A 112,510-nucleotide genomic window follows, 5' to 3' on the forward strand; every position below is an offset into this window, starting at 1 on the left:
ACGACCAACAGCACCCTCGGTGCACTGTCGACGCAGGAATCGACCGACGTGGGATCGCTGTCGACCAGCTTGAATGCGACCAACGGCAACGTCAGCTCGCTGTCGACGGGCCTGAACATCACCAACAGCAACGTGGCGAGCCTGTCGACCTCGGCTGCGGTCGGTATCAGCACGGCACAAAGCGGTGTGACCTCCCTGTCGACGGGCCTGAACACGACCAACAGCAACGTGGCGAGCCTGTCGACGTCGGCCGCGGTCGGTATCAGCACGGCACAAAGCGGTGTGACCTCCCTGTCGACAGGTCTGAACACGACCAACAGCAACGTGGCGAGCCTGTCGACGTCGGCCGCGGTCGGTATCAGCACGGCACAAAGCGGTGTGAGCTCCCTGTCGACGGGCCTGAACACGACCAACAGCAACGTGGCGAGCCTGTCGACGTCGGCTGCGGCCGGCATCAGCACGGCGCAAAGCGGCGTGACCTCCCTGTCGACGGGCCTGAACACCACCAACAGCAACGTGGCAAGCCTGTCGACCTCGACCGCGGCCAGCATCAGCACGGCGCAAAGCGGCGTGACCTCCTTGTCGACCGGCTTGAACACCACTAACAGCAACGTGGCAAGCCTGTCGACCTCGGCTGCGGTCGGTATCAGCACCGCGCAAAGCGGCGTGACCTCCCTGTCGACGAGCCTGACCGCGACCAACAGCAACGTATCAAGCCTGTCGACGTCGGCCGCGGCCGGCATCAGCACCGCGCAAAGCGGCGTGACCTCCCTGTCGACAGGCCTGAACACGACCAACAACAACGTGGCGAGCCTGTCGACCTCGACCGCGGCCGGTATCAGCACCGCGCAAAGCGGCGTGACCTCTCTGTCGACCAGCGTGAATACGACGAACAGCAACGTGGCAAGTCTTTCGACATCGACCGCAGCCGGCATCAGCACGGCGCAAAGCGGTGTGACATCCCTGTCGACGGGCCTGAATACGACCAACAGCAAAGTGACAAGCCTGTCGACCTCGACCGCGGCCGGCATCAGCACCGCGCAAAGCGGCGTGACCTCCTTGTCGACGGGCCTGAACACCACCAACAGCAACGTATCAAGCCTGTCGACGTCGGCCGCGGCCGGCATCAGCACGGCTCAAAGCGGTGTGACCTCGCTGTCGACAAGTCTGATCGCGACCAACAGCAAAGTGGCAAGCCTGTCGACCTCGACCGCGGCCGGCATCAGCACGGCTCAAAGCGGCGTAAGCTCGCTGTCGACTGGCCTGAACACGACGAACAGCACGGTCGGCTCGCTTTCCACGAGCTTGAACACGACGACCGGCAGGGTCAACTCACTATCAACGAGTCTGAACACGACCAACAACAACGTATCGAGCCTGTCGACATCGGCATCGACCGGAATCAGCGCGGCGGCGAACGGCGTGACCTCACTCTCCACGAGCCTGAACACGACGAACAGCAATCTGGCGTCGTTGTCGACCTCGTATTCCGGCTCGATTGCCTCCTGGCTCAACAAACTGAACGCGGTCAACAACAGCCTGTCGACGTTGAGCCTTTCCACATCGACCAGCGTGGTTCAGCTCTTCACCGGCGTTGCATCTCTCTCGACCAGCTTGAACACGACAAACGGCAAGGTGGCGACGTTGAATACCGCGGTGACATCGCTGTCGACGGGGCTGGCCTCCCTGTCCACGCAGATAAACTCCCAGGGGTCCGGCAAAGCCGCGGTGCAAACCACGAGTACGCCTACTGCTACCGCGCTCTCGACATCGACCTCGACAAGTGCCAGTACCGCGCAAAGCACCCCATCGACAGGGACGGCTTCGCTGTCTACCAGCTCGACCTCGCTCTCGACCAGCACGAAGGCAGTCGTTGCCGCGCAAGCAGATCAGGGCATGTCGGCAAACCCGGCCGCGACAAGCGCCGCAGCACAGGTCGTCAACGGCTCCGCCACGGCAGCGGGCACCAACGCGCTCGCCTCGGGGAGCAATTCGGTTGCGCTCGGCGCAGGAGCGATAGCAACAGCGGAGAATTCGGTCGCGCTCGGCGCGGGCTCAATCGCGACCGAATCGAACACGGTGTCGGTGGGCTCGCCTGGCAACGAGCGCAGGATCACGAATCTGGCGCCCGGGATGAACCCGACGGACGCGGTCAACATGTCGCAATTGGGCGCCGTGCAGTCGAACGTGAATCAGGTGGCAAGGATGGCCTATTCCGGAATTGCCAGTGCCGCCGCGCTGACGATGATTCCTGAAGTCGATCCCGGGAAGACGCTCTCGTTCGGCATAGGTACCGCCGGCTTCCAGGGATATCAGGCAGTGGCCCTTGGCTTTACCGCTCGAATCACGAACAACCTGAAGGTCAAGGGAGGGGTGGCGATCAACGGTGCGGGCGGCAATACGTACGGTGCTGGCGCAGCCTACCAGTGGTAAGCGACGCATACTCTCTCGGGTGAACAATCATGCGAATCGGAATTTCGGTTTTCACGCATGCCGGCCTGAACGTCTGGGAAAACGGCCTGGGCCAGAACGTGTTCTATCTGGCCCGCTTGTTGCGCACGTTGCCGTTTGTCGAAGGACGGATGATTTATCGGCCACGCAGCGCAGTGCACGAAGCGGGCAACGCACTCGGCGTGGATCGAGCGATCGTCGATCGCGTTGCCAAGCAACACCGATGGTTCGACGCGCGCGCAGACCTGCTGCGGCGCGTCGTCGAGGCCGGTCTCGCCCATAAAAATGCGGACAGGTTTTCGCTGCGTTACCGGTCCAGCGCCAGCTTCGCGCCGAGCCCCAGCAGGATCGTCCCCATCACCGCGTCGATCGGCTTGCGCAGTTTCGCGTAGCCGATCTGTACGCGGTTCGTCGAGAACAGCACGGCGACCGTGCAGAACCACGTCAGCGAGACAGCGACGACAACCGCCAGCGTCGCGCCATGCACCCACGCCGGTGCGTGTGTGGGCAACAGCGTGACGAACAGACTGCCGAAAAACGCTGCGGCTTTGGGATTGGTCAACCCGACCAGCAGCCCTTTCCGGTACGCATGCACGCCGCCTCGAACAACCGGCTGGCTCGCGGATTCGGCCTGTTGCGCCGACTGTCGCAGGCCCGACAGCGTCTTGATACCGAGGTAAATCAGGTACGCGGCACCTGCGATGCGGATCGCCTCGTACAGCCACGCAAGCTTCGCGACGATCAACCCGAGCCCGAAAATCGCCATCGCCGCCCAGACCGCATGCGACGACGCGATACCCAACGCGGCCAGCAGGCCCGCACGGCGATTGCCGAGCGCATGGGACGAAACAGCGATCAGGTCGGGGCCGGGGCTGACGCACGCCAGCAACATCACGCCGCCGACTGCGGCGAGTTGGGGAAGATAGCTCATGGCGGTTCGGGTGAATTCGTTTGTGAAAGGGGGAAGCCGACTCAATCCGGCATGCCGATTTTCGGCGCGTACGGCGTGCCGTCGTGCTGCGTCGTTTGCCGCGCCGCCGACATGCCGCTTGCCTCCGCAAATTACAGCGCCGGCCGCTTCAGCTTCACCCAGCGCTGCACCGACGCCCGCTCCCACTGCGCACGCGCATAGTCGGCAAGACGCTGCGGCACCGGATCGTCATTCAGCACCAGACGGTTCAGCATCACCGCCAGATCGACATCCGCAATGCTCCACTCGCCGAACAGGTTCGCCGCGCCCGGCGCGAGCAGTTTGTCGGCAGCCGCGAACAGCTTCTGCGCGGCGGCCTGCGCGAGACTCGACAGCGGCTCGCTCGACGGGCCGTAGAACAGCACTTCGGTCGACCGTTCCGTGCGGATCGGCATCAAGTCGCTGCGCAGCCATGCCTGCACCTGGCGCGCCCGCGCGCGCTGGCGCGGCTCGGCCGGATAGAGCCGCGTGCCCGGGAAAGTCTCGTCGAGATACTCGGTGATCGCCGACGATTCCGACAGCGCGAAATCGTCGTGCACAAGCGTCGGCACGCGTTGCGTCAGCGACGTCGCCGCATAGTCCGGCGCGAAATGCGCACGGTTGCCGAGATCGACGGTCACCAGTTCGTACGGCAGCGCTTTTTCCTCGAGCGCGACGAAAACCGACATCGCGTAAGGGCTCGTGTATTGCGCATCCGCGTAGAGACGGAGATTACCGGTTTGCACTGCTGGCTCCTTGTGGGTGCGGAGACCGGTGACGGCCGGTTGGCGCATCGACGGGCTCCAGGTGGATCAATGCGGCGTATTCGACAGATTGGCAGCGGCCGGCCAACGGTAGCCGATCACTTCATGCAACGGGTACGCGAGTTCGCGCACTTCTTCCAGCTGGTTGCCGCCGAACAGGTGAACATGCTCGGCGTCGTGACGCAGGTAGAAACCGACGTGCCCTTTCCAGCTCGTCGGATCGTCGCGTGTCAGGATCGCGATGCAGCCGTAGACCGGGCGCTCCAGCGGCCGGCCCCATTCGAGCCATGAGCGTGCGAGCGCGGAGCCGGTGCCGCGGAACCCGGCGTGGGTCATGCACCAGTTGACGAAGGACGAGCACCAGGAAATCTTGTCGTCGTAGCCGACCAGGTTCGTCTGGTTGTTGTATTCGACGATACGCGGGTTGATGCTGCCCGGCGGGTGGCGGCGGATACCGAGTTCGGCCAGCGCGACAGGCATCCAGGGTGAGTGGGCGGTTGCTTCCGGGGTGCCCTCGGAGGTCGATCGGGTCACGGCGGTCTCGCATATTTGGGATATCGGCAATCTTCGCACAAATGCGGAGGTTGGCAGCACCGTTCGGTCCGCCCTGGCCGCTCAGGTCGTCGCACAAGAACCGGCCGCACGCGAGGTTCGGGCGCGCGTTGTCGTGCGCGCCCGGAGGATTCATATGCGTTGAGTATTCGGCACTACCGCGTTGCCTTTAACCGCGCGTGTCGACCCAGCGGCGCGCCCAGCGTGCCGAGTGCCGCAGCGCTTGCGCTTCGCTCGGGAAGTAATCGAGCGAATAGAACTGGTAGCGGCCTTCGGCAGACGCGCCATCGACGCGCTCGAGCAGCAGGTTGGCGGAAAAACTGCCGTCGGGCAAACGATGCGCCGAGGGCTGGACGGCATAGCCGTTGTATTGATGATTGTGTTTGGTTTGCATTTTTAATTTTAATAATGAACGACTGCGCGCGTGCCGTGCGAAATGCGCACGGATACGCCGATTCAAAGCCATTGCGAGCTGAATCTGAAAAGCAGTCGGAAAGCGAAAATCAGGCGTTGCGGCCGGAGGGGGAATGAAGTGCAACGAGACGTGTGGCGCTTGGCCAGCTGCCGGCTTAACAGCGGCAGCCAGGAACAATCGCGCCAACTTTAGGAGACCAGGCTCCGTGAGGATGTCGCTGCGACCCGGCGCCCATCGTGGGATGGCCGGGCCCTTCAAACTTTACAGCGGCTTGATGTTGGCCGCTTGCAGACCCTTCGGGCCTTGCTTCGTCTCGAAGCTCACCTTCTGGTTTTCAGCCAGCGTCTTGAAGCCGTCGGCACGAATTTCCGAGAAGTGAGCGAAGAGGTCGTCACCGCCGTTGTCCGGCGTGATGAAGCCAAAGCCTTTGCTGTCGTTGAACCACTTGACGATACCGGTATCCATGAAGATTCCTTGATAAAAAATAGAGAGATTTGCTCTGTTGAAGAGCGCGTGAAGCGTCAAGGAGGGAGAGGACAACGAATACCGCTTGGAGGAGCGAGCAATTGATGAACAGCAATCGGACTTCTTGGACTTCGACGCATACACTAACCGCCGGGCAGGTGCGCGTCAACCGCTAACTTGTAACTGTTTTACCTCGCGATCCACTTTTCGGGCGAAGCGATGCGGCCCTAACTGGCTGCGCGCGTTGCCTGGCCGCTCGCGCGTCGTGCCCGATCTCCGCACGAACAGGCTGATCAGCAATGCCCTTCCCGCCGGGTCATTTCCGTTCGATTCGCCCGTATCATGTCGACAGCACCCCGATTCCCTGCCCGCCATGCGCATCACGCCTCTGCCGCCTCTTCAGTGCCTGATCGCGTTCGAAGCCGCCGTGCGGCACGCGAGTTTCACGAAAGCCGCCACCGAACTGCACCTGACCCAAAGCGCGATCAGCCGCCAGATCCAGCAGCTCGAGGAATTTCTCGGCCGCTCGCTGTTCGTTCGCGAACACCGTTCGCTGCGGCTCACGATCGCCGGCGAGCAATACGCGGCACAAGTCCACCATCTGCTCACGCAATGCGCGCAAGCCACGCACGACGTAATGAAACCGTACGGCGATCTCGAACTGACGATCGCGTGCTCGTCCGGCGTCGCGCTGCTGTGGCTCACGCCGCGGCTACCGAACTTTCGCGCCACGTATCCAAGCATCAAGCTGCGCCTGATCGTGCGCGACGGCCTTGCATCGATGTCGCCCGCGGAATTCGACGTCGGCGTCTACTACGTGCGTCAGCAGGCGCCGGCCGAATACACCGCGCGCCGGCTGTTCGACGAAGAAGTGTTCCCCGTCTGCGCGCCCGGCTATCTGGCCGGCCGCACGCTCGACGCGGCCGATCTCGCGAACGAAACGCTGCTGCGCCTCGAAGACGGCCAGCGCCAATGGATGTCGTGGTCCGAATGGTTCGACATGAACGACGTCGACCGGCAGAAAGCGCAGCCGCAGGACATCACGATCAACTCCTATCCGCAAATCGTGCAGATGACGATTCTCGGCCAGGGCGTGTCGCTCGGCTGGCGCTACATGATCGACGCATGCATCGAAGCCGGGCTGCTCGTGCGCGTGACGGAAGCGTCCGCGAGCCACGGTGGCGGCTATTACGTGATCTCGCCGAACGACCGCGCGCAGAACCAGGCCGCCCGCCTGTTCACCCGCTGGCTGTTCGAACAGGCGGAACAGCAGACCGCGCCCTGAATGCCCCGAGCGCGACGCATGCGTGCAGCGCATGCAGGCATGCGAATCTTTCGTTTCAGAAAAAATTGCGGCTCTCCTTAGCATGGGATTCAAGCGGGGCAGCCGTCCCGTCTTCTGACCAAGGAAGAGACCATGCAAGGAACGCTTTCCCCGCGCGCCGCGCCTTCCGTCGATGCGGCGGTGCAACAGCGCCGCCGCGCCATCGTCGCGACAGTGATCGGCAACGGCCTCGAATGGTTCGACTTCACCGTCTACAGCTTCTTCGCGGTGATCATCGCGAAGCTGTTCTTCCCGACCGGCAACGAACTGACGTCCGTGCTGCTCACCGTCGCGACGTTCGGCGTGGGCTTCTTCATGCGGCCGGTGGGCGGCATCGTGCTCGGCGTCTATGCCGACAAGGTCGGACGCAAGGCCGCGCTGTCGCTCACGATCCTGCTGATGGCCGCCGGCACCGCGCTGATCGGCATCGCGCCGACCTACGAACAGGCTGGCATCGCCGCGCCGCTCATGATCGTCGTCGCGCGGCTGCTGCAAGGCTTCTCGGCCGGCGGCGAGATGGGCGGCGCCACCGCGTTCCTCACCGAATACGCGCCGCCGGAGAAGCGCGCGTATTACTCCAGCTGGATCCAGTCGAGCATCGGCTTCGCCGTGCTGCTCGGTGCGGCGACCGGCACGTTCGTCACGACGTCGCTCGACACGCAGGAGCTGCATAGCTGGGGCTGGCGGCTGCCGTTCCTGCTCGGGATCATCGTCGGGCCGGTCGGTTACTTCATCCGCAGCCATCTCGACGAGACGCCCGCGTTCAGCGCCGTCGAATCGCAGGCGAAGGAAAGCTCGCCGCTGAAGGAAGTGCTGCACACGTATCCGCGCGAGACGTTCGCGAGTTTCTCGATGGTCATCCTGTGGACCGTCTGCACCTACGTGCTGCTGTTCTACATGCCGACCTATTCCGTGCGCACGCTGCATCTGCCGCAATCGACCGGATTCACGGCCGGCATGGTCGGCGGGCTGATGATCATGTGCTGCTCGCCGATCGTCGGGCGACTCGCCGACGTGTGGGGACGACGCGTGTTCCTGTCCGGCTCGGCGCTCGCGATCCTCGTGCTGGCGTGGCCGATGTTCTCTTGGATCAACCATGCGCCCGGGTTCGTGTCGCTGATCGTGTTCCAGGCCGTGTTCGGCGTGCTGATCGCGACCTATACGGGGCCGATCCTCGCGGCATTCGCGGAGCTGTTTCCGACCAAGGTGCTGTCGACCGGGTTATCCGTTGCGTACAACTTCGCGGTGACGATCTTTGGCGGCTTCGCGCCGTTCCTGATCACGTGGCTCATCGCCCGCACCGGCAGCAACATGGCGCCTGCGTTCTACGTGATGCTCGCGGCGGCCGTCAGTTTCGTCGGCACGCGCTTCGTGAAGGATGCGAAGCGTGCGGCCGCAACGACTCGATAAGGATTCTTCTCCATGACCATTACCGTCCTTCAAGGCGGCAACGTGCTCGACCTCGAACGAGGCGTGTTGCTCGAACATCATCATGTCGTGATCGAAGGCGAGCGGATCGTCGAAGTCACCGATCGGCCAGTGGATTTGCCGAATGCGCAGGTGATCGACGTGCGCGGCAAGACCGTGATGCCGGGGTTCATCGATTGCCATGTGCATGTGCTGGCGTCGAATGCGAACCTGGGCGCGAATGCGACGCAGCCGAATATTCTCGCGGCGATTCGGTCGCTGCCGATTCTCGATGCGATGTTGTCGCGTGGATTTACCAGCGTGCGGGATGCGGGGGGCGCGGATTGGAGCCTGATGCAGGCAGTCGAGACGGGGCTGATTCCGGGGCCGCGGATTTTTCCATCGGGGAAAGCGTTGTCGCAGACAGGCGGGCATGGCGATTTCCGGCCTCGCGGCGATGTGCTGGAGCCCTGCTCCTGCTGCTTCAGGACGGGCGCGATTGCGCGGGTCGTCGATGGCGTCGAAGGCGTGCGGCTCGCCGTGCGTGAGGAGATTCAGAAAGGCGCGACGCAGATCAAGATCATGGCGTCAGGCGGCGTGGCTTCGCCGACCGATCCGATTGCGAACACGCAGTATTCGGAGGACGAGATTCGGGCGATCGTCGATGAGGCCGAGGCCGCGAATACGTATGTGATGGCGCATGCGTATACGGGGCGCGCGATCGCGCGGGCCGTGCGATGCGGCGTGCGGACGATCGAGCATGGGAATCTCGTGGATGAAGCGGCTGCCACGCTCATGCATGAGCGTGGGGCGTTCGTGGTGCCGACGCTCGTGACTTATGACGCGCTGGCTAAACATGGGGCGGAGTTCGGGATGCCGGCGGACTCCATCGCGAAGGTGGCCTCCGTGCAGCAGAAAGGACGCGAGTCGCTTGAGATCTATGCGAAGGCCGGTGTGAAGATGGGGTTCGGGTCGGACCTGCTCGGCGAGATGCACGCGTTTCAGTCCGGGGAGTTTCGGATTCGGGCGGAGGTGCTCGGGAATCTGGAAGCGCTCAGGTCGGCGACGACGGTGGCGGCGGAGATTGTGAATATGACGGGGCAGCTTGGGGTGGTTGCCGTGGGGGCGATCGCCGATCTCGTCGTGCTGGATGGGAATCCGCTCGAGGATATCGGTGTCGTGGCCGATGAAGGTGCGCGGGTCGAGTATGTGTTGCAGCGGGGAGCGGTTGTGAAGCGGCGGGTTGGCGGGCTGTGATGCGGAGCCCTGGTGGCTGTTTCCGCAGGCGCAGTGCGGCCTCACGGGCCTTTCGGTCGTGACAGTTGTTGAAGGTCGCTTTGGGTGTGAGTCGCGGCGTTTGCTGCCATGGCCGGGGCATGTTGCCCCGGCGGTCAGTCGCGTTTGGGTAACGCCTGCATTCCACTCGCTAGAGCTGTTTCAGGCGACCCTTGCAGGTGTTATTCCGGCGCCGGTTCCCAATCATCGTGGTACGGCTGCTCTCGCAGCGCCAACTGGCTGTAGTCCGGCGTGATCGTGATCGAACGGTCGACGTCGCTGACCCTCAGGTACACGCGGTCGCCCGGCTTGAATCCGAAGATCTTGAAATTGATATCGATCGCCTCCATCCACGGCAGATACGGCCAACCTCGCTTGGGAAGGTCCGGGTAGTTGCGCAGGACCAGCTCAAACGTCTCCTGCATGTTGACGGGTTTGTTCTTTCTACGACGTGTCTTACTATTGGCGTCAGCCATTTCCGACTCCTGGGATGAGTTGGTGGTGGTCAGCGGGTCGTATGGGTTGCCGCCCATGCGGCCCGCGCTTCTTTGTTGCCTCGGGTTTCCCCTTCTTTCTCCCCTCTTCGTTGGGTCTTGTTGGGCAAGACGGCTTTCTATCGACCATCGGGGCGGAGAGGGCTGCGTTCAGCTTCCGATGGTGAGAAGCAGGGCTTCATGACCAGTGTAGTCGGGCTGGCATCTCAGAAATGGGGAAATGAGGGGGGCTGGCCATTAGGCATAGGTGTGTACCGCGTTGGACGGTCCCAGCCCGGCGCCCAGCGGTCGGTCACAACTATCCAGAGCGAAATTCACGACAGTGACATCGAGTGGCTTCCTGGTTCCGACTATAGGAAAAACTCAATCCTTATAGGAAAGCGCTACCAGTGCCGGAAACACTGTTCCTGATCCCGTTTGACGCGGGAGAGAATACACAGCAAAGCGACCAAGATTCACGTAAGATGGCAGGACAATTACTCAATCTTTCATTTCCGACCACATGCTATCCGTTCTCGAAAAGTGCGAGCAGGCTGACCTTGAACAATTAAGCAAGATACTTGAAAGCTATGTATCGCTCACCGATGATAAGAAAAGAAAGAGCCTATTATCGCAGAGTGCTGCCAGTACGCCCGCCAGAAGAGAACTTCTGCTGCTTCTAGAAAAGCAAATTCGCTACTATGGCTCATCTGATGTTGCCTACGTCGCTCGGAAACTGGTCGGTAAAGATCCTGGAGTGACGTCCGAAGAATTAATAAAAGACGTTTGCGAGAAAATCAAAGTAAAAATAAAAATGGGTGGGAGCATTGAAACGCTCCTTGAAAGGCTTGTTATTTCTACTGTGGAAAAAGAGCTCACGGCGAAATCTCCCGAAGAGTTGGCTGCATATTTCGATACGCAAGGACTCAACGAAAAACAGAAAGAAGCGATACGAAGAAAGATCGAATCTGAAGGTAAGCTTGCTGCGCTACCCGCCCTCTATGCAGTTCTGGGCGAGAAAGTAGCAATGGGGATCATTCAAAGCATAGCCATTTCAGTTCTTGCTGCCATAATTGGCAAGGAGGCAGCCGCTGCTCTTGTCAAGCAACTGGTATCGAAGTTACCCGGGCAAGCGTTGGGTCCAATAATTTGGGCAGTGTCTGCAGCATGGGTAGCATTCGATTTGCAGTCGACAGCATTTCGCAAGACTATTCCCATATGCCTCTATCTCGGTATCGTATCGTTGCGCGACGGAGCAGAGGATTCCAAGCAACACGATGATGATAGTGACTCTTGAATGACAAACCATTCTTCGTGCTCCAATCTTCATTTATTTATGCCTCTTCGACATGACGTACAGACACGACAATGAGCAAACCGCGAACACTAGAAGGATCTGTCTGGCGGCTGTGGGACTTCCATTGCCATACACCTGCCTCATATCATTGGAAGGGCAAAAAGTTGCGCGGTTTGGCCGGTGCGGATAGAGAGCAGCTTATCGCCCAAACCGTCGGAGCCATGGCGACGGCCTCCCCTGATGTATTTGTGACGATGGACTACTGGACCTTTGACGGGTACCTAGCCATCACCGAGTACGAAAAGAAGCATCCGGGCGCACTTGCCGGCAAGGTCATCTTTCCGGGTATTGAGCTGCGTGTTGAGAGCTCACTGAAGCATCGGCTGAACGTACACCTGATACTTGATCCTAGAGTGTCGCCGCAGACGCTAAAGGACGTCCTGGCGATCCTGAAGATCAACGTAAAAGACGGTAACCGTTCCTTGAGTGACGAATGCCTCGTTCAGCATTCTCGTGAGCTAGGTTCCGACCGGCTGAAGAAAGGTAGCTTCGACGAGAAGAAGGTGGCTGCCGACGACGAATATGCCTTGGAGGTTGGCTGGCAAACTGCCATGGTCACCCAAGAGTCGCTCAGCGAAGCCCTGAAAGTCGTGGGTGACCGCGGCCTGCTCCTGATGCCGTGGGACACTTATGGCGGCCTCTTGGAGATCGACTGGGTAGCCCACTACGCCGAGGTGCGTCGGTTCCGGACAGCCGCGGACATTTTCGAGTGCAAGGACGAAGGTAATCGCCTAGCCTTTCATGGCGTCAAGAATAGTCTGAACGAGAAGTACTTCGACAGCTTCTGGGGCTCTCTGGACAAGAAGGCGCGTCTGTGCGTACGAGGAACCGACGCGCACAGCTTCAGCGAATACGGCGTATTCCCGAGCAACATGAAAACTTGGATCAAGACCGAACCAACGTTCCAAGGGCTACGCCATGCCATCAAGGAGCCAGTATTTCGCTCGTACATTGGGGCCATCCCGCCGAAGAAGGCATTTGTCGACGCCAACGGGCGCCTCTTCATGGACCGCCTGCAGATATCCACAACGGCGGGCGTCAAGACAGCTGAGAAGTGGTTCAGCGGTACCGATCTGAAGCTGAACCCGGATTTGGTGGCCATCATAGGTAACAAGGGCTCAGGCAAGAGCGGCTTAGCCGAGGTGCTCGCCTTGGCCGGCAATTCCAAGGCACACGACTTCTTTACCTTCCTAGTGAACGACCGCTTCAAAAGCGGCAGCGGTCATCGCGCAGGCGCCTTTGAGGCGAAGCTGTCCTGGCGCAACGGCGATGTAGAACAAGTCACGTTGGATCAGCAGGCAAAGTCAGATAAGCCGGAACGGGTCAAGTACATATCGCAGACGTATTTCGAGGAGCTATGCAACGACCACATCACCGGCAAATCGGATCGCTTCGGCACCGAGATTCGTAAAGTCTTGTTCTCGCATTTGGATCAGGCAGACCGTGGCAGTCATCAGAACCTCGACGAGTACCTTGCTACCGTAGAACAGCCTGCCCAAGAGAGGATAGAGGGCCATCGCCAAGCGTTGCGCAAGGTCAATGCACAGCTCGCCGAGCTGGAGCGCCAATCGGGTGCCGCACACGAGAATGAACTTAAGGAGAAACTTGCATCCAAGAAGCTCGAGTTCGGTGACCTTCAAGCGAAAAAGCCTGCCGAAGTTCTGAAACCAACTGATGCCGATGCCGCCGCCACGCCCTCAGCAGAATCTCAACGTCTGGCAGCCATTGCACAGGAGCTTGCTCAACTGGAAGTGGCTACGACTGCAGCAGAAGCTGCGCGGCGCGGACTGGTCGAGCGGAAGACGACACTCTCAAGCGTTAGCCAGCGGCTGACGGCATTTGAGCAGCAGGCGGCCAAGACTAATGAAGACCTCCTGGCTGAGTTACAAAAGGTCAATGTGACCTTCCAGCACGTGTTGAAGGTTGAGACCCAACGGGATCTTATCGAGGATGTTCTCAATGCCTCGGAGGCTGACCTTGGCAGGCTGGCCATCGAGCAATTAGATCGCGTCGCCAAACAGCAGGCACTGGTGGTGGAGCGCACGCATCTGCAGGAGCAACTCGACCACCCCAACAAGCTCTACCAAGAATATATGATCCAGCTGACCACATGGAGCAAGGCCGTCAAGGCCTTAATCGGCACAGCTGAGGAAGCTGAGACGATGGCATTCTACGAGGCTCGGCTTGCAGAACTGGCTACGTTGCCTGGCCGCTGCAAAGCTCTGGAGGATGAACAGGACAAGTTGGTGAAAGATATCCACGCAGAGCTAACGACCATCGCGAAGTCACGCCAGCAGCTGTTCGCGGTCGTGGAGGAACTGGTTGCAGGTGTCCCTGGCGTCGCGGCTGAGCTCAAGGTGGAGTTCCAAAGTGCCCTCTTCTTCGACCGGCAAGCCTTCGTCGAACGGTTCTTTGCACTGGTCAAGCAGAACACGGGTGGCTTTCGCGGTGATGAGGGTGTGGTAAAGCTGGTGGCGCTGCTGCGGGCAATCGATTTCAACGACGCCGATAGTCTGTCCCGGGGGCTCAGAGACATCCGGACGATGATCACAGCCGGCGTGGAACAGCCTGGCGCCGCATTGCTATCAATCCTTCGAACCAAGGTCACGGCAGAACAGCTGTATGAGCAGCTCTTCGACCTGAAGCAGGTGGAAGCCAAGTTCTCGCTGAGCCTGGCCGGAACCAACATTCAACAGATGTCGCCGGGACAACGCGGGGCGCTGCTGCTCATCTTCTATCTCTTGGTAGACACGGATCCAACGCCGCTCATCTTGGACCAGCCAGAAGATAACCTAGACAACCAAACGGTCTATTCCATGCTGGTCCCCATCATCCAGCGCGCCAAGGAGCGCCGGCAGATCGTCATGGTTACCCATAACGCCAATTTGGCAGTGTGCTGCGACGCCGAACAGATTATCCACGCCGAGTTCAACCGAGGCGACCAGTTTGCTCTGGCGTATGCGTCTGGCGCCATCGAGAGCTTGGAACTGAATCGCTCTGTACTGGATGTCCTGGAAGGAACGACGCTGGCGTTCGACAACCGCAGAGACAAGTATTTTCACTGACCAGAGCACTCGACAGAGAAGCGTTTGCAGCTCTATTGAGCCTGTCGACCAAAGGAGCGACCGCACTAGCGTGCGGTACGCTCCCTTCGCCAATTGAACGTCCCTTTTGATATCGGTGCAGGACGATGGCCGCACCAGCGTTGGGAAAAGCCCGCATCCTTCCAGCGACTCGAATCAAACATGTGGCATCAGCTTGGCGATACGAAGGCCGACATTAACCGGAATAAAGCGGTCTGCCTTGCCCCATATGGCAAGTGCTGGAATCGTGCTCGTTGCGAGCGACGACCACCGGTTCGAGCGGGCCAACGTCGCATCGGATTGTATCGAGGAACGGTTGGACGACTGCGGAAACGGGTCTGCGACCTTGCGCAGCCAAGCGAGGCCTCGAAGATTGTCGATGATTTCAACCGGACCGCTGACTGACGCTGATGGCCGATCTACCGGAGCATAGAGCAGCGCGTCACCCGCCCGCCTTTATAGATCGCTCTCCGAATCGGAGAACAGACTGGTTCATCGCTGATTTCCAGTCGAAGGTAGTGCGCAGGTTCTACTCAAATGACCCGATGTGGCGTTCCATTATGCTGAACGGCAGAGAGCACAAACCATCGTTTAGGCTTGGTACAACTTGATGATGCACATCAGAACATCAGAGGCATGCCGAAAGTTCGCTTGTTGCCCTCGGATGCCATAAGCCCATTTTTCCCCATGGAATAGATTGTTCCTCAAGCGATATGTAACGAGCAGCAACGCACCAACGATGTGCTCTAGGTCGTCATCCTGTCCACTCAGCACGGCCTCCACAAGTGGACGACGATCTGGCCTCCGGAACAAAAGATTTTCAAAATGATACGTAAAATCATCGTCGTGGAAGTAACGATCTCGGAAGTACGCCAAGCTCGCCTCAAACAAATCTAGCCGCAACTGGCCGCGTTCGGCGAATACACTCACGGCCGCAAGCAACGAGGTCGGGTTCGCATTTCTATTCAACACGAGCCCCTCCATCGCACTCCATAAAAGCACGAAATTGGAAATTTCCGCTCGCTCCGCGTCATTGAGATCGGAGTAACCTGGCACGAACAGCCTCAGAAAATTGGTGGGGTCCATGAGTGACGCCGCACTATAAAAGTTATATCGCTTTAAGACCAAAGCCGTTGGTAGCCTCGTTACAAAAATCCGTCCTGAATTCAATTGATCTACGTTCCCAATGCCTTCAACTGCTTCCATCCCTTAGAGGTTTTGGTTGAATAGGCTTGCCAATCCATCGCTGGGCGCCTCGGCATCTCACGCCTCAGAAAGTTAACCAAGTGCAAGTAGAACTCTAGGAAGGTGTTCATTTGATCCTCATCGTTCACCTTACCAGCGCCTTTTGACGGGTGAATCATTCCGCGATTAAGCACGTAAACGACATCAATCAAATTCATCTTACCCTTTGCGTCTTTAGCCGCAACCAATAGCCGATCGAACTCCTTCGTTACCCAATCGCTTACACTCAAATTGGTATCATATGCGAAGATTACATACAGGCAGCGAAAATTGCCATCCTTCGCCGGCTTCCCGTCCTCTCGCGCACCAACAAATGACTGTTTGAACGGTCGGATGGCCCGCACATTCTGTGCCGATGCGAAGCACGTTTTTAGATCATCCTGGGTAAGAATACTCTTTACCTCAATTACCGCAAGCAGACTCTCCGCCGGCACAAGGACGTTCTCGGATTGACTGCTGATAGGTGCCGACATGTCGGCGTCATAGATCAGTATGTCCAGTTGGCCGGTCCTTTTATCACGAAAGTCAATCGCCTCCCCCTTTGCCACTCCAATATTGCTTGGCAGGTGTTGCTTTAAGAAATTCGCAAGAGCTGCGGCTCTTTCATCGCCTCGAATACCACGATGATGAAATGCAGCGGCATCATTTGACGCAATGTGCAGCTGGCGAGCAGCCGTGTCTAGTACGGCCTTGAAAACTTCGCTGTGGCGTGATGATCCGCGGGACATTTTATATAGATTTTGCAGTTAAAATTTCATCAGAAAAATTTTTGCTTCCCTGATTTACAATTTAAACACACTTCCGATTTAGTCGAGCTCAACCACCGATACCTCGTCTCGACTTTCACCCATCTGCAATGCCTTCACCACGGCATCCACCGGCTTCCGCTCGACCGGCAACTCGGCAAACCGAAACACCGTAGCAACACGTCCGAACAGGCTCGTATAAAAAGCTTCGCTATCGGAGATAACGGCAACATCATCGGTCGACTTTAGCCCTGCATCGGCCGTATTCTCGCAAGCCTTCAAAAGCGAAACCGTCTTAACAAACAGGTTGACCTTCCTGTCATCCGACTTCAAGAACAGCCCATCCGGCGCGGCGTCATCCGGTCATCGGCGACAACGCTTTGCACGCTACACCCCGCCTTCGCAGAAAACCCTTTCACCTTGACCGTCCCGGCGAGCTTAACTAGCCTCGCATTCACCTCGGCCGCATATTTCCTGCCCAGATCCGCCTGATCCCCCACCCTAGCCGCACCAACCTTCGCCGTAACCTTCTGCCGATAAGCCGGATAAGGAATTCGTCGGCACCCCGACAACCTCCGCTCCCACCGCAGCTATGACGGCGACAAGCACCACCGTCCCCGCCCCAACCCAGCAATCTGGAAATGCGTTTCATTTCTATTGACGCCGCCAAATCCAGCGCCAACAAACAAAAACGGCCACCGTGACCCCACGGCAGCCGCCCTCACAAACATCTCAGGTCTAAACCGCAAATTAACCCTTACCCATCCACCTTAAAAGCCGAAACCAGCTTGGTCAATTCCGCCGCCTGCTGCTTCAAACTCTCCGCAGCCGCCGCGCTTTCCTCGACCAAAGCCGCATTCTGCTGCGTCATCTGATCGAGCGACTGCACCGCATCCCCGATCTGATCGATCCCGGCACTCTGCTCCAGGCTAGCCTCCGCAATCTCGCTCATCATCGCGCTAACGCCCTGAACCTGCGACACAACATCGCTCATCACCTTCCCCGCCTCACTAACCAACCGCGACCCGGCACCCACCGTCCCCGCGCTGTGCTCGATCAGCGATTTGATCTCCTTCGCCGCCTGCGCGCTGCGCTGCGCCAGATTCCGCACTTCCGAAGCGACGACAGCGAACCCACGCCCCTGCTCCCCCGCCCGCGCCGCCTCCACCGCAGCATTCAGCGCCAGAATATTCGTCTGAAACGAGATACTGTCGATCATCACGATGATCTCGGAGATCCGCTGCGAAGCGTTGCTGATCTGCTCCATCGTCGTCACGACCTCGCCCACCACCTGCCCGCCACGCGCCGCCGTATCCGCCGCGCCGTTAATCATCTTCGCGGCCGTCGTCGCCGTCTCGGTGTTATTACGCACCACGGCCGTAATCTCTTCCATCGACGAAGCCGTCCGCTCCAGGTTGCTCGACTGCCCTTCGGTGCGTTCGCTGAGATCCACATTCCCCGAAGCAATCTGCGCCGACCCGGTCGCGATCGAAGCCGAAGCCGCACGAATCCGGTGAACCAGCGTCGACAGCGACGACACGAACCGGTTGAACGCGTCCGACAGCTGCCCGATCTCGTCCTCGCTCTCGACCGTCATCCGGCGCGTCAGATCACCCTGACCGCTCGCAATCTCCGACAACAACGTCGCCGCCCGACGAATCGGTGCGGCAATCGCGCGCCCCACCAGCCAGATCACGAGTAGCGCAACCCCAAGACCCACCACAGCCGCCACCAGCGCCGCACTACGGATCGCGCGCGTCACCGGCCCGAGCAGCTCGGCCTGCGGCACCTGGACGACCACATACGCATTCAGCTCTGGAATGAACGACGTCGCGATGAACCGCGCGCCGCCGTCGCCCTCGTAGCTGAGATACGCATAAGGCTTGCCAGCGAGCAGCGTCGACGACGCTTCACCCGGCAGCCCCGGCTCATCCTTTAGAAAATGCTTGCCGTCGATCAGCGACGTATCGCGATGCATCATGATCGCGCCGTCGGGGCGCACGAGATACGCAAACCCGGTCTCACCGATCCGGTAAGCCGAGATGCCCTTCGCGAGCGCATCGACGGACAGGCTCATGCATGCCGCGCCGATCGGCACGCCGTCGATTTCCACGCGGCTGTTGATGAACATCATGTAGCCGCCGACGGTCTCCTCGCGATCCATGTTCACGTCGAACGCCTTGCCGGACGACAGGAAGCTGGTCAGCCACTGATCCTTGTCGGTGACCTTCCGCTGCAAGCCGGCTTCGTTGTAGTAGTTGCCGCTCTTCACCGACACCCACTGCACGGACGCGGCCTTCTGCTCGTCCTTCACGTTCTTCGCGAACTGGATCCAGTTGCGCGTGCCGGCATCGGGTTCGCCGTCGGCTTCCCATTGCAGCAGGAACGCATCGCGCGCGAGGATGCGCGACGCGGCGATCGGGCCTGCCATCTGGCGCTGCACGTCGGCGCGAATGCCGTTCACGGCGGTCGGCAGTTCCTCACGGACGACGCGATCGCGCACCGCGTTGCCGATCAGACGAACGCTGAGCCCGCTCGATATCGCGACGAACACGAGCAGGCAACTCGTCATGCTGAGAATCAGCTTGTTCTGAATGGAAAGCTTGCGCCAGAAATGCATGGGGAACCCTCGATAACCGCTCGGTCTGAGCCAGATTGGGTTATCGGCATGCACGCGCAGAACCGCATCGCTGATTTCAGATACCAATCATGCGAGATTCGTTATGTTGATGACAGGCGGGCATATGCGGCTGCCTATATGCGTTGGCACAACGCAAGTACCACGCTAATCAGTACGCGACAAAGATCGTGACGCGCCGGTTTCGCGCCCTTGATGCAGCATCGTCGCCCGCGACGAGCGGCTGCGTATCGGCCCGCCCGATCGCGGCCAGCCGATGCGGCGCGATACCGCGCTCGGTCAGGTAGCGCACGACACTGCCCGCACGCGCCGACGACAGCTCCCAGTTCGATTCGTATTTCGCGTTCGCGATCGGCACGTTATCCGTGTGGCCTTCGACGAGGATGTCGCCGGTCGCGTGATCGCTGAGTGCCTGCGCAATCTGGTTCAGCACGGGCGACGAATCGGGCAGCAAGCGCGCATCGCCGACATTGAACAGGATCTTCGCGTCGATGCCGATCTCGACACCGTGCGGCGCCTTCACCAGCGAGATCCGGCCGTTCGACTTCAACGAATCGAGCAACGCGAGCCACGGCGGCGCAGCGTCGGACTTGACGGGTTCGGCGGCGGCAGTCGCAGCACCACCGGCCTGCCGCGCGAGCGTCTGGTACCGCGCATCGAGCGCGTTGTATTTCGCGAGCTGCAGCACGTACAGCGCGAGAAACAGCACCATCAGCGTCGTGATGAGATCCGCGTACGAAATCAGCCAGCGTCCGGACTGCGCGCCTTCGAGTTCGTCATCGTCGCGATCGGCAGCGGATGCGCCGTCAGTTCGAGCAGTCATGCTGTCGGGAATCCGGGTTCGTCATGCGGTACAGATACAGGCCCAGGCGCAAGCACAAAGCGCACAAACATCACGCCAGCGATTCCGCCGCGCGCCCGCGCACGTCGCCGGTCAAGCGCGTTTCGATCGTATGCGGCGACTCCTTGCGCGAAATCGCGAGCAAGCCGTCGAGATACAGCTTGCGGAACCGCATCTCGCTGTCGATCTGCGCGCGCAGCTTGCCGTACAGCGGCAGGAACACGAGGTTCGCGAACGCAAGGCCATACAGCGTCGCGACGAACGCCATCGCGATGCCCGGTCCGAGCTGCGCGGGTTCGAGAATATGGCTCGTGACCTGCACGAGCCCGAGCACCGAGCCGAGAATGCCGAAGGTCGGCGCATAACCGCCGGCCTGCTGCCACACGCGCACGGCGGCGAGGCGGCTGCGTTCGTACGCATCGAGTTCGCGCTGCAACGCATCCTCGAGCACGGCGGTCGACACGCCGTTCGCGAGCAGTTCGAGCCCGCGGCGCGCGAACGGATGAATGCCGCTCACGTCCATCGATTCGAACGCGAGCAACCCGTCGAGCTTCGCGCGATCGCCCCATTCGAGCAGGTCGGACAGGTTCTTCCGATCGACTTCGCGCGCCCGCACGAACGCGAGCCGCAGCTGTTTCACCGCGTCGAAGAAACGCGCCCACGTATTCTGGATCATCACCGCGCCGAGCGTGCCGCCGAGCACGATCACGAGCGCCTCGAACTGGAACAGCATCGAGAAATGCCCGCCTTCGAGCGCGAAACCGAACACGATCGCCGCGCCGCCGAGCACCACACCGGCCAGGGTCAACAGATCCATATGCTTCTCCGTTTCACGCATCCGACGACGTCGTCGACGCTACCGGCGCCACGCCCGCCGCAGGCGCCTTCGCCACACGCACGGCATCCAGCACGCGCTGCTCGATTTCCTCGACCTCGATCGGATCGAGCTTGATCTCGCGGCGCATGACCCACGACACTTCGTTGCGCCGCGCCTCGGTCATCACGGAAAACAGCTTGTCGGCCACGGCGCGATCGTCGAGGTTCGCGATCAGCTTCGCGAGGTCGTACGTATCGAACGCGCTGATCACGTCGAACAGCGTGCGCTGGTCGACCCACACGATGTCCTCCAGCGTGCGCACGTCGCCGCCGCGACGCGCGTTGCGCCGCGAGAAGTACGCCACGCCCTTCTGCTCGACGAAACTGAGCACCTTCGATTTGCGGAACGCGAACACTTCGTCGGCGATCTCGCCGTTCGAGAGCTTGCTGAGCAGCAGCGTCCTGTCGACGCCGATCAGCGATTCGAGATCGGCCAGTTCGATGAGTTCGAGTTCGCTGTTGATCGACAGGTCGAGATCGTGATCGGCCACCTGCTGCGCGCGATCGATCACGCGAGCGGCGTCGAACGTGACGACCTGGCGCGCATCCGACGAGGCCGCATGGTCGGTTGCGCTGCCGGCAGCGTCACCCTGCGCGGCTTCGATCGTGACGAGATTGAGCTTCTCCATGCGTCGCAGCATCGCGAGCACGTGCGGGCGCGAGTGGCCGGCAATCGCGCGGCATTTGCGGATCACTTCGGCGAGCGGCACCGAGGTTTCGGCCGCATGGGCCTGCATCGGCCGGCGCGCCCACGTGTCAGCGGCTTCGCGCCCATCGGCGTTCGCCATCAGCGCCAGCAGGTGCGCATACGACAGCACGCCCGGCATGAAGTCGCCATGCGTGTAGGTGGCGAGCTGGTCGTCCTTGCGCTTCACGCGGCGAATCATCGTCCGCACGATGTGGCGCAGCAGCGCGGACACACGCTCGATTTCGTCATCGAGCATGCTGGCCGGCACGACGGTGAGCTGACAGAACGACAGCGCCTTCGCGGTATGCGCTCGCGGTTCGGCCGCGAGCAACGCCGATTCGCCGAAGAACTCGCCACGGCCGAGCGTCGCGACGATGACGCGCTTGTCGTCGCATCGCGTGGACAGCTCGACCTTGCCGTCGGTAATCAGAAAGATGACGGGCTCGCCGGCGAAGCCCTCGGAATAGATGATTTCCCCGGGCGCCGCCGTACGCGTCCACGATTGCTGACGATTCACAAGTCGATCCCCCTGCTGCGCTGGTTGTTGCGGACTGCGCGTCGCACGTCTGAAGCGTGCGATCGCGAGTCATCCCCGTGACTCGTTTACGTCATCGGGCTCAACATCCTTTAGGGAATTCGTCCTCGTTTCGAACCGAAATCAAGGTAAAACGTTTGCGAGTTGCGCGAGCGCATCGAATGTTCGTTTCGTCTCTTGCGCATGTCGCGAAATTGGAAGTGTGCGGCGAGTGCGTGCGTCAGAACTCCATGTCGAGCTCGTCGATGTCTTCGTGCTCGGCCTTCGCCGCTTCGATCCACTCGGCGACGAACGGATGCGCGAGCACGCGCAGGCAGTATTCGGCGACATCCGGTTCGAGCTTCACGTCGTAGGTCAGGAAGCGCGTGACGACCGGCGCGTACATCGCATCGGCAATGCCGATCTCCGCACCGAACAGCCAGGGGCCGCCGTACTCGGCGAGGCATTCGCGCCAGATCGTCACGATCCGCTCGATGTCGTGCTGCGCGCGCGACCAGATCCGGAAGCCGGGGAAATGCCCGCGCAGGTTCATCGGCAGCGCGGATCGCAATGCGCTGAAGCCGGAGTGCATCTCGCCGCAAATCGACCGGCAGTGCGCGCGTGCATGGCGGTCGTCGGGCAGCAGCCGCGCCTGCGGGCGGATCTCGTTCAGGTATTCGGCGATCGCGAGCGTGTCCCACACCGCGTTGCCGTCGTGCGTCAGGCACGGCACGAGGATCGACGGCGACAGCAGCAGCAACTCCGCGCGCGACGTCGCATCGATCGGCACGCTGATCGTCTCGAACGCGAGCCCGCTCAGCTTCGCGAGCAACCAGCCGCGCATCGACCATGACGAGTAATTGCGGCTGCTGATGGTCAGCGTCGTCCGTGCGTTGGATTCCATGTGACTCCCCTGCTGAATGTCGTTCGTGCCCCTGCACCGTAAACGGACGCGCCGTGCGACCGCCCGCACCACACCTGTGCGCCCCGTTCGCCGAACTGGCGCAACGTCGCACGGCATCGCGGCACGTATCGCGCGCCGTGACGGCGCAGCGGCGCGTCGCCTTCGTCCATCCGTCGTCACGTGCCGCTTGCGCTGCCGCGCTCTCGAACCGCGTGCAACGCGCGTGCCAGCCGCATGCTGGCACACGGCTTGCCTCGTTCCCTGTACTGCGGCGCAACGAACGACGGCCATGAACCTGCTTGCCTATCCGTTTTATCAATGGTCTGCTGAATGCCTGCGCCCGGCGCGCGCATGGGCAGCCGCCACGCGCGCGACGATGTCGCTGTGGCCGCCGGCGACGTCGACACCGACGGGCCGCATGGTCGACGCGCTGTGCGAACTGCTCGAATGCTGCGCGTTCTCGCACCGGCGCCCGCCGTTCGGGATCGAGTCGATCGTCGTCGACGGCGAAACGGTGCCGATCGTCGAGGAAGCGGCGACAACGACACCGTTCGGGACGCTGCTGCATTTCCGCAAGGCGCGGGCGGTCACGCGCCAACCGCGCGTGCTGATCGTCGCGCCGATGTCCGGGCACTTCGCGACACTGCTGCGCGGCACGGTACGCACGATGCTGGCCGACCACGACGTGTACATCACCGACTGGCACAACCCTCGCGACATCCCGCTGGCAGCCGGCCGCTTCGGTTTCGACGAATACGTCACGCACGTGATCGACTTCATCCGCCACATTGGCCCGGACGCGCACGTGCTCGCGATCTGCCAACCGACCGTCGCATCGCTGGCGGCAGTTGCGCTGATGGCGGCCGGCGGCGATCCGGCACAACCGGCGAGCCTCACGCTGATGGCCGGCCCGATCGACTGCCGCGTGAATCCGACGAAGGTCAACGAACTCGCGACGAGCCAGCCGATCGAATGGTTCGCGCGCAACCTGATCAGCGTGGTGCCGACGGGTTTCGTCGGCGCGCAGCGGTGCGTGTATCCGGGCTTCGTGCAAGTGGGCGCGTTCATGTCGATGAACCCGGACCGGCATGCGGCGTCGTTCGCCGATCTGTACTACGAACGCGCAAAAGGCGACCCAGCGAAAGCCGACACGCTGCGGCACTTCTACGACGAATACTTCGCGACGGCCGATCTCACCGCGGAGTTCTATCTGGAAACGGTCGAGAAGGTGTTCCAGCAATACGCGCTCGCGCGCGGCGAGTTGATTGTCGGCGACAGGCTCGTCGAACCGGCTGCGATTCATCGCACCGCGCTGTTGACGATCGAAGGCGAGAAAGACGATATCTGCGCAGTAGGCCAGACGGTGGCCGCGCAGGAACTGTGTTCGGGTTTACCGCCGTATCTGAAGACGCACCACGTACAGACGGGTGTGGGGCACTACGGCGTGTTCAACGGCAGCCGGTGGGAAACGCAGATCTATCCGATCGTGCGGGCAACGATCCACGACAACGAGCCGTACGATCGCACCGCGACCGCGGAAGGCGACACAAGCGGCACCCACTACGTCACGCTGCGCGCGCTGCTCGATGCGCGCGCAACCGGGGATGACGCGGCGACCGAAACGCGATCACATCTCGCGCACTGAGCGTGCACGGCGCTGCAAATGAATCGCCCCGCCGGAGAGGCGGGGCGACGTGTGCTGCCGCGTTCGGACGACGCGCGCTCGATTGCACGCGCGCGCCGGCCCTGCGCGTTACGAGCAGGCCTTGCCGTGCGACGCGTGGTAGCCCTTCGCCTTCGCGTCGGCTTCCGACATGTAGCTGCCGTGCTTCGTCTTGCCGTAGTACTTGTCGGTCGAGCAGTGATAGACCTTCGTGCTGTCGTTCGCCCACACCTTGCCCGCACCGCCGCCCGGCGCTGCTGCGGTCGTTGCGGCGGCGCTCTTCGCGGGTGCGGCGCCCGATGCCGGCGCAGCGGAAGCCGCCGTGGCCGGTGCTGCTGCCGGTGCGCTCGCCGCGGCAGCGGCCGATGCGCCGTACCACGCCTTCACGCCCTTGTGGCCGGCACATGCGCCCTTCTTCGACGCGCCCGAGTAGAACGAGCCGTCCTTGCACAGACCGGTCGTGCCGGCCGGCGCGCTGGCCGGAACCTGCGCGAACGCACCGATCGACATACCCATGCCGGCGACCAGCGCGGCGATCAACATCGTCTTTTTCATGATCCTCTCCTGATTTGCCTGAAAGATGAAAACGTCCGGGACATCCCCGGGGAAAGCCACGTTTACCGCACCCAGCGGCACACGCGATGGTGGTGATGATCGAAGTGGCACACGCGGTGCGAATGCGCTTCGGCCAGTGCCGGCACGAGCACGGCGCAAGCCAGTGCGGTTGCCGTCAGGATCTTCGCGATGCGGTTCATGGTGAAACTCTCCCGGATAGGTCAGCCGGTGATCCGGCTGGTACCTCCTTAACGCCGGTCGTCGACAGGCCGTGCACCGCGCGTGCGTGCAATTGACGATCTTTGACATCGCATCGCCAATCGGCCGTCGAAGCTGACGAATGCCTTTCCTTTCTTTCCGGATCTTCAGCTCGGGAACGCTTGGGAATTCGAAGCAACGCGTCGAAGCGAAGGAAGCCCGTCGCGGGTGCCGATGGCGAAATAAAAAACCGCCCGAAGGCGGTTCGTCGACAGCGTGTGCAGCAACGCGTGAAAGCTACGCGCCGGCCTCGCTCCAGGGCGTCGGCGTCGGTACCGCGCACGGCCCGTCGACGTCGATCGACTTGAAATCGGCGGGCCCGACGATCTCCAGGTACTCCATATCTGGCGAGTAGTCGAACAGGTAGTGGACGATCCCCGGCGCCTGGTGCACGCAGTCGCCGGCGGCCACCAGCGTTTCCTGTTCGCCGTACATGAAGCGCGCCCAGCCCTTCAGCATGATCACGATATGGAACTCGGCCTCGTGACGGTGCCAGCCGGTGCCCGCCTCCGGTGCATGATTTGCCCTGACGAGTTGCGCGACGACCTTGCCGTTCGTCGCGGCCGCGATGCCAAGATCGCGATACAGGAAGAAGTCGCGCAGGCCTTCGCCGCGAAATACGGTGTCCTGCGGCCTGACGTGGGAAAAGGCGGTGGTGGTCGGTGTGCTCATCGTCGTGCTCCTTCATCGAAAGGATCACGCGTGACAAGCATTTAGCGTTCCAGTTTGCAGCTGCACGCAACCGTGCGCATCACCGCTTGCGCCGCTTACCCGTCAGCAGCGTCTGCGCGATCACCGCGAGCAGCAGGAACGCGCCGCTCGCGAGGTTCTGGTAGTACGGGCTCAACGTGCCGACCTGGTTGATCACGTTCTCGATCACGCCGAGCAGCAGCACGCCCGCGAGCGGCCCGAACAGCGTGCCGACGCCGCCCGTCAGCAGCACGCCGCCGATCACCGCCGCGGCGATCGACTGCAGTTCGTAGCTGTTGCCCGCGCCCGGCAGGCCCGAATCGAGCCGCGACGCGAGCAGCGCGCCGGCGAGCCCCGCGAGCGCCCCGCTCAGCCCGTACGTGACGATCTTGAGCCCTTCGACGTTCACGCCGAGCATCCGCGCGGCTTCCTCGTTGCCGCCGATCGCGAACACGCCCGCGCCGTAGCGCGTGTGATTCAGCACGAACGCGGCGACGAGGTACGCGACGAGCACGATCCAGACGAGATTGCCGATCCCGAACAGCGTACCGTTCGCGATCGTCGCGAAGAACCCGGGATTCGCGATCAGCATGTCCTGGCTCGCGAGCACGAGCGCCAGCCCTTTCAACCCGAGCAGCGCGGCGAGCGTGACGATGAACGGCGCCATCCGCGCCCGTGCGATCAGCCAGCCGTTCATGAGCCCGACGATCAGCCCGGCGCAGACGGGTGCGGCGAGCGCCGCGCCCCAGCCATACGGCGCCGCATACGCGGCAATCACGGTGCCGAGCCCGACGAGCGAGCCGACCGACAGGTCGAACCCGCCGAGGATGATGACGAAGCTCTGCCCGATCGTGATCAGCGCGACGAACGCGGCGGCCGCGACGATGTCGAGCAGGTTCGGCGCGCTCAGGAAATGCGGAAACACGCGGCCGGCGATCAGGCACACGAGCACGAGGATCGCGATCGCGCCGCGCGCCTGCACGAGACGGACGAACTGCGCGCGGCGGGCGCGGCTCGCGTCCTGCGCGGTAGGCGTGGAAATCGGCGCGGTCGACATGTCAGGCTCCCGAGCGCTGCAGGTACAGCGCGCCGAGGATGAACGCGGCCTTCAGGATCTGCGCGTACGTGTAGCTGATATTGTTCATGATGAAGCTGGCGTCGAGCAGTTGCAGCAGCAGCACGCCGAACACGGTGCCGACGATCGATACGCGCCCGCCCGACAACGGCGTGCCGCCGATCACCGACGCGGCGATCGCATCGAGTTCGAAGTTCACGCCGACGTAGTTCGGATCGCCCGCGCCGAGACGCGCGGTGGCGAACAGGCCGGCGAGCCCGGCCAGCGCGCCGCTCGCCGCATAAACCGCGAGCAACGTACGGCGCACCGGAACACCGGCGAGATGCGCGGCATCGCGGCTCGCGCCGACGAGGATCGTGTAGCGCCCGAACGTCGTGTTACGTACGACGAAGAACACGACGGCCGCGCACACGAGCGCGATCAGCGTCACGACCGGCAATCCGACGAACGTGCCGACGCCGATGAAATCGAACGCATCGGAAGGCGGCAGGCTCACGCGCGAGCCGCCGAGCAATGCTTGCGCCAGCCCGCGCGCGGCAACCAGCAACGCAAGCCCGGAAATCAGCGGATCGATGCCGAGCCGCGCGACGAGCCCGCCGTTGAAGAGGCCGACCGCGAGCCCGATCGCAATGGCCGCCGCGAATGCCGCGCCCGTTCCATACGGCAAGCACACGGCGATGATCGCACTCGACAGCGCCATCACCGAACCGACCGACAGGTCGATCCCGCGCGTCGCGATCGCGAGGTTCTGCCCGAGCGCGATCAGCACGATCGGCGCGGCCTGGAACAGCAGGCTGCGCGCGGCGAGCGGATTCGAGAAACCGGGCGTGACGACCAGGTTGAAGACGGCGAGCGCGACGAACGCGAGATACACGCTGTGGTCGCGCGCCTGCGCGAACAGCGAGCGGCGCGACGTGCGGCGTGCTTCATCCGGTTCGCTCATCAGGTTGGCAAGGTTCACGCTTTCCTCATCCTCAAATCGATATCCGGCGCGCTACGCCTGGTTCGCGAGCAACGCGGTCACGTCGTCGGGGCTCGCGCCGCGCGTCGACAGCTCGCCGCTCGTCGCGCCTTCATGCAGGATCACGAGCCGGTCGGCCAGCTCGAGCAGTTCTTCCATCTCCGACGACGTCGCGACGACGGCGAGCCCTGCATCGGCGAGCCGTTTGACGAGATCGTGCACTTCCGCCTTCGCGCCGACGTCGATGCCGCGCGTCGGATCGTCGAGCAGCAGCACCGACGGCTCGGTCGACAGGCAGCGCGCGATCAGCGCCTTCTGCTGGTTACCGCCGGACAGCGTCGAGATCGGCGCACCCGCGTGCGACGTCTTGATGCCCAGCTCGCGGATGTAGCGCTCGACGAGCGCTTCCTGCTTGCGCACGGAGATGAAGCCGAAGCGCGCGATGCGCGGCAGCACGCAGACGACGATGTTCTCGCGCACCGACAGCTTCGAGAAAATGCCTTCCGAGCGACGATCCTCGGACAGGAACGCGAGCCCCGCGCGAATCGCGCGCGACGGATCCGCACCATCGAGCGCGTGGCCGCCGACGCGCACCGCGCCGCCATCCGGCGGCTGCGCGCCGAACACGGCCTTGAACGTTTCGGTGCGCCCCGCGCCGAGCAGGCCCGCGAGCCCGACGATCTCCTTCGGCGCGACGCGGAACGACACGTCGCGCAAACGCGTGCCCCAACGCAACCCGTCGACGGCGAGTGCCGGCTCCTGCGCTGTAGCGGCAGCGGCGGCTTCCGCCTGTTCGCGCGGGCCATGCGTGCCGACCTCGCGGCCGAGCATCGCCGAAATCAGCGCCATGCGCGGCAGCCGGTCGGGCGTATCGCTGCGCACCACCGCGCCGTCACGCAGCACCGTGAGCCGGTCGCACATCCGGTAGCACTCGGACAGCCGATGGCTCACGAGCACGATCGCGATGCCGGTCGCGCGCAACTGGTCGACGGCGCCGAACAGCACCTCCACTTCCGCACCGCTCAACGCGGACGTCGGTTCGTCGAGAATCAGCACGCGCGCGCCGAGCGACACGCCGCGCGCGATCGACACCATCTGCTGCTGCCCGAGCCCGAGCGAACCGACCTTGTCGGCCGGATCGACGTCGAGCCCGAAGCGCTCGACGATCTCGCGCGTACGCGCCAGCATCGCGCGGCGATCGATCCACGGGCCGAACCGGCGCGGCTCGTGGCCGAGGAAGATGTTCTCGGCCACGCTGCGTTCCGGGATCAGGTTGATTTCCTGGTAGACCGCGCAGATGCCCGCGCGCTGCGCGGCACGCGGGCTGTCGAACGACACGGGCGCGCCGTCGACACGGATCTCGCCCGCATCGGGCTGGTGAAAGCCGGTGAGGATCTTGATCAGCGTCGACTTGCCGGCGCCGTTCTCGCCCATCAGCCCGTGCACCTCGCCTGCGCGCAAGGTCAGCGACACGCCGTCGAGCGCACGCACGACCCCGAACGTCTTGCCGACGCCGCGCGTCTCGAGCACGACCGGTCTGCCGCCGGTGCCATCGTCGGCGCCGGGTCCGGCGGGAAGCGTTGCATCCATCGTGCGCCTCGCGTTCGCGTGTGAGCGGTTTTGTGGACCGGTTGCCCGCGGATCAGTAGACGAGGTTCGCTTCGAGCGAATGCTTCGCGTTCGCCTTGTCGTACAGCGCATCGTCCATGATCTGCTTCTGCGCGACTGGCTTGCCGGCGAACCACGCTTCGAGCGACTTGAACGCGAGCGGGCCGAAGCGCGGGTTCGTCTCGACGCTCGCCGCGGCCGAACCGTTCGCGATCGCGGTGACGAAATCCTTCGTGCCGTCGATCGACACGACCGTCACGCCGCGCTGCTTGCCGGCCTGCCGCAGCGCGGTCATCGCGCCGAGCGCCATCGTGTCGGCCTGCGCGTAGACGGCGGTCACGTCGGGATGCGCGAGCAGCACCTGCTCCATCACCTTCTGCGCTTCGGTGGCCGACCAGTTCGCGGTCTGCGACGCGACGATCTTCATGTTCGGGAATTTCTTCAGGCCGTCGGCGAAACCGTCGGTTCGCTGGCTCTCGACGGTATTGCCGTAGCCGCCCTGGATCTCGGCGATCGTCGCCTTGCCGCCGGTCGCATCGGCGAGCGCCTGCGCGGCACGCTGCCCTTGCCGGAAGAAGTCGGAGCCGAGGAACGTGATGAAATCCTGGCACGGCGTGCCGGCCGTCTGCCGGTCGATCGTCACGACGGGGATGCCCTTCGCGCGTGCCTGCGCGAGTGCGGGCTGCAGGCCGGTCGAATCGTTCGGCGCGACGATCAGCGCCTGCGCGCCCTGGTTGATCATGCTTTCGATGTCGGCGACCTGCTTCGCCTGGTTCGCGTTCGCATTCGTATACAGCAGCCGCTTGACGCCAGCCGCCTTCGCAGCGGCGCGCACCGATGCGGTTTCGGTCGCGCGGAACGGGTTCTGTTCGTTCTCCGACTGCGAGAAGCCGACCACCAGATCGGTCAGCTTCACGCTGCCCGGCTTCGGATTCGTGCAGGTCTGCGCGGAACTCGACCCGACCTTCTGCGCATTGTCCTGCGCCTGCGCGATCGCGACGCATCCGAGCGTCACACCCATCGTCACCACGATACGTTGCAGCTTTGCACGGCTCGGCATCATCGTCTCCAAGTGTTGTGTTGTGATCGACCCGCACGCCGTGGCACACACGGTCGGCTCCGGCGTCACGAATTAATATTATTACTCGATATTATCGCCTGCCCGACTCGGGATAATCCCGTACCGCCGGGGCGCCCGCTCAGATCGGGCCAGGCGTCCAGCGCAGCGTGGCTTCCAGCGACTCGCCGGGCGCCAGCACGCAGCCGCCGACGGGCGCGGCGCGGTCGCGCGCGCCCACGTTGAAGCAGTCCGTCGTGTTCGTCACGGGCTCGACGCACAGCGCGTCGGCGCCGGCGGGTGCGAACACGACGAGCTGGTCGAACGGCCGCTGCGCCGACAACACGACCTGGCAGCCGCGCTCGGGCCAGATCACCGCGGCCTCGCGTGCCCAGCCCACGAAATTGTTGTCGAGATCGAACGCCTCGACCCGCAGCCCGTCGCGCAGCGCATCGACGGCCGGATGCGCGCCGACGCGGGTCGGCAAAACGTCGTCGTCGATGTGCCACATGGCGTCCACCTGCGCCCTGACGAGCGTGCGCGAGGTCCGGACGTAATACGGATGATGGCCCATGCCGAACGGCATCGGCAGCGCGTCGAGATTGCGCGCGAACAGCGTGATCGACAGGCTGCCGCCGTCCAGCCGGATCGTCTGGCGCGCCTCGTAGCGGAACGGCCAGTCGCCCTGCCGGCCGCGCTCGGGGCGGTGCTCGAAGTGCAGCTCGACCGAGGCGGCGTCCTGTCGCCCGACCTGCCACGGCCGGCTCCAGCCGTGGCCGTGCAGCGCATGCCGGAATGCATCGTGCGGGCCGGACAGGTCGATCGTGCGGCCGTCGAATGCGAACTTCGCGTCGCGGATGCGATTGCAGTAGGGGAACAGCGGGAAACTCGCCATGCCGAGCGGGTCGCCGCTCGCGACCGCCTCGGCGGTGGCAGGCCGGAACCAGTGCCGCTGGCGGTCGCGCTCGACCTCGTAGTAGGCGGCGATCGAGCCGCCGACCTTCGGCGCGACGCACACGCGGGCCGTGGCGCTGGTCAATTCGATCAGGTTGGCGCTGCGCGGTAGTTCCATCGGCATCATCGATCATCCCCGGACGCGAGACTGACGACCCCGCCGGACGGCATACGGCGCCGGCCGCGGGCAGGTGCGGCAAAGGATGGCACGGCGCGGCACGCGTGGTCAATAATATTTGTTGATATTATTATCTCGACGTCGACGCATCCGGCAAAGCACGCGTAAAGCTTGATTGCCGGCCAGATTTGCCGATGTTACCGTCGAGTCAGATTGATCCGACCCGCTCATTACCGATTCATTTGCCCATCCTGCCGAGGCCGGACCGCGCTCCTACCGTGAAACGCTCTACTCAACGTCGCCCCACGATGACCGACATCGCCAAGCTTGCCGGCGTGTCGCAATCCACCGTCTCCCTCGTGCTGAACAACGCGGCGGGCACCAAGTTCTCGGACACCACGCGCGAGAAGGTGCTGAAGATCGCGCACGAGCTCGGCTATCGCTTCCTGCCGCGCGAAGTGGCGATGACGCACGACGGCGAGCGCGACCTGATCGTCTATCTCGCCGACGAGATCTCGACGAGCCCGCATCCGGTCGTCAACATCGACGGCGCACGCGACGCGGCCTATGCGAACGGCAAGCTGCTCGCCGTGTACTCGACGCACGGCAACGTCGACATCGAGCGCCAGGTGCTCGATTCGGTGCTCGCGATGCCGAACCTGCTCGGCGTCGTCTATGCGACCGTCTATACGCGCAAGGTCACGCTGCCGCCCGAGCTGCTGCGCGTGCCGGCCGTGCTGCTCAACTGCTATACGGCCGAAAGCGGGCTGTCGTCGATCGTGCCGGCCGAAGTCGCGGGCGGGCATGCGGCGACCGAATACCTGCTGCGTGCGGGCCACCGGCGCATCGGCTACGTCAACGGCGAGCCGTGGCAGGACGCCGCGAAGGATCGCCTGAAGGGCTATCGCACCGCGCTCGCGACGGCCGACATTCCGTTCGCGCCGGAGCTCGTGCGCGACGGCGACTGGGGTTCGGATACCGGCTTCGAGCAGACGCTGTCGCTGCTGCGCGAGCCGAACCCGCCCACCGCGATCTTCTGCGCGAACGACCTGATGGCGATCGGCGCGATCGAGGCAGTCAAGCATCTCGGGATGCGCGTGCCCGACGACGTGTCGGTGCTCGGCTACGACGACCAGGAAATCGCGCGGCACACGCACCCGCCGCTGTCGACGATCGTGCTGCCGAACTACGAGCTCGGCCGCTGGGCCGTCGAGATCCTGCTGCAGGAAGAGCAGAACCGCGCGGTCGGGATGCCCGTGCGCCGCCGCGCGATCAAGCTCGACGGGCCGCTGGTCGAGCGCGGCTCGGTGCGGACCGTCGAAACGGCCGCGCAATCGGCCAGCGCGTAAGTACGCGCCCGCCTTCGCCTTAGCCTTCCCGCCGAACACCCGACGGCGCGGCGCATTCGCCGCCCGCCGCCTTGCCACGCGTCCCTTCCCGTCCGCCTTACCCTCGGCCGTCGCCTGCTTCAGGGTAAACACCATCGCTAAATTATTAGTAATAATTTAAAAGCATTTCTATACTTGCGTCGGCATCGGGCAGAACCCCGAGCCACCACAAGGCAACACGACGAGACGGCGACCGGAAGCGAATGCGCGCGAACCCGCCGCGCTGCCCGCTCCGCCCGTCCGCACATCACACGCCTACCGTTCCGCGACGCGTCCTGTCCGGATACCGCTGCATCCGCATCGAGTCACCAGTCGTCCGCTTCTCCTCATTCATCCGGAGTCCAGAATGACTATCACGTCTCGTCTCAAACCCGCCGCACTGGCGGTCGTCGTGCTGCTCGCGTCATGCGGCGGCGATGATTCGTCCGCCCCGTCCGCATCGGCACTCGCCGCGCGTGCCGCCATCGACGCCGCGGCGAGCGACAGTGCCGCCGCCGCGAATCCCGCGGCATCCGGCGATTTCATGAATGCCGGGTACGGCGGCCCGTCGCACTTCCCGAACCAGCTCGTCACGCTCGGCCTGCCGGGGCCGACGCCCGCGTTGCGCGTGTCGTCGCGCGGCGTGCCGCCCTATGCACCGCCGGCGCCGCCTGTCGCGACCGACACGCAAACGCTGACGCTCGCCGACTTCGATACGTACGGCCCGGCCTGGACGAGCGGCGGGGCGAACATGATCCGGATCGACGGCACGAGCACGGACGGCGCGAAGCTCGTCACGAACGCGCAGCATCCGGCGTACGGTCACGCATCGTACGAAGCGGACGTCACGATCGGCGCACCGGCACCCGGCGCCAATACCGCGAACGCGGGCTTCATCGTGCACGTGACGAACCCGACGGTCGGCACCGACGCACTGACGGGCTACTACATCGGGCTCGACGCGGTACGGCACGTCGTGCAGGTCGGCCGCGAGCAGAACAACTGGACCGACTTCGTCGACTACCCGGCGCCCGCGATCGTGCCGGGCAGCACGCATCACCTGAAGGTCGTCACGCGCAACAACGCGATCGACGTCTATGTCGACGGCACGCAGGTGATCAGCATCAACGACGCGACGAGCGGCCTGACGACCGCGCTGCGCGCGGGTGCGTTCGGGCTGCGCCGCTTCGGCGCGAGCGTCGCGTTCAGCAACGTGACCGTCAGCCGCTATCCGGACGTCGCGCCGGCAACGTACGACTTCTCGCGCGTGGTCGGCGCCGTGTACAACCCGTGGAATGCCGTCAACGCGATCGACTTCTGGCAGAACTACGATCCGGCGATCGTCGACCGCGAGCTCGACTACGCGCAGACGTACGGGATGAACACGATCACCGTCTACCTGCACTACCTGAACTGGGTCAACGACCGCGATGCGTTCCTCGCGAAGTTCGACAGCCTGCTCGAGATCGCCGCGCGCCACGGCCTGAAGGTCGCGCCGATCTTCTACGACGACTGCTGGCACGTCGATCCCGCATACGGCCCGCAGCCCGCGCCGATCTTCGGCGTGCACAACAGCCGCTGGGTGCAGTCGCCCGGGCAGTCGGTCGAGCAGCAGTACCTGCAGCCGGTCGCGGCGGGCGCGTCGACCACGTACAAGCAGGACCTGCAGCACTACATCGCCGATTTCGTGTCCGCGCACCGCAACGATCCGCGCATCCTGTACTGGGAACCGATGAACGAGCCCGGCTGCAGCGGCAACGGCGCGCTGCAGCCGACGCGCGCGCTGATGATGAACGACGCGCGCATCGCGATCCTGAACGCGGGCGCGACGCAGCCGATCAATTCACCGAACGTGCAGGAGGCGGAAGGCGACTACTTCTCCGACTTCCATGCGTTCCACCCGTATGCGCTCAACGCGACGACGCCCGACTACTCGCTGCCGCCGAGCCTGCTCGACAGCCTGAATTCGGAAACGCTGCAGCGCGGCTGGCCGGGCGGCCAGGCCGGCCAGACGATGGCCGGCATCGCGTCGACGTACGGCGGCAAGACGGGCTTCCTCGTGTGGGAACTGATGATCGGCCGCACGAATACGCGCTTCCACTGGGGGCAGACGGCATCCGCGCCGGCCACCGTCGAGCCGGCCACGCCGTTCCAGGGCACGCTCTACCCCGACGGCCACCCGTGGAGCACGGCCGAGGTGCAGGCGCTCGCGAGCGCATTCAGCTCGCGGCTGCGCGTGCTGAACGCGACGTACTACAACGACACGACGTTCACGACGCCGGTGTTCTCGTCGATCACGCCGCTGGTCGATTTCGACCTGAACACCGAGCGCGGCACCGATTCGCCCGATGCGTCGAAGGGGATGAATGCGACGAACTATGCGATCCGCTGGACCGGCGCGCTCGATATTCCGAAGGGCGACGACTACACGTTCAGCGTGACGAGCGACAACGTCGCGCGCGTGTGGATCGACGGGCGCAAGGTGATCGACAAGGAACAGCCGGGGCTCGCGACCGCGAAGGGCCGCATCCACCTCGCGCAGAAGCGGAACGTGCCGATCCGCGTGGAGTACGTGCATGCGAACGGACCGGCCAGCATGCACCTGCAATGGTCGAGCCCGAGTGCGGGCCGCGACAATCTCGTGCGTGTCGCGCAGCGGCCGTTGACGGACGCGCTCGCGCAACAGTAGGCGTGGTTCGCATCAACGCCCGTGAAGCCGCGACGACTTCACGGGCGTTGATGCAAATCCCGCACGCGGTCTTACTTCAACCGCCCCGACAGGAACTGCCCGAGCCGCTCGCTCTTCGGATTCACGAGAATCTGCTGCGGATCGCCCTCTTCCTCGATCTTCCCCTGATGCAGGAAGATCACGTGATTCGACACGTTGCGCGCGAAGCCCATCTCGTGCGTGACGACGATCATCGTGCGGCCTTCCTCGGCCAGCTTCTGCATCACCTTCAGCACTTCGCCCACCAGTTCCGGATCGAGCGCCGACGTCGGCTCGTCGAACAGCATCACTTCGGGCTCCATCGCGAGCGCACGCGCGATCGCGACGCGCTGCTGCTGCCCGCCCGACAGGTGCGACGGATACATGCCCTCGACGCGCGGCGCGAGGCCGACCTTCTCCAGGTACTTGCGCGCCCGTTCGATCGCTTCATCCTTGCCGATCCCGAGCACGGCCATCGGCGCCTCGATCACGTTCTCGAGCACCGTCATGTGCGCCCACAGGTTGAAGTGCTGGAACACCATCGACAGCTTCGTGCGCATCCGCTGCAGCTGCTTCTGGTCGGCCACGCGCAACGAGCCGTTGCGGTCGCGCGTGGTCTGGATCGCCTCGCTGCCGATCGTGATCTGCCCCGAGCACGGCTGCTCGAGGAAGTTGATGCAGCGCAGGAACGTGCTCTTGCCGGAGCCGCTCGAGCCGATGATGCTGATGACGTCGCCGGCCTTCGCCTTCATCGACACGCCCTTCAACACCTCGTTGTCGCCGAATTTCTTGTGCAGGTTGTCAACGGTAAGCTTGTACATGCTGGGTCCTTCCTTGCGAATCTTGCGGATGCGTTAGTGGCTGCGCGGCGAGAGGTACGCGAGCCAGCGCGTCTCCAGCTTGCGGAACGCCCAGATGAGCGCGAACACGACGACGGCGTACAGCACGGCGGCAATGCCGTAGGCCTGGAACGACATGTAGGTTGCCGAATTGACGTCGCGCGTGACCTTCAGGATGTCGGGCACGGTCGCGGTGAACGCGAGCGTCGTCGCGTGCAGCATCAGGATCACTTCGTTGCTGTAGCTCGGCAGCGAGCGGCGCAGCGCGGACGGCAGGATGATGCGCGTATAGAGCTTGAAGCGCGACATCCCGTAGGCCATCCCGGCTTCGATCTCGCCGGCCGGCGTCGCCTTGATCGCACCGGCGAAGATCTCCGTCGCATACGCGCATTCGTTCAGCACGAACGCGAGCAGCGTACAGTTCATCGCGTTGCGGAAGAACGTGTCGAGCAGCACGTGGTTGTGCACGACCTGCAGGCTGTAGATGCCCGTGTAGCACATCAGCAGCTGCACGTAGAGCGGCGTGCCGCGGAACACGTACGTGTAGAGCCAGACGGGGCCCGAGATCCAGCGGTTCGACGACGCGCGCGCGATCGCGAGCGGCACGGCGAGCGCGAAACCGAGCGCGATCGACACGACCAGCAGCCACAGCGTGATCGCGAGGCCGCTGAAACGGTAGCCGTCGGTATAGAGATAGCTTTGCCAGTACTGGCTGACGAGTTCGATCACAGTGCGAGCCTCCGGACACCGACGGAATAACGCTTCTCGAGGTGATGCAGCACGACGTTGGACACCGTCGTGATCGCGAGGTAGATCGCGCCCGCAGCCAGCGTGAAGAAGAAGAAATCGAGCGTGCTCTTGCCGGCATCCTGCGACGCTTTCACGACGTCGGCGAGACCGATGATCGACACGAGCGCGGTGGCCTTCACGAGCACCTGCCAGTTGTTGCCGATGCCGGGCAGCGCGAAGCGCATCATCTGCGGGAACAGGATGCGGTGGAACACGCGCCAGCCGCTCATCCCGTACGCGAAGCCGGCTTCGAGCTGGCCGCGCGGCACCGCGAGGAACGCGCCGCGGAACGTCTCGGTGAAGTACGCGCCGTAGATGAAGCCGAGCGTCACGACGCCGGCCACGAACGGGTCGATGTCGATCTGGTCCCAGCCGATCAGGTCGGTCACGTTGTTCAGCAGGATCTGGATCCCGTAGAACAGCAGCAGCATCAGCACGAGGTCCGGCACCGCGCGGATCAGCGTCGTATAGAACGTGCCGATCGACTTGAGCACGCGGTTCGCCGACAGTTTCGCCGCCGCGCCGGCAAGCCCCAGCACGAGCGAGGCGGCGAGCGACAGCACCGCGAGCTTCACGGTCTCGACCGTGCCGGCCCACAGCAGCGGGCCAAATCCTTGGAAGATCATATGAGGAGTCCAGAGCGAGGTGGCTGGATTGTCAATAGCCATTACCCGCGCATCAAACGATATCTACGCACTACCTGATGCACCCTGCTCATCAAGTCGGACGCATCACGCGAAGCGGGTTGCACCCGCAACACACGCGGCGCGCGCCACAACCGGTGCGCGCCGCATGGAGCGTCAGCCGCCGTAGACGTCGAACGCGAAGTACTTCTTCTCGAGCTTCTTGTACGTGCCGTCCTTGATGATGTCGGCGATCGCATGGTCGATCTTCGCCTTCAGGTCGGCATCGTCCTTGCGCAGGCCGATGCCGGCGCCGTTGCCGAGCGTCTTCGGATCGTCGAGGTCCTTGCCGGCGAATTCGAAGTTCGCGCCGCGCGGCGTCTTCAGGAATCCGATGTCGGCCTGCACCGCGTCCTGCAGCGCCGCGTCGAGGCGGCCGGACATCAGGTCCTGGTACACGCCGTCCTGGTTCTGGTAAGGCACGACCTGCACGCCCTTCGGCGCCCAGTAGGCCTTCGCGTAGGTTTCCTGGATGGTGCCCTGCTCGACGCCGACCGACTTGCCCTTCAGCGATTCGGCCGTCGGCTGCAGGTTCGTGCCCTTCTTCGCGACGAGGCGCGTCGGCGTGTTGAACAGCTTGTCGGAGAACGCGATCTGCTCGGCGCGCGCCGGCGTCATCGACATCGACGACAGCACGCCGTCGAACTTCTTCGCCTTCAGCGCGGGGATCATCCCGTCGAAGTCGTTCTCGATCCACACGCATTTCGCCTTCAGGCGGGCGCAGATCTCGTTGCCGAGATCGACGTCGAAGCCGACGACCTTGCCGCTTGCGTCCTTCGATTCGAACGGCGGATAGCTGGCGTCGACGCCGAACCGGATCGTCGACCAATCCTTGGCGTGGGCACCGACCGCGATGCAGGCAAGGGCAATACTGAGCGCGAGTTTCTTCATGGCGTTCCTGTCAGAGGCAAACTGGGCCGGGTTCCGGCCGGACTGCCCGCCGGGAACCCTTCCAACCCGGCAATCGCCCCTTCCGGCGACGCGCCAAGTTGTACATACAACTTTGCCTTTTCCGGGATGGCGCCAGCAATCCGTGTTTATCTCTAATTGTCGGCGGATTATGGCCGTGGGCCGCGATTCTCCTTAATTTTCAATTCATTATCGATTACACGAGGCTGAATTCCGGCTTTCCCGCGGCGTAAGGTGGCAACCGGATACCTCGCAAAGGCTGTCTAGACCTCGCGCGGCACGCCGACCGTTTCCAGACCGACCAGCCGGTAGCCGAACTGCAGTTCCGTCATCAGGTGCCGCGGCCGCGCCGGCACCGGCTCGAGCTTCTGGCGCAGGTTCGTCATGTACACGCGCACGTAGTGCGCGCGCTCGGCGTCGTGAATGCCCCAGACTTCGGCCAGCAGCTGCCGCGCGGCAACCACGCCGCCGCGCGCGCGGATCAGCGCGGCGAGCAGCCGGAATTCGAGGCGCGTCAGATGCACGGGCTCGCCGCCACGCGCGACTTCGTGCCGGCCGAGATCGACGGTCACGTCGCCGAACCGCACGATCGACGACGCTTGCCCGTCGGCCGACACGAACGCCGCGCGCCGCAACTGCGCGCGCGCCCGCGCGAGCAGTTCGGGCACGCCGAACGGCTTGGGCAGGTAATCGTCGGCGCCCGCATCGAGCGCCGCGACCTTCTCCACCTCCTGCTGCCGCGCCGACAGCACGATCACCGGCACCGTCGACCATTGGCGCAACTCGCGGATGAAGGCCTTGCCGTCGTCGTCCGGCAGCCCGAGATCGACGATCACGAGATCGGGCTTGCTGCTCGACGCATACATCCGCGCCTCGCGGGCCGTCGACGCCTCGCAGGTGTCGAGCCCTTCCTGTTCCAGCGCCATCCGCACGAAGCGGCGAATGTCCGCTTCGTCCTCGACGATCAATACGCGCGATCTGATCATGTCCGGCTCTCGTGTTCGATATCGGGCGGCGCGCCCAGTGGCAGGCGAATCTCGAACCGCGCGCCGTGCGGATCGAGCGGCACCGCGCGGATCGAGCCGCCGTGCGCGTTGACGATGCTGCGGCACAGGGCGAGCCCGAGCCCCACGCCGCTGATCGACGATTCCTTGCGTTCGCGCTCGAACGGCTCGAACAGCGGCTCGGTGTTGCGCGCGATGAAACCGGGCCCGTCGTCCTCGACGAATACGTACAGCGTTTCGCCGAACACGCGTGCGCGCACCGCCACGGCCGCCTCCGCACCCGCGTATTTCGCGGCGTTGTCGAGCAGGTTCATCAGCACGCGCTCGATCAGCAGCGCATCGACGTCGATCAGCGGCAGGTCGGCCGGCAGGTCGACGCTCACGTCGCGGCCGGCCAGCACGCCGGCCGAGTGCGCGAGCGCGCTGCCGACGATCTCGTCGAGCATGTGCCACTCGCGATTGAGCCGCACGCCTTCGCTCTGCATCCGCGCGAGGTCAAGCAGGTTTACGACGAGCCCGTGCAGCGCCTCGGCCTGGTTGCGGATGCCGTGCGCGAGCGCGGCCGGTTGCCCGTGCGCGAGCCGCTCGGGCCGCTCCAGCGTCTCGGCGAGCCCGCGGATCGCGGTGAGCGGCGTCTTCAGGTCGTGCGACACGGCGGCGAGCAGCGCGTTGCGCAAGCGCTCGCCTTCGATCCGGACCAGCGTGTGCTGCGCGACGCCGACGTAGTGCACGCGCTCGAGCGCCATCGCGATCGACGAGCACAATGCATCGATCAGCCGGCGGTCGTCCGGATCGGTCGGCACCGGCTGCGCATCGCCGAACAGCACGAGCACGCCGCGTACGCGCATCGGCGCCTTCAGCGGCAGGTACAGCGCGGCCGCGCGCTCGAACGGCGGCAATCCGCAACCGGCCGTGCGGGCATTTTCGTAGACCCAGCGTGCCGTCGGTACGTCGACGAACCGCGCATGCCGCGCGAGCGTCAGCCGGTCATCCGCATCGGGCAGCACGAGCGCGACGCGCACGCCGAGCAGCGGCGCGATCGTGCCGGTGCAGATCGACGCGATCTGTTCGGTCTCGATCGCGGCCGACAGATCGTGCGCGACACGCGCGAGCGCCGCCGAGCGCTTCTCGTTCGCCCGCGCGGCGCGCGCCTCCGCGCGCAGGCGTGCCGCGAGCTGGCCGATCGCGAGCGCGACGGCAAGCATCAGCGCGAACGTGAACACGTACTGCGTATCGGACACCGCGAACGACAGCCTCGGCTCGACGAAGAAGAAGTCGAAGCAGCCGACGCAGACGAACGCGGCCCACGCGCCGGCCAGCCTGCCGAGTCGCAGCGCGATCAGCACGACCGTCATCAGGAACAGCATCACGACGTTCGACAGGTCGAACACGCGCAGCAGCGCGCTCGCCGCGAGCGTCGCGAGCGCGCAGACGAGCGTGGCCAGCAGCAGCGGCACCGCGTACCGCGACACCCAGACTTGCGTGCGCGGATGCGCTTCGCGCACGGCCAGCGCGGGCTGCGTGTCGGGCCCGGCACCGGCGATGCGGTCGGCCATCGACGCGCATGCGCGCAGCACGCGGCGCCAGTTGTCGCGGCCCGCCACGGGCGCCTGCGGCACCCTCGCCCGGCGATTCGCTTCGTTCACGTTCACATTCACATCCATGATCGCTTCCGGCAATTGAAACGCCGAACGGCCCCGCACACGCCGCGAAGGCGTAAGCGGGGCCGCGACGGCGCGTTCGGTCAGATAAACGGCGTCAACAGCATGTCGATCAGCTTGATGCCGATGAACGGCGCGACGATCCCGCCCACGCCGTAGATCAGCAGGTTGCGCCCCAGCAGCTTCGCGGCCGGCTCCGCGCGATACTTCACGCCTTTCAGCGCGAGGGGAATCAGCGCGACGATGATCAGCGCGTTGAAGATCACCGCCGACAGGATCGCCGACGTCGGGCTGTGCAGCCCCATCACGTTCAGCGCGCCGAGCGCCGGATACGTCGCGACGAACGCCGCCGGGATGATCGCGAAGTACTTCGCGAGATCGTTCGCAACACTGAAGGTTGTCAGCGCGCCGCGCGTCATGATCATCTGCTTGCCGACCTCGACCACCTGCATCAGCTTCGTCGGGTTGCTGTCGAGGTCGACCATGTTGGCCGCCTCCTTCGCCGCCTGCGTGCCGCTGTGCATCGCGACGGCCACGTCGGCCTGCGCGAGCGCCGGCGCGTCGTTGGTGCCGTCGCCCGTCATCGCGACGAGATGGCCCTTCGCCTGGTGCTCGCGGATCAGGCGCAGCTTGTCTTCGGGCGTCGCTTCGGCCAGGTAGTCGTCGACGCCGGCTTCCGCCGCGATCGCGGCCGCGGTGAGCCGGTTGTCGCCGGTGATCATCACCGTCTTCACGCCGACCTTGCGCAGCTCGGCGAAACGCGCGCCGATCCCGTGCTTGACGATGTCCTTCAGCTCGATCGCGCCGAGCACCGTCGAGCCGTCGGCGACGACGAGCGGCGTGCCGCCGCGCCGCGCGATGTCGTTGACGGCCGTCTCGACCGCTTGCGGAAACACGCCGCCGAGCGCATCGACGTGCGCGCGGATCGCCGACGCCGCACCCTTGCGCACCTGGCGTGCGCCGATGTCGAGGCCGCTCATCCGCGTACGCGCGCTGAACGGCACCGCGATGCTGCCGGCGGCACCCACCACGTCCAGCGAGAAGCGCTGCTTCGCGAGCGCGACGATCGAGCGCCCTTCGGGCGTCTCGTCGGCGAGCGACGACAGTTGCGCGGCCTCGGCCAGCGCGCGCTCGTCCACCCCGGGCGCCGGCCGGAACTGCACGGCCTCCCGGTTGCCGAGCGTGATCGTGCCGGTCTTGTCGAGCAGCAGCACGTCGACGTCGCCGGCCGCCTCGATCGCGCGGCCCGACGTCGCGAGCACGTTCGCGCGCATCATGCGGCTCATCCCCGCGATGCCGATCGCCGACAGCAGCGCACCGATTGTCGTCGGGATCAGGCACACGAGCAGCGCGATCAGCACGGTCAGGCTCACGGCCGAGCCCGACGCGTTCAGCAGCACGCTGAACTGCGAGAACGGCAGCAGCGTCACGCACACGAGCAGGAAGATGATCGTCAGCGCGACGAGCAGGATCGTCAGCGCGACCTCGTTCGGCGTCTTGCCGCGCTTCGCGCCTTCGACCATCGCGATCATCCGGTCGAGGAACGCCTCGCCCGGTTGCGCGGTGATCTTCACGATGATCCAGTCGGACAGCACGCGCGTACCGCCCGTCACCGACGAGAAATCGCCGCCCGACTCGCGGATCACCGGCGCCGATTCGCCGGTGATCGCCGATTCGTCGACCGACGCAACGCCGTCGATCACTTCGCCGTCGGCCGGAATCGTGTCGCCGGCCTCGACGAGCACGATACTGCCGGCCGCGAGTTCGTCGCTCGGCACGCGATGGCTCGTGCTGCCGGCCCGCTTCGGCTCGTCGAGCACCTTCGCATACACGCGCTTGCGCGCCGCGCGCAGCGCATCGGCCTGCGCCTTGCCGCGCCCTTCGGCCAGCGCCTCGGCCGCGTTCGCGAACAGCACGGTGAACCACAGCCAGCACGCGACCGCGAAGATGAAGCCGGCCGGCGCATCGGCCGTGCCGGTCAGCGCCTGCAGCCACAGCGCGGTCGTGACGATGCTGCCGAGATAGACGACGAACATCACCGGGTTCTTCAACTGCACCTGCGGCGCGAGCTTGCGGAACGCCTCGCGCAGCACGGCCGTCCAGCGCATCGGCGGCACGCCGCCGACCGGCAACGCCGCCGGGTTGATCGGGGTTTCGATATGGGACATGAATGACTCCGTGGTTCCTGCTATTGCTTCGCGCCGGCCGCCTGGCCGAACGTGCGGTCGAGCGCGAGGTTCAGGTCGAGCACGCGTACGCGCGGTTCGCCGAGCACGCCGAGCTGGCGCGGCAACGCGGTGCGATCGACGAGCGCCGCCACCTGCGCGGCATCGATGCCGCGTGCACGCGCGACGCGCGCCGCCTGCAGCCGCGCGTTCGCGACCGAGATCTCGGGATCGAGCCCCGACGCGGACGCGGTGACGGCGTCCGCCGGCACCGGCGTGCCGTCGGCGAGCGCGTTCTCCTGCCGGTATGCGCCCACGCGCTGCGCGACGTCGGCGAGCAGCTTCTTGCTGGTCGCACCCTGGTTGCTGGCGCCGCTGCCGGCCGCGTTGTACGGCTGGTCGACCGTCTTCGACGGATCGGCCGGATCGGTGCCGACCGTCGCGCTCGGCCGCGCGTGGAAGTAGCCGGCGCGCGTGAAGTGCTGCCCGATGACTGCCGAGCCGATCGTCGTGCCGTTGCGCTGCACGAGGCTGCCGCGCGCCTGCGCCGGGAACAGCACGTTCGCGACGCCCGTGGTGAGCAGCGGATACGCGAGGCCCGTGACGAGCATGAACAGCACCGACGATGCGATCACCGGCCGCACGAGGCCGCGCGTCGCCGCGCCGAACGAAGTATCGGATGCCGGCGCGGCGGCGGCCGCTGCCTGGCGATTGCCTTGAATCATGATGTTTCCCTCAGAACAGTTGGCCGCCCGACATCAGCAGGTGCTCGACGACCGGGCCGAGCGCGAGCGCCGGCAGGAACGTGAGACCGCCGACCACCAGGATCACGAACACCAGCAGGCCGGCGAACAGGCCCGTCGACGTCGACAGCGTGCCCGCGCTTTCCGGCACGGCCTTCTTCGCGGCGAGGCTGCCCGCGACCGCGAGCATCGGCAGCAGCGTCAGGTAGCGGCCGATCAGCATCGCGAAGCCGATCGTCGTGTTGAAGAACGGCGTGTTCGCGTTCAGCCCCGCGAACGCGGACCCGTTGTTGGCCGTGCCCGACGTGTACGCGTACAGCACTTCGCTGAAGCCGTGCGGGCCGAGGTTCGCGAGGCTCGCCAGCGTCGAGTGCAGCAGCGCGGCCAGCGCGGTGAAGCCGAGGATGCTGAACGGATGCGCGAGCACCGCGAGCATCACGAACTTCATCTCGCGCGCCTCGATCTTCTTGCCGAGGAATTCCGGCGTGCGGCCGATCATCATCCCGACGAGGAACACCGTGAGGATCGCGAACGTGAACAGGTTGATCAGCCCGACGCCGTCGCCGCCGAACACGTTGTTCAGCATCATCTGCGCGATCGGCACGAGCCCGCCGAGCGGCGTCAGCGAATCGTGCATCGCGTCGACCGAACCGGTGGTCGCGGCCGTCGTGACGGTCGCGAACAGGCTCGTCTGCGCGATGCCGAAGCGCATCTCCTTGCCTTCCATGTTGCCGCCCGGCTGCGTCGCACTCATCTGCTGGTCGACGCCGATGCCCGTCAGGAGCGGGTTGCCGTGCTGCTCGGCCGAATAGATCACGGCGAGGAAGCCGACGAACATCACGACGAATGCGCCCAGCAGCACCCAGCCCTGGCGGCGCCGGCCGATCATCGTGCCGAGCGCATAGGTCAGCGCGGACGGGATCAGCAGCATCGACAGCATGTGCAGCGTGTTGGTGAGCGGCGTCGGGTTCTCGAACGGGTGCGCGGCGTTCATGCTGAAGAAGCCGCCGCCGTTCGTGCCGATGTGCTTGATCGATTCGAGGCTCGCGACGGGCCCCATCACGATCTGCTGGCGTGCGCCTTCGAGTGTGGTTGCCCAGGCGTCGGACGCAAGCGTCTGCGGCATGCCCTGCCACACGTAAACCAGCGCCATGACAAAACTGAGCGGCAGCAGCACGCGATAGGTCACGCGCGTGAAGTCGACCCAGTAGTTGCCGATGTCGGCCGCGCTCTTGCGGCTCAGCCCGCGGATGAAGCCGCCCGCGGCCGCGACGCCGGTCGCTGCACTCGCCACCATCAGGAACGTGATGACGGCCATCTGCGAGAAGTTCGACAGGCTGCTTTCGCCCGCATAGGCCTGCCAGTTCGTGTTCGTGATGAACGACGCGGCCGTGTTGAACGCGAGGTCGGGGCTTTGCGACGCGCGCTGCAGCGCATCGAACGGCAGTGCGTCCTGAATGCGCAGCAGCAGGTAGCCGAGCAGCATCATCCCGGCGTTGCTGAGCAGCAGCACCATCCCGTAGCGTTGCCACGACATCGCTTCGTCGGGGTTCACGCCGAGCAGCGCATAGGTGCGGCGCTCGATCCACGCGTGGCGCGGGCTCGTGAAGGCGTGCGCGAGCCATTTCCCGACGACGGGCACCAGCGCCAGCATGATCGCGAGCACGATCGCGAATTGAATGAGATTGTTGAACATGTCGACGCTCGCTCAGATCCGGTCGAGGCCGGTGATGAAACCGGCCGTCAATGCAAAGAACGCGAGCGTGAAAAAAATGAAAAGCAGATCGCTCATGACATTCACCGATATTTTCGAATTCCTGTTGAATCGCGCCGATCAATACCGCTCGGGCTTGATCAACGCATGAAACAGATAGATGAAGAGCGCGAGCGATAGCGCGCCGGTGATCCACAACATGGCTTTCCCCTTTGTTCGTATGCGCGGCATCGCCGCGCGACTGTCGGCATAGCGGGCCTTGCCGTGTCGGCACAAGCCCGGATGACGCCCCCATGCTCATCTGGCGAATGGGATGCGACAGTGTAGAAATCCGCGTATCAAAGCGGTGTTCAATTTCTTTACGGGGAATAAAAAAGCTGTAAAGACGAAAGGCGACGAGCGCTGCGTTTTTATGCGTTCTTTTCAGTGCCCGTGCGAGTCTATACACCGTATCGCCACCGCGATTCTTAAAATGGGTGCCATGTCCAGGACGAGCTTGCCGCGGTGCGAAGCACGATGCGACCAAGGGAAGAAAGCATGAAACCGATCAGAACCGAATCCGCTGCTTCACACGATCTGCCGCCCGTGCGTTCGCGGCGCCGTTCTTCCGCGGACGAACTCGTGCTGCTGTCGATCCGCGTCGAATCGGACAACCTCGCGGCCGTGCGCCGCCGGCTGCATCAGGCCGTCGGTACCGCACTCAATTTCTACACGGCCGCGATCGACAGGCGCACCGGGCGCGCGTGCATCGAGCTCGAAGTCGCGCGGTCGCAGGCGTCGCCCGCGATCCTGTCGATCCTCCGCGTGCTGCCGGCCGCCGAATTCGGCGCGATCCGCCTGTTGCAACACTAACCGGCGTTCGCCGCCGCCGCGCGTGACACGCGTCGCGCGCTCCCCCTTTCATCGATTCGAACGCGCGGATCCGCACGGAGACGCGCGACGAATCGTCGTTCCCGTCGCAACGGGCCTTTCCAGGAAGCACACGCAATGAAAAAAGCAGTCTTCGGTACCCTCTCCCTCGCCTTCTTCGGCGCCGCCGCGCATGCGCAAAGCAGTGTCACGCTCTACGGGATGCTGGATGCCGGTATCGCCTATACGAACAACCAGTCGGGCAAAAGCGCATGGCAGCAAGGCAGCGGCCTGCTGTCGAACACGGTCTTCGGCCTGAGCGGCAACGAAGATCTCGGCGGCGGCCTGCATGCACTGTTCCGCCTCGAGAACGGCTTCAACCTGAACAACGGCACGCAGTCCTACAAAAACACGATGTTCGGCCGCCGCGCGTACGTCGGCTTGCAGAGCGACCAGTACGGCGCACTGACGCTCGGCCGCCAGTACGACTCGGTGGTCGACACCCTCGGCCCGCTCGCGATGGCGAACAACGGCGACGGCAACAACCTCGCGTCGCATCCGTTCGACAACGACAACATCGACGATTCGTTCTACATCGACAACGCGGTGAAATACACGAGCCCGACGCTCGCCGGCTGGCAGTTCGGCGGCCTGTACGGATTCAGCAACGCGGCCGGCGGCTTCGCGAACAACCGCGCGTACAGCGCGGGCGTGTCGTATGCGAACGGGCCGGTCAGCCTCGGCGCCGCGTACCTGCAGCTCAACCGCGGCGGGCTGACGGCCGGCGGGGCGCTGTCGACCAACGACGGCGCGAACTTCCCGGCCGTGCGCCAGCGCGTGATGGGCGCCGGCGGCAGCTATGCGTTCGACCGGCTGACGGTCGGCGCGCTGTGGACGCATTCGATGTTCGACGACACGGCCGCGTCGTCGCTGCCCGGCGCGCTGAATGCGCTGCGCTTCGACAACTACGAGGTCAATGCGCGCTACGCGCTGACGCCGGCCGTCTCGCTCGCGGGCGCCTACACGTTCACCGACGGCCGCTACGACGATGCCGCCGGCAGCCACCGGCCGAAATGGCACCAGGTGACGCTGATGGCCGGCTACGCGCTGAGCAAGCGCACCGACGTCTATGCGGAAACCGTGTACCAGCACCAGTTCGGCGTACCGTCGGGCGCGACGCTCGGGTTCGCGAACGTGACGGGGCTCGCGGCTTCGTCGACCCACACGCAGGTCGTCGCGACGGTCGGCATCCGGCATCGGTTCTGACCGCACGCCGGCCGTCCAAGGCCGGCCGCTCTGTGCAATCCCGCATGGACGCGCGCCGGCCGAACAGGGATCATGCGGGGAATCCGGGCCCGCTCGCCCGCGAAACCGGTACACTCGGCGCCGGGCGCGCGCCGGATCGGCATTCGGCAGCGGGCCGCCGCCGACTCTCGAATCGCGATCCCATGACCACACCGATCTATCAGGAAATCAAGGACTTCATCCTCGCCCGCATTCATGCCGGCGAGTGGGCGGAAGGCGACCAGGTGCCGTCGGAGAACGAACTCGCGCGCGAATTCAACGTCGCACGGATGACCGTCAACCGCGCGCTGCGCGAACTGACGGCCGAACAGGTGCTCACGCGCACGCGCGGCTCCGGCACGTATGTCGCCTCGCCGAAATACGAATCGACGCTCGTCGCGATCCGCAGCATCTCGGACGAAGTCGCCGCGCGCGGCCACGGCTACCGCGCGCAGGTGCTGCAGGTCGGCGCGGCCGTCGCCGACGCGAAGCTCGCCGACGAGCTGCAGCTCGATACGGGCAGCCCGATCTTTCATTCGCGCGTGCTGCATTTCGAGAACGACACGCCCGTGCAACTCGAGGAACGCTGGGTCAATCCGGCCTGCGCACCCGAATATGCGCTGCAGGACTTCACGACGACGACGCCGAACCAGTACCTGACGCGCGTCGCGCCGCTGCAGCGCGTCGAATACCGGATCGAGGCCGCGATGCCCGACGCCGAAACGCGCCGCCACCTGACGATGGACGACCGCGAGCCGTGCCTGCTGCTGCATCGGCGCACGTGGTCGCAGGCAATGGTCGCGTCGGTCGCCAATCTGTGGCACCCGGGCAGCCGCTACCGGTTCACCGGGCATTTCTGATGCCGCGGCGCGGGTTCACCGTGCCGCGCCTCGCCCCCATCGCTCGATCGCACGCACAGCCGGCGTCAAGCCGTCCTCTTGCGCCATGCGCATGCCGAGTTCGGCCGCACGCGCCTTCGTCTCGCCCCGCTCGGCAAACGCGATGGCCCGCGCCAGCGCGGCCGCCTCCACGCGCCGGCCGGCCACCGGCGCATCGGCCACACCGAGCCGCTGCAACCGGTTCGCCCAGAAGAACTGATCGCCCGCGAACGGCACGACGACCGACGGAATGCCGGCCCGTGCAGCCGAATGCGTGGTGCCCGATCCGCCGTGATGAATCGCCATCGCCACGCGCGGGAACAGCCAGTCGTGCGGCGTGTCGCCGATCATGCGGACGTGCGCGGGCAGCATCGACGCGTCGATACCGCTCCAGCCCGGATAGAACAGCGCGCGCCGGCCGGCGAGCGCATGGGTCAGCGCGTCGACCATCGCGGCGCGGTCGAAGCCGGCCATGCTGCCGAATCCGATGTACACGGGCGGATCGCCCGCTTCGAGAAACGCCGACAATTCGGGCGGCGGCGCCCACGCACGCGCATCGATCCGCCACTGGCCGCATGCCTGCACATTCGACGACCAGTCGGCCGGGCCGGACAGCAGCGCCGGCGACACACCGTACAGCATCGGATGATCGGACCACACGTGCTTGCGCGGCGGCAATCCGCACACGCCGGCGCGCGCGGCGTTCGTCGACTGCCTGAACGCCTGCCACAACAGCGCATTCACGAACCGGTGGCTCGCACGATTCAGCCAGCGCGGCAACTTTCCCGGCGGCAGGAACGGCGAAGCGAATTCGGCGGTCGGCGTGATCGGGATCATGCCGGTGCCGATCGCCGGCACACCGCGATACTCGGCGACCGACAGCCCGACGAACGACGCAAGCCCCGACACGAGGAGCGCATCGCAGCCATCCGACGCGTCCGCCACTTCACGCATCCACGCCGCCGTGTTCGCATTCGCGATCGCCGCGAGCGCCTTCGACGTGTCGTTGAAGCCGCCGCGCCCGCGCACCGCATCGGCCAGCGCACCGTCCGGCGCAATCGCGCGGCGGATGTCGCCAGACAACGGCGCCGACGGCACGCCTAGCGCGGCTGCCGCTCCGAGCGTGGCCGCGTCGGCGAGCAGGCGGACCTCATGGCCGGCGTCCAGCAGCGCGCGGCCGAGCGCCGCGAGCGGACGCGTATCGCCTTCGGTGCCGTAGGTGGCGATGACAAGCTTCATGCACGACTCCTCGCACGATGGAAACGGGTGGATTCAAAAAAATGCACGTCGTATACTAATGCCATTCGTACATTTTTAGTCAATCCCCGCCATGCCGATTCCGACCGACGACCTGGGCCGCCGCGCGCGCAAACGCATCCAGATGCTCGCGCATCTCGCCGCCACCGGCGCGCGCCTGTTCGATGCACACGGCTACGATGCCGTCACGATGGAGCAGATCGCGGCAGAGGCCGATGTCGCGAAGCGCACGCTGTACAACCACTTTCCGACGAAGGAAGCCGTGCTCGCGCACTGGCTCGAAGGCGAGCTCGCGCGCGATCTCGCGCATCTGCAGCGCGACGTCGCACGGCGCAAGACCTTCGCATCGCGCATCGGCTGCGTGCTCGACGCGTCGGCCGCGTGGTGCGAGGCGCATCCCGCGTACCTGCTCGCGTACCTGCGGCACCGGCTCCTGAGCATCGGTGCGGTCGAACCGGAAAGCGGTGGAGAGAACGGCAGCGATGTCGCGCTGGTGTGGCAGCAACTGATCGTCGCCGGGCAGCAGGCCGGCGAACTGAACGGCACGCTGCAGGCCGATCAGCTCGCGACCTGGTTCCATCACCTGTATCTCGCGGCGATGCTGCGCTGGCTGACCGTGCCGGGGTTGTCGCTGAAACGGGAGTTCCAGTCGGTTGCGAAGCTGTTTGTCGAAGGCGCGGAAGCGAAACGCTGACGCGTCTACGCCCGCGCGGCGTCGCGCGGCACACACACATTTTTAAGGCGATCGCACGCACCGCATGCCAAATTTCCCGCGCAGCAGTATGCTGGCGTCGTACGGCTGCGCATTGTGCATCGGGTAATCCCTTCGTTCGCACGCGATCGCGCCGCCGTCGCGACCGCAATCACGCGTTGCAAGGAGGGTTGTGATGGCCACCACGCATCAGCACTTCCACCTCGAACTACGGCACGCCACCGCGCCGACCTACTTCATCAGTTACCTGTTCCCCGCCCTGCTGTTCGTCTACGAACTGCTGCGCGTCGGCCAATGGATCCGCGATCACGGGATGCAATTCGCCGCGTTCAAGCAGATGGGTTACGAGTATCTGCTGATGCTGCTGTTCGTCGGGCTGCAGATCGTCGTCGAGGCGATCTTCCTGCTCGGCGCCGCGATGCGCCGCGACAATCGCGACTTCGAGCACCGGCTGCCGAACGTGATCCTCGGCATCGGCTGCTCGATCGCACTGCTTGCGATCGATCTCGCGATCCAGCTGTCGTTCTGACGGCCGGCGGGCCCGGCCCGCCGGTTGTCGGGCGCTCAGGCGCCCGCGTCGCGCAGCAACGTCTCGACGGCGGCCAGCACGTCGCCGGTCCGCTCGCGGTGCGGCATGTGTCCGCATCGTGCGAGCAGCAGGAACGACGACGGCCCCGCGACGCGTGCGGCGATCCGCTTCGGATGCACGTCGGACCCGTACTCGTCGTCTTCGCCGTGAATCGCGAGCGTCGCGCACTGCACGCGCGGCAGGTCGTCGTCGAGATTCCAGTCGCGGAATGCCGGCGACAGCCACGTGTCGACCCATGCGCGCAGCACCCATTCGGCCTTGTCGCCGTGATAGCGCGCGAGCCGGTCGAGTTGCCCCGGTTCGTCGAACTGCTGCCCCGCCTCGCGAATGCCGTCCAGCGTGCGATCCTCGACGAACGCCTGTGCGGCGACCGTCACGAGCGCGCGGCAGCGCTCGGGATACGCGGCGGCACAGCCCACCGCCATCCCGCCGCCGACGCTGTGTCCGAACGCGACGAACGCATCGACACCCAGTTGCTCGAGCACCGCAGCGAACGCGTGATCGGCCTCGTCGCGCACGAACGTCGTGCCGAGCGTTCCCGGATGACGATCCGAGCGGCCGAAACCGAGGCGATCGTAGGCGATCACGTCGCGCTGCGCGGCCCGCGCGAGTTGCTCGGGAAAGTCACGCCAGAGGTCGACGCAGCCGAGCGAATCGTGCAGCAGCACGATGGGCGCTGCCGCGTCGCGCGCGGGACGCGCACGCCAGCGTTTCGTATGGAGGCGCCCTTGCGGCGTCTCGACGGCGGTCTCCTCGGTCAGGATATCGGTCATGTGTCTGCCTGCGGCGTGAAAGCGGCCGCACACCGGCAGCCGCATCGAATCGGGACAGGGTGGCCGGCCGGCGCGCACGGCGTCAAGCAAGCCCCTACGGCCCGCGCGTTCATTCGGGCTGCGGCGGCAGGTACTCCATCTGCGCTTCGTCGTACAGCCGGTAGATCAGCGCCTGCATCGCACGGATGTCCTCCGATTCGTCGAGCATCCGCATGCTCATGATGATCGGCGACACGAGGTTCGGATCGTCGAGCGGCTTGTAGCTGATGTCGTCGCGCTTCAGTCCGTACACGCTGTGCGGCACGACCGACACGCCCTCGCCCATCGCGACGAGGCCGAGCGCGATCTGCAACTCGCGCGTCTCGTAGATCCTGCGCGGCTGCAACGCGCGATCGTGAAAGGCCGCGAGCACCTGGTCCGCATAGCTCGGGCGCGGCGCCTTCGGGAAGATGATCAGCGTGTCGTTCACGAGATCGTGCAGCGACAGCACGGGCTTCGCGGCGTCGAGCACGTGGCCGACCGGCAGCGCGACGATCATCCGCTCCTCGCGCAGCACGACGCGCCGCACGCTCGGATCCTCGTGGCGAATGCGCCCGAACCCGACGTCGATGCGCCCTTCCTTCAGCGCCTTGATCTGGTCCATCGTCGACATCTCGTGCAGGCTCAGCTCGACGGCCGGATACTCGCTGCGAAAGCGCCGGATGATCTTCGGCAGCATCCCGTACAGCGTCGAGCCGACGAAACCGACCGACATGCTGCGCTCGATCTTGCCGACGCGCTTCGTCATCGATTCGAGCTCGGTCGTCTGCGCGAGCAGCTGCACCGCGTGCGAATAGAAGAAGCGGCCCGCGTCGGTCAGCTTCAGCGGCCGCGCGTTGCGCTCGAACAGCGGCACGCCGAGCGCCTTCTCGAGCTGCTGGATCTGCCGGCTCAGCGGCGGCTGCGCGATATGCAGCCGCTCCGCCGCCCGCGTGAAATTCCGCTCTTCGGCCACCGCGACGAAGTAGCGGAGGTGTCTCAACTCCATTTTGATGTCTCCCGGACAGCGCTCCGGCGCCAACCGCGGCCGGATGATGTCGTCACGATACCGCAGGCGGCGCCCGCCGCCACGCGCGGCCCAAAGCAAAACGGGAAGCCCGCGAGCTTCCCGTTGCTTCATCGACGCCGCGTGACGATGACGTCACGACCGCGCGTCACACCTCGGTCGCGTAGAGCGCATCGCGCTGCTCGGGGCTCAGCGAGTCGAGCGGCACGTCCGGCAACTGATAGCAGATCATCGTGCCGTACAGTTCGGCGAGGCAGTTGCTGCCGGCGTCCAGCGCGTAGCCGTCCTCGCCGTCCGGCGCCGGCGGGTACACTTCGCGCCACGCGTTGATCGCGGCTTCGATTCGCACGATGGAAACGGGTCCGGCCTTCCGCTCGGCGGGTGATGCGCTCATGGATTCCTCTGGATTGCGCGCTCCGCGGGCCGTGCCGGCCTGGACGGAACGATGAAAACGCCGGGCATTCCGCCGGCCGCCGCGCGCCGCGCACGCCGGATGCCGATCCGCGCTGCGCCTGTCGCGCCGGCCGGGCCGTGGCCCGGTAGGGTCGGGCAATATAACCGGCTTTGACCCCGTGCAGGCAAAAGCCAGGCAAAAAAAACGGGAAGCACGCGGCTTCCCGTTTCGTCGTCCGACGCGCGGCCGCCTGCCGCGCCCGCGTCAGCCCGCGGTTTCGCGGTTTGCCACCGGCTGCCGCTGCGCGCCGCGGCTCGCGGCGATCCACGGCGCGATCTCCATGTCTTCGTAGCGCACGAAGCGGCTCTTCTTCAGGAACCGGAAGCCGAGCCACACGACGAGGAACAGCGGAATGCCGACGTAGGTCGCGGCGACGCCGGCCCAGTCGATCCGGTTCGCGAGGAACGCCTGGTAATCCTGGCCGAGCGCGATCACGAGGCACAGCACGAACGCGAACAGCGGGCCGAACGGGAACCACTTCGACTGGTACGGCAGCTGGTCGAGCGAGTAGCCCTGCTTCACGTAGCCCTTGCGGAAGCGGTAATGGCTGACCGCGATGCCGAGCCACGCGATGAAGCCCGTCATGCCCGACGTGTTCAGCAGCCACAGGTACACGGTCTTGTCGCCGTACAGCGACGTGAAGAAGCACAGCGCGCCGACGGCGGTGGTCGCATACAGCGCGTTGCGCGGCACGCCGCCTGACGACAGCTTCGCGAAGATCTTCGGTGCGCGGCCCTCGGTCGCGAGGGTATAGAGCATCCGCGTCGACGCGTACATGCCCGAGTTGCCGGCCGACAGCACGGCCGTCAGGATCACCGCGTTCATCACGCCGGCCGCGAACGCGAGGCCCGCGTGGCGGAACACGAGCGTGAACGGGCTCACGCCGATGTCCGTCACGTCCGTCTTCAGCAGGTTCGGGTCGGTGTACGGAATCAGCACGCCGATCACGAAGATCGCGAACACGTAGAACAGCAGGATCCGCCAGAACACCTGGCGCACCGCGCGCGGAATCGTCGTGCGCGGGTTCTCCGACTCACCGGCCGCGACGCCGATCAGCTCGGTGCCCTGGAACGAGAAGCCCGCGATCATCGCCACGCCCATCAGCGCCGGCAGGCCGCCCGCGAACGGCGCGTCGCCGATCGTCAGGTTGCCCCAGCCGTTGCTCGGCGCGCCCTTCAGAATGCCGAAGATCATCAGCAGGCCGACGCCGATGAAGGCGACCACCGTCACGACCTTGATCAGCGCGAACCAGTATTCGGCTTCGCCAAACCCGCGCACGGTGAGCGCGTTGAGCAGGAACATCACGCCGAGGAAGGCCGCGCTCCACCACACGCCCGGGACGTCCGGAAACCAGTAGTGCATCACGAGCTGCGCGGCGACGAGTTCCACCGCGATCGTCACGGCCCAGTTGTACCAGTAGTTCCAGCCGAGCGCGAAGCCGAAGCCTTCGTCCACGTATTTCGCGCCATAGGTCGCGAACGAACCCGACACCGGCATGAACGCGGCCATCTCGCCGAGGCTCGTCATCAGGAAGTACACCATCAGGCCGATCAGCATGTACGCGACCATCGCGCCGCCGGGGCCGGCCTGCGAGATCGACGCGCCGGACGCGACGAACAGGCCCGTGCCGATCGAACCGCCGATGGCGATCATCGTCAGGTGGCGCGCCTTCAGCGCGCGATGAAGCTTGGGTGGGTTCGCGGACGAACCGGGTTGGTCGGAATTCGGAATTGCGGACATAAAACCAGACGAACGTTGAGCGGGCCGGCATCCGTAGCCGGCGCATGCGGTATCGGAGCGCGGTGCGCGTCCAGCGATGCATTCGATGCGGCCCCGATACGCATTGCGCGGCGGGCGCCTGCGGCGAAGCGCGGATTCTACCTGATTCGCCAACGGGGCAGCTCAGGTCGGCACGCCCGCCATCGCGCGGAGAATTCGCAGAATCAAGGAGTTGGCTGCGTCGTCGCGGCCGCCACTGCGTGCCGGGACAAGAACCGTGCGTTATTCGAGGTCATGCGGTTTTTCATTTCGGCCGATGCGCGGGCGAAGCCTGTCTCAATCCGCCAATTACCGCACCGATGCGTAATATCGACCGGCCTTCACGCTATTAATCAGACAAAAAGACCGAAACTGATAATCGATTCAAATCAAATCCCCCGCGCTGGATGCGGTAATGATGCGTAACCGTTTAGAATCGACCTTTCCGCATGCATGTTTTGCATGCGTACGCGAAAATCACGAATTCGCGAGATAATGCCGATTAATTCGAAATAATCCGCGCGGAACCGCCAGCCCCCGCGAATATCCGCCCCCCGCCACGCCCGAGGATGAAGTCACTCCCGCTGCCCGCCACGCTGCGCCGCCATACCGCGTCGATCGTGGCACGCATTCTTTCGCCCCGCGGCGTGCTCGTTGCGGGCATCGTGCTGCTGATGTTCAGTTGGGGACTTTCCGCGTCGCTATTAATCGAGGCACGGCGCGACGCGTATGACCATGCGGTCGAAAATGCGCGCAACCTGATGCTGCTGATCGAACGCGATATCGCGCGCAATATCGAACTCTACGATTTGTCGCTGCAAAACGTCGTCGACGGCGTTACCGATCCCGAACTGATGACATTGCCGCCGCGCCAGCGCCACCGGCTGCTGTTCGACCGCGCGGCGACCGGCGAGTATCTCGGCTCGATTTTCGTGATGGATCCGCACGGCAATATCGTGATCGATTCGAGTGCGTCGCCGGCCCGGCAAGGCAATTTCGCCGACCGCGACTATTTCGCCGTGCATCGCGACCGGCTCGCGCAGGGCCTCTACATCAGCCGGCCGTACGCTTCCCGGCTGCGCGGCGGCGCGCTGACGATCGCGCTCAGCCGCCGGATCACGCGGTCCGACGGCAGTTTCGGCGGCATCGTCGTCGGCACGCTCAGCATCGACTACTTCCGTGCGCTGCTCGACGGCCTCGCGGTCGGCCGGCACGGCAGCGCGGCGATCGTCGAGGACAACGGCACGCTCGTGTCGCGGCTGCCGTACGACACGCGCGTGGTCGGCCTCGACCTGCACGACTCGCCGCTGTTCATCGAGTCGCAGCGCAGCCGCACCGGCGAGCTGACCGGTACCGGCGCGATCGACGGCGTCCGGCGCATCTACGTCTACAAGCATCTCGCCGGCCTGCCGCTGGTCGTCGACGTCGCGCCGGCCGAGATCGACATCTACGCGTCGTGGCACCACCGCACGGTCTGGACCGTCGTGCTGATGTGCCTGTTCACCGGGTTCATCGCGTGGGGCTCGCTCGCGCTGTCGCGCGAACTGAAGCGGCGGCAGGTCGCCGAATCGAAGCTGTACCGGCTCGCGCGCACCGATGCGCTGACGGGCCTCGACAACCGCGGCACGTTCGACACGGTGCTCGCGAAGGAGGCGCAGCGCGCGGCGCGCAGCGGCCGGCCGTTGTCCGTGCTGTTCGTCGATGTCGATCACTTCAAGGCGTTCAACGACTACTACGGCCACCCGGCCGGCGACGACGTGCTGCGCCGCGTCGCGCAATCCGCGTCGGGCTGCCTGCGCCGCGACGGCGACCACGTCGCGCGCTACGGCGGCGAGGAATTCGTCGTCACGCTGCCCGACACCGACGCGCAAGGCGCGGTCACCGTTGCCGAAGGCATCCGGCGCGCGATCGCGGGGCTCGGCATCGAGCACGTGAAGAGCCCGTACGGGCGCGTCACGGCCAGCATCGGCACGGCGACCGCCGCCGACGGCCGGTTGAACGCCGCGACGCTGCTGCGGCGCGCCGACGAAGCGCTGTACCGCGCGAAGTCCGGCGGCCGCAACCGCGTGCTGGACGCGCCGCCGGCCACGGCCGACGCGTGACGTCCCGCGTCGCGGCCGGGCGCCGCGCCCGCGCCGTGGACAGCCCGCGCGTGTTCGGTTAGCGTGACGTCTGCTGCGCAAGCGGCGCGGCGCCTGCCCGCGCACGCCGCCGTGCGCGTTCCCGCCACCCCCGCTCCGTCATGACCACCCCGCTCCCTACCCGGCTGCCGCCCCTGCTGCGCAACGCGCTCCGCCCGCTGCTCGACCCGTACCGCCGCTACCGGCACGCGAAGCTGATCCACGCGGCGCGCGTCGCGCTCGCCGTCCTCGTGTCGATCGCACTGTCCACCGGCCTGCACGTCCCGCACGGCGAGTGGTCGACGATCACCGTTCTGATCGTCGTCGGCGGGCTGCAGCACCACGGCAACATCCGCAAGAAGGCGGCCGAGCGCGCGCTCGGCACGTCGATCGGCGCACTGGCGGGGCTCGGACTGATCCTCCTCTACTCGTTCCTGCACGCGCCGTTCGCGATCTACCTGCTGATGGCCGTCTGGTGCGGCGTCTGCGCGTATCACGCGATCGGCAAGGCCGGCTACATCGCGCTGCTGTCGGCGATCACGATGGTGATCGTCGCCGGGCACGGCGACAACGAGATCGTCGACGGCCTGTGGCGCGCGGTGAACGTGCTGGCCGGCATCGCGATCGCGCTGGCGTTCTCGTTCGCGCTGCCGCTCTATGCGACCTACTCGTGGCGCTACAAGCTCGCCGACGCGCTGCGCGCGTGCGCGGCCGTGCACGCGCGGCTCGCGGGCGACCGCCAGGTCGGCGACGACGCGCACCTGAAGGAAATGGCCGCGCTGAGCGCGCTGCTCGTGCAGCTGCGCTCGCTGATGCCGTCGGTGTCGAAGGAATGCGAGACGTCGATGATGCAGCTCGAGGCGATCCAGCGCAGCCTGCGCCTGTGCATCGGCTATCTGGAGATCCTGTCGAGCGCGCTGCCGGCCCGCGACGACGTGGTGGCCCGCGAATACATGCGCGTCGAGATGAAGACCTTGAACCGGCGCATCCGCGACACGCTGGTCGGCGCGAGCCGCGCGCTCAAGTTCGGCACGCCGAGCCGGCTCGCGCCGCGCCGCCGGCCGGTCGACCCGCTGCACGACGCGCCGCCGCCGCAGCTGTCCGGCTACGTGTCGATCACGGCCAAGCTGGCCGGTGAAGTCGATCAGTTGCGCGAGAAGCTGCTGGATACCGCACAGTCGTGGAATATCTGAGGTTCTGACGGATTCCGGGTTTCAAGCCGACATCTTTCAAATTCCTTTCGATGCGATCGGCCGGCACCCTGGCAGCGGTGGCCGTGCGTTTCGGCCGATCCGGCCCCGCCAATCCGGCCCGCGACGGCGCGCGTCGACGCCCGTTTCGGCCGCGATTTCGCGCCTTTCCGCATCGCGTTCTCCGCCTGGTTAACCGCCCGTCAGGCCCGCCGCGACAGGCCGGACGACCATTTCGCGCGAAAATCAGCCCTTGCCCCAACTTCCCGGACAGCCGATACTCGCATATTCCGCGAAATACGATCCCACCGGCTTCAATCCACGGTTATTCCTATGAGCACGATTCTCGAAAGCCTCCCGACCGGCCAGAAGGTCGGCATCGCCTTCTCCGGCGGCCTGGACACCAGCGCAGCGCTGCACTGGATGAAACTGAAGGGCGCCGTCCCCTACGCATACACGGCGAACCTCGGCCAGCCCGACGAAGACGATTACGACGCGATCCCGAAACGCGCGATCGAATACGGCGCAGCCGGCGCCCGCCTGATCGACTGCCGTGCGCAGCTCGTCGCCGAAGGCATCGCGGCGCTGCAAAGCGGCGCGTTCCACATCACGACGGCCGGCGTCACGTACTTCAACACGACGCCGATCGGCCGCGCCGTGACGGGCACGATGCTCGTCGCCGCGATGAAGGAAGACGGCGTCAACATCTGGGGTGACGGCAGCACGTACAAGGGCAACGACATCGAGCGCTTCTACCGCTACGGCCTGCTCGTGAACCCGGATCTGAAGATCTACAAGCCGTGGCTCGACCAGACGTTCATCGACGAGCTCGGCGGCCGTGCCGAAATGTCGGAGTTCATGAACCAGGCGGGCTTCGCGTACAAGATGTCGGCCGAGAAGGCGTATTCGACCGACTCGAACCTGCTCGGCGCGACGCACGAGGCGAAGGATCTGGAAAGCCTCGAAAGCGGCATCAAGATCGTGAACCCGATCATGGGCGTCGCGTTCTGGCGCGACGACGTGAAGATCGCCGCGGAAGAAGTGACGGTGCGCTTCGAAGCCGGCCAGCCGGTCGCGCTGAACGGCGTCGAGTTCAAGGATCAGGTCGAGCTGCTGCTGGAAGCGAACCGCATCGGCGGCCGCCACGGCCTCGGCATGAGCGACCAGATCGAGAACCGGATCATCGAGGCGAAGAGCCGCGGCATCTACGAAGCCCCGGGCCTCGCGCTGCTGTACATCGCGTACGAGCGTCTCGTCACCGGCATCCACAACGAAGACACGATCGAACAGTACCGCGAGAACGGCCGCCGCCTCGGCCGCCTGCTGTACCAGGGCCGCTGGTTCGACCCGCAGGCGATCATGCTGCGTGAGACGGCCCAGCGCTGGGTCGCACGCGCGATCACCGGCGAAGTGAAGATCGAACTGCGCCGCGGCAACGACTACTCGATCCTGAGCACGAAGTCGCCGAACCTCACGTACCAGCCGGAACGCCTGTCGATGGAGAAGGTGGCATCGACGTTCTCGCCGCGCGACCGGATCGGCCAGCTGACGATGCGCAACCTCGACATCACCGATACGCGCGACAAGCTGCGCGTGTACTCGCAAGTCGGGCTGCTGACGCCGGGTGAGGCGTCGGCGCTGCCGCAGATCAAGGGCGACGACAAGTAAGTCGCTTCGCTCGACGCCGTGCCGCATCGCTCGATGCGGCACGGTCGGGCAGGTTGTGTGTGTGGCGCATCATCATGCACACGGCCTGCCGCTTCCCCTCTCCCCGCCTTTCCGCTTTCCCTCCGCATTCGCATCACGCCACGTCACGCACCAACGGCACTGTACCGTCGCGCCAGTCATGGCAAGTTGCGAACGCGCTGCCGTGCCGCGACCTTGCAGCCAGCCGTGCTTTCACGACGGGAAGGAAAACGTTTACTCTTTCAAGGCTTCTTGCTAGCATCGTCTCCGATCGACTGCCCAGGCCACGCGGAAAGCCGATCGAAAGCATTACGTTTTTTCCGTATTTCCTGCTTTTCATTCCCATTTTCCCAGCCGTCTTCGAGCCATACCTGCTTTCTGTATTTTGGAGTGCTTTCTACAGGCAACCGATCACCCGCATGGCGATCGAATGCCTAAAAAGGAAAACGTTATCCACGACGTGGCGCCGCGCCACGGACCATCAGAGAGAGACATCATGAAGAACCGGATCATCCCGAGCGTCGCCGCCGTACTGTCCGTTGCGTTCCTTTCCGCCTGCGGCGGTGACGACCCGGCCAGCCCGGCCGCGGCCGCACGCCAGCAGGCCACTGCGATGGCGCTCAGTCCGTCTAACCCGCCCGGCTCGAACTTCAACCTCGCGCCGTTCACGCTGCAGTTGCCGACCGGCTCGTCCGGCAAGGTCGACACCGTGAGCGGTTCGTCGCTCGCGGGCGGCTACGTGAACCCGACGTATTTCTACACGGACGGCAGCGACGGCGCGATGGTGATGATGGACCCGACGCAGGGCTGGACGACGTCCGGCTCGCTGCATCCGCGCACGGAGCTGCGCGAGAACGCGATCTGGTCGACGTCCGGCACCAACCGCCTGAATGCGACGGTGGCCGTCACGCAGGTGCCCGATCACACGACGATCGGCCAGATCTTCCAGGGCACCGGCCCGAGCAAGCCGCTGTGCGAATTGCAATTCACGTCCGGTGGCGTCGTGCAGTTGCTGCTCGAAAGCACCAACCAGGGCGGCAAGTCGACGACCACGCCGATCACGACGGTCGGCGTCGGCAAGAAGTTCAGCTACGCAATGAGCCTGAGCGGCACGACGATCACCGTCACAGCGAACGGCACGACCAAGACCTTCACGATGGATTCGAGCTTCGACGGCGAGAGTTTCTACTTCAAGGCAGGCGACTACGACCAGACGGCCATGTCCGGCACGCCGCTGACGACGCCCGGCACCGTCGTGAAGTTCTATGCGCTGACGCTCACGCACAGCTGAAGTCGATCGCGCGTCACGATGCATGAAGCCGGACGGATGCGCCACGTGTCCGTCCGGCTGTCCTGCACCGCGCACGTGCGGCGCTTACGAGTGATGCCGCACCCCCGGCACGACCGTTTCCCGCGCGCTCTTGCGGCTCAGCATCAGCGTGACGATCGCCGACACCGCGAGCGTGCCTGCCACCACATACAGCCCCGCCGCATAGCCGCCCGTCGCGTGCTTGAGCCCGCCGATCGCGAACGGCCCGACGAATCCGCCGAGATTGCCGATCGAGTTGATCATCGCGATGCCCGCCGCCGCGCCAGCCCCCGACAGGAACGCGCTCGGCATCGCCCACAACGGCGCTTTCGCGGCGCTGATCCCGATGTTGACGACGACCAGCGCGAGCACGGTCAGCAGCGCGGTGCTCGCCTGCCCCGCGAACACGAAGCCGATGCATGCGAGCACGCACGGGATCACGACGTGCCACGTGCGCTCGCCGGTGCGATCCGAATGCCGCGCCCACCCGATCATCGCGACGACGGCGGCGATGCTCGGGATGCCGGTCAACAAGCCCGTCTGCAGCGCGGTGAAGCCGAACTGCTTGACCATCAGCGGCGCCCACAGTCCGAGCGTATAGAGCCCCGCCGACGTGCCGAAGTAGATCAGCGCGAGCGCCAGCACGCGCGGATCGCGCAGCGCCTGCCACGCACCGGCCGTGTGCCCCGCATGCGTGTGGCGCGCGTCGGCCTCGGCCTTCAGCTTCGCGATCAGCCAGTCGCGCTCGTCGGCACGCAGCCACGCGGCCTTCGACGGCGAATCGGTCAGGCACTTCAGCACGACGAAGCCGAGTACGACGGCCGGCAGCGCTTCGACGATGTACAGCATCTGCCAGTCCGCGAGCCCGAACATCGGCGGCATCTGCATGATCGCGCCCGACAGCGGCGAACCGATCGCGGTCGAGATCGGCGCGGCCGCCATGAACCACGCGGCGGCCACCGCGCGCTGCTTCGCGGGGAACCACAGGCTCAGGTACAGGATGATGCCGGGGAAGAATCCGGCTTCGGCCATGCCGAGCAGGAAGCGCAGCACGTAGAAGCTCGTCGGCCCCGCCGCGAATGCGGACACGGCCGACACGATCCCCCACGTGATCATCACGCGCGCGATCCAGATGCGCGCGCCGACGCGATGGAGGATCAGGTTGCTCGGCACTTCGAACAGAAAGTAGCCGATGAAGAACAGGCCGCCGCCGAACCCGAACGCAGTCGGCGACAGGCCGATCGCCTTGTTCATCGTCATCGCGGCGAAGCCGACGTTGACGCGATCGAGAAAGCTGACGAAGTAAAGCAGCATCACGAACGGAATGATGCGCCACATCAGTTTCCGCGCGACGCGCGTTTCCAGATCCGCTTGCATGTGTCTCCTCCTTCGAGGTCGAGCCGTGCTCTGTCCGTGAATGCTCGGCAGCACCGCGCTGAAACGGGCGACGAGCGACGGGAGCCCGGCTCGCGTCGGATGCGCGAGTCTCGGGCAGAAAAATCCGGGGCGATGAACGGGCGGGGCGCCGATTGCCGTTCGACGCTTGCCGCCTGGTCGTCAGACCGCGACCGCCGCGTGTGCGACGCGCTCGCACACGGCCGCCGTCACCTGCGCGGTCGTCGCATTGCCGCCGAGATCGCGCGTATGCAGCGACGGGTCGGCCGTCACGGCCTCGATCGCCTGCATCACGCGCGCGGCTGCATCCGATTCGCCGAGATGCTCGAGCAGCATCACGACCGACCAGAACGTGCCGACCGGATTCGCGAGCCCCTTGCCCATGATGTCGAACGCGGAGCCGTGGATCGGCTCGAACATCGACGGATAGCGGCGCTCGGGATCGATGTTGCCGGTCGGCGCAATGCCGAGGCTGCCGGCGAGCGCGGCGGCGAGATCGCTGAGGATGTCCGCATGCAGGTTGGTCGCGACGATCGTGTCGAGCGACGCCGGGCGGTTGACCATGCGCGCGGTCGCCGCATCGACGAGCTCCTTGTCCCACGTCACGTCGGGGAATTCCTGCGCGATCTGCTTCGCGATCTCGTCCCACATCACCATCGCGTGCCGCTGCGCGTTGCTCTTCGTGATCACCGTCAGCAGCTTGCGCGGACGCGACTGCGCGAGGCGGAACGCGAAGCGCATGATGCGTTCGACGCCGGCGCGCGTGAGGATCGACACGTCGGTCGCGGCCTCGATCGGATGGCCCTGGTGCACGCGGCCGCCGACACCCGCGTATTCGCCTTCGGAGTTCTCGCGGACGATCACCCAGTTCAGGTCATCCGGCCCGCAGCGCTTCAGCGGCGCATCGATGCCCGGCAGGATGCGCGTCGGGCGCACGTTCGCGTACTGGTCGAAGCCCTGGCAGATCTTCAGGCGCAGCCCCCACAGCGTCACGTGGTCGGGCACGCCGGGGTCGCCCGCCGAGCCGAACAGGATCGCGTCCTTGCCGCGCAGTGCGTCCAGGCCGTCGGCCGGCATCATCGCGCCGTGCTGGCGGTAGTAATCGGCCCCCCAGTCGAAATCCTCGAACTCGAAGGCAAAGCGGTCGCTGCCGCGGGCCAGCGCTGCCAGCACCTGCTTGGCCGCAGGCACCACTTCCTTGCCGATGCCGTCGCCGGGAATCGTTGCGATACGGTAAGTCTTCATGCGGCCATCCTCGATTGATCGTGAGCGTGACCGCACTTTACCGAACCGGAAGTGCAGAAACCGGGGCTATACTCAAAGCATCTTTAACTAAAATTCATGAATCCCGTCATGACGGATACCGTCCAGCCGGCCGATCTCGGCTTCTTCTCGACGCTGGCCGCGTCGGGCAGCCTGAGCGCGGCCGCACGCGAACTCGGACTGACCGCGGCGGCCGTCAGCAAGCGGCTCACCCAGATGGAGCGGCGCGCGGGCGTGACGCTCGTCAACCGCACGACGCGGCGGATGATGCTGACGCCCGAAGGCGACGTGTACCTCGACTACGCGCGCCGGATCCTCGACCAGATGGACGAACTCGGCGAACTGCTCGGCAGCGCGAAGCAGCGGCCGAAAGGGCTGCTGCGCGTGAACGCGACGCTCGGGTTCGGGCGCAGCCACATCGGCCCCGCGATCTCGCGCTTCGTCGCGCGCTATCCGGAGGTGTCGGTGCAGCTGCAGCTGTCGGTGATGCCGCCGCCGCTCACCGACGACGCGTTCGACGTGTGCATCCGCTTCGGCGAGCCGCCCGACACGCGCGTCGTCGCGCGGCGGCTCGCGCCGAACCGCCGGCTGCTGTGCGCGGCGCCCGCGTATCTCGCGCGCCACGGTACACCCGGCACGCCGCACGACCTCGCGCGGCACAACTGCATCGGCATCCGGCAAGGCGACGAGGGTTACGGCGTCTGGCGCCTGACGAGCGGACGCGGCGCGGCGCGCCACACGGAAGCCGTGCGGATCAACGGCAACCTGACGACGAACGACGGCGAGATCGCCGTGAAGTGGGCGCTCGACGGGCACGGAATCCTGATGCGCGCGGAGTGGGACCTGCGCGACTATCTCGCCGACGGCCGGCTCGTCGTCGTGCTGCCCGATCACGAGACGCCGAGCGCCGACATCTACGCGGTGTACGCGCAGCGTCACCAGATGTCCACGCGGATTCGCGCGTTCGTCGATTTTCTGGCGGAGGAATTGGGGCGCCTCAGGGCGGTGTAGCGCGCCCGTTCCATACGCCGTGTGTGTCGGCTGTCGATGCGCGATGCACGCGCACAGCCCGACTCGCCCTATACGGCTGCACTGCTGGCCGTTCGGCCTCCGATGAAAATATTCCGGCGAATTTCGTGCTAAATCGCCAAAATATTTACACCGTTCGATACAGATCGGATGGATGGCCGGCGCGTTCCGCCTCGCGAACGCTGCTCGAGATCTTTCCGTCGGTCTGCTGCCGTCACGCCACCGCCACCAGCCCGCTGTAGCGATCGCCGGTAGCGGCTGCACCCGGCAGCGCCGGCCGCCACCCCACTGCCCCCGCTGCCGCGATCCCTTCATGTTCGTGCGCGGCCTGCACGAAACGCTCGGCGATCCAGTCGACGAACGCACGCACACCGGGCGATACATGCGGGCGCTTCACGTAGACCGCCGACACGGCTGCCGCCTCGGGCTGCCAGTGCGGCAGTACTTCCCGCAACTGCCCTCGATCGATCAGCGCCTGCGCGGCGATGCGCGTGGGCTGGATCAACCCGAGTCCATGCACGCCGCAGGCCAGATACGCCTGCTCGTCGTCCACGCTGACGATGCTGTCGAGCCGGACCTTGCGCACGACGTCGTCCGCGATGAAATCGAGTTCGGCCGTGCGCTGGCCGGACACCAGCGCGCCGCCGACCGCGCGGTGGGCCTCGAGCGCGTCGAGTGTGCGCGGCACGCCGAAGCGATCGAGATACGCGGGGCTCGCGCACGTCACGCGTTCGAGCGAGCCGAGCCGGCGCGCGACGCGCGACGAATCGGGCAGCGCGCCCAGCCGGACGGCGCAGTCGATCGCATCGGCATCGCGATCGCCCGCGCGCCCGGCCACGCCCAGCATCAGCACGAGATCGGGATGCCGTGCATGAAACGCGTCGAGCGCCGGCAGCACGATCGCGCCGGCCACCGACGCCGGCACCTCGACGCGCAGCGGCCCGCTCGGGTGCCGCGCGGCGCCGCGAATGCTGGCTTCGAGCTCGTCGACGTCCGCCGTGATGCTCACGCAGCGCCGGTAATACGCGTCGCCTTCGGACGTCGCCCGCAGCGCGCGCGTCGTACGCACCAGCAGCGGCGTGCCGAGCGCCGCTTCGAGTTCCTGCACGGTCCGCGTCGCGGTCGCGCGCGAGATGCCGAGCGCCAGCGCCGCGCGTGTAAAGCTCTTCATTTCGACGATGCGCGTGAAGATGCGCATCGCGCGGATCGGATTGTCCACCGGTCACCCCTGCGTGGTTGCGACATGCCGCGGCGCGCGCGTGCGTGCGCCATGCATGCGTGTCGATGTCGATGAAAGCCGCGCGGCTCGCGCGGCGGCCGGTTCAGGCGTTCGCCGCCGCCATGCTGCGCGCGGGTTCGGCGAGCAGCCGCTGCGCGAGCGCCAGCGCGTCGTCGCGGGTCGCGGCCGCGTTCAACGGATAGCCCCAGACCTTCTCGAACGCCCCCGAAAATGCATCGAGCGCCGCACGCCGTGCCGCATCGGGCTCGATCGCGATCATCGCGGGGATCCATTCGCGCGACTGCGCGCGGTGGGCCTTGCTCCACCTCGCGAGCTGCTTGCGCATCTCGTGGTCGGTGTCGCCGCGATCGCCGCCGGACGGCGCATCGTCGGTCAGAAGAACGAAGCGTTCGCCGCGCGCCAGCAACGCGTCGAGTTCGGCGATCAGTCGGGCGGGCTCGAGGTGCGTCGAACCGCCGTAACGCAGCCAGACAAACGGGAATTCCGTCGTGTTGATGTGCATGTCGACCTCCAGATGAGAACGATTCTCATTTTATGAATCGAGGTCGAACGCGTCATTTCTCATCCCGGCCAACTGCTTTTCCAATCCGGCCAAACGCGCGTGGACATCGGCGCGCCCCGGTCGTTCAGCGTTGCCGATCGGTCAGGAACTGCGTCGGCGACTTGCCGGTCGCCTTGCGGAACATCGTCACGAAGCTGCTCGCGCTCTCGTAGCCGAGGTCGATCGCGATCTGGTGCACACGGCGGCCGGTCGTCAGCATCCGCAGCGACAGCGCGACGTGCAGCCGCCGGCGCCAGTCGCCGAGGCTCATTCCAAGCTCCTTCGTCGCGAGCCGTGTGAGGCTGCGCTCGCTGATGCCCGCGCGCCGCGCAAGTTCGGGCAGCGGCGACCTGTCGGCCGGATCGTCGAGCAGATGGTCGATCAGCTTGCGCAGCCGGCGATCGGCCGGCATCGGCAGGTACAGGTCCTCGACCGGCGCCGCGGCGAGTTCGTCGAGCAGCGTCGCCATCAGCCGCCCTTGCGGCCCGTCGACGTCGTACAGGTTCGGGAAGCTCGCGGCCTTCAGCAGCAGTTCGCGCAGCAGCGGCGACACGGACAGCGTGCAGCAGTGCGCGGGCAGGTCGAGCGCGGCGTCGGGTTCGACCAGCACCGCGTAGAAGGTCGCGCCGGCCGAGCCGCGCGCCGCATGCGGGACGTCGCCGGGAATCCATACCGTGCATTGGGGTGGCGCGCTCCACACGCCGCCGTCGATCTCGCAATAGACGACACCCGACAGCGTATAGAGCAGTTGCGCCTGGCGATGGCGGTGCCGCTCCAGCCGCCATTCGGGTTCGACGACCGAGCCGCCGAACACGACGAGCGGACGCGGCACGTGATAGATCTCGGCGTCCGCGGCAGGATCGGTGGTCGGTGGAAGCTCGCGCATGGGACGGTAGGCGGTGGAAGAAGCCGGACGCCGTGCCGCGCGTCGTTTCGTGCTTATACCAGAAAGGCGCGGGCACGGTCGGGCCGTTCGGGCGCCGCGTCGGCAGCCGCACGCCGAACCGAATACAATGCCCCGATCCCCGCCGCCGCGCCAACCTGCCGGAGCCGCCATGTTCGACCTGACCACGCTGACCACCTTCACGGCCGTCGTCCTGGGCCTGTTCCTGATCCCCGGCCCCGCCGTGCTGCTCGTGCTGAGCCGCACCGTGCAGGGCGGGCGCAAGACCGGCATCCTGACCGGCCTGGGCGTCGCGAGCGGCGACTTCGTACACACGCTGTTCGCGGCCGTCGGGCTGTCCGCGCTGCTGATGACGTCGGCGCTCGCGTTCAACGTCGTGAAGCTGGTCGGCGCCGCGTACCTGATCTATCTCGGCGTGCGCGCGCTGCTGGAGAAGGCGTCCGATCCGTCGCTGCCGCAAGTGTCGCCCGTCACGCCGCTCAAGGCGTACCTGCAGGCGATTCCCGCCGAAGTGCTGAATCCGAAGACCGCGCTGTTCTTCCTCGCGTTCATGCCGCAATTCGTCCACCCCGAGCGCGGCTCGACGTTCGTGCAGTTCGCGGTGCTCGGGCTGATCTTCGTCGTGCTCAGCTCGCTCTATACGACGCTGATCGCGTGCTCGATCCGCCCGCTCGGCCGCATCGTGAAGCGGCTCACGTGGCTCACGCGCTGGCAGGGCAAGATCATCGGCTCGATCTTCATCGCGCTCGGGCTGCGTGTGGCCGTGCAGCAGCGCTGATCCGCGCGGCCGCATGACGCCCGCAGACCCGGACCGCCTCTACACCGACCCGCGCCTCGTCTCGGTCTACGACCTGTTCAACGCGGGCGATCAGGACTTCGCGTTCTATGCCGCCGTGATCGGCGCCGCGCCGCGGCGCATCCTCGATCTCGGCTGCGGCACCGGCACGTTCGCGCGCCGGCTCGCGGCGGCCGGGCATGACGTTATCGCGATCGACCCGGCGCCGGCGATGATCGAGTACGCACGACGCCAAGCGGGCGCCGACACCGTGCGCTGGCTCGCATGCGAACTCGGCAGCCTGCCGCCCGGCGCGCCGTTCGATGCGGTCGTGATGACCGGGCACGCGTTCCAGTGCCTGCTGACCGACGATGAAATCGACGCGACGCTGCATGGCGTGCGACGCGTGCTCGCCGATGGCGGCCGCTTCCTGTTCGACACCCGCAATCCGCGCGTCGAGCCGTGGCGTGCATGGACGCCCTCGCAGTCGGCAAGCAGCGTCGAATCGCACGACTTCGGACGCGTCGATCTCCATCACGCGGTGCGTGCGGTGGACGGCGCGATCGTGACGTTCGACACGCACTACCGCTTCCGCCGCGACGACACGCTCCTGACGAACACGAGCCGGCTGCGTTTCATCACGCAACCCGAACTGCTCGCACGCGTGGCGGCAGCCGGTTTCGCGTCGGCCGAGTGGTGCGGCAACTGGCAACGCGCACCGTTCGACGAAGCGACCAGCGCGGAGATCATCGCGATCTGCCGCGCGTGACGGCGCTTTTATCGAGCACGCATCAGCCCACGACAGGCAGCGTATCCACCGCATACGCATGCCGGATCGTGCGGCCCGATTTTCCGACACTGGAGGTTCGACCATGCCCTTCCCGCTTCATCCCGCGACGATTCGCGCGCTGCTCGAATGCTATCTGCGCGCGAAAGACCTGAACCATCCGCCACTGATCGCCGACTGCTTCGCGGCCGATGCCGAGCTGAGCTTTTCGCTCGCGAGCGACGATATCGATTTTCCGCCGCGCGTGACCGGCGCGGCTGCCATTGCGCGCACGCTGGTCGAGGAATTCGGCGAGCGGTTCGAGCAGTGCCGGACCTATTACGTCTGCACGGAACCGGGGGTCGACGCGCATGGCGTCAGCCGCATGCCGTGGCTCGTCGTGATGCGGCAGAAGGACAGCGGCGCGCTGCGGATCGGGCATGGCACGTATCGCTGGCAGTTCGCGGGGGATGACGCAAGCGAAGACGTCGCGCGAATTGCCGCGCTGCATATTCATATCGCGCGGATGGATACGGTCGACGATCCGCAGTCGCTGAAGCTCGGCACGCTGCATGCGGCGTTCGGATATCCGTGGCTGCCGGCGCATGCGTTCGCGAGCGGACTTGCGGATATCGCGGCGGCTCACCCGGATTGGGGATTCCTGGCACCGTTTCACGACGCGGCGACTGCGGCAGCCTGACCAATCGCGCCAGCCGCGCCACCGCGTTCGTCACGCCCCACCGAGCGCCTGCCGCACGCCCTCCCAATCGAGCCCGAACCGCGCGAGATACTTGCGCAGCCGGTCCGCATCGTTCGGTTGCTTCTTGCTCTGCCGCGACACTGCGAACAGCGTGCGCCCGGCTTCCGACAGGCTCGCCGATTCTCGGCACACGTCGAGCACGCGTTCGAGCTGCGCACGGTCGAACAGGTCGAGTTCCGCCGCACGCGCGCCGAACACTGCGTCGACGCACATGTCGACCGCCCCCGCGCCCGCCGGCGACGACCACGTGCGCGTCAGCCGCTCGACTTCCTGCTCGGCGAGTTCCTCGGTAATCCGCCCCGCATCGGCCAGCGTCGCCATCCGCGTGACCGACGCCGACAGTTCGCGGAAGTTGCCGGCCCACGCCGCGCGCGGCGACGCGGCGAACGCGAGATAGCGCCGCTTCGCCTCCACGTTGAAACGCACCTGCTCGCCCTGCTCGCGGCCGAAGCGGTCGAGTTCGAATTCGAGGTTCGGCTCGATGTCCTCGCGGCGTTCCGCGAGCCCCGGCAATTCGTACGTCCATAGATTGATCCGCGCATAGAGATCCTCGCGGAACGTGCCGGCCGCCACCATCTGCCGCAGGTCGCGATGCGTGCCCGCGATCAGCTCGAAATCGCTGGTCGCCTCGACGTCCGCGCCGACCGGCAGGAAGCGCTTTTCCTCGATCGCCTTCAGCAGCATCGCCTGCTCGTCGAGCCCGAGTTCGCCGATCTCGTCGAGAAACAGCAGCCCGCCGTCGGCCGCGCGCAGCAGCCCCGCGCGCGCCGACTGCGCGCCCGTGAACGCGCCCTTCACGTGACCGAACAACGTCGACATCGCCGCGTCGCCGCGCAGCGTCGCGCAGTTGATCTCGATGAACGGCCCCGCGAGCCGATGGCGGCCGCGCTTCAGCTCGTACACGCGCTTCGCGAGAAACGACTTGCCGGCGCCCGTCGGGCCGACCAGCAGCATCGGTGCGCGCGAACGCACGGCCACGCGCTCCAGTTGCTCGATCAGCGCGTTGAAGCGCGCGTTGCGCGTCGCGATGCCGGCCTTCAGGAACGACACCGTTTCGTCGCGCTCGCGCGTGAAGCGCTGCGCGATCCGGTTGTAGCGCGACAGGTCGAGATCGATCACCGAGATCGTGCCCGGCCCGCTCGGCCCCTCGTCGGTCCGCTGCGGCGGCCCCGTCTGAACGAGGCGCGCAGGCAGGTAGCGCGCTTCTGCCAGCAGGAACCAGCAGATCTGCGCGACGTGCGTGCCGGTCGTGATGTGGATCAGGTAATCCTCGTGCTCGAGGTCGAACGGATACGCGCGTGCGAAGTCGTGGAGCGTCGCGTAGACCTCCTCGAAATCCCACGGGTCGTGGAGCGTGACCGGCGTGAGCCGCACGTCGGTCTGCGGCGACAGCCGCGCAAGATCGTCCCGCACCTGGTTGGCGAGACGCGTGTAGTCCTGCGGATGCAGCAGTTCGAGCCGGTCGATCGGCAGGTCGGGCTGCTCGCACAGCGAAATCGTCGGCCGCCATTTGCGGTAACGGCGCGGCGCGCGGCCGCCCTGGTCGAGCACGGTGCCGAGGAAACCGATGGCGACGGTCTTTCGCATATTTATCTCATGGGATAAGAAGCGATCCCATTGTATCGGATTCCCTGGATGACATATCCACAGAGCATCGCCCCAAAGAAACCCGCCTCAAAAAATCCCCTTTACTTTCAATGAATTAAAAATATTCAACGCGCAAACACGCCCACTGGCACGCTCCTCGCTAAATAGAAGACGCCGGATGTCCCGCTGGCCCGCGAGCCAGGGTTCAACAAGCCCTGCTGGTGCGCCGCCGCCGAACCTCGTTCGTCGCGGCAGCGCATGCCGCCATGGACAGATGAAGGCAAAGGGGCGCGCGCCAGGATGCCTCGTCCGGGTTCGAATCCCGGAGCGCCCATTGTTCGGAAGCTCAGTCAGGTGGAGCAGCCGGCGAAAGCCGGCCGGTGGCGGGTTCGAATCCCGCTCGAACACTGTCCGCAAGGACAGTCTCGTTATGAAAGCAGTACCCGCCGGTGCGGGCCGACAGGCCCGCCGCGCGTCGGACCGGTTGCGGTTCCGCGCGATCGGCCGGGCGGCCGCACGGCCGGTGCGAATGCGCACGACGACGCGATGCAGGATGCGTCGCCGTGCACTTCGACGCCGGCCAGCGCGCCGCCCGCCCGGTTGCGTCGCACCGCGATCCGCACGATGCGCGTCACCCGGCGGTCATTGAAAAAAAGGACAAGAATATGTGGATGCGTCATGTAGTGAAAAAGAACGAACGCGCGCTGCTGATGAGCGAAGGCGATTTCGTGAAGGTGCTGGAACCGGGCGTGTTCAAGGCCTTCGATCCGTTCAAGCGCCTGTCGGTGCAGACCGCGCGTCTCGACGCGCCGCTCGCCGACGCCGCGCTGGCCGACTACCTGCGTCACGACGCACCGGACGTGCTCGCGCGGTACTTCGTCGCGATGGATCTCGCCGACGACGAAGCGGGCCTGCGCTATGAAGACGACGTGCTCGTCGAGATCCTGGCGCCCGGTACGCGCCGGCTGTACTGGCGCGGCCTGGCCGCGCACCGTCTCGAACGCGTCGACCTCACGCAGGACAGCCTGCTGCCGGCCGCGCTCGTGAAGCGCATCGCGCAACCGGCGCTGCGGGCGCGCGGCGTGGCGGGCCTGACGGGCGTGCTGCTGGCACAGGTGCCGGCGTACCACGTCGGTGTGCTGAAGATCGACGGCAAGATCGAGCGGTTGCTGGACGCGGGTACCTCGGCGTTCTGGCGCTTCAACCGCGACGTCGCGGTCGAGCTCGTCGACCTGCGCCTGCAGGCGATCGAAGTCGGCGGACAGGAAATCCTGACGCGCGACAAGGTCGCGCTGCGGCTGAACCTGTCGGCGACGTGGTGCTATGCGGACGTGCTGCATGCGTTCGGCCAGCTGCAGAAGCCGGTCGAGCACCTGTACCGCGAGTTGCAGTTCGCGCTGCGCTCGGCGGTCGGCACGCGCTCGCTCGACGAGCTGCTGGAGGACAAGCAGTCGATCGACGAGGTCGTGATCGCGCAGGTGCGTGCCCGTCTCGGCGATTCGGGCGTGGACGTGCGCAGCGTCGGCGTGAAGGATATCGTGCTGCCGGGCGACATGAAGACGATCCTCGCGCAGGTGGTCGAGGCGGAGAAGTCCGCGCAGGCGAACGTGATTCGCCGCCGCGAGGAAACGGCGGCCACGCGTTCGCTGCTGAACACCGCGAAGGTGATGGAAGAAAACCCGACCGCGCTGCGGCTCAAGGAGCTGGAAACGCTCGAGCGCGTCGCGGAACGGATCGATCGCATCTCGGTGTTCGGCGGCCTCGACCAGGTGCTGAACGGACTCGTCAGCATCAAGGGCACGTAATGCAGGACCCGGCGCGGCACACGCGTGTCGCGCCGGACGATCGAATGAATCAGGTGAGCAAATGAATCGCATGGATTATCAGGTAATGGAACTGGCGAACGGCAAGCCGGTGAAGATGTGGACGCAAGGCGTCGCCGTCGAGGACGAAGCGCGCGCGCAGCTGCGCAACACCGCGCAGATGCCGTTCGTCTTCAGCCACATCGCGGTGATGCCGGACGTCCACCTCGGCAAGGGCTCGACGATCGGCAGCGTGATTCCGACGAAGGGCGCGATCATCCCGGCCGCGGTCGGCGTCGACATCGGCTGCGGGATGATGGCCGCACGCACGACGCTCACAGCGTCCGACCTGCCGGATTCGCTGGGCGGGCTGCGCAGCGCGATCGAACGCGCGGTGCCGCACGGCCGCGCGCCGGGCCGCCGCGATCCGGGCGCGTGGGGCGATCGCACGCCGGCCGCCGTGACCGAATCGTGGAAGTCGCTGCAGCCGGGCTTCCAGCGGATCGTCGACAAGTATCCGAAGCTGGAAAAGACCAACCACTACGCGCATCTCGGCACGCTCGGCACCGGCCACCACTTCATCGAAGTGTGCGTCGACGAAGCGGACCACGTGTGGTTCATGCTGCACAGCGGCTCGCGCGGCGTCGGCAATGCGATCGGCAGCCTGTTCATCGAACTCGCGCAGGCCGACATGCGCCAGCACATCGCGAACCTGCCGGACCGCAACCTCGCGTATTTCACCGAAGGCAGCCGGCACTTCGACGATTACGTCGAAGCGGTCGGCTGGGCGCAGGACTACGCACGGCGCAACCGGCAGGCCATGATGGACGCGGTGATCGCTGCGACGCGCGGCGTGATCGCGAAGCCGTTCGCGGTCGACGAGCACGCGGTGAACTGCCACCACAACTACGTGCAGCGCGAACGCCATTTCGGCGAAGACGTGCTCGTGACGCGCAAGGGTGCGGTGTCCGCGCAGAAGGGGCAACTGGGGATCATTCCGGGCTCGATGGGCGCGAAGAGCTTCATCGTGCGCGGGCTCGGCAACCCGGAAAGCTTCTGCTCGTGCAGCCACGGCGCGGGCCGGACGATGAGCCGCACCGAAGCGAAGCGCCGCTTCACGGCCGACGACCAGGTGAAGGCCACGCAGGGCGTCGAATGCCGGAAGGACGCTGGCGTCGTCGACGAAATCCCGATGGCCTACAAGGACATCGACGCGGTGATGGCGGCCCAGCGCAGCCTCGTCGAAGTGGTGTACACGCTGCGCCAGGTGGTGTGCGTGAAGGGATAGCGCGGTGCGCGGCCGATGGCCGGCGGCCGCGCGCGAAGAAAGGGAAACGACAACCATGAAAACGGAAAACACCATGACGCCCGTGCGCAGCGCGCATCCGGTCGCCCCGGCCGTGCGGGCGCGCGTGATGGCGGAACTCGCGGAAGTCGAGCGCCGCCACGACGTGAGCGTGCTGTTCGCGTGCGAATCGGGCAGCCGCGGCTGGGGCTTCGCGTCACCGGACAGCGACTACGACGTGCGCTTCGTGTACGTGCATCGGCGCGACTGGTACCTGAGCGTCGAAGCGCAACGCGACGTGATCGAGCGGCCGCTCGATGACGAGCTCGACGTGAGCGGCTGGGAGCTGCGCAAGGCCTTGCAACTGCTGCGCCGCTCGAACCCGACGCTGCTCGAATGGCTCGACTCGCCGGTCGTGTATCGCGAAGATGCACGCTGGGCGCCGCGGCTCCGGTCGCTGGCGGCGGCATTCTTCTCGCCGGTACGCGGGCGCCATCACTACCTCGCGATGGCGAAGAAGAACTTTCGCGGCTATCTGCAAGGCGACACCGTGCGTTACAAGAAGTACCTGTACGTGCTGCGGCCGCTGCTCGCGGTGCGCTGGATCGACATGGGGCTCGGCATGCCGCCGATGCGCTTCGCCGATCTCGTCGACGGCACCGTGCACGAGCCGGCGGTGCGCATGGAACTCGATGCGTTGCTCGCGCTGAAGATGCGCGCGAACGAAAGCGAGTACGGGCCGCGCCGGCCCGCGATCCACGCGCTCGTCGAGTCGATGCTTGCCGATGTCGAACACGACCGCGAATACAAGCGGCCGTGGGGCGACGTGGCGATGCTCGACACGTTCCTGCGCGACGTGGTCGACTGTCGCTGAAAGACGGACGGCGCGGTGCCTGCGGGCATCGCGCCGTCGGTCCATCTGCCGCTGTTGCCGGCCCGCCGGCAACATGCATACCCGCCTGCGACGGGTCGTGACATCGATCGCACTTCGCGGCAGCGGTATACTTGTCGCCGTTCGCGTCGTTGCACTCGACCTGCACCGCTTGCTGACGATGCGCTTGCAGTCCGGCATCTTCCGCCCGCCCTTTCACCGTCGATACGAACCGTCATGCCGCACCGTTTTCCGCTTGCCCTCGCCGTCCTCCTCGCCGTTTCCCCGATCGCTGCACAGGCCCGCCCGCTCGCGCGGCCGCCGGTCGAGCGCGATTTCAAGAGCTGGTCGGTCGTCTGCGACAACGGCAATCGCTGCGTGGCCGAAAGCCATGCGGACGATATCGACGATGCCCGCCCCACGCTCATCCTGCGCTTGACGCGCGATGCCGGCCCCGATGCGCAACCGTCGCTCGACCTCTACGCGTCGGCGCCGCTGGACCTGCGTACCGCACGCGTCGACGGCCGCCCGTTCGACGCGGTGCCGGCGCAATGGCATGCGTTCGGCGACAAGAGCGACGACCAGGCACACCCGTTCCGGGTCCGCACGAACGATCCGGCGACGGTGGCCGCCTGGCTCTCCGCATCGCGCAACGCACAAGCGTTGAGCTTCGGCGATCCGGCATCGGCGCACACCGCGCGTACGCCGTTGTCGGGATTGAATGCCGCGCTGCTGCTGATCGACGATACGCAGGGCCGCATCGGCACGGTCACCGCGCTGCTGCACCCCGGCACCAAGCCTGCGTCGTCGGTGCCGCCCGCACCGGCGCTGCCGCCCGCGGTCACGCCGGCGCCGCCGCCCGTCGCGAACCTGTCGGCGGCCGAACAGCGTCCGCTCGTCGACGCGGTGCTCGCAAAATTCGGCGCCGACGTGAAGCAATGCGCGGCCGACGTCGAAGACGAAATGTCCGCGGCCGATCGCAGGAAGGCGTCGAGCGCCGTCGCGATCTCGGCCGACGAGGCGCTCGTCGCGATCCCGTGCCAGACCAGCAGCATGTATAACCACACCGACCTGTGGTATCGCATCCGGCGCACCGCACCGTACGCACCGACGGCGATGAACTTCGGCGAGAACGCGAACGCAGGCCTCGATTCGGCATCGTTCCCGAACGAACTGACCGATGCCGGCTACGATCCGGCCAGCGCGATGCTGTCGAGCAAGGTGCGGTTGCGCAGTGCCGGCGATTGCGGCTCGACCGCGTCGTGGATCTTCGACGGCCGGCGCTTCCTGCTCGACGACATCGCGACGCACGGCACCTGCAACGGGCTGTTCCAGGACCAGTGGCCGCGCCTGTACCGCCGCGCCGACGCGGCCGCCGGCGCGCACTGACGCGTCAGGTCACGCGCCGACGATCGAGATCGAGAACCCGTCCCAGCCCTTCTGTCCGACCGTCTGCACGGCCGTCGTCGTGAGCGCCGGCTCGGCCGCGAGACGCGCGAACCCGGCGCGCACGCCGACCACGTCGGGCTCGCGATTGTCCGGATCGGCCACGCGCCCGCCCCGCACGACGTTGTCGACGACGATCACCGTGCCGGGCCGCGACAGCTTCAGCGCCGCGTCGAGATAGATCGCGTTGTTGTCCTTGTCCGCATCGATGAAGATGAAATCGAACGGTGCCTCCCCGGCGTCGACGAGCCGCGCGAGGCTCTCCTTCGCGCTGCCCACTACCACCGACACCGCCTCCGCGAACCCGGCGTGCGCGATGTTCCGCGTCGCGACCTTCGCATGCTCGGGATTCAGCTCGAGCGTCACGAGCGTGCCGCCGGGCGGCAATGCGCGCGCGAGCCAGATCGTGCTGTAGCCGCCGAGCGTGCCGACTTCGAGGATGCGGCGCGCGCCGCGGATCGTCGCGAGCAGCTGCAGCAGCTTGCCCTGGTTCGGCGCGACGTTGATCGCGGGCAGCCCGGCCGCGTCGCTTGCCGCCAGCGCGGCGTCGAGCGCATCGTCGGACGGCACGAGCGTCGCGGAGAAATACGCATCCACCTGGTTCCACTGGTCCTGATCCATCGCGCACCTTTCGTCTGCGGGAAAAGGGCATTCTATGCGCGACGCCCCCATAAGCAACCAACCATTCGTTCTAAGGAACGCAGCGCACGTGCTCCTATAATCGCCCGACGGCAGGACCCTCGACCTTCACAACAACAAACGGAGCACCCATGACCGATCAGGCCAATCCGAACTGGCGTCTCGAAACCATCGCCGTGCACGGCGGTTATCGCCCCGACCCGACCACGCGCGCGGTCGCCGTCCCGATCTACCAGACTGTCGCATACGCATTCGACGACACGCAGCACGGCGCCGACCTGTTCGACCTGAAGGTCCAGGGCAACATCTATACGCGGATCATGAACCCGACCACGGACGTGCTCGAGCAGCGGATCGCCGCGCTCGAGGGCGGCATCGGCGCGCTGGCGCTGGCATCGGGCCAGTCCGCCGTCACGTACGCGATCCAGACGATCGCCGAAGCCGGCGACAACATCGTGTCCGCGAGTTCGCTGTACGGCGGCACCTACAACCTGTTCGCGCACACGCTGCCGCAGTACGGGATCACCACGCGCTTCGCCGATCCGCGCGACCCCGCGTCGTTCGGACCGCTGATCGATGCGCGCACGAAGGCGATCTTCGCGGAATCGGTCGGCAACCCGCTCGGCAACGTCACCGACATCGCCGCGCTCGCGGAAGTCGCGCATCGCCACGGCATCCCGCTGATCGTCGACAACACGGTGCCGTCGCCGTACCTGCTGCGCCCGTTCGAGCACGGCGCGGACATCGTCGTGCACTCGCTGACGAAATATCTCGGCGGGCACGGCACGAGCCTCGGCGGCGCGATCGTCGATTCGGGCAAGTTCCCGTGGGCCGACCATGCCGACCGCTTCAAGCGGCTGAACGAGCCGGACGTCAGCTACCACGGCGTCGTCTATACGGAAGCGTTCGGGCCGGCCGCCTACATCGGCCGCGCGCGCGTGGTGCCGCTGCGCAACATGGGCGCGGCGATCTCGCCGTTCAACGCGTTCCAGATCCTGCAGGGCATCGAGACGCTGGCATTGCGTGTCGAGCGGATCAGCGACAACGCGCTGAAGATCGCGCAGCATCTCGCGCGCCACGAGCACGTCGAGTGGGTGAACTATGCGGGCCTGCCCGATCACCCCGACCATCCGCTCGTCGCACGCTACCTGTCGGGCCGCGCGCCGGGCATCCTGACGTTCGGCGTGAAAGGCGGCCGCGACGGCGGCGCGAAGTTCCAGGACGCGCTGAAGCTGTTCACGCGGCTCGTCAACATCGGCGACACGAAGTCGCTCGCGACGCACCCCGCGTCGACGACGCACCGGCAGCTGTCGCCGGCCGAACTCGCGAAGGCCGGCGTGAAGGAAGAAACGGTGCGGCTGTCGATCGGCATCGAGCATATCGACGACCTGCTCGCCGACCTCGACCAGGCGCTCGCGCAGCTTTGACCGGAACAGGCGTGCCGGCCGACCGGTGCGCTCCGCGTCAAATGCCTTGACCTTGAAGCGGCTTCAAGGTGTTCAATCGCCGGTTGATGCCGGGGCGACACCCGGCGCGTACGATCGTGCGACGCAGCCTGCGCTGCGGCACGCCAACCGCCGAGGGGCCTCATGACACCGACCGCGAAGCTTGCGCTGCTCACGTTACCGCCCGTGCTGGCGGCCTGTTTCGGCGCCCTCGCGGCCGCGTGGCGTGCGCCCGGCCCGAAGACGTCGAGCGTCATCCAGCATTTCACCGGCGGCATCGTGTTCGCGGCCGCCGCGCTCGAACTGCTGCCGCAAGACCGCGCGCATGCGCTGTTTCCGGTCGTCGTCGGGTTCGTGCTCGGCCTCGCGCTGATGCTCGCGATCCGCGCGCTGTCGGGCGCGATCGAGACACGCTTCGAGGAAGCGCGGCTCCCTGTGAGCCTGATCGTCGTCACCGCGATCGACCTCGTCGTCGACGGCCTCGTGCTCGGCATCGCGTTCTCGGCCAGCGACGAAAGCGGCATCATCCTGACCGTCGCGCTGACGCTCGAAGTGTTGTTCCTCGCGCTGTCGGTCAGCGCGGCGCTTGCCGCCGCCGGCATCGGCCGGCTGCTATCCATTGTCGTGCCGGTCGGGCTCGCGGCGCTGCTGAGCCTCGCGGCCGTGGCCGGCAACGCAGCGTTTGCCGGCCTGCCGGCGAACCTCTACGCGGCGCTGCTCGGGCTCGGCACCGTCGCGCTGCTGTACCTCGTGACCGAAGAACTGCTGGTCGAAGCGCACGAGGTGCCCGAAACGCCGTTCGCAACGGCCGCGTTCTTCATCGGCTTCATCGTGTTCTTCCTGCTCGAAGGGTCGGTGAAGGCCGGATAAGCCGTACGCGCCGGCTACCACGTCGTCGCGCCCGTCGGGTACGTATCGACGATACGCATGCCGTTCACGGGCGTGACGCCCGCGTTGCGCAACGCGGCCCACAGGTCGATCGCATGTTCGCGCGACTTGCGGCTGCCGTCGTCGGTCAGCACGTTCAGTGCGATGACTTCATCGCGCGTCGTCAACTGCAGCTGTTCCTTCAGCTTGCGCGACTGATGCGATGCGGTACGGACATCGCCGAGCACGATCCGCTTCTCCGTCATCGTCGACTCGCTTCCGGCATCGGCCGGCACGAACGTCAGCCGGCCGTTGCCGACCTCGCATTGCCCTCGCGTGAACGTCGCGGTCCACGCGCCGGCGGGCACGGCCGCGAATTCGCAGCGCATCCGCTCGTTCGCACGGCTGCCGACGTCATGGGCGGGCGCGTGCGACAGCGCACGTTCCGGCCAGCCGGCCGCCATCGCCGTCGTCGACATAAGACACGCCGCCAGCACGATTCCTTTCGCGATATTGCGCATGACACGCTCCTTTCCACATATGGATACGGCCGACGCGCATCGCGCCGCCCGGCCGTGAATGAACGATCAACGAACCGCAAAACGGTTGTCGTGCGCATCGACCATCGGCGCCTGCTCGCCGCGGTGAACAGTCGAGCGATGAATGTCCTGATTCCGCGCGATAGCAGCCGGGCTCGCCGGGTAATCGTGATTCGGGCTCGGGATCACGCCGTCGTGGCGCGCGCGCACCAGTTCCTGACGCACTTCCTGCCGAGTCCTGGATTGGGCGGCCACCGCCTGTGAGAAGGCCGCAATCGATAGTGCGGCAACTGCGACGGCGATCATCGGGCGCGGAATGTTCATGTTGCTTGCTCCTTGCTGGAAATCCGTGACGGGAGCCTTCACTTTGAGCCGGCGCCGGTGCGGAATCGTGATCGCAGCATGACGGTTTCGTCACCGCCCCCTCATCCCCTTCATCGCAGTCCGAATGAAATTTATCGCTCGATGCAGCACACATGACACGGCGATGACATTTTTCTCATTTGTCCCTCACCTCCACGATCCGAACGCTTTCCAGAATCGCCAGCGCGATCGCGATATTCCGGCATGCCACCACAGGCTCCGCGCCGGCATCGAACGATCCACGAAACGATCTTCTTGAACTTCAGGGGCACACCATGAAAACTCCAGTTCGGCTCGTCATGATGTCGGGTACGCTGCTCGCGGCCGCCCATGCGGCGCATGCGGCGCATGCGTCGGAAGTCACGCTGTACGGCCTGTTCGATACGTCGCTCACCTACGTGTGGAACGCCAACGCGGACGGCAGGAATCTCGTCGGCCTCGGCAACGGCAATCTGCTCGGCAACCGCTTCGGCGTGAAAGGCGCGGAAGACCTGGGCGGCGGGCTGAAAGCGCTCTTCACGCTGGAAAACGGCTTCAACCCGAACACCGGCGAACTCGGCCAGGGCAAGCGGATGTTCGGCCGGCAGGCGTTCGTCGGCCTCGAAAGCGCGCGCTGGGGCACGCTGACGCTCGGCCGCCAGTACGACGCGCTGGCGGACGTCGCATGGCCGGTCACCGGCGACTTCTACTTCGGCAGCGTGTACGCGACACCTGGCGACGTCGACAACTACGACACGTCGTCGCGCACCGACAACGCGGTGAAGTACACGTCACCCGTGATCGGCGGATTCCAGTTCGTCGGCATGTACGCGCTCGGCGGCGTGGCCGGCAAGAGCGGTGCGGGCCAGACCTGGTCGGCCGGCCTGTCGTACAGCAACGGCCCCGTCGACGTCGCGGGCGGCTACTATTACGCGGCCAACCGTTCAGCGCTCGCCGACGGCATCCGCACCGGCTGGAACGGCACGTCCGACGGCACGTTCGACGGATCGCTGGTCAACGGCGGCTACATTTCCGCGAAAGCGATCGGCATCGCGCGCGGTGCGTTGCGCTACAACTTCGCGCCGTTCGCGGTGGGCATCGACTACAGCAACGCACTGTACAAGGCCGACGCGATGTCCGCGTTCCGCAGCACGCAGAAGTACGACACCGCACGCGGCTTCTTCAACTATCAGGCAACGCCCAGCCTGCTCGTCGGCGTCGGCTACAGCTACACGCGTGCCCGCGGCGATACGGGCGCGACCTACCATCAGGTGTCCGCCGGCGCCGACTACGTGCTGTCGAAGCGCACCGATCTCTATGCGGTCGGTGCGTGGCAGCGCGCGAACGGCGAACAGCGCACGCTCGACGGCGGCACGCAAACGGCGCAGGCATCGATCGGCTCATACGGCTACGGCGGCACACGCACGCAGGGCATCGTCAACCTCGGGTTGCGCCACCGGTTCTGAGCGCAGCGGCCAGCCCGGCTCGCTGCGTGACGAAAATTTCATGTTGCGATCAGGTTCGCGATGCGTGATGTCGCTACGATCGGAACGGTAACGGGCCACGCCCGTTCCCACCCACGCAGCGGGTCGTTGTCGCACGGCACGATCACGCGTTAGGCCCGGACTCGTCGAGTACCGGGCCTTTTTTTGTCGCACGGCCGACGATCACGGTGCGGCATTGCGTTGCGGGAACAGGCACGCATGCGTTTTCACATACAGGTTCGGATTGCCGCAGCGATGGCCGGCATAGTCGATCTGCTCGCCGGGCATCAGGTCGACCGGCATCGGCTTGCGTGCAGCGGCCGGCGCGGCTGCGGTGGTGCCGGAACGTGTCGATGCGCAACCCGCGAACAGCGGGACGATCAGGACTGCGATCAAGGCTAGACGGATGGCGGGACGATCCACTTTTCGATCCGGAACGAGAGTCTGAACAGGGCCGCCCGCTTTCTATGCTGCTGCCGCGGACGGCACGAATGCCTTCGGCGCTGTCGGCCAACGGCAGACTTCATGTTCCGCTTCCCGCTCATCGCGCCCGTGACGCGAACATGACGGTTGCGTCATGTCGGTCAGGTCCCAACGACACGCTGCCTGCTTGCGCAATCTGACGGTTTTTTCATCTCGCGATCACGGTCACGCACGGTTGCTTTCGCATACTGGGTCCATGGTTCGCCACCCGGCGACCTGATCAAGGAGAGCACTCGATGAAAACGGCAAAACTCGCAGCACTGTTCGTCACCGCCACGCTGTCGCTCGGCATGGCCGCGCAGGCCGCATTCGCGGAAACGCAAACGCAGGGCAAGAGCCGCACGCAGGTCGTCAACGAACTGAAACAGGCGCAGCACGACGGCGTCGTGCCGGCCGGCAAGACGCAATACCCGCCGAGCGGCGAAATGGTCGCGCGCAACAAGGAGCTTCACGGGATTTCGGTGCATGGCGGCGAGAAGAAGCCGCAGGCCGATAACCACGACAACCTGACCGCGCGGCAATGACGCTCGGTCACGCGACCGTGGGCAGCGCGCCGCGCGCGGCCGCCTCATGGCGAACGCGCGCGCGTGCCCGCCCGCGATGTCAGGTGCTGATGGCCGCCGGCCGGTTCGGCTCGGCCGGCCGTCGCGGAAAGCGCAGCCAGAACGTCGTGCGCCGGCCGGGATCGCTGTCGACGCCGCACTCGCCGCCGTGATTGTCCATGATCGACCGGACGATCGCGAGGCCGAGCCCCGTGCCCGACGCGGAATTGTGCCGCGACGGATCGACACGGTAGAAGCGCTCGAAGATCCGCCCGACATGCTCCGCGGCAATGCCGGGCCCCGTATCCGACACGGCGATCGTCGTCGCGCCGCGCTGCTCGACGCAATCGATCGTCACGACGCTGCCGCGCGGCGCATAGGTCAGCGCATTCGACAGCAGGTTGCTCAGCGCGCGCTGGTACAACGTCAGGTCCGCATCGACCCACGCGTGACCATCGACCCTCACCGTCACGCCTTCGTCTTCCGCCAGCGACTCGTAGTAGCCGGCCACCCGCTCGGCCTCCTCCGCCGCATTCAGGCGCCGCACGCCGATTGACGTGCCGGCTTGCTCCGAGCGCGCGAGAAACAGCATGTCCTCGATCATCCGCGACAAGCGCTGGTATTCGTCGATGCTCGACTCGATCACGTTCCGGTATTCATCCGCGCTGCGCGGCTGCGACAGCACGACCTGCGCGGCGGCCTGCAGGTTCGTGAGCGGCGTGCGCATGTCGTGCGCGAGATTCGACGAGAACTGGCTCAGCCGCGTAAACGACTCGTTCAGCCGCTCGAGCATTCCGTTGAATGCGTGCTCGAGCTCCTTCAGCTCGCCCGACGTATCGAGTTCCGGCAGCGGATGGGCCAGCCGGCTCGTCGACATCTGCTCGGCGCGCGCCGCGAAGCGCCGCAGCGGGCTCAGCCCGAGCGCCGCGATGCCGTACGCGATCGCGGCCGCGAGCACCACGCCGAACACCTCGATCACGACGATCGTATAAGCATGCGTGCGCAGCAGCAGGACGTCGGCGCTGCGGTCATACTGCACCGCGACGCGCACCGCAGGCGCGCCGGCGCCGCCGCTGCCGCCGGCGAGCGGCACGGTCGTCACCAGATACTGATGCCGTGCGCCGGGCGGCGCGACGCCGACCGGCACGCGCCCTGCATTCAGCGACATCAGCGGCGCATACGGGCGGAAGCCGGGCGTGCCGACGAGGCGCGTGCCCGTGGCGTCGAAGATCGCGAGATCCATGTTCGGATGGCCGTGCAACTGGTCGATCCAGATGTCGGGGTTGCGCGCGACGTCGGCCGTCGTGCGCGCCTCGGCCAGGTGCGCACCCAATGCGGCGGAAATGCCGGCCATCTGTTCGGCCGCCGTCGTCTCGACGCGATTGCTCAGCGCTTCGTAGAGTGCGACACCGCTCGACGCGAGGATCACCGACGTCGACAGGACGATCAGCGTGGTCAGGCGTCCACGCAGCGTGCGCGGCAGCAGGCGCGCGATCATGCAGCCGCGCCGCCGCGCGCTTCGAGCACGTAGCCCATCCCGCGCACCGTGTGGATCAGCTTCGGTTCGTACGCGTCGTCGATCTTCGAGCGCAGTCGCCGGATCGCCGAATCGACGACGTTCGTGTCGCTGTTGAAGTTCATGTCCCATACCTGCGACGCGATCGTCGCGCGCGGCAGGATCTCGCCTTCGCGGCGCATCAGCAGCCACAGCAATGCGAATTCCTTCGCGGTCAGCAGGATCGTGTCGCCCTGCCGGGTGGCCTTGCGGCGCGTCAGGTCGAGTTCGAGATCGGCCACGCGCAGCGTGTTCGAGTCGCGCGGCTGGCCGCGCCGCAGGATCGACTTGATGCGCGCGGTGAGTTCGACGAAGTCGAACGGCTTCGCGAGATAGTCGTCGGCGCCGAGCTCGAGCCCCTTCACGCGATCGCCGACGTCGTCGCGCGCGGTGAGGAACAGCACGGGCGTCGACTTGCTGCGCCGCAGGTTCTGCAGCAGCGTCCAGCCGTCCTGCCCCGGCAGCATCACGTCGAGCACGAGCAGGTCGTACTCCTCGGTCTCGGCCTGGTGCTGGCCCGTGATGCCGTCCTCGACCCAGTCGACGACGTAGCCGGCCTCGGTGAGGCCCTTGCGCAGGTACGCGCCCGTCTTCGGTTCATCCTCGACAATCAGAATTCGCATCACGCATTACCCTTGAATAAACCCAGCCGGCGCAGCACGCCCGCGCCGAGGGCGCCGCGCAACACCGCGCGCCACGACACCGCATGGCTGACGCGGTACAGCACGGGCAGCACCAGCAGCGTCAGCGCCGTGGACGACAGGATACCGCCGATCACGACCGTCGCGAGCGGGCGCTGCACCTCGGCGCCGGTGCCGGTCGCGAACGCCATCGGCAGGAAGCCGAGCGACGCGACCAGCGCGGTCATCAGCACGGGCCGCAGCCGTGTGAGTGCGCCATCGCGCACGGCAGCGTCGAGCGGCACGCCTTCGTCGCGCAGGTTGCGGATGAAGGAGATCATCACGAGACCGTTGAGCACGGCGACGCCCGACAGCGCAATGAAGCCGACCGCCGCGGTGATCGACAGCGGAATCCCGCGCAGCCACAGCGACACGACGCCGCCGCTCAGTGCAAACGGAATGCCGGTGAACACGAGCAGCCCGTCCTTCACGTTGTTGAACATCACGAACAGCAGCACGAACACCATGAACAGCGCGAGCGGCACGACGAGCTTCAGGCGCTCGCTCGCGCTTTGCAGCTGCTCGAACTGGCCGCCCCACGACACCCAGTAGCCGGCCGGCACGCGCACGTCCTGCTGCAACAGCTCGCGCGCATCGGCGACGAATGAACCGACGTCGCGGCCGCGCACGTTCGCGCTGACGACCACGCGCCGCTTGCCGTCCTCGCGGCTGATCTGGTTCGGGCCCGGCGCGACGTCGATCGTCGCGAGTTCGGCCAGCGGCACGTACGGTGCCGCCGCGAGCGGCGCGCTGGCGCCGGCGGCCGGCGCGGGCAGCGCGATCGGCAGCCGCTTGATCGCCTCGATGTCCGAACGCAGCTCGTCGGGCAGCCGCACGACGATGTCGAAACGGCGGTCGCCCTGGAACAGCGTACCGGCCTTCTGCCCGCCGACGGCCGCGGCCACCGAGTCCTGCAGGTCGGCGACGCTCACGCCGTAGCGCGCGAGCTTGTCGCGGTCGAGGTTGACCGTCAGCACCGGCAGGCCAGTGGTCTGCTCGACCTTCACCTCCGACGCGCCCGGCACCTTCTGCAGCGCGGCCGCGATCTGTTCGCCGGTCTGGTTCAGCACGGCCATGTCGTCGCCGAAGATCTTCACCGCGACGTCGCTGCGCACGCCCGAGATCAGCTCGTTGAAGCGCAGCTGGATTGGCTGGGAGAACTCGTACGCGTTGCCCGGCAGCTCGGCGAGCGCCTCCTCGATCTCGCGCACGAGCTGGTCGCGCGGCTTCTTCGGGTCGGGCCACCGGTCGGCCGGCTTCAGCATGATGTAGCCGTCCGACAGGTTCGGCGGCATCGGGTCGGCGGCAATCTCGGCCGTGCCGGTACGCGCGAACACGCGCTCGATCTCGGGGAAGCGCGCCTTCAGCGTCTTCTCGATCGACTTCTGCATCTCGACCGACTGCGACAGGCTCGTGCCGGGAATCCGCAGTGCGGAGACAGCCAGGTCGCCTTCGTTGAGGCTCGGGATGAACTCGCTGCCGAGCCGCGTGGCGAGCCCGAGCGTGACCAGCACGATCGCGCCGGCACCGATCATCACACGCGCCGGGCGCGTCATGAACGCGGCGAGCACCGGTTCGTACGCGCGCCGCGCCCAGCCCATCAGCCGGTTCTCCTTCTCCTCGACACGCTCGCCGATGAACAGCGCGACGGCCGCGGGAATGAACGTGACGGTCAGCACCATCGCGGCCGCGAGCGCCATCACGACAGTGATCGCCATCGGGTGGAACATCTTGCCTTCGACGCCCGTCAGCGCAAAGATCGGCAGGTACACGACCATGATGATCAGTTGCCCGAAAATCAGCGCCCGGCGCGCCTCCTGCGACGCACCGAACACTTCCGCAAAGCGCTCGTCGCGCGTGAGCGGCCGGCCGGCGGCCGCCTGCGCATGCGCGAGCCGCCGCACGCAGTTCTCGACGATCACGACCGCGCCGTCGACGATGATCCCGAAGTCGAGCGCGCCGAGGCTCATCAGGTTCGCACTCACCTTCGCGTTGACCATGCCGGTGAAGGTCATCAGCATCGACAGCGGAATCACCAGCGCGGTAATCAGTGCGGCGCGGATGTTGCCGAGGAACACGAACAGCACGGCGATCACGAGGATCGCGCCTTCGAGCAGGTTCTTCTTCACCGTCGCGATGGCCTTCTCGACGAGCACCGTGCGGTCGTACACGGGAATCGCCTTCACGCCGGCCGGCAGCGTGCGGTTCACGTCCTCCATCTTCGCGGCGACGGCCTTCGACACCGTCCGGCTGTTCTCGCCCATCAGCATGAAGACGGTGCCGAGCACGACTTCCTCGCCGTCCGACGTCGCGGCACCGGTGCGCAACTCGCGGCCGATGTCGACCACGCCGACGTCCTTCATCCGCACCGGCACGCCGCCGACGTTGGTCAGCACGATGTTCGCGATGTCGTCGACGCTGCGCGCCTGGCCCGGCACGCGCACGAGATACTGCTCGCCGCGCTTTTCGATGTAGCCGGCGCCGACGTTGTCGTTGTTGCGTTCCAGCGCGCGCACGACGTCGGCGAGCGTCAGCCCGTACGACATCAGCTTCGCCGGGTTCGGCGCGACACGGTATTCCTTCACGTAGCCGCCGATCGAGTTGACCTCGGTCACGCCGCGCACGTTGCGCAACTGCGGCCGGACGACCCAGTCCTGCAGCTCGCGCAGGTCGGCCGCCGTATAGCGCGTGCCGTCGGGCTTGCGCGCGGCGGCGTCGGCCTCGACGGTCCACAGGTAGATCTCGCCGAGGCCCGTCGACGTCGGCCCCATCGCGGGCGCGATGCCGGCCGGCAGCTTGTCCTTCGCTTCCTGGATGCGCTCGTTGACGAGCTGCCGCGCGAAGTAGATGTCCGTGCCGTCCTTGAAGATCACGGTGACCTGCGACAGCCCGTAGCGCGAGATCGAACGCGTCTGCTCGAGGCCCGGCAGCCCGGCCATCACGGTTTCGACCGGATAGGTGATGCGCTGCTCGGCCTCGAGCGGCGAATAGCCGGGCGCGGACGTGTTGATCTGGACCTGCACGTTCGTGATGTCGGGCACCGCGTCGATCGGCAGCTTCTGGTAGCTGAACACGCCCAGCGCGGCCACGGCCGCGATCGCCAGCATCACGAGCCAGCGGTGCGCAATCGCAAAGCGGATCAGGCGCTCAAACATGTCGGGATTCCTTGAAACGGGGAACGGTCGCCCGCACCGCGCGGGCCGCCCGGCCGGTCACACGGCGGGCCGGAAAGCGGGCCGCGAGTCGGGCCGCAAATCGCGCGACGGCGCATACGTCATACTCATTCATGTTCGGCGCTCCCCTTGCCGAGCTCGGCCTTCAGCACGAAGCTGTTCGACGCCGCGTACTCCTGGCCCGGCTTGAGCCCCTTCAGCACCTCGGTCGCGCGCTCGTCGCGCCGCCCCGTTTCGACCGCCTGCGCGACGAACCCCTTCGGCGAACGCACGAACACGGAAGGCGCGCCGTCGACGTCCTGCAGCGCGTCGCTCGCCACCGCCAGCGGCACGCCCTGCTTGCCCGCGTCGACCGACACGTTCACGAACATCCCCGGACGCCACACGCCGTCCGGGTTCGGCAACACGACGCGCGCCGGTGCGGTGCGCGTCTGTTCGCCGAGCAGCGAGCCGACGTATGCGATCGGGCCGCTCGAACGCGATTCGAACGCGGTCGCGATCACGGTCGCGTCGCGGCCGACGCGCACGTCGTTGAGCCGCTGTGCCGGCACGGCCATCTCGGCCCACACGGTCGACAGGTCGGAGATCACGAACATGCTCGCATCGGCGGCGATCGCCTCGCCCGGCGTCGCATGCTTCTCGACGATCGTGCCCGCGAACGGCGCGCGCAGCTCGTAGCGGTTCAGCGCGCCCGCGCCGACCGGCGCGTTCAGCGCGGCGAGCTTCTGCCGCGCGTTCTGCACGGCAATCTCGGCCTCGCGCAACTGCACCTGCGCCTGCTGGTAATCCTGCTCGGCCGAGATGCGCTCCTTCCACAGCGTGCGTTCGCGCTCGTAGGTCGCACGCGCGCCGGACAGCCGGCGCTCGGCGGTCAGCAGTTCGCTGCGGCGGTCGGCGAGATCGGTGCTCGCGATCACGGCGAGCACCTGCCCCTTCGCGATGTTCTGCCCGAGCGACACCGACACCTGCTCGACGATGCCGGCCACGCGCGGCACCACGTGCGCGGTGCGGTCCTCGTTGAACTTGATCTCGCCCGGCAGCTGGAACGGCGTCGCGATCTGCGCGGGGCCGGCCTTCGCGAGTGCGATCTTCGAGGTCGCCAGTTGCGCATCGGTCAGCGCGATCGCACCGTCGGTGCGTGCGAACGGGAACGAGGCGGCGTCGTTGCCGGCCTTCACGTCGATCGTCGCGTCGAACACGTGCGGCTTCGCGATCGACTGCGCGGACACGAACTTCTGGCCGGACGCGTCGAAACGCAGCGGCTCGTGCGTGCGGTCGTACCGCACCAGCGTGCCGGAGACGGTCATGTCCCTGGTCGCCGGCTTGCCGTCGACGAACGGATAGACGACGAGCCGCGCGTCGCCGGGCTTTTCCGTCATCACGATCTCGACGGACAGCTTGCCGCGCTTGAGCACGACACCGCCGTGCGCGCCGGCGCCGTCGGCCGGCTGCGCGGCTTCCGCGCCCGCGGGCGCCGAGGCGTTGCTCCCGCTCCGGGTAACGGCGAGCGCGCCGATCACGATCCCTGCGCCGCCGAGCAAGGCCGCCGCGATAACGAAGATTCTGCTGCGTGACATGATGATCCTTCAGGTAAGAGGGGCGCTCATTGCGCGACGGCCGCGAGCGGCGTGCCGACGAGCCGGCCGATATCGGCGCGGGCCGAATGGGCGTCGGCGAGCGCGCGTACGTATTGCGACTGCCCCTGGAACAGCGTGCGCTGTGCGTCGAGTACGTCGAGGAAGCTGAACTTCCCGAGTTCGTAGCCGCGCGACATCGCGTCGAGCGCGAGGCGCGCGGCCGGCAGGATGTCGGACTTCAACCGCTGTGCTTCCTGCTCGGCGGCCTCGAAATTCGCGTAGGCCTGCGTGAGTTCCAGCCGCAGGCGCGTGCGTTCGCGATCGAGATCGGCGTTCGCGCGCTCGGCCTTGTGCGTCGCCTCGAGCAGCGCGCCCTTGTTTGTGTTGAACAGCGGAATCGGGATCGATACGCCGACCACGGCCTGGTTGTCGGGCACGCCGCCCGTCGTCACGCGCTTCACGCCCGCGCTGACCGTCACGTCCGGCATGCGCCGTGCGCGTTCGAGCGACACCGCCGCATTCGAGCGCAGCATCTCGGCGCGCGCGATCCGCGCGAGCGGCGAATCGTCGAGCTGCGCGGCCAGCGCGGACAACGGCTCGACCGGCGGCACGGCTTCCAGGTCGCCGAGCACCGCGAGCCGGCCGCCGCGCGCTTCGCCCATCACCGCGTTGAGCTTCTCGCGCGCGACCTCGACACGGCCGCGCGCGGTCACGACTTCGATCTGCACGCCGGCCGCCGCCACCTGCGCCTTCGTCGCCTCGACCGGCGACACCTTGCCGGCCTGTGCACGACGTGCCGCAAGATCCGCGGAGCGCGCGGCGATCGCAGCCGATTCCTCGGTGACCTGGAGCTGTCGCTGCGCGGCGAGCAGCCCGTAGAACGCGGCGATCACGTCCGCGCGCACGACGGCGCCCTGTTCGTCGAGCGATGCGCTGGCCGACTCGCGGCCGTACGACGCGACGTCGAGCCGCGCGCGGCGCTTGCCGCCGAGTTCGATGGTCTGGTTGATCAGCGCGGTCGACGTGCGCTCGGCGCGGCTGAAGCCCTCCTGCAGGAACGACACTTCGGGATTGGGCCGCGCGCCGGCCTGCATCAGCGCGCCAGCCGAGGCATCGACGTCCGCGCGTGCACCGCGCAGCGCCGGATTGTTGCGGGCCGCGACGGCGAGCGCATCGGGAAGCGTCAACGATGGGGCCGGAAGCGCGTCGGATGGCGGTGCGTCGACCGGTGCGGCGGGGCCCGCTGTCGGCCCCAGCGACAGCGACGGCTGCGCAAAAGCCGTCGCGGCGGTCGCGAAGGCGACGGCCGCGGCGAGAGAGAGCTTGAGCATGTTCGGTTCTGCGGTAACGGTTTGCGACCGATGCTACGGTCGGGCCGCAGTGCGAACATGAGGCGAAGATGATATTTCCGTCATGTCGGGCGCGGTGTACTCGCCGAATCGACGTGCATATCTGCTCGGACGATCACGTCAGCATAAAGAATATCTCTCGAAATTTAGAACTAGTTCTATAGACGTATTCGCTCGAAAAGATGACTGTTCAAGGTCCCGGCAACACGAACGAAATCATGCTGCTTCATGACCTCAAGGTCGTGCTGCCTCCTTGAAAATCTACGAATCGAGACTTTAAATCAATGAAAAACCTCTTCGATCACAACGAGTACGACTTTGACACTGGCGAAGACAAAGAATGGTTTCTCGTTCACTCCGGAGCCGTCACCAACACAAACCCGGGATCGATGGTTGCTGTTTACATCAACACAACACCCATTTGCCCCAACATGACCAATCGAGAATTTAGAATTATGGCGTCGCGACTGCTTAAATGGTCCATAATTCTAGTTGAACGCAGGATCACCGACCTGAAGCGGTATGACAAAACGACCCAAGACAGAATGATCTATTGGTTCAATCGATGCGACGAAAAAACACGACAATACCTTCTCGACGGCTTCTCACGGCATCTCTCGGTTCTAAAAACGCTAACACCACACCATTTCGTTCGGAGCGATCCGAATCTCGATAGAATGTTAGGTTGCGTTCCGAACATGATCGATATCGAGAATGAAGCCGCTCACGTTTGCGGGCCCAACACGGAGCGCAGGCTTATCAGTATTGCGATGAAGTTTTGTACCGGCTTACGCGATCAGAATATGTTCGGAGATTCCCGCCTATCCACGCTCATTCACGAAGTCACTCACTTCGTCGACACCTTCGGTAGCGGCGATCCTCGTTACGGGCTCGATCCCACGGCGGCCGCATGGGCAAGGGCCAATCCTGACCAGGCATTAAGGAACGCGGATACCCTCACAGGGTTCGTGATCTACGGTGAAGAATTTTTTGCGGATTAAGGAGCCGAATTCACCATGAGAATTTTTATCACGTCACTGATCTTTCCTATCGTAACGTCACTCCTTTTACCGGCAAGCTCTGCGGCAGAATGCCAGGGAGCACAGAATCTGCCGTCACAGCAATTTTTCGTAGCCTTCCCCCACAACAGCCACGAGATATCCGAATCCGAAAAAATACGAATTGGACAATGGGTTTCAGCAATGAATTCCGAGCATCCAATTCAAAACTGGATCACTATAATTGGGAGCGCTTCCAAGATTGAGGACGATTCGGAACGACTTGCAACGAAACGAGCTTCCGCGGCGGCGAAAGTCGTCATAGACGACGGTCTGATAAACGCACCGCTTCAGATAAAAACGCAAATTTATCCAGCCGGCAGCGCAGCCGGATCGACGTCGGAAACACGTGAAGTGACCATCCAAGTGAGTCCCGGCTGCCTCGACAACTGCTGTACCAGCCATTGACATGCATTCGGCTCATTTACCGCCGCCGCGCTTGCGTTGACCCGTGTACCTCCAACGCTCGCGTGCGCCGGTCCATCGAATCCATCCGAACGAGATCTCGATGTTCGATTCGAGCGATATGTCGATCACCGAACCCGGGAAACTATCCGCGCATTCTCGAGAATCAAGCGCGCCCTTGCTTCTCACGCCGCCGCTGCACAAGCCAGTCGAGCAGTTGCCGCCCGTCGCGCTCGCCGAACCAGCGCGCGTGCCCGATCAGGTAGCCGTCGTACGCGATATCGACGATCGCCGGCGCATCGATGATGCAGCCGAAATACGCGACTTCCGACAGCGCGAACTCCGTATGCACGATCGGCAGCAGCGCGACGAGTGCCGCGTACGCGTCGTCGCCCAGCGGTTCGACCGATTCATAGCCGTCGAGCAGCGCGTCGATCTGGTCGTACTCGATGCGCCGCGCCTCGGGCGGCGCCATCCAGTCGACCGTATTGCGCTCGATCGCGAGCGCGAGATCCATCACCGCACAGGTGCGATCCGACAAGCCGAAATCGAGCACGGTCCGCACCTGCGCGCCGGGCCCTGCATCGGTCCAAAGCAGGTTCGACGCATGCCAGTCGCCGTGCGTCCACAGCGGCGGCAACGCAGGCAGCAGCGGCACGAGACGCGCGTGATACGGGCCGATCGCCTCGGCCACGTCGCCGCGCCAGTCGCGCGAGCCGAGCGCACGGACGAGCAGCGGCTGCGCTTCGACCCAGCGTTCGAGCGCACCCGCCAGATCGGTGGACGACAGCACGCGAAAACTCGACAGCAGCGTGCGCACGGGCCGCGCGGGTGCGTCGTAGCCGGCCGACGCGCGATGGAGTTCGGCCAGCGCGCGGCCGGCCGAGTACGCGTGCGAAGGATGCGTGAACGGCTGCCACGACATCACGCCGCGATACGGGTCGACGCCGGGCGCGAGCACGTGCACCTCGTACGTCCACTCGCCGGACGCAAACGCGGTCGCGCCGTGGCGATCGGCCAGCACGTCCACCACGGGGATGCCGCGTTCGCGCAGATGCGCGATGAAACGATGCTCTTCCTCGAGCCCCGCGACATCGCGCAGGCTCGCGTGGTGACGCTTGACGAACAGCCCGCGCCCGTCCGCCATCCGCACGAGCACGGCCGCCGCGAACTGCCGCGGGCTGTGCCACGTCAGCCGCACGGGTTCGCCCGCGCCGTCGATCCGCGCGAGTACGGCCGCCACCTCGTCGTGCGTCATCAACGGCCAGTCGCGTTCGGCCTGCTCGCCGTCCACGCCGAATTGAGGCGGCGCGACGTCACGCGACAAGGGGCCGTCCGGCTCGAGTGGGAATGACATGAACGACGTTGCTCCGTGGTTGAATCCGTGCGTGAATCAGCGCGCGCTGCCGCCCGACGCCAGCGCGCCGCCGGCCGCCGCGCGCAACGCAGCGGCCGTGCGGCTCCAGTCGCGCCAGCCGACGACGGCCAGCCCGATGAACAGCGCATAGAGTCCGGCCGTCAGATACAGTTCCTTGAACACGAACATCCCGACGTACACGACGTTCACGACGATCCACAGCCCCCACGACGCGATGTAGCGCCGCGCGGTCCAGTATTGCGCGACGAGGCTGAACGCGGTCAGCGACGCATCGACGAACGGCAGCGCCGCGTCGGTCCAGCGCGCCATCATGCCGCCGAGCAGCGCGCTGCCGATGACGGCCGCGATCAGGTCGGGCAGCATCTTGAGCGGCCGCACGCCGGTGACGGGCGCGACGTCGCCGGCCGGCGCCGCGCCGCCGTCGGCTTCGCTCGCACGCTGCGCGAGCCAGCGCTGCCAGCCGTACACCTGCAGCACCGCGAACGCGCCCTGCAGCAGCATGTCCGAATACAGCTTCGCATCGAAGAAGATCCAGCCGTACAGCGCGACCGACGCGAGCCCGACCGGCCAGCACAGCATGCGGCGCTTCGCGGTCAGCCAGATCGCGAGTGCGCTGACGATCACGCCGGCGATTTCGAGTGGGGACATCGTCTGTGCTCTCCTGGTTGGCTGCCGGGGCCGCGCGTCACGCGGCCGGGTCCCGACGATCAGAAATCATAGGTCAACGATACACGCGCGGTGCGCGGCGCACCGGGGAACAGGTACGCATCGCCCTGCTGCTCGCCCGCGTCGCGCCAGTAGAACTTGTTGAACAGGTTGTCGACCGACACGCGCAGCACCGTGCGATGGCCGCCGATCTTCGTCGTATAGCGCGCGCCGAGGTTGAACACGAACCACGACGGCACGCGTGCGGTGCCTTCTTCGTTCGCGTTGCGCGCCGCGCTGTACTCGACGCCGCCGAGCACGTTCAGGCCCGCGACGCCCGGCACCGCGTAGTCCGCATACAGCGACGCACGCAGCGCCGGCACGTTGATGATCTGGTGCCCTTCATATGCCGGCGAACCCGAGTCGACCGCGCGAGCGCGAATCGCCGCGACGCTGGCCGTCAGCCCCAGCCGCTCGGTCACGCGCCCGGCCGCGCCGAGCTCGATCCCCTGGTGGCGCTGGGTGCCGCGCTGCACGAACGTGTAGGACGTGCCCGACGGGTCGGGGTCGGCGAACTGGAACGGCTTGCTGATCGAGAACACGGCGGCCGTGAGGCTCAACCGGTCAAGCCAGTCGTATTTCGCGCCGACTTCGATCTGGTGCGATTCGACCGGCGGCAGGAACGCATACGCATTGGTTGCACGCACGGGCGCCTGGTCGCCGAGCGACAGCGCCTTGCTGTACGACGCATACAGCGACAGCACGTTCACCGGCTTGTAGACGAGCGCGACCTGCGGCAGGAACACCGAGCGATCGGTGTGCGTCGTGTCGCCGTCGAGGCTGCTCCAGCTGCGCTGGCGCAGCAGCACTTCCTTGCCGCCCGCGAGCACCTGCCAGTGTTCGCCGAGGCTGATGCGGTCGAGCCCGAACACGCCGTACTGCCACGAATCGAGCTGCGGATACGACGGCCCGGGCGTGTTCGGCGACGGTGCAAACGCGACGTCGGGTCCGTAGATGTTCTCGCTGCCGACATAGTCGTACACGGCGGTCGCCATGTGCACGACGCGGCGCTGCACGCTCACGCCGAGCGTCAGCTCGTGCCGCAGCGGCCCCGTCGCGAACTTGCCGGTCGTGACGGCGCGCAGGTCGTCGTTGCGCCGGTATTCGCCGGGGCTGCGGAAATCGTAGACGTCGTAGTCGCCGTTCGCGCCGAAGAAGAACGGCGACGTCGCGCCGGCCGTGCAGCTCGCCGCGTACGAGCAACCGTACGCGAACGCGCTGTTGTCGTCGATCATCGTGCGGCTGCGGCCGGCGGCGATGTAGGCCTTCCAGTCGTCGTTGAACTGATAGTCGAAACGCGCGTTCAGGTTCAGCGCATCGGTCGTCACCGGCTTCGCCCACGGCTGCGTGCCGAGCGCCTTCGACGTCGTCTTGACCGACGGCACGACGGTGCCGCCGAGCAACTGGTAGCCGGGCGCCGAGCGCTGGATCCACTGCTGGAATTCGGCGTTGAGCTGCAGGCTCGCGCGCGGGCTGATGTCCCAGTCGGCGGCGATCGAACCGAACGTGCGCCGCCCGTTCGTGCCGTCGATGTAGGAGTGCATGTTCTCCTTCGCGGCATTGATCCGGAAACCGAACTGATGGTCGGGGCCGAAGCGGCGGCCGAGATCGACGGCCGCCGACGTCGAGCCGCGGCTGTCGACGCCGCCCGTCACGCTCGCGACGTTGGCGGAGCGCTTGGTCACGAAGTTGATCACGCCGCCCGGCGCGACGACGCCGCTGTCGATGCCCGCGAGCCCCTTCAGGATCTCGACGCGCTCCTTGTTCTCCAGCGGCACGTTCTGCTCGCCGGACACCGTCATCCCGTCGATGCGGATCGCGCTCGCGAGATCGACCGGAAAGCCGCGGATCGCAAAGCCTTCGAAATAGCCGACCGGCGCATAGTCGTTGACGACCGACGCGTCGTTGCGCACGACATCGCTCAGGCGCTTCGCCTGCTGGTCGTCGATCAGCGCGCGCGTGATGACGTTCACCGACGCCGGCGTGTCGCGCAGCGGCGCGTCGTCTAGCCCTGCGACCGACGCTTCGCGCGCGCGCAGCGTGCTGCCGCGCTCGCCGCTCACCGTGATCGCGGGCAGCGTCGCGGTGCCGGCCGCGTCGGCCGCCGGTACGGGCGCGTCGCCCGGTGCCGCGGCGGCCTGCGCCGCGAAAAGCGTGATGCCGAGGCCGACTCCGAGCCCGACCTTCGTGCGACGCCGCCGTGCGGATGTCGCTGTTGTTCTATTCACCGTCATTGTTCTGGATGGAAAACTCGCCACTCGACCCTGTCGAAACACGTTACGAAGCTGCGAAGCGTGCACCCGCCGACGAAATCCGCACCACGACCGGACGCATGCAACGACACGACATTCATCAGACGAATCGGACGGTACGGCATGCACGCATGCCGGTCGGTCAGGAAGACGCAGGATGGGACATCGGATTCAGGTGACGTACCGGGCACCGACGCAGCGGCCGACGGGTTCGTCGGGAGCGGGCGGGCGGCCGGCGGCATCGCGCGGTCGTATCATGCGGGGGACGCTTCGAACGCCCCGGCGCAGGCGGCGGGCGCTTGCGCCGGCCGTTCGTTGGAACGGCGGCCTGCCCGTCGCGCGCGACAACGCGGCGTGGCGCGCATTTTACCCCTTGCGGGACGGAGGGCCGTGGAATCGGATGGAACGGGAGGCGGGAACGGCGGGACGGGGGAAATACGCTTCGGGTCGTGCGACAGCGGCGGCGATGTGATCGCGATGCGCGTCGTGCGCGGCGACCTCGACAACCGGTGCAGTCGTGCGCCGGTCGAGCGAACGAAAACCGGCGCGGGCATGACGGCCGCCACCGGTTCACCTGCCGCTCAGAATCCCTGCATCGTCACGGTCGGATCGACGACGAGATGCACGACGCCGTAGATCACCGCGCCGACCAGCACCGCCAGCAGGATTGCGACGAACGGCAGCAACGTGAAGTTGGTATTCGCGAGATCGGTCGCATGCGCCTTGCTGTTGCGCACGCCGAAGAAACTCCACAGGACCAGGCGAACCATGGCGAGCAGTTTCATGATGGGCTCCTTTCATCGAATCGGTTGACGCTATCGTCGATCCGGACGGCATTCGAAAAAAGAAGCAGTTGCGCGCGCTTTTGGCGCAGCAGGCCGTCTGCGGCGGCATGTCGCAGGGTCCGTCAGCGATCGAGCACGAGCGGCTCCACGGCGCCCGTCGCGGGCCGCGCGACGCACAGCAGCGCACAGCCCGGTTCGACCGGTGCGTCGGGCGTTTGCTCATAGTCGACCGCACCGGACAGCACGCGCGTCGCGCACGTGCCGCACGAGCCGGAGCGGCATTCGGACGGCACCGCAATGCCCTGCCCCTCGGCGAATTCGAGCAGCGGGCCGTCGGCCGGCGTCCATGCGGCTTCGCGCGCCGTGCGCCGGAACACGACCGGCACGCTCGCCGCCGGCGGCGTCACGGACGCGCGGGTCGCGCCGCGCGCGACGCTCGACGGCCCGAACGCCTCGAAGCGGATGCGTTCGTCCGGCACGTTCAGCGCACGCAGCCCGTCGTACAGGTCGCGCATGAACGCCGCAGGCCCGCACAGGTAGAAGTCGTAGTCGTCGAACGGCAGGATCCGCTTCAGCTGGGCGATGTCGATGCGGCCGGCCCGTGCGGCCGAGCCTTCGTCAGGATGACTGTCGAACCAGTGAAGCGACAGGCGTGGATCGGCGGCCGCGATGCGCGTCAGTTCCGTCGCGAACGGCCGGTCAGCCGCTTCACGTGCGCCGTGCACGAACACGACGCGGCGTGACCGCTTGTCGTCGGCCAGCGCGCGGCGCAGCATCGCGACCATTGGCGTGATGCCGATGCCGGCCGACACGAGCACGGCCGGGCGCGGGCTCTCGACGTCGAACGTGAAGCGGCCGCGCGGCATCTGCGCGTCGAGCGTCATGCCTGCCCGCGCGTGATCGTGCAGCCACGCCGATACTCGCCCTTCGCGCTTCACCGTGATCCGGTAATCGGTGCCGCCCGGCGCATCGGACAGCGTGTAGCTGCGAATCGACGGCGCATCGCTGCCCGGCAGCGCGACGCGCAACGTCAGGTGCTGCCCGGCTTCGTACGCGGGCAGCGCGCCGCCATCCGCCGGTTCGAAATGAAGCGAGCGAATCGCGCGCGCTTCGTCGACGATCTTCGCGATACGCAACGGCCGCCATGCGGGGGCCGAGGCGGGTGCGGATACGGACGACACCGGCGCAGGCGCCACCGTCGCCGCAGCGCCCGCGCGCGCCGCCATCGCCGCGAACTGCGGCGCGCGCTCGACCTCGGACCACCGGAACGGCAGTACCGCGCGCAGGCGCCGCACTTCCCGCACATGGAACCGCACGACACGCTGCGCGCCGTCTAACGACGCGACGAGCGGCCCGTCCCAGACGATTTCCGCACGCGCGGCCACAACCAGCAGGTCGCCGCTGTCGAAATCGATGAACAGCAGCCCCGCGCGCGGATCGTGCTGCAGGTTGCCGAGCGTGTTGAAGAAGCGGTTGCCGCTGAAATCCGGCGTCGTCAGCGTGTGTGTATCGTCGACGCGCACGAAGCCCGGCATCCCGCCGCGATGCGACACGTCCGCGCCGCGCGCCGCGCCCGCGTCCGCCGACGTGTTCGCGCTCGCGACGAAGAACGTATCGGCCTGCGCGAGGAGCGCACGATCGGCGTCGCTCAATGCGTCCGACACGTCGGGCGCGACCGAGGGATCGACTTCACGTGCCACGAAAGCGGGCTTGCGACCCTGGATGTACTTCGCGCAGTTGCCGAAGCTCTGCTCGACCGCGATCGTCAGCGCGTCGCCGTCGACCGCGCGTACGACGCCGTTCACGCGATTGCGCCGCCGCGTATCGAATTCGATCCCGAGCCCGCCGAGCGCCGCGCCCGGCTGCCAGGCGCCGGCCAGCGGGTCGCCCGGCAGCGGCCGCGCCGCGATGCGCAGCGTGCGGGCGTCCGGCGACGTGACGAAACCCGGCTCGCCGGCGCGCAGCGTCGCCCACGGCTGGCCGTGCGCATCGACGCCGCCGAGCACGAAGAACGGCAGTTGCGCGAAGAAAGCGCGGTGCTGGTCCGGCATGAAGCGCCGGATCCCGCGCCGGCCGGCCGCGCCCGCGGCCTCCGTCACGCCCGCGCGCTGCTGCACGGCGAGTTCGCCCGCGTGAAACGGCGCGGTGTCGAGTTCCCAACCCGGTACGACGGCGGTCGGCGCGTTCATCGCGTTCTCCCTGAACAGGCGCGGCTTCGGTGGGCGTTACGCGGCGAGCAGGCCCGCGCGCGTCGCCGGCATGCCGACGAAGCCCGGCAGCGCCTCGACACGCGCCAGCCAGGCGCGCACGTGCGGATACGGCTCGAGCGACACGCCGCCTTCCGGGGCGTGCGCGATGTAGGTGTACGCGGCGATGTCCGCGATGGTCGGCTGCGCGCCGGCCGCGAACGGCTTGCCGGCCAGCTCGCGATCGATCACGTCGAGCACCTTCGCGGCCGTGCGCTTGGCTGCCTCCGGGTCGAGCGGCGCGCCGAACACGGTCACGAGCCGGGCGGCGGCCGGCCCCGACGCGATCGGGCCGGCCGCATACGACAGCCAGCGCTGCACCACGGCCGCGCCGGCCGGATCGTCGGGCAGCCAGTGCGCATCGCCGTAGCGCTTCGCGAGGTACACGAGGATTGCGTTCGAATCGGCGATCACGGTGCCGCCGTCGTCGATCACCGGCACCTGCCCGAGCGGATTGAGCGCGAGGAACGCCGGTTCGCGCTGCGCGCCGGCCGCGAGATCGACGTCGACGATCTCGGACGGCAGGCCGAGCAGCGACAGGAACAACCGGACGCGATGCGCGTGCCCCGAGAGCAGGAACGAATAGACGCGGATCGGCGAGGCGGGCTTGCTGGCGGCAGACATGGAAAACACTCCGGAATCTCGCGCCGCCGGGAGTCGGCGACGAACGGCTCCAGCGTAGCGCTCGCCGTTCGTCGCCAGAAGACGGATAATCGCGGAAACATTCTCCGCTTTCATAGGACAATCGACGATGGCCGATCTGCGCGACGTGAACCTGAACCGGCTGGCGATCTTCGTCGCGGTGGTCGACGCCGGCTCGCTGACGGCCGCCGCCGAGCGGCTCGGCCTCGCGAAGACGGTCGTCAGCACGCACATGCAGCGCCTCGAATCCGAGGTCGGCGCGAACCTGCTGGTGCGCACGACGCGGCGGCTGAGCGTGACCGATGCCGGCCGTGTGTTCTACGACGCGTGCCGCGACATCGTGCGCGCCACCGAAGCCGCGCTCGACGCGGTGTCGTCCGACGCCGGGCCGCTGCGCGGCACGCTGCGCGTGAGCGTGCCGATCGACTATGGCGCGCTGGTCGTCGCGCCGGCCGTCGTCGCGCTGCGCGACCGGCATCCGGCGCTTGCCGTCGAACTGGTCGCGAACGACCGCGTCGTCGATCTCGTCGCGGACAACCTCGACGTCGCGATCCGCATCGGCCGCCTCGCCGATTCGAACTATCGCGCGGTGCAGCTCGGCACCTACGAGAAATGGCTGGTCGCGAGCCCGGCGTTCGTCGCGCGACACGGGCTGCCGCGCGATCCCGATGCGCTCGCCGCGCTGCCGTACGTGATGCTGTCGTCGCTGCCGCGCCCGCATACGCTCGAGCTCGACAACGCGCGGGGCGGCCGCGCGTCGGTGCGCTGCGTCGCGCCGGTCGTGTCGAACACCGCGACCGCGTGCCGCGCGATCGTGCTCGCGGGCGGTGGCTTCGGGCTGCTGACGGATTTCTCGACCGCGGACGACGTCGCGACCGGCCGGCTCGTGCGGCTGCTGCCGGGCTGGCATACGGCGCCGGCCGGGATTCATGCGGTGTATCCGTCGACGCGGCTGCCGTCGCCGAAGGTGCGGGCGTTTGTCGAGGCGATGAAGGGGAGGCTGGGGGAGATGCCGGCGGCGCCTACGACAAGGCGCTCACGGTCGAAGTAGCGGAAAAACGAAGAAACGCGGAGAGCGGCGCTCAATACGCCTGCATGGGTCTTCTCATGAGCAACGACTTCGACACCGGCCACGATACACATTCAAGTGAAACGCCGTAGATGCCTATTTGGAAGGGCCGACACCCTAACGTAACGGCTCGACCGACGGTGACGTGAAGCCGCTTTCCATTGTGCCGGTCAACGAAGCGCCCCGACAGGTCCGGCTCCAGCGCTCGAAGTTGTAGTTCGTCTGGATCCAGCGATTGCCGACGGCATCACCGCCGGGCTTGCGAATCGACCAACCCAATTCGGCGTCGTAATGCGCTTCATCGCGTTCGTTGGTTACGACGCCCTTGGTATCGACAACGGCCTCGCGCGTCGCGCCGCCCTCGATCTGTTGAGGGCCCTGTTTCGCGCCGGCCAGGTCGTCCGCGTACAACTGACGAAGATGCTCCACGCACGCGTCGAAGCTGGCGAACGATTGCGGCGGCATATCCACCGGCGGCAAATGGCCGCTCGCGGAAACGGACGATGCAAACGACGTCGCAACGCTCAACAGGAGAAGGCGGGTGTTGAAGTGCTTCATGTTTTGAGGTTCCCGCATATGCCCGAGCGCCAGCTCCGGGTCGGCAATTGCCCGCTAGTGAGCGCTTTTTGGCAGGCTGCAATCGGTGTAATAGAGACGGCACGCGGTATCGCCATCCGTCTGGCAGATCGCCATGCCTTTCTGTATGGCTTCTTCCTTGGTGCCAGCACCGGCCGTACTGAATCCTTTGCTTCCAACGATCATGGCTCCGCAGCCGTTGGAGTAGGTCAACTGAACTTTGCAGGTAGCCCCTCCCTTGGCCTGGCAATCTGCCATCGCCGTGCGCGCGGCTCCGCGTTCGCTTTCCCCGCCGACGGCCGTGCCGAGTACGCCCTTTACACCATCGGTCGCGATCGCTCCCCACGTCGTCGCCAAACTGAACGTGGGCGCCTGCTGTGTGGGTGCCGCCTGCGCGCGGGGGGCCGGGCCACAAGACGTCGCGCTATAGGGAATCCAGCCTGACGGACATGCCACCTGGGCGTGCGCGGTGATACTGATACTGACCAGGCAAGCGATTGAAAGGATTTTGGATCGCATGTTCTCTGTAACGCGTCTAGCGCTTTTCGTGTTATTCCAGTCGCTGGGGCAAACTACATCCGGCGTAGTAAACCCAACATTTCGCCGCCCCTTTTGAAGCGCAATTCTTCATGCCCATACTGCTCGCCTCTTCCGACGTGCCTGCATTTTCCGTCCAGATGATCTGCCCGTTGGCCATGACCGCGACACATGAATTCGCGTACACGTTGTTGACGGAACAGTTCACACCTCCGCGGGCCTGGCATTCCCGCTGCGCGGCAGAAATCGCGCTGTCTTTATCCGGCATGTCGGACACGATGCCGAACGCACCTTGACTGGATACAACCGCACCCCAACGCGAGGCCCAGCGAATTTGGCGTTGAGGCTGAACCCCGTTAGTACCTTGCTGTCGGTTATCTGGACCGCAGTCACTCGCGCTGTAGGGAATCCAGCCCGGGGGGCAGGCGACTTGAGCGTGACTGAGCGATGCAACGCCAAGCAGCGTCAGCAGGACAAGCAGTCGGATGACGTTCATAGGTGATGTCGGGGCGCTACAGCGCAATAAGATGCGTTGAGGAAGGTCACAGGCCGAACGGCACGCAATCGCATTCTGTTCACGGCTCAATGTTCGTTGACTCGCCAGTCGTTCGATTCGCGCATTTCGGCGACTGCATCGCCATCAACCGGCGCGCGAAATCCCAATCGCGAAGCGCATCCACCTCGTATTAGCGAGGTCCAGCTCCAGCGATCGGCTTACGAAGATGTCACTGATATGTCTGTCAACCGTCGAATCCACACAGCGCCCAGCCAATGTATACCAGTCTATCTACTTTGACTAGAATTCCGCAGAATCAGGAGATACGTGCAGCGAGACAACCGCTGATTTATTTCCGTTGCTTAATATTTTTTTGAAGTAAGCCCGAGTCTCACACGCATGGCTCGCCCGTCGACGACGCTGTTGGATTCACCCATCGCGCGCTCTTTCGCACGACGCCGCCAAGCGGCATTTTCGACATGACATCGCCGTGACGGGTCCGCACAGTTACGCGCGTAAACATGAATCGTCATGACACAACCCCGACTTTTTTGCATCCCGCACCCTGACTCACGGAACGAGCCCGGAAGCCAACATGAAAGCCCTCCTCAGATACGCCGCCTGCATCGCGCTGCTTGCCAGCACCGCCGCTGCCCACGCGATCGACTGCAAAAAGGCCAGCAATCCTGTCGAACGTACGATCTGCGCCGACGAGAAGCTCAAGGCCGCCGATGCCGAGATGGGTAAAGCCTACGCGATTGTCATGCAGCAGGCCGGCAACGACGCAGATCTGCGCGCGATGCTCGTCCGCGGCCAGAAGCGCTGGATCGAAGCGCGTGACCAGCGTTTCGCGAATCCACAGGATTTCGCCGGCGCGCCGAACGGCAAGGCCCTACGCGCGAGTCTGCTCAAAGCGATCCGTCAGCGCACCGAGACACTGAGCGAGCCCGGCAAGGCCAACCGCGCCACGCCGCGCTTGCTGGAAACGGCGCTGCAGCAGCGCAAGTTCCTGGCGCAATTCACGGGTGGGGCATTCGCAGGTTTCGAGACAGGATGCGATTTCCTGCCGGGCGGTCAGGAACTGAACTACGGCTGCTTCAGCGCACGCCGCTACCAGAACCGAGACCGGGTCTGCACGTTGATGGATGACTGGGCGAGCGGCGGCTACTACCAGACACGCCTGGTGGGCAACGTCGTTCAGGGCCGGCTGGAAACCGTGGCGGCATGCGGCGACGGTTCAGAAGGCGGCAGCCCGTGCCCGGACACCGTGGACGAGGCGCGCAAAGCGAGCGCAGGCTGGAATCTTCACCCGGGCCGCCCCGCGCTGGCGCCCAAGGCGCTGCCCAAGCTGGATGCCGAAGTCGAGCTTGGCGCCGAAGATACCGCCTGGCTGCACGCCTGCCTGACGGACAGCCGCTACCCGCAGAGTGCCGGTGCGGCGCATTGAAAGGCCGATCGCGTTTTCTACCCTACGTCATCTCCCCTCACCGACACGTCCCGGTGACTTCTTGAGGTCGATACTCCGATGAAAAGCAAACTCGCCTTGGCTTTCATGGTCACTGCATTCTCATTCTGTACTCACGCCTATGCAGAGGGCGGCTGTCCTCCTGGCACGGTTCCACAAGGTGGGCAAGAAACGACCTCTTGCCGCCCTATCCCTGGTTATGGCCAGCCGGGGAATCAGGCCATACCGGGCGCACCGCTCAACGTCACTTATATCGAGCGTTGGGGCGCGGTCGCGTTGGACGCCCAGGAAACCCACAACATTGGCGCGTCGCATGACAAAGCAAGCCGATCCGAGGCGGAGCAGATCGCCATGAAAAATTGTCTCGACCTGGGCTCCAGGAAGTGCGAATTGGTCTCCGCTTACTCCAACAGGTGCGTGGCGGTAGCGAAGGCCGATACTCACTATAGCGTTGCAACTAGCCTGACTCGGCCAGAGGCGGAGAAATCCGTGATAGGCCTGTGTGAAGACGCGTCGTGCAAAGTTGTTTTTAGCAGTTGCAGCTTGGCGAAACGTATTCAGTGAGGTCGAAGCATGGACAGATCCTTGATGATGACGCTGGGCATCATGATGTCTCTTTCCATCGGATGTAGCGCTGCCACGCCGCTCGACGATCGGCAGAACATCGAGACGCAGGCGTTGCCCCCCTTCATGGCTCGATGCGCGTGCAAATATGCCTGAGTCGTTTCGACGGATTCATGCCCGAGCCACAGTTTCCGGCGCCAGCTACCTGCCCGTTCCCAACGTCCCCAGCAACACCTTCCTGCAACTGGAGATCATCTGCGCCTCCGGATCGCGATATTCGGTCAGCAGCCACGCCGCGCCGACGTTCGTCATCGCGCCGACGAGCGCTAGCCCGATCAGCCGCTGCTCGGTGCGCTCCGCGGGCGTCGCCGCTTCATGCGGCGCGCCGATCGCCATGATCAGCTTGCCGAAATCGATCAGCATGCGCTGGTACGTCATGTCGGTATCCGCGCTCACGCCCATCACCTCGAGCAGCAGCACGCGCGCCGCGCACGGGTCGCGCAGGAATGCGAAGAACGCGGCGAGCCCCGCGTCGACGCTCTCGCGCAGATCGCCGCCGCGCGCGGCGACCGCCTGCGCGACCGCGTCATGCAGTTGCTGCGCGTGGTGCAGGTAGGTGCAGCGCAGCAAATCCTCGGTGCTGTCGAACGCCGCGTAGAAATAGCGATCGTTCAGCTTCGCTTCCTGGCAGATCGACCGCACGGTCGCCTTGCGAAAACCCACCGTGCCGAACACGCGCGTCGCCGCGCGGATCAGCGCGTCGCGCCGCTCGGCAGCCCGTACCTCGGGCGCCACGCCGCCATACGACCGGCCCCTTTTTTCCGTTTCGAGTGCTTTCTCCATTCCGCTATTTGACATCAGGACACCCGAAAACTAAAGTGGTGACGACAAACACCACAATAGGCGCGCCGCCGGTGCAGCGCAAGCGGAACGGGAGGAACGACGGATGAAGGGGTTTTCCGGGAAGGTCGCCGCGATCACGGGCGCCGGTTCGGGCATGGGCCGCAGCCTCGCGGTCGAGCTCGCGCGGCGCGGCTGCGAGGTCGCGCTCGCCGACGTCAACGAAACCGGGCTCGCCGGCACGGCGGCCGCGTGCGCGCAGCACGGCGTGCACGTGAGCACGCGGCGACTCGACGTCGCCGACCGCGACGCGGTGTTCGCATGGGCCGATTTCGTGCGCGCCGAGCACGGCAAGGTCAACCTGATCTTCAACAACGCAGGCGTGTCGCTGGCCGCCAGCGCCGAGACCGCGCGCCTCGCCGATCTCGAATGGATCGTCGGCATCAACTTCTGGGGCGTCGTGCACGGCACGCAGGCGTTCCTGCCGCACCTGCGCGCGTCGGGCGACGGTCACATCGTCAACACGTCGAGCCTGTTCGGCCTCATCGCGATGCCGACGCAAAGCGCATACAACGCCACCAAGTTCGCGGTGCGCGGCTTCACCGAGGCGCTGCGGATGGAACTCGAACTCGACGGCGCGCCGGTGAGCGCGACCTGCGTGCATCCGGGCGGCGTCGCGACCGGCATCGTCGACGCGGGCCGCGTCGACACCAGCATCCACGCGCTGACGGGCCAGGACGAAGCAACCCACCGCCGCCAGGCGAACCGGCTGATCAACGCGACGACGGCCGACGACGCCGCGCGGCAAATCCTCGCGGGCGTCGAGCGCAATGCGCGCCGCGTGCTCGTCGGCGCCGACGCGCGCCGGCTCGACCGGATCGCGCGCCTGCTCGGCGCCGGCTACCAGTGGCTGATGCTGCGCCACGTGCGCCGCGCCCGCGCACGCAACCTCGACCGCGCGCACACCCCGGCCGCGCGCCCGACCACGCCCGCCAAGGAACCCGCATGACCTCGACGACGACCGACCGGCGCGATGCGCCGCCCGCCCCCGCCGCCCGCCGCGACAGCGGCGATAATCGCGACAATCGCGACCTCGACGTGCTGATCGTCGGCGCCGGCCTGTCCGGCATCGGCGCCGCGTATCACCTGAAGCAGCGCTGCCCGCATGCGAGCGTGGCGATCGTCGAAGCGCGCGACGCGATCGGCGGCACCTGGGACCTGTTCCGCTATCCGGGCGTCCGTTCGGATTCCGACATGTTCACGCTCGGCTACAGCTTCCGCCCGTGGCACAGCGACAAGGCGATCTCCGACGGCCAGACGATTCTCGACTACATCCGAGACACCGCGCGCGCGCATGGCATCGACAAGACGATCCGCTACGGGCAGAAGGTCGTCGCGGCCGACTGGGATTCGAACCGCGCACGCTGGACGGTACGCATCGAGCGCACGCAGGACGGCGCGACCGACACGCTCGTCTACACCTGCCGCTTCCTGTTCATGTGCAGCGGCTACTACGACTACGATGCCGGCTACCGGCCCGACTGGCCCGGCATGGAGACGTTCGAAGGCAAGCTCGTGCATCCGCAGCACTGGCCGAAGGACCTGTCGTACGCGAACCGGCGCGTCGTCGTGATCGGCAGCGGCGCGACGGCCGTCACGCTCGTGCCGTCGATGGCGGCCGATGCGCAGCACGTGACGATGCTGCAGCGCTCGCCGACCTACATCGTGTCGCTGCCCGCGCGCGACAAGATCGCGAATGCATTGCGCCGCGTGCTGCCGTCGCGGCTCGCGCACCGGCTCGTGCGCGTGAAGAACGTACTGCTGACGATCTACCTGTACAACGTGTCGCGCCGCAAGCCCGACCAGACGAAGAAGTTCATCATCCGCGCGGCCAGCAAGCAGCTCGGCCCCGACTTCGACGTCGCGAAGCACCTGACGCCGCGCTACATGCCGTGGGACCAGCGCGTGTGCCTCGTGCCGAACGGCGACCTGTTCAAGTCGATCCGCGCGGGCCGCGCGTCGATCGTCACCGACGAGATCGAGCGCTTCACGCCGACCGGACTCAAGCTGAAGAGCGGCCAGCAGCTCGACGCGGACGTGATCGTCACCGCGACCGGGCTGAAGGTGAAGATGCTCGGCGGTGCGCGCGTCACGGTCGACGGCCGCGTGGTCGACCTGCCGGAGACCGTGTCGTACAAGGGGATGATGTACAGCGACGTGCCGAACCTCGCGTCGTCGTTCGGCTACACGAACGCGTCGTGGACGCTGAAGGCCGAGCTGATCGCGCGCTACGTGTGCCGGCTGCTCAACCACATGCGCGCGAACGACTACGACACGTGCGTGCCGCGGCTCGGTGCCGGCGAACTCGGCGACGTGCCGGCCGTCAACCTGAGCTCGGGCTACATCCAGCGCGCGGCCGGCATCCTGCCGAAACAAGGCCGTCACAAGCCGTGGAAATTCCACCAGAACTACGTGCGCGATCTCGCCTCGCTGAAATTCAGCGCGCTCGCCGATTCGGCGATGCATTTCGAACGCCGCGCGAAAGCCGGCCCGGCCACCACCACGCAGGTCGCCGAACCCGCACTCGAAACCCGTTGAGGCCGACATGACCCCCGTGCTCCATCTGATCCAGAACGTACTGCTCGGCGTCGTCGCGGTACTCGCCGCGCTCGCGCTGTTCACCGCTTACGTGGCCCGGCGCGTGACGCGCGCGTTTCCGCCCGAAGGCCGCTTCGTCGACATCGGCGGCGACCGCATCCATTACGTCGAATACGGCAACGGCCCGCCGATCGTGTTCGTTCACGGGCTCGCGGGGAATTGGCGCAACTTCGCGTACCTGCCGCTCACGCGGCTCGCGCAGCAGCATCGCGTGATCCTCATCGACCGGCCGGGCGCAGGCCGCTCGCTGCGCGGCGCGAGCTCGCAGGCGAACGTGTACGCGCAGGCCCGCACGGTCGCCGCGTTCATCGACGCGCTGCACCTCGACAAGCCCGTGCTGGTCGGCCATTCGCTCGGCGGCGCGATCGCGCTGGCGGTCGGGCTCAACCATGCGGACCGCGTGAGCCGGCTCGCGCTGATCGCGCCGCTGTCGCACGAGCAAACCGAGCCGCCCGCACCGTTCCGGCCGCTGATGCTGCCGTCGCCGCTCGTGCGCCGCTTCGTGTCGTGGACCTTCGCGATCCCGCTCACGATCCTGACCGGCCGCAAGGCCGTGCGCCAGGTGTTCGCGCCGGAAGATGTGCCGCGCGACTTCCCGGTCAAGGGCGGCGGCCTGCTCGGGATGCGCCCGCACGTGTTCTACGCGACGGCGACGGACCTGCTGTCGGCACCCGCCGACCTGCCCGCGATGGAGCGCCGCTACGCGGATCTCGCGCTGCCGGTCGACGTGCTGTACGGCCGCGCCGATCCGATCCTGAACTGGCGCGAGCACGGCGACGCGCTCGCGAAGAAGTCGGCGCGCGTGCGGCTGAAGGTCGTCGAGGGCGGCCACATGCTGCCGGTCACGATTCCCGATGCGACGGCCGACTGGCTGCTCGAGGTCGCCGCAGCACCGGCCGAGGAAGCCGCGCCGACGGTACGCATCGCGTAAGCCGCGACCGCACGGCAACGCCTGATTCCGTGCCCGGCAACCAACGCCGCGGGCGGAATCAGGCTTCGTCGTCGGGCACCGACAGCCCGAGATCCGAGATCACCTCGCGCGCGCTGCGGAATGCCTCGACGGCAGCCGGCGCGCCTGCATAGAGCGCGCTGTGCAGCAGCACCTCGCGGATCTCGACGAGGCTCGCGCCGTTGTTGAGCGCGCCGCGAATGTGGCCCTTCAGTTCCGTGCTGCGGCCGAGCGCCGCCAGCATCGCGCACGTACACAGGCTGCGCGTCTTCAGGTCGATCCCGCCCCGCTGCCACGTGCTGCCCCACGCGTGTTCGTTCAGCCAGTTCTGCAACGGACGCGAAAATCCGTCGAGGTCGCGCATCGCGCGCTCGACGAATGCCTCGCCCATCACGTCGATCCGCCGCGCCTTGCCGTATTCCCTGTCCTGTTCGCTCATGTCCGTGTCCTGGTTGAAGTCGTGGCCGCTTCGGCTTCGCCGGCAGCGGGCGTTGTCCGGTCATGTTCCCGGGCCCCGCGCGTTTCGTCAAAGACGCGGCCCTCGGTTCGCGGCCGCCCGTGTCCCGCTATGTCGGACGCTACGTAACATCGCGCCACGCGTTACGTCGGCTGACGGGAACATTGCGACGGACCGGCCCGCGCACCGTACGTGCCCGTCGCGGGAAACCGCCATTACTCCGTTTAAATCGCGTCGATATTCCCGATTTCCGCAACAAAGCGCGACACCGTTTCGCGAAACCTTTCGTGGCGCGGAATTTGCAGAGGAGGCTTGGACACACTTCCAATGTCGAGGCCAACATGCACAAATTCTTCAAGAAGACGACGGTAACGATGGCCGTCTCGTCACTGCTCGCGCTGTACGGCTGCGGCTCGGTCGATGGACCGACGACGCCGCCGACGATCAAGCCGAGCACGTCCGGGACGGGCGGCAGTTCGGGGACTTCGGGGACTTCCGGTAGTTCGGGGACGTCGGGTAGTTCGGGCAGCTCGGGGACTTCCGGCACGTCGGGGACTACTTCGGGTACCTCTGGTACGTCGGGGACTTCCGGCACCTCGGGCACCTCCGGTACGTCGGGCACTTCCGGTACCTCTGGCACCTCCGGTACGTCGGGTACTTCCGGTACCACGGCGACGAAGCGAACGAGTATCCCGTCG

General features: G+C 65.9%; 104 protein-coding genes, 1 tRNA gene and 1 pseudogene. 42 read left to right on the forward strand and 64 right to left on the reverse strand.

Annotated elements, in window-relative coordinates; genetic code table 11:
- On the forward strand, window positions 1-2,433 hold a 2,433-nt coding region (locus tag U5798_RS29490), incomplete at its 5' end, for a YadA family autotransporter adhesin (RefSeq protein ID WP_322084016.1).
- A 29-nt stretch (window positions 2,434-2,462) separates the two neighbouring features.
- Window positions 2,463-2,843, forward strand: a complete 381-nt coding sequence (locus tag U5798_RS29495; protein WP_322084017.1) for a DUF2827 family protein — start codon at window positions 2,463-2,465, stop codon at window positions 2,841-2,843.
- Here the strand turns inward: U5798_RS29495 and U5798_RS29500 are convergent.
- The 5 genes from U5798_RS29500 to U5798_RS29520 all read right to left on the reverse strand — a co-directional run bounded on the left by U5798_RS29500 (window position 2,759) and on the right by U5798_RS29520 (window position 5,596).
- A complete protein-coding gene (locus U5798_RS29500) occupies window positions 2,759-3,382 on the reverse strand; it encodes a LysE family transporter (RefSeq protein ID WP_322084018.1) in 624 nt (207 codons plus the stop codon). The genes U5798_RS29495 and U5798_RS29500 overlap by 85 nt on opposite strands.
- A 131-nt stretch (window positions 3,383-3,513) precedes the next feature.
- Window positions 3,514-4,146: a glutathione transferase gene (gene yfcF, locus U5798_RS29505; RefSeq protein ID WP_124455903.1), complete on the reverse strand. Its 633-nt coding sequence runs from the start codon at window positions 4,144-4,146 to the stop codon at window positions 3,514-3,516.
- Window positions 4,147-4,212: 66 nt separating this feature from the next.
- A complete protein-coding gene (locus tag U5798_RS29510; protein ID WP_322084081.1) occupies window positions 4,213-4,644 on the reverse strand; it encodes a TIGR02594 family protein in 432 nt (143 codons plus the stop codon).
- A gap of 241 nt (window positions 4,645-4,885) precedes the next feature.
- Window positions 4,886-5,110 carry a hypothetical protein gene (locus U5798_RS29515; protein WP_124455902.1) on the reverse strand — a complete coding sequence of 75 codons (225 nt, stop codon included), beginning with the start codon at window positions 5,108-5,110 and terminating at the stop codon, window positions 4,886-4,888.
- 282 nt (window positions 5,111-5,392) lie between these two features.
- Window positions 5,393-5,596, reverse strand: a complete 204-nt coding sequence (locus U5798_RS29520) for a cold-shock protein (RefSeq protein ID WP_006485974.1) — start codon at window positions 5,594-5,596, stop codon at window positions 5,393-5,395.
- Between the two features lie 373 nt (window positions 5,597-5,969).
- Here U5798_RS29520 and U5798_RS29525 point away from each other — a divergent pair, with 373 nt between their 5' ends.
- The 3 genes from U5798_RS29525 to U5798_RS29535 all read left to right on the forward strand — a co-directional run bounded on the left by U5798_RS29525 (window position 5,970) and on the right by U5798_RS29535 (window position 9,584).
- Window positions 5,970-6,881: a LysR substrate-binding domain-containing protein gene (locus U5798_RS29525; protein ID WP_124455901.1), complete on the forward strand. Its 912-nt coding sequence runs from the start codon at window positions 5,970-5,972 to the stop codon at window positions 6,879-6,881.
- 132 nt (window positions 6,882-7,013) lie between these two features.
- Entirely contained in the window at window positions 7,014-8,330 is a 1,317-nt protein-coding gene (locus tag U5798_RS29530; RefSeq protein ID WP_322084019.1) for an MFS transporter, read from the forward strand.
- A 12-nt stretch (window positions 8,331-8,342) separates the two neighbouring features.
- On the forward strand, window positions 8,343-9,584 hold the full coding sequence (locus tag U5798_RS29535) for an amidohydrolase family protein (RefSeq protein ID WP_322084020.1): 1,242 nt from the start codon (window positions 8,343-8,345) through the stop codon (window positions 9,582-9,584).
- A 200-nt stretch (window positions 9,585-9,784) separates the two neighbouring features.
- On the opposite strand, the gene U5798_RS29540 is transcribed toward U5798_RS29535, so the two are convergent.
- A complete protein-coding gene (locus tag U5798_RS29540) occupies window positions 9,785-10,078 on the reverse strand; it encodes a hypothetical protein (protein ID WP_322084021.1) in 294 nt (97 codons plus the stop codon).
- 520 nt (window positions 10,079-10,598) lie between these two features.
- Between U5798_RS29540 and U5798_RS29545 the strand changes: the two genes are divergently transcribed.
- Together U5798_RS29545 and U5798_RS29550 are read left to right on the forward strand one after the other, a co-directional pair.
- A complete protein-coding gene (locus U5798_RS29545) occupies window positions 10,599-11,372 on the forward strand; it encodes a hypothetical protein (RefSeq protein WP_322084022.1) in 774 nt (257 codons plus the stop codon).
- Window positions 11,373-11,443: 71 nt separating this feature from the next.
- Window positions 11,444-14,497 (forward strand): TrlF family AAA-like ATPase, encoded by a 3,054-nt coding sequence (locus U5798_RS29550; RefSeq protein WP_322084023.1) that lies wholly within the window; start codon window positions 11,444-11,446, stop codon window positions 14,495-14,497.
- A 609-nt stretch (window positions 14,498-15,106) separates the two neighbouring features.
- Here U5798_RS29550 and U5798_RS29555 read toward each other — a convergent pair.
- The 8 genes from U5798_RS29555 to U5798_RS29590 form a co-directional block, all read right to left on the reverse strand.
- Window positions 15,107-15,601 (reverse strand): hypothetical protein, encoded by a 495-nt coding sequence (locus U5798_RS29555; RefSeq protein ID WP_322084024.1) that lies wholly within the window; start codon window positions 15,599-15,601, stop codon window positions 15,107-15,109.
- Window positions 15,602-15,690: 89 nt separating this feature from the next.
- Window positions 15,691-16,488, reverse strand: coding sequence for a DUF6602 domain-containing protein (locus U5798_RS29560; protein WP_322084025.1), 798 nt, complete (start codon window positions 16,486-16,488; stop codon window positions 15,691-15,693).
- Window positions 16,489-16,566: 78 nt separating this feature from the next.
- Window positions 16,567-16,839: a hypothetical protein gene (locus U5798_RS29565; protein ID WP_322084026.1), complete on the reverse strand. Its 273-nt coding sequence runs from the start codon at window positions 16,837-16,839 to the stop codon at window positions 16,567-16,569.
- 424 nt (window positions 16,840-17,263) lie between these two features.
- Entirely contained in the window at window positions 17,264-19,126 is a 1,863-nt protein-coding gene (locus tag U5798_RS29570; protein WP_322084027.1) for a methyl-accepting chemotaxis protein, read from the reverse strand.
- Between the two features lie 169 nt (window positions 19,127-19,295).
- The gene (locus U5798_RS29575) at window positions 19,296-19,967 is read right to left on the reverse strand and encodes a flagellar motor protein MotB (protein ID WP_322084028.1); all 672 of its coding nucleotides are present in this window, start codon (window positions 19,965-19,967) and stop codon (window positions 19,296-19,298) included.
- Window positions 19,968-20,037: 70 nt separating this feature from the next.
- Entirely contained in the window at window positions 20,038-20,802 is a 765-nt protein-coding gene (locus U5798_RS29580) for a flagellar motor protein (protein WP_124455891.1), read from the reverse strand.
- A gap of 13 nt (window positions 20,803-20,815) precedes the next feature.
- Complete coding sequence (locus U5798_RS29585; protein ID WP_322084029.1) at window positions 20,816-22,066, reverse strand: cyclic nucleotide-binding domain-containing protein; 1,251 nt, start codon at window positions 22,064-22,066, stop codon at window positions 20,816-20,818.
- A 238-nt stretch (window positions 22,067-22,304) separates the two neighbouring features.
- Complete coding sequence (locus tag U5798_RS29590; protein WP_322084030.1) at window positions 22,305-22,967, reverse strand: glutathione S-transferase family protein; 663 nt, start codon at window positions 22,965-22,967, stop codon at window positions 22,305-22,307.
- 289 nt (window positions 22,968-23,256) lie between these two features.
- Here U5798_RS29590 and U5798_RS29595 point away from each other — a divergent pair, with 289 nt between their 5' ends.
- On the forward strand, window positions 23,257-24,612 hold the full coding sequence (locus U5798_RS29595; RefSeq protein WP_322084031.1) for a polyhydroxyalkanoate depolymerase: 1,356 nt from the start codon (window positions 23,257-23,259) through the stop codon (window positions 24,610-24,612).
- A 108-nt stretch (window positions 24,613-24,720) separates the two neighbouring features.
- Here U5798_RS29595 and U5798_RS29600 read toward each other — a convergent pair whose 3' ends face one another.
- The 8 genes from U5798_RS29600 to U5798_RS29635 form a co-directional block, all read right to left on the reverse strand.
- Entirely contained in the window at window positions 24,721-25,185 is a 465-nt protein-coding gene (locus U5798_RS29600; RefSeq protein WP_124455887.1) for a DUF3761 domain-containing protein, read from the reverse strand.
- Window positions 25,186-25,247: 62 nt separating this feature from the next.
- On the reverse strand, window positions 25,248-25,385 hold the full coding sequence (locus U5798_RS29605) for an HHHH-motif protein (RefSeq protein ID WP_006488624.1): 138 nt from the start codon (window positions 25,383-25,385) through the stop codon (window positions 25,248-25,250).
- A 295-nt stretch (window positions 25,386-25,680) separates the two neighbouring features.
- A complete protein-coding gene (locus U5798_RS29610) occupies window positions 25,681-26,115 on the reverse strand; it encodes a cupin domain-containing protein (protein WP_124455886.1) in 435 nt (144 codons plus the stop codon).
- 79 nt (window positions 26,116-26,194) lie between these two features.
- Window positions 26,195-27,190 carry an ABC transporter permease gene (locus tag U5798_RS29615; protein ID WP_124455885.1) on the reverse strand — a complete coding sequence of 332 codons (996 nt, stop codon included), beginning with the start codon at window positions 27,188-27,190 and terminating at the stop codon, window positions 26,195-26,197.
- 1 nt (window position 27,191) lies between these two features.
- Window positions 27,192-28,169: an ABC transporter permease gene (locus tag U5798_RS29620; protein ID WP_322084032.1), complete on the reverse strand. Its 978-nt coding sequence runs from the start codon at window positions 28,167-28,169 to the stop codon at window positions 27,192-27,194.
- A 33-nt stretch (window positions 28,170-28,202) separates the two neighbouring features.
- A complete protein-coding gene (locus U5798_RS29625; RefSeq protein ID WP_322084033.1) occupies window positions 28,203-29,759 on the reverse strand; it encodes a sugar ABC transporter ATP-binding protein in 1,557 nt (518 codons plus the stop codon).
- A 52-nt stretch (window positions 29,760-29,811) separates the two neighbouring features.
- Window positions 29,812-30,840 carry an ABC transporter substrate-binding protein gene (locus U5798_RS29630; protein ID WP_124455882.1) on the reverse strand — a complete coding sequence of 343 codons (1,029 nt, stop codon included), beginning with the start codon at window positions 30,838-30,840 and terminating at the stop codon, window positions 29,812-29,814.
- Window positions 30,841-30,976: 136 nt separating this feature from the next.
- Window positions 30,977-31,912 (reverse strand): aldose 1-epimerase, encoded by a 936-nt coding sequence (locus U5798_RS29635; protein ID WP_322084082.1) that lies wholly within the window; start codon window positions 31,910-31,912, stop codon window positions 30,977-30,979.
- A 302-nt stretch (window positions 31,913-32,214) separates the two neighbouring features.
- Between U5798_RS29635 and U5798_RS29640 the strand changes: the two genes are divergently transcribed.
- Window positions 32,215-33,255, forward strand: coding sequence for a LacI family DNA-binding transcriptional regulator (locus U5798_RS29640; RefSeq protein WP_124455881.1), 1,041 nt, complete (start codon window positions 32,215-32,217; stop codon window positions 33,253-33,255).
- A 385-nt stretch (window positions 33,256-33,640) separates the two neighbouring features.
- Window positions 33,641-35,962 carry a PA14 domain-containing protein gene (locus U5798_RS29645; RefSeq protein ID WP_322084034.1) on the forward strand — a complete coding sequence of 774 codons (2,322 nt, stop codon included), beginning with the start codon at window positions 33,641-33,643 and terminating at the stop codon, window positions 35,960-35,962.
- Window positions 35,963-36,033: 71 nt separating this feature from the next.
- Here U5798_RS29645 and U5798_RS29650 read toward each other — a convergent pair whose 3' ends face one another.
- The 9 genes from U5798_RS29650 to kdpA form a co-directional block, all read right to left on the reverse strand.
- The gene (locus U5798_RS29650) at window positions 36,034-36,801 is read right to left on the reverse strand and encodes an ABC transporter ATP-binding protein (protein WP_322084035.1); all 768 of its coding nucleotides are present in this window, start codon (window positions 36,799-36,801) and stop codon (window positions 36,034-36,036) included.
- A gap of 33 nt (window positions 36,802-36,834) precedes the next feature.
- Window positions 36,835-37,548: an ABC transporter permease gene (locus tag U5798_RS29655; protein ID WP_124455878.1), complete on the reverse strand. Its 714-nt coding sequence runs from the start codon at window positions 37,546-37,548 to the stop codon at window positions 36,835-36,837.
- The gene (locus tag U5798_RS29660) at window positions 37,545-38,234 is read right to left on the reverse strand and encodes an ABC transporter permease (protein ID WP_124455877.1); all 690 of its coding nucleotides are present in this window, start codon (window positions 38,232-38,234) and stop codon (window positions 37,545-37,547) included. The genes U5798_RS29655 and U5798_RS29660 overlap by 4 nt, the downstream gene beginning before the upstream one ends.
- Before the next feature lie 174 nt (window positions 38,235-38,408).
- Window positions 38,409-39,182 (reverse strand): ABC transporter substrate-binding protein, encoded by a 774-nt coding sequence (locus U5798_RS29665; RefSeq protein ID WP_124455876.1) that lies wholly within the window; start codon window positions 39,180-39,182, stop codon window positions 38,409-38,411.
- 281 nt (window positions 39,183-39,463) lie between these two features.
- Window positions 39,464-40,186 (reverse strand): response regulator, encoded by a 723-nt coding sequence (locus tag U5798_RS29670; protein ID WP_322084036.1) that lies wholly within the window; start codon window positions 40,184-40,186, stop codon window positions 39,464-39,466.
- The gene (locus tag U5798_RS29675; protein ID WP_322084037.1) at window positions 40,183-41,868 is read right to left on the reverse strand and encodes a DUF4118 domain-containing protein; all 1,686 of its coding nucleotides are present in this window, start codon (window positions 41,866-41,868) and stop codon (window positions 40,183-40,185) included. Before U5798_RS29675 ends, U5798_RS29670 begins: the two co-directional genes overlap by 4 nt.
- Before the next feature lie 80 nt (window positions 41,869-41,948).
- On the reverse strand, window positions 41,949-43,973 hold the full coding sequence (kdpB, locus tag U5798_RS29680; RefSeq protein WP_322084083.1) for a potassium-transporting ATPase subunit KdpB: 2,025 nt from the start codon (window positions 43,971-43,973) through the stop codon (window positions 41,949-41,951).
- Window positions 43,974-44,053: 80 nt separating this feature from the next.
- Window positions 44,054-44,755, reverse strand: a complete 702-nt coding sequence (gene kdpC, locus U5798_RS29685) for a potassium-transporting ATPase subunit KdpC (protein ID WP_322084038.1) — start codon at window positions 44,753-44,755, stop codon at window positions 44,054-44,056.
- 10 nt (window positions 44,756-44,765) lie between these two features.
- Window positions 44,766-46,469 carry a potassium-transporting ATPase subunit KdpA gene (kdpA, locus tag U5798_RS29690; protein WP_322084039.1) on the reverse strand — a complete coding sequence of 568 codons (1,704 nt, stop codon included), beginning with the start codon at window positions 46,467-46,469 and terminating at the stop codon, window positions 44,766-44,768.
- Between kdpA and U5798_RS29695 the strand changes: the two genes are divergently transcribed.
- Entirely contained in the window at window positions 46,468-46,638 is a 171-nt protein-coding gene (locus U5798_RS29695) for a hypothetical protein (RefSeq protein ID WP_175845364.1), read from the forward strand. The genes kdpA and U5798_RS29695 overlap by 2 nt on opposite strands.
- On the opposite strand, the gene kdpF is transcribed toward U5798_RS29695, so the two are convergent.
- Window positions 46,608-46,718 (reverse strand): K(+)-transporting ATPase subunit F, encoded by a 111-nt coding sequence (gene kdpF / locus U5798_RS37165; RefSeq protein WP_415859519.1) that lies wholly within the window; start codon window positions 46,716-46,718, stop codon window positions 46,608-46,610. The two genes, U5798_RS29695 and kdpF, sit on opposite strands and share 31 nt — an antisense overlap.
- A 306-nt stretch (window positions 46,719-47,024) precedes the next feature.
- On the opposite strand from kdpF, the gene U5798_RS29700 reads away from it, so the two are divergent.
- From U5798_RS29700 to hutC, 3 genes are all read left to right on the forward strand, one after another.
- Window positions 47,025-47,339 (forward strand): hypothetical protein, encoded by a 315-nt coding sequence (locus tag U5798_RS29700; RefSeq protein WP_322084040.1) that lies wholly within the window; start codon window positions 47,025-47,027, stop codon window positions 47,337-47,339.
- Window positions 47,340-47,474: 135 nt separating this feature from the next.
- Complete coding sequence (locus U5798_RS29705; protein ID WP_322084041.1) at window positions 47,475-48,602, forward strand: porin; 1,128 nt, start codon at window positions 47,475-47,477, stop codon at window positions 48,600-48,602.
- A gap of 182 nt (window positions 48,603-48,784) precedes the next feature.
- Complete coding sequence (gene hutC / locus U5798_RS29710; RefSeq protein ID WP_124455869.1) at window positions 48,785-49,480, forward strand: histidine utilization repressor; 696 nt, start codon at window positions 48,785-48,787, stop codon at window positions 49,478-49,480.
- A gap of 15 nt (window positions 49,481-49,495) precedes the next feature.
- On the opposite strand, the gene U5798_RS29715 is transcribed toward hutC, so the two are convergent.
- On the reverse strand, window positions 49,496-50,737 hold the full coding sequence (locus U5798_RS29715; RefSeq protein ID WP_322084042.1) for a glycosyltransferase: 1,242 nt from the start codon (window positions 50,735-50,737) through the stop codon (window positions 49,496-49,498).
- A 91-nt stretch (window positions 50,738-50,828) separates the two neighbouring features.
- Here U5798_RS29715 and U5798_RS29720 point away from each other — a divergent pair, with 91 nt between their 5' ends.
- Entirely contained in the window at window positions 50,829-51,449 is a 621-nt protein-coding gene (locus U5798_RS29720; protein WP_322084043.1) for a helix-turn-helix domain-containing protein, read from the forward strand.
- A gap of 193 nt (window positions 51,450-51,642) precedes the next feature.
- Entirely contained in the window at window positions 51,643-51,996 is a 354-nt protein-coding gene (locus tag U5798_RS29725; protein WP_124455866.1) for a hypothetical protein, read from the forward strand.
- A gap of 35 nt (window positions 51,997-52,031) precedes the next feature.
- Here the strand turns inward: U5798_RS29725 and U5798_RS29730 are convergent, their stop codons facing one another.
- The 4 genes from U5798_RS29730 to U5798_RS29745 all read right to left on the reverse strand — a co-directional run bounded on the left by U5798_RS29730 (window position 52,032) and on the right by U5798_RS29745 (window position 56,068).
- Window positions 52,032-52,829: an alpha/beta fold hydrolase gene (locus tag U5798_RS29730; protein ID WP_124455865.1), complete on the reverse strand. Its 798-nt coding sequence runs from the start codon at window positions 52,827-52,829 to the stop codon at window positions 52,032-52,034.
- A gap of 109 nt (window positions 52,830-52,938) precedes the next feature.
- Window positions 52,939-53,856, reverse strand: a complete 918-nt coding sequence (locus tag U5798_RS29735; RefSeq protein WP_322084044.1) for a LysR family transcriptional regulator — start codon at window positions 53,854-53,856, stop codon at window positions 52,939-52,941.
- A gap of 166 nt (window positions 53,857-54,022) precedes the next feature.
- The gene (locus U5798_RS29740) at window positions 54,023-54,268 is read right to left on the reverse strand and encodes a DUF3717 domain-containing protein (RefSeq protein WP_074804087.1); all 246 of its coding nucleotides are present in this window, start codon (window positions 54,266-54,268) and stop codon (window positions 54,023-54,025) included.
- A 264-nt stretch (window positions 54,269-54,532) separates the two neighbouring features.
- On the reverse strand, window positions 54,533-56,068 hold the full coding sequence (locus U5798_RS29745) for an amino acid permease (RefSeq protein WP_322084045.1): 1,536 nt from the start codon (window positions 56,066-56,068) through the stop codon (window positions 54,533-54,535).
- A 587-nt stretch (window positions 56,069-56,655) separates the two neighbouring features.
- Between U5798_RS29745 and U5798_RS29750 the strand changes: the two genes are divergently transcribed.
- The 4 genes from U5798_RS29750 to U5798_RS29765 all read left to right on the forward strand — a co-directional run bounded on the left by U5798_RS29750 (window position 56,656) and on the right by U5798_RS29765 (window position 62,373).
- The gene (locus U5798_RS29750) at window positions 56,656-58,188 is read left to right on the forward strand and encodes a sensor domain-containing diguanylate cyclase (RefSeq protein WP_322084046.1); all 1,533 of its coding nucleotides are present in this window, start codon (window positions 56,656-56,658) and stop codon (window positions 58,186-58,188) included.
- A gap of 140 nt (window positions 58,189-58,328) precedes the next feature.
- Complete coding sequence (locus tag U5798_RS29755; protein ID WP_124455861.1) at window positions 58,329-59,399, forward strand: FUSC family protein; 1,071 nt, start codon at window positions 58,329-58,331, stop codon at window positions 59,397-59,399.
- A 330-nt stretch (window positions 59,400-59,729) separates the two neighbouring features.
- On the forward strand, window positions 59,730-61,064 hold the full coding sequence (argG, locus tag U5798_RS29760; RefSeq protein WP_044848086.1) for an argininosuccinate synthase: 1,335 nt from the start codon (window positions 59,730-59,732) through the stop codon (window positions 61,062-61,064).
- A gap of 514 nt (window positions 61,065-61,578) precedes the next feature.
- The gene (locus tag U5798_RS29765; protein WP_322084047.1) at window positions 61,579-62,373 is read left to right on the forward strand and encodes a polysaccharide lyase family 7 protein; all 795 of its coding nucleotides are present in this window, start codon (window positions 61,579-61,581) and stop codon (window positions 62,371-62,373) included.
- A gap of 84 nt (window positions 62,374-62,457) precedes the next feature.
- On the opposite strand, the gene U5798_RS29770 is transcribed toward U5798_RS29765, so the two are convergent.
- Entirely contained in the window at window positions 62,458-63,768 is a 1,311-nt protein-coding gene (locus U5798_RS29770) for an MFS transporter (protein WP_322084048.1), read from the reverse strand.
- A 180-nt stretch (window positions 63,769-63,948) separates the two neighbouring features.
- Entirely contained in the window at window positions 63,949-65,031 is a 1,083-nt protein-coding gene (locus U5798_RS29775; protein WP_322084049.1) for a tartrate dehydrogenase, read from the reverse strand.
- Window positions 65,032-65,139: 108 nt separating this feature from the next.
- Here U5798_RS29775 and U5798_RS29780 point away from each other — a divergent pair, with 108 nt between their 5' ends.
- On the forward strand, window positions 65,140-66,060 hold the full coding sequence (locus tag U5798_RS29780) for a LysR substrate-binding domain-containing protein (RefSeq protein WP_322084050.1): 921 nt from the start codon (window positions 65,140-65,142) through the stop codon (window positions 66,058-66,060).
- Between the two features lie 232 nt (window positions 66,061-66,292).
- Here U5798_RS29780 and U5798_RS29785 read toward each other — a convergent pair whose 3' ends face one another.
- From U5798_RS29785 to U5798_RS29795, 3 genes are all read right to left on the reverse strand, one after another.
- The gene (locus U5798_RS29785) at window positions 66,293-67,297 is read right to left on the reverse strand and encodes a LysR family transcriptional regulator (RefSeq protein ID WP_322084051.1); all 1,005 of its coding nucleotides are present in this window, start codon (window positions 67,295-67,297) and stop codon (window positions 66,293-66,295) included.
- A 103-nt stretch (window positions 67,298-67,400) separates the two neighbouring features.
- Window positions 67,401-67,820 (reverse strand): ATP--cob(I)alamin adenosyltransferase, encoded by a 420-nt coding sequence (locus tag U5798_RS29790; RefSeq protein ID WP_322084052.1) that lies wholly within the window; start codon window positions 67,818-67,820, stop codon window positions 67,401-67,403.
- A 124-nt stretch (window positions 67,821-67,944) separates the two neighbouring features.
- The gene (locus tag U5798_RS29795; RefSeq protein WP_322084053.1) at window positions 67,945-68,745 is read right to left on the reverse strand and encodes a helix-turn-helix transcriptional regulator; all 801 of its coding nucleotides are present in this window, start codon (window positions 68,743-68,745) and stop codon (window positions 67,945-67,947) included.
- A 169-nt stretch (window positions 68,746-68,914) separates the two neighbouring features.
- Between U5798_RS29795 and U5798_RS29800 the strand changes: the two genes are divergently transcribed.
- The 3 genes from U5798_RS29800 to U5798_RS29810 all read left to right on the forward strand — a co-directional run bounded on the left by U5798_RS29800 (window position 68,915) and on the right by U5798_RS29810 (window position 71,004).
- Entirely contained in the window at window positions 68,915-69,541 is a 627-nt protein-coding gene (locus tag U5798_RS29800) for a LysE family translocator (RefSeq protein ID WP_059237464.1), read from the forward strand.
- Between the two features lie 13 nt (window positions 69,542-69,554).
- On the forward strand, window positions 69,555-70,307 hold the full coding sequence (locus U5798_RS29805; protein ID WP_322084054.1) for a class I SAM-dependent methyltransferase: 753 nt from the start codon (window positions 69,555-69,557) through the stop codon (window positions 70,305-70,307).
- Between the two features lie 103 nt (window positions 70,308-70,410).
- Complete coding sequence (locus tag U5798_RS29810; protein ID WP_322084055.1) at window positions 70,411-71,004, forward strand: nuclear transport factor 2 family protein; 594 nt, start codon at window positions 70,411-70,413, stop codon at window positions 71,002-71,004.
- A gap of 30 nt (window positions 71,005-71,034) precedes the next feature.
- Here U5798_RS29810 and rtcR read toward each other — a convergent pair whose 3' ends face one another.
- Window positions 71,035-72,651 (reverse strand): RNA repair transcriptional activator RtcR, encoded by a 1,617-nt coding sequence (gene rtcR / locus U5798_RS29815; protein ID WP_322084056.1) that lies wholly within the window; start codon window positions 72,649-72,651, stop codon window positions 71,035-71,037.
- 335 nt (window positions 72,652-72,986) lie between these two features.
- Between rtcR and U5798_RS29820 the strand changes: the two genes are divergently transcribed.
- The 5 genes from U5798_RS29820 (at window position 72,987) to U5798_RS29840 (ending at window position 77,998) form a co-directional block, all read left to right on the forward strand.
- Window positions 72,987-73,059 (forward strand) — tRNA-Phe (locus tag U5798_RS29820).
- A gap of 257 nt (window positions 73,060-73,316) precedes the next feature.
- On the forward strand, window positions 73,317-74,456 hold the full coding sequence (locus tag U5798_RS29825) for a slipin family protein (protein WP_322084057.1): 1,140 nt from the start codon (window positions 73,317-73,319) through the stop codon (window positions 74,454-74,456).
- A gap of 61 nt (window positions 74,457-74,517) precedes the next feature.
- Complete coding sequence (locus U5798_RS29830) at window positions 74,518-75,741, forward strand: RtcB family protein (RefSeq protein WP_322084058.1); 1,224 nt, start codon at window positions 74,518-74,520, stop codon at window positions 75,739-75,741.
- Window positions 75,742-75,796: 55 nt separating this feature from the next.
- Complete coding sequence (locus U5798_RS29835) at window positions 75,797-76,612, forward strand: nucleotidyltransferase domain-containing protein (protein ID WP_322084059.1); 816 nt, start codon at window positions 75,797-75,799, stop codon at window positions 76,610-76,612.
- A gap of 234 nt (window positions 76,613-76,846) precedes the next feature.
- Window positions 76,847-77,998: a DUF1176 domain-containing protein gene (locus U5798_RS29840; protein ID WP_322084060.1), complete on the forward strand. Its 1,152-nt coding sequence runs from the start codon at window positions 76,847-76,849 to the stop codon at window positions 77,996-77,998.
- A 9-nt stretch (window positions 77,999-78,007) separates the two neighbouring features.
- Here the strand turns inward: U5798_RS29840 and U5798_RS29845 are convergent, their stop codons facing one another.
- Window positions 78,008-78,676 carry an O-methyltransferase gene (locus U5798_RS29845; protein WP_322084061.1) on the reverse strand — a complete coding sequence of 223 codons (669 nt, stop codon included), beginning with the start codon at window positions 78,674-78,676 and terminating at the stop codon, window positions 78,008-78,010.
- 149 nt (window positions 78,677-78,825) lie between these two features.
- Between U5798_RS29845 and U5798_RS29850 the strand changes: the two genes are divergently transcribed.
- Both U5798_RS29850 and U5798_RS29855 read left to right on the forward strand, forming a co-directional pair.
- Entirely contained in the window at window positions 78,826-80,121 is a 1,296-nt protein-coding gene (locus U5798_RS29850; protein ID WP_322084062.1) for an O-acetylhomoserine aminocarboxypropyltransferase/cysteine synthase family protein, read from the forward strand.
- Window positions 80,122-80,283: 162 nt separating this feature from the next.
- The gene (locus U5798_RS29855) at window positions 80,284-81,009 is read left to right on the forward strand and encodes a hypothetical protein (protein ID WP_322084063.1); all 726 of its coding nucleotides are present in this window, start codon (window positions 80,284-80,286) and stop codon (window positions 81,007-81,009) included.
- Window positions 81,010-81,023: 14 nt separating this feature from the next.
- Here U5798_RS29855 and U5798_RS29860 read toward each other — a convergent pair whose 3' ends face one another.
- Window positions 81,024-81,527, reverse strand: coding sequence for a hypothetical protein (locus U5798_RS29860; RefSeq protein WP_124455843.1), 504 nt, complete (start codon window positions 81,525-81,527; stop codon window positions 81,024-81,026).
- 66 nt (window positions 81,528-81,593) lie between these two features.
- Entirely contained in the window at window positions 81,594-81,869 is a 276-nt protein-coding gene (locus tag U5798_RS29865) for a DUF4148 domain-containing protein (protein WP_322084064.1), read from the reverse strand.
- A 314-nt stretch (window positions 81,870-82,183) separates the two neighbouring features.
- On the opposite strand from U5798_RS29865, the gene U5798_RS29870 reads away from it, so the two are divergent.
- Complete coding sequence (locus U5798_RS29870) at window positions 82,184-83,353, forward strand: porin (protein WP_322084065.1); 1,170 nt, start codon at window positions 82,184-82,186, stop codon at window positions 83,351-83,353.
- Between the two features lie 201 nt (window positions 83,354-83,554).
- Here U5798_RS29870 and U5798_RS29875 read toward each other — a convergent pair whose 3' ends face one another.
- Entirely contained in the window at window positions 83,555-83,794 is a 240-nt protein-coding gene (locus U5798_RS29875) for a hypothetical protein (protein WP_322084066.1), read from the reverse strand.
- Between the two features lie 296 nt (window positions 83,795-84,090).
- On the opposite strand from U5798_RS29875, the gene U5798_RS29880 reads away from it, so the two are divergent.
- The gene (locus U5798_RS29880; RefSeq protein ID WP_124455840.1) at window positions 84,091-84,378 is read left to right on the forward strand and encodes a DUF4148 domain-containing protein; all 288 of its coding nucleotides are present in this window, start codon (window positions 84,091-84,093) and stop codon (window positions 84,376-84,378) included.
- Window positions 84,379-84,457: 79 nt separating this feature from the next.
- Here the strand turns inward: U5798_RS29880 and U5798_RS29885 are convergent, their stop codons facing one another.
- The 5 genes from U5798_RS29885 to U5798_RS29905 all read right to left on the reverse strand — a co-directional run bounded on the left by U5798_RS29885 (window position 84,458) and on the right by U5798_RS29905 (window position 92,712).
- Entirely contained in the window at window positions 84,458-85,894 is a 1,437-nt protein-coding gene (locus tag U5798_RS29885; RefSeq protein WP_322084067.1) for a heavy metal sensor histidine kinase, read from the reverse strand.
- Window positions 85,891-86,574 carry a heavy metal response regulator transcription factor IrlR gene (gene irlR / locus U5798_RS29890; RefSeq protein ID WP_006490455.1) on the reverse strand — a complete coding sequence of 228 codons (684 nt, stop codon included), beginning with the start codon at window positions 86,572-86,574 and terminating at the stop codon, window positions 85,891-85,893. The genes U5798_RS29885 and irlR overlap by 4 nt, the downstream gene beginning before the upstream one ends.
- On the reverse strand, window positions 86,574-89,786 hold the full coding sequence (locus U5798_RS29895; protein ID WP_322084068.1) for a CusA/CzcA family heavy metal efflux RND transporter: 3,213 nt from the start codon (window positions 89,784-89,786) through the stop codon (window positions 86,574-86,576). The genes irlR and U5798_RS29895 overlap by 1 nt, the downstream gene beginning before the upstream one ends.
- 125 nt (window positions 89,787-89,911) lie before the next feature.
- Window positions 89,912-91,381: an efflux RND transporter periplasmic adaptor subunit gene (locus U5798_RS29900; protein ID WP_124455837.1), complete on the reverse strand. Its 1,470-nt coding sequence runs from the start codon at window positions 91,379-91,381 to the stop codon at window positions 89,912-89,914.
- Window positions 91,382-91,407: 26 nt separating this feature from the next.
- Complete coding sequence (locus U5798_RS29905) at window positions 91,408-92,712, reverse strand: TolC family protein (protein WP_322084069.1); 1,305 nt, start codon at window positions 92,710-92,712, stop codon at window positions 91,408-91,410.
- Window positions 92,713-93,014: 302 nt separating this feature from the next.
- On the opposite strand from U5798_RS29905, the gene U5798_RS29910 reads away from it, so the two are divergent.
- A complete protein-coding gene (locus tag U5798_RS29910) occupies window positions 93,015-93,731 on the forward strand; it encodes a M35 family metallo-endopeptidase (protein WP_322084070.1) in 717 nt (238 codons plus the stop codon).
- 15 nt (window positions 93,732-93,746) lie between these two features.
- Entirely contained in the window at window positions 93,747-94,196 is a 450-nt protein-coding gene (locus tag U5798_RS29915) for a hypothetical protein (protein WP_322084071.1), read from the forward strand.
- Between the two features lie 163 nt (window positions 94,197-94,359).
- On the opposite strand, the gene U5798_RS29920 is transcribed toward U5798_RS29915, so the two are convergent.
- The 6 genes from U5798_RS29920 to U5798_RS29945 form a co-directional block, all read right to left on the reverse strand.
- Window positions 94,360-95,550, reverse strand: coding sequence for a phosphotransferase enzyme family protein (locus U5798_RS29920; protein WP_322084072.1), 1,191 nt, complete (start codon window positions 95,548-95,550; stop codon window positions 94,360-94,362).
- A 36-nt stretch (window positions 95,551-95,586) separates the two neighbouring features.
- Window positions 95,587-96,219 carry a nicotinamide riboside transporter PnuC gene (gene pnuC / locus U5798_RS29925; RefSeq protein WP_322084073.1) on the reverse strand — a complete coding sequence of 211 codons (633 nt, stop codon included), beginning with the start codon at window positions 96,217-96,219 and terminating at the stop codon, window positions 95,587-95,589.
- A gap of 59 nt (window positions 96,220-96,278) precedes the next feature.
- Window positions 96,279-98,510, reverse strand: coding sequence for a TonB-dependent siderophore receptor (locus U5798_RS29930; RefSeq protein WP_322084074.1), 2,232 nt, complete (start codon window positions 98,508-98,510; stop codon window positions 96,279-96,281).
- A gap of 599 nt (window positions 98,511-99,109) precedes the next feature.
- Window positions 99,110-99,313, reverse strand: a complete 204-nt coding sequence (locus U5798_RS29935; protein WP_124455830.1) for a DUF2970 domain-containing protein — start codon at window positions 99,311-99,313, stop codon at window positions 99,110-99,112.
- Between the two features lie 122 nt (window positions 99,314-99,435).
- Window positions 99,436-101,502, reverse strand: a complete 2,067-nt coding sequence (locus U5798_RS29940; protein WP_322084075.1) for a pyridoxamine 5'-phosphate oxidase family protein — start codon at window positions 101,500-101,502, stop codon at window positions 99,436-99,438.
- A 36-nt stretch (window positions 101,503-101,538) separates the two neighbouring features.
- Complete coding sequence (locus U5798_RS29945) at window positions 101,539-102,183, reverse strand: glutathione S-transferase (RefSeq protein WP_322084076.1); 645 nt, start codon at window positions 102,181-102,183, stop codon at window positions 101,539-101,541.
- 127 nt (window positions 102,184-102,310) lie between these two features.
- Between U5798_RS29945 and U5798_RS29950 the strand changes: the two genes are divergently transcribed.
- A complete protein-coding gene (locus U5798_RS29950; RefSeq protein ID WP_322084077.1) occupies window positions 102,311-103,252 on the forward strand; it encodes a LysR family transcriptional regulator in 942 nt (313 codons plus the stop codon).
- 135 nt (window positions 103,253-103,387) lie between these two features.
- On the opposite strand, the gene U5798_RS29955 is transcribed toward U5798_RS29950, so the two are convergent.
- The 3 genes from U5798_RS29955 to U5798_RS29965 are packed head-to-tail and all read right to left on the reverse strand — an operon-like array spanning window position 103,388 to window position 104,879.
- Window positions 103,388-103,828 (reverse strand): hypothetical protein, encoded by a 441-nt coding sequence (locus tag U5798_RS29955; protein ID WP_124455826.1) that lies wholly within the window; start codon window positions 103,826-103,828, stop codon window positions 103,388-103,390.
- 54 nt (window positions 103,829-103,882) lie between these two features.
- Window positions 103,883-104,365, reverse strand: a complete 483-nt coding sequence (locus U5798_RS29960) for a DUF4189 domain-containing protein (RefSeq protein ID WP_124455825.1) — start codon at window positions 104,363-104,365, stop codon at window positions 103,883-103,885.
- A 31-nt stretch (window positions 104,366-104,396) separates the two neighbouring features.
- Window positions 104,397-104,879 carry a DUF4189 domain-containing protein gene (locus tag U5798_RS29965; RefSeq protein ID WP_124455824.1) on the reverse strand — a complete coding sequence of 161 codons (483 nt, stop codon included), beginning with the start codon at window positions 104,877-104,879 and terminating at the stop codon, window positions 104,397-104,399.
- A gap of 595 nt (window positions 104,880-105,474) precedes the next feature.
- On the opposite strand from U5798_RS29965, the gene U5798_RS29970 reads away from it, so the two are divergent.
- The 3 genes from U5798_RS29970 (at window position 105,475) to U5798_RS29980 (ending at window position 107,064) form a co-directional block, all read left to right on the forward strand.
- Window positions 105,475-106,326, forward strand: coding sequence for a lysozyme inhibitor LprI family protein (locus U5798_RS29970; protein ID WP_124455823.1), 852 nt, complete (start codon window positions 105,475-105,477; stop codon window positions 106,324-106,326).
- A 78-nt stretch (window positions 106,327-106,404) separates the two neighbouring features.
- Window positions 106,405-106,908 carry a DUF4189 domain-containing protein gene (locus tag U5798_RS29975; RefSeq protein ID WP_322084078.1) on the forward strand — a complete coding sequence of 168 codons (504 nt, stop codon included), beginning with the start codon at window positions 106,405-106,407 and terminating at the stop codon, window positions 106,906-106,908.
- Window positions 106,909-106,929: 21 nt separating this feature from the next.
- Window positions 106,930-107,064: a hypothetical protein gene (locus tag U5798_RS29980; RefSeq protein WP_260434975.1), complete on the forward strand. Its 135-nt coding sequence runs from the start codon at window positions 106,930-106,932 to the stop codon at window positions 107,062-107,064.
- 45 nt (window positions 107,065-107,109) lie between these two features.
- Here the strand turns inward: U5798_RS29980 and U5798_RS29985 are convergent, their stop codons facing one another.
- Window positions 107,110-107,766, reverse strand: coding sequence for a TetR/AcrR family transcriptional regulator (locus tag U5798_RS29985; RefSeq protein WP_124455821.1), 657 nt, complete (start codon window positions 107,764-107,766; stop codon window positions 107,110-107,112).
- 88 nt (window positions 107,767-107,854) lie between these two features.
- Between U5798_RS29985 and U5798_RS29990 the strand changes: the two genes are divergently transcribed.
- The 3 genes from U5798_RS29990 to U5798_RS30000 are packed head-to-tail and all read left to right on the forward strand — an operon-like array spanning window position 107,855 to window position 111,337.
- Entirely contained in the window at window positions 107,855-108,757 is a 903-nt protein-coding gene (locus tag U5798_RS29990) for an SDR family NAD(P)-dependent oxidoreductase (protein ID WP_322084079.1), read from the forward strand.
- A complete protein-coding gene (locus tag U5798_RS29995; protein ID WP_124455819.1) occupies window positions 108,754-110,346 on the forward strand; it encodes a flavin-containing monooxygenase in 1,593 nt (530 codons plus the stop codon). Before U5798_RS29990 ends, U5798_RS29995 begins: the two co-directional genes overlap by 4 nt.
- 7 nt (window positions 110,347-110,353) lie before the next feature.
- Window positions 110,354-111,337: an alpha/beta hydrolase gene (locus tag U5798_RS30000; RefSeq protein WP_322084080.1), complete on the forward strand. Its 984-nt coding sequence runs from the start codon at window positions 110,354-110,356 to the stop codon at window positions 111,335-111,337.
- 58 nt (window positions 111,338-111,395) lie between these two features.
- On the opposite strand, the gene U5798_RS30005 is transcribed toward U5798_RS30000, so the two are convergent.
- Together U5798_RS30005 and U5798_RS30010 are read right to left on the reverse strand one after the other, a co-directional pair.
- On the reverse strand, window positions 111,396-111,794 hold the full coding sequence (locus tag U5798_RS30005) for a carboxymuconolactone decarboxylase family protein (protein ID WP_059521626.1): 399 nt from the start codon (window positions 111,792-111,794) through the stop codon (window positions 111,396-111,398).
- A 139-nt stretch (window positions 111,795-111,933) separates the two neighbouring features.
- A pseudogene (locus U5798_RS30010) lies at window positions 111,934-112,510 on the reverse strand (highly repetitive protein); the annotation flags it as partial.

Origin of the sequence: Burkholderia sp. BCC1972, assembly GCF_905339605.1 — a bacterium.
Lineage (GTDB): Bacteria > Pseudomonadota > Gammaproteobacteria > Burkholderiales > Burkholderiaceae > Burkholderia.

What these genes read in the sequence shown, in the direction of transcription:
- U5798_RS29495 (WP_322084017.1), top strand. Translation starts at nt 2,463, where the DNA reads ATGCGAATCGGAATTTCGGTTTTCACGCATGCCGGCCTGAACGTCTGG.
- U5798_RS29500 (WP_322084018.1), bottom strand. Translation starts at nt 3,382, where the DNA reads ATGAGCTATCTTCCCCAACTCGCCGCAGTCGGCGGCGTGATGTTGCTG.
- U5798_RS29510 (WP_322084081.1), bottom strand. Translation starts at nt 4,644, where the DNA reads ATGCCTGTCGCGCTGGCCGAACTCGGTATCCGCCGCCACCCGCCGGGC.
- U5798_RS29515 (WP_124455902.1), bottom strand. Translation starts at nt 5,110, where the DNA reads ATGCAAACCAAACACAATCATCAATACAACGGCTATGCCGTCCAGCCC.
- U5798_RS29520 (WP_006485974.1), bottom strand. Translation starts at nt 5,596, where the DNA reads ATGGATACCGGTATCGTCAAGTGGTTCAACGACAGCAAAGGCTTTGGC.
- U5798_RS29525 (WP_124455901.1), top strand. Translation starts at nt 5,970, where the DNA reads ATGCGCATCACGCCTCTGCCGCCTCTTCAGTGCCTGATCGCGTTCGAA.
- U5798_RS29530 (WP_322084019.1), top strand. Translation starts at nt 7,014, where the DNA reads ATGCAAGGAACGCTTTCCCCGCGCGCCGCGCCTTCCGTCGATGCGGCG.
- U5798_RS29535 (WP_322084020.1), top strand. Translation starts at nt 8,343, where the DNA reads ATGACCATTACCGTCCTTCAAGGCGGCAACGTGCTCGACCTCGAACGA.
- U5798_RS29540 (WP_322084021.1), bottom strand. Translation starts at nt 10,078, where the DNA reads ATGGCTGACGCCAATAGTAAGACACGTCGTAGAAAGAACAAACCCGTC.
- U5798_RS29545 (WP_322084022.1), top strand. Translation starts at nt 10,599, where the DNA reads ATGCTATCCGTTCTCGAAAAGTGCGAGCAGGCTGACCTTGAACAATTA.
- U5798_RS29550 (WP_322084023.1), top strand. Translation starts at nt 11,444, where the DNA reads ATGAGCAAACCGCGAACACTAGAAGGATCTGTCTGGCGGCTGTGGGAC.
- U5798_RS29555 (WP_322084024.1), bottom strand. Translation starts at nt 15,601, where the DNA reads ATGGACCCCACCAATTTTCTGAGGCTGTTCGTGCCAGGTTACTCCGAT.
- U5798_RS29560 (WP_322084025.1), bottom strand. Translation starts at nt 16,488, where the DNA reads ATGTCCCGCGGATCATCACGCCACAGCGAAGTTTTCAAGGCCGTACTA.
- U5798_RS29570 (WP_322084027.1), bottom strand. Translation starts at nt 19,126, where the DNA reads ATGCATTTCTGGCGCAAGCTTTCCATTCAGAACAAGCTGATTCTCAGC.
- U5798_RS29575 (WP_322084028.1), bottom strand. Translation starts at nt 19,967, where the DNA reads ATGACTGCTCGAACTGACGGCGCATCCGCTGCCGATCGCGACGATGAC.
- U5798_RS29580 (WP_124455891.1), bottom strand. Translation starts at nt 20,802, where the DNA reads ATGGATCTGTTGACCCTGGCCGGTGTGGTGCTCGGCGGCGCGGCGATC.
- U5798_RS29590 (WP_322084030.1), bottom strand. Translation starts at nt 22,967, where the DNA reads ATGGAATCCAACGCACGGACGACGCTGACCATCAGCAGCCGCAATTAC.
- U5798_RS29595 (WP_322084031.1), top strand. Translation starts at nt 23,257, where the DNA reads ATGAACCTGCTTGCCTATCCGTTTTATCAATGGTCTGCTGAATGCCTG.
- U5798_RS29600 (WP_124455887.1), bottom strand. Translation starts at nt 25,185, where the DNA reads ATGAAAAAGACGATGTTGATCGCCGCGCTGGTCGCCGGCATGGGTATG.
- U5798_RS29605 (WP_006488624.1), bottom strand. Translation starts at nt 25,385, where the DNA reads ATGAACCGCATCGCGAAGATCCTGACGGCAACCGCACTGGCTTGCGCC.
- U5798_RS29610 (WP_124455886.1), bottom strand. Translation starts at nt 26,115, where the DNA reads ATGAGCACACCGACCACCACCGCCTTTTCCCACGTCAGGCCGCAGGAC.
- U5798_RS29615 (WP_124455885.1), bottom strand. Translation starts at nt 27,190, where the DNA reads ATGTCGACCGCGCCGATTTCCACGCCTACCGCGCAGGACGCGAGCCGC.
- U5798_RS29625 (WP_322084033.1), bottom strand. Translation starts at nt 29,759, where the DNA reads ATGGATGCAACGCTTCCCGCCGGACCCGGCGCCGACGATGGCACCGGC.
- U5798_RS29630 (WP_124455882.1), bottom strand. Translation starts at nt 30,840, where the DNA reads ATGATGCCGAGCCGTGCAAAGCTGCAACGTATCGTGGTGACGATGGGT.
- U5798_RS29635 (WP_322084082.1), bottom strand. Translation starts at nt 31,912, where the DNA reads ATGCCGATGGAACTACCGCGCAGCGCCAACCTGATCGAATTGACCAGC.
- U5798_RS29640 (WP_124455881.1), top strand. Translation starts at nt 32,215, where the DNA reads ATGACCGACATCGCCAAGCTTGCCGGCGTGTCGCAATCCACCGTCTCC.
- U5798_RS29645 (WP_322084034.1), top strand. Translation starts at nt 33,641, where the DNA reads ATGACTATCACGTCTCGTCTCAAACCCGCCGCACTGGCGGTCGTCGTG.
- U5798_RS29650 (WP_322084035.1), bottom strand. Translation starts at nt 36,801, where the DNA reads ATGTACAAGCTTACCGTTGACAACCTGCACAAGAAATTCGGCGACAAC.
- U5798_RS29660 (WP_124455877.1), bottom strand. Translation starts at nt 38,234, where the DNA reads ATGATCTTCCAAGGATTTGGCCCGCTGCTGTGGGCCGGCACGGTCGAG.
- U5798_RS29665 (WP_124455876.1), bottom strand. Translation starts at nt 39,182, where the DNA reads ATGAAGAAACTCGCGCTCAGTATTGCCCTTGCCTGCATCGCGGTCGGT.
- U5798_RS29670 (WP_322084036.1), bottom strand. Translation starts at nt 40,186, where the DNA reads ATGATCAGATCGCGCGTATTGATCGTCGAGGACGAAGCGGACATTCGC.
- U5798_RS29675 (WP_322084037.1), bottom strand. Translation starts at nt 41,868, where the DNA reads ATGGATGTGAATGTGAACGTGAACGAAGCGAATCGCCGGGCGAGGGTG.
- kdpB (WP_322084083.1), bottom strand. Translation starts at nt 43,973, where the DNA reads ATGCGCTGGACGGCCGTGCTGCGCGAGGCGTTCCGCAAGCTCGCGCCG.
- kdpC (WP_322084038.1), bottom strand. Translation starts at nt 44,755, where the DNA reads ATGATTCAAGGCAATCGCCAGGCAGCGGCCGCCGCCGCGCCGGCATCC.
- U5798_RS29695 (WP_175845364.1), top strand. Translation starts at nt 46,468, where the DNA reads ATGTCGACGCTCGCTCAGATCCGGTCGAGGCCGGTGATGAAACCGGCC.
- kdpA (WP_322084039.1), bottom strand. Translation starts at nt 46,469, where the DNA reads ATGTTCAACAATCTCATTCAATTCGCGATCGTGCTCGCGATCATGCTG.
- kdpF (WP_415859519.1), bottom strand. Translation starts at nt 46,718, where the DNA reads ATGCCGCGCATACGAACAAAGGGGAAAGCCATGTTGTGGATCACCGGC.
- U5798_RS29700 (WP_322084040.1), top strand. Translation starts at nt 47,025, where the DNA reads ATGAAACCGATCAGAACCGAATCCGCTGCTTCACACGATCTGCCGCCC.
- U5798_RS29705 (WP_322084041.1), top strand. Translation starts at nt 47,475, where the DNA reads ATGAAAAAAGCAGTCTTCGGTACCCTCTCCCTCGCCTTCTTCGGCGCC.
- hutC (WP_124455869.1), top strand. Translation starts at nt 48,785, where the DNA reads ATGACCACACCGATCTATCAGGAAATCAAGGACTTCATCCTCGCCCGC.
- U5798_RS29715 (WP_322084042.1), bottom strand. Translation starts at nt 50,737, where the DNA reads ATGAAGCTTGTCATCGCCACCTACGGCACCGAAGGCGATACGCGTCCG.
- U5798_RS29720 (WP_322084043.1), top strand. Translation starts at nt 50,829, where the DNA reads ATGCCGATTCCGACCGACGACCTGGGCCGCCGCGCGCGCAAACGCATC.
- U5798_RS29725 (WP_124455866.1), top strand. Translation starts at nt 51,643, where the DNA reads ATGGCCACCACGCATCAGCACTTCCACCTCGAACTACGGCACGCCACC.
- U5798_RS29730 (WP_124455865.1), bottom strand. Translation starts at nt 52,829, where the DNA reads ATGACCGATATCCTGACCGAGGAGACCGCCGTCGAGACGCCGCAAGGG.
- U5798_RS29735 (WP_322084044.1), bottom strand. Translation starts at nt 53,856, where the DNA reads ATGGAGTTGAGACACCTCCGCTACTTCGTCGCGGTGGCCGAAGAGCGG.
- U5798_RS29740 (WP_074804087.1), bottom strand. Translation starts at nt 54,268, where the DNA reads ATGAGCGCATCACCCGCCGAGCGGAAGGCCGGACCCGTTTCCATCGTG.
- U5798_RS29745 (WP_322084045.1), bottom strand. Translation starts at nt 56,068, where the DNA reads ATGTCCGCAATTCCGAATTCCGACCAACCCGGTTCGTCCGCGAACCCA.
- U5798_RS29750 (WP_322084046.1), top strand. Translation starts at nt 56,656, where the DNA reads ATGAAGTCACTCCCGCTGCCCGCCACGCTGCGCCGCCATACCGCGTCG.
- U5798_RS29755 (WP_124455861.1), top strand. Translation starts at nt 58,329, where the DNA reads ATGACCACCCCGCTCCCTACCCGGCTGCCGCCCCTGCTGCGCAACGCG.
- argG (WP_044848086.1), top strand. Translation starts at nt 59,730, where the DNA reads ATGAGCACGATTCTCGAAAGCCTCCCGACCGGCCAGAAGGTCGGCATC.
- U5798_RS29765 (WP_322084047.1), top strand. Translation starts at nt 61,579, where the DNA reads ATGAAGAACCGGATCATCCCGAGCGTCGCCGCCGTACTGTCCGTTGCG.
- U5798_RS29770 (WP_322084048.1), bottom strand. Translation starts at nt 63,768, where the DNA reads ATGCAAGCGGATCTGGAAACGCGCGTCGCGCGGAAACTGATGTGGCGC.
- U5798_RS29775 (WP_322084049.1), bottom strand. Translation starts at nt 65,031, where the DNA reads ATGAAGACTTACCGTATCGCAACGATTCCCGGCGACGGCATCGGCAAG.
- U5798_RS29780 (WP_322084050.1), top strand. Translation starts at nt 65,140, where the DNA reads ATGACGGATACCGTCCAGCCGGCCGATCTCGGCTTCTTCTCGACGCTG.
- U5798_RS29790 (WP_322084052.1), bottom strand. Translation starts at nt 67,820, where the DNA reads ATGCACATCAACACGACGGAATTCCCGTTTGTCTGGCTGCGTTACGGC.
- U5798_RS29795 (WP_322084053.1), bottom strand. Translation starts at nt 68,745, where the DNA reads ATGCGCGAGCTTCCACCGACCACCGATCCTGCCGCGGACGCCGAGATC.
- U5798_RS29800 (WP_059237464.1), top strand. Translation starts at nt 68,915, where the DNA reads ATGTTCGACCTGACCACGCTGACCACCTTCACGGCCGTCGTCCTGGGC.
- U5798_RS29805 (WP_322084054.1), top strand. Translation starts at nt 69,555, where the DNA reads ATGACGCCCGCAGACCCGGACCGCCTCTACACCGACCCGCGCCTCGTC.
- U5798_RS29810 (WP_322084055.1), top strand. Translation starts at nt 70,411, where the DNA reads ATGCCCTTCCCGCTTCATCCCGCGACGATTCGCGCGCTGCTCGAATGC.
- rtcR (WP_322084056.1), bottom strand. Translation starts at nt 72,651, where the DNA reads ATGCGAAAGACCGTCGCCATCGGTTTCCTCGGCACCGTGCTCGACCAG.
- U5798_RS29825 (WP_322084057.1), top strand. Translation starts at nt 73,317, where the DNA reads ATGTGGATGCGTCATGTAGTGAAAAAGAACGAACGCGCGCTGCTGATG.
- U5798_RS29830 (WP_322084058.1), top strand. Translation starts at nt 74,518, where the DNA reads ATGAATCGCATGGATTATCAGGTAATGGAACTGGCGAACGGCAAGCCG.
- U5798_RS29835 (WP_322084059.1), top strand. Translation starts at nt 75,797, where the DNA reads ATGAAAACGGAAAACACCATGACGCCCGTGCGCAGCGCGCATCCGGTC.
- U5798_RS29840 (WP_322084060.1), top strand. Translation starts at nt 76,847, where the DNA reads ATGCCGCACCGTTTTCCGCTTGCCCTCGCCGTCCTCCTCGCCGTTTCC.
- U5798_RS29845 (WP_322084061.1), bottom strand. Translation starts at nt 78,676, where the DNA reads ATGGATCAGGACCAGTGGAACCAGGTGGATGCGTATTTCTCCGCGACG.
- U5798_RS29850 (WP_322084062.1), top strand. Translation starts at nt 78,826, where the DNA reads ATGACCGATCAGGCCAATCCGAACTGGCGTCTCGAAACCATCGCCGTG.
- U5798_RS29855 (WP_322084063.1), top strand. Translation starts at nt 80,284, where the DNA reads ATGACACCGACCGCGAAGCTTGCGCTGCTCACGTTACCGCCCGTGCTG.
- U5798_RS29860 (WP_124455843.1), bottom strand. Translation starts at nt 81,527, where the DNA reads ATGCGCAATATCGCGAAAGGAATCGTGCTGGCGGCGTGTCTTATGTCG.
- U5798_RS29865 (WP_322084064.1), bottom strand. Translation starts at nt 81,869, where the DNA reads ATGAACATTCCGCGCCCGATGATCGCCGTCGCAGTTGCCGCACTATCG.
- U5798_RS29870 (WP_322084065.1), top strand. Translation starts at nt 82,184, where the DNA reads ATGAAAACTCCAGTTCGGCTCGTCATGATGTCGGGTACGCTGCTCGCG.
- U5798_RS29880 (WP_124455840.1), top strand. Translation starts at nt 84,091, where the DNA reads ATGAAAACGGCAAAACTCGCAGCACTGTTCGTCACCGCCACGCTGTCG.
- U5798_RS29885 (WP_322084067.1), bottom strand. Translation starts at nt 85,894, where the DNA reads ATGATCGCGCGCCTGCTGCCGCGCACGCTGCGTGGACGCCTGACCACG.
- irlR (WP_006490455.1), bottom strand. Translation starts at nt 86,574, where the DNA reads ATGCGAATTCTGATTGTCGAGGATGAACCGAAGACGGGCGCGTACCTG.
- U5798_RS29895 (WP_322084068.1), bottom strand. Translation starts at nt 89,786, where the DNA reads ATGTTTGAGCGCCTGATCCGCTTTGCGATTGCGCACCGCTGGCTCGTG.
- U5798_RS29900 (WP_124455837.1), bottom strand. Translation starts at nt 91,381, where the DNA reads ATGTCACGCAGCAGAATCTTCGTTATCGCGGCGGCCTTGCTCGGCGGC.
- U5798_RS29905 (WP_322084069.1), bottom strand. Translation starts at nt 92,712, where the DNA reads ATGCTCAAGCTCTCTCTCGCCGCGGCCGTCGCCTTCGCGACCGCCGCG.
- U5798_RS29910 (WP_322084070.1), top strand. Translation starts at nt 93,015, where the DNA reads ATGAAAAACCTCTTCGATCACAACGAGTACGACTTTGACACTGGCGAA.
- U5798_RS29915 (WP_322084071.1), top strand. Translation starts at nt 93,747, where the DNA reads ATGAGAATTTTTATCACGTCACTGATCTTTCCTATCGTAACGTCACTC.
- U5798_RS29920 (WP_322084072.1), bottom strand. Translation starts at nt 95,550, where the DNA reads ATGTCATTCCCACTCGAGCCGGACGGCCCCTTGTCGCGTGACGTCGCG.
- pnuC (WP_322084073.1), bottom strand. Translation starts at nt 96,219, where the DNA reads ATGTCCCCACTCGAAATCGCCGGCGTGATCGTCAGCGCACTCGCGATC.
- U5798_RS29930 (WP_322084074.1), bottom strand. Translation starts at nt 98,510, where the DNA reads ATGACGGTGAATAGAACAACAGCGACATCCGCACGGCGGCGTCGCACG.
- U5798_RS29935 (WP_124455830.1), bottom strand. Translation starts at nt 99,313, where the DNA reads ATGAAACTGCTCGCCATGGTTCGCCTGGTCCTGTGGAGTTTCTTCGGC.
- U5798_RS29940 (WP_322084075.1), bottom strand. Translation starts at nt 101,502, where the DNA reads ATGAACGCGCCGACCGCCGTCGTACCGGGTTGGGAACTCGACACCGCG.
- U5798_RS29945 (WP_322084076.1), bottom strand. Translation starts at nt 102,183, where the DNA reads ATGTCTGCCGCCAGCAAGCCCGCCTCGCCGATCCGCGTCTATTCGTTC.
- U5798_RS29950 (WP_322084077.1), top strand. Translation starts at nt 102,311, where the DNA reads ATGGCCGATCTGCGCGACGTGAACCTGAACCGGCTGGCGATCTTCGTC.
- U5798_RS29955 (WP_124455826.1), bottom strand. Translation starts at nt 103,828, where the DNA reads ATGAAGCACTTCAACACCCGCCTTCTCCTGTTGAGCGTTGCGACGTCG.
- U5798_RS29960 (WP_124455825.1), bottom strand. Translation starts at nt 104,365, where the DNA reads ATGCGATCCAAAATCCTTTCAATCGCTTGCCTGGTCAGTATCAGTATC.
- U5798_RS29965 (WP_124455824.1), bottom strand. Translation starts at nt 104,879, where the DNA reads ATGAACGTCATCCGACTGCTTGTCCTGCTGACGCTGCTTGGCGTTGCA.
- U5798_RS29970 (WP_124455823.1), top strand. Translation starts at nt 105,475, where the DNA reads ATGAAAGCCCTCCTCAGATACGCCGCCTGCATCGCGCTGCTTGCCAGC.
- U5798_RS29975 (WP_322084078.1), top strand. Translation starts at nt 106,405, where the DNA reads ATGAAAAGCAAACTCGCCTTGGCTTTCATGGTCACTGCATTCTCATTC.
- U5798_RS29985 (WP_124455821.1), bottom strand. Translation starts at nt 107,766, where the DNA reads ATGTCAAATAGCGGAATGGAGAAAGCACTCGAAACGGAAAAAAGGGGC.
- U5798_RS29990 (WP_322084079.1), top strand. Translation starts at nt 107,855, where the DNA reads ATGAAGGGGTTTTCCGGGAAGGTCGCCGCGATCACGGGCGCCGGTTCG.
- U5798_RS29995 (WP_124455819.1), top strand. Translation starts at nt 108,754, where the DNA reads ATGACCTCGACGACGACCGACCGGCGCGATGCGCCGCCCGCCCCCGCC.
- U5798_RS30000 (WP_322084080.1), top strand. Translation starts at nt 110,354, where the DNA reads ATGACCCCCGTGCTCCATCTGATCCAGAACGTACTGCTCGGCGTCGTC.
- U5798_RS30005 (WP_059521626.1), bottom strand. Translation starts at nt 111,794, where the DNA reads ATGAGCGAACAGGACAGGGAATACGGCAAGGCGCGGCGGATCGACGTG.